Genomic DNA, 115,343 nt, shown 5'->3' on the forward strand with positions numbered 1-115,343 from the left:
AGGTCTTGGAATATCAGCACCAATGACTAGTTGGGGAGAATTAATAAAAAATGGAATTCCTACATTTATTGAATACCCATGGAAAATCTTCATTCCAGCAACAGTCATGACAATATTCTTACTATTTATGAACTTTTTAGGCGATGGACTAAGAGATGCATTTGATCCAAAAGATAACCTTTAGGAGACATTAATGAGAGAAGACTATATACTGGACATAAGAAATCTATCAATTGAATTTAAGTTAAAGCATACAACAATACATCCTGTAAACAACATAAATTTAAAAATGAAAAAGGGGGAAATTAGAGCCATTGTCGGGGAATCTGGAAGTGGAAAATCTGTCACAAGCATGGCAATATTAAAACTACTGCCTGAAACTACGACAGTATACAAAACTGGAGAAATACTATTTGAAGGTCAAGACTTACTAAAACTTAACGAAAAAGAACTTCAAAGTATTAGAGGTAATAAAATAGCAATGATATTCCAAGATCCAATGACTTCTCTAAATCCATACTTAAAAATATCTACACAAATTGAAGAAACAATAATGTTGCACCAAAAATTAGATAAAAAGGCAGCAAAGCAAAAAACAATAGAAATGTTAAAAACAGTCGGTATTATAAATGCCGAAGAGAGAATAAAACATTATCCACACCAATTTTCAGGAGGAATGAGACAAAGAGTTATGATTGCAATGGCTCTCAGTTGTCGCCCATCATTATTAATTGCAGATGAACCTACCACAGCTCTTGATGTTACAATTCAAGAACAAATATTATTACTCATTAAAAACCTGTCTAAAAAATTTAATACCTCCACCATATTAATAACCCATGATTTAGGAGTAGTTGCAGAAATATGCGATACAGTCTCTGTAATGTACCAAGGAAAATTTGTAGAAGAAGGTACAGTACAAGAAATATTTAAAAACCCTAAGCATCCATACACAATTGGGCTTTTAAAATCAATACTTACTCTTGATAAGGATCCAAATGAAAAACTTTATTCAATTAAAGATCATCCTATTGAACCTACTACAAATAAAATTGAGGTAATTTAAATGAAAAATGAAAAAGATATAATCCTTAAAGTAGAAAACTTAGTACAAACATTTACAATTGGAGAAGACTTTTTATTTTGGAAAAACAAACGTAAAGTAAATGCCGTCAATGGTATCAGCTTTGAAGTTGAGCGCAACAAAACACTAGGACTTGTTGGAGAGTCTGGATGTGGCAAATCAACAACCTTAAGAACAATAATGCAACTATATACACCAACATCTGGTAGCATATATTTCAATGGAAAAGATATTACTAAACTGTCAAAGAAAGAACTTTTAAAGACAAAAAAAGACATGCAGATGGTATTTCAAGACCCACATACATCTCTCAATCCAAGAATGACAATAAAAGAAATCATAGCAGAACCATTAGTTATATACAATGAAAATAAGATTTTCCCAAGAACCAAAAAAGAAATAGAAAAAAGAGTAAATGAATTAATAGATATTACTGGACTTGCAAAAAACATGCTATCTAGATATCCACACGAATTTTCAGGAGGACAAAGACAAAGAATAGGAATAGCAAGAGCACTTGCACTAAATCCCAAACTCTTACTGCTAGATGAAGCTGTCTCTGCACTAGATGTATCAATCAGAGCACAAATTTTAAATTTGCTTAAAGATCTACAAAAAGAATTAAGTTTATCTTATCTGTTCATTTCACACGACTTGGCAGTAGTAAAATATATGAGCGATAAAATCGCCGTAATGTATCTGGGAGTCATCCTAGAGATTGCTCCTAGAGAAATTTTATTCTCAAATCCCAAACATCCATACACAAAGACATTAATAGCATCTATTCCTGACATTAATCCTGACAAAACTCAAAATAAAACTATTAAGCTCCTTGATGAACCATCTTTAATAAATATGCAAAACACATCTTTAACACCAGAAAATGCATCTCTTGAGGAAGTCGAAAAGGATCATTTTGTATCTAAGTACCTCTTTGATGAAATGAATCGCTTGCTAAATAAAAATAATACTTAAGACAAGTAAAGGTCCAACTTTTATTTAGTTTAACTCAAGTTTTTCTATTTAAGCTTTATAAGATCATGTAAGCTCTTTGTTTAAGTTCAAGCTTAATTCTATATTTCTGTAAGTCAATTGTATTTAAGAACTGATAATAAGAATTGAAGTTCTTAACCTCAGATTAATTATCAAAATAAGAAACTTCAAAATCAATCTTATTGTCAAGACCTTCAACTGAATATAGATTAATTCTATTAACATTATTCTTATCTATAACCTTATTTCCAGAATCGACAAAATAATAATAAATCCTACCCTTCGGAAGGTCTTTAAGCTTAATAGTATATACACCCTTATGAGGCTCCTGTTCAACCAATCTATTTAAAAATGGATTAAAATTATTAAAATTGCCAGCTATTGTAATAATCTGTCCAGGACGACCTATATAAAAAATTTCAACTTCTCTACCATCAGAAGAATCAATCGGATTTCGTAAAGACACATAACTATGATCTACGCCTATGTCAATTATAGAAAACGGTATTAAATCTTTATTAAACACCACATTTTTATTATATTCATCATTCGTCCAAATGCCATCCACAACAAGCCTATATTTAATCCTACCAACTCCATGAGGGAGATTGATCTTGACAAAAAAAAGACCATACTTATTTTTTTTAAATAAATACTTTTTTGCATAACTATCAAAATCAAAAGCAGCAAAAACTTTTCTAATGCCCTTACTTGGAGGATAGAACATAATGACTCTCTTAGAGTCAACAATTGGCAATAAATTATCTTTTCTTGTTGAAACTTCTAAAAATTCATTTAAAGATAAATCAAAATTTTCGATTATGTAACCTTGTGAGCAAACATTAGCAATATTAAAGAAAAAGAATATAAAATAAAATAACCATTTCAAAGTTCTTTCCATGATTTAATTGTAAAATCCAATAAACAATTCTTTTAGCAAAATACTACACATTTGTCTTATTTGTTATTATACTGAAAATATATACTAAAGTAAATATATTAACCTATAAGGAGCGGAAAATGGGCTTTCGTATTTATGAAATAAAAGCTAGGCAAATAATTGATTCTAGAGGAAATCCAACTGTCGAAGCAGATGTAATACTTGAAGACGGTTCTCTAGGTAGGGCAGCTGTTCCATCAGGAGCATCAACAGGAATAAATGAAGCTGTTGAACTGAGAGATGGTGATAAATCTGTTTACATGGGAAAAGGAGTACTTAAAGCAGTTGAAAATATAATAAATATCATATCTCCAGAGCTTGAAGGAATGAGTGCCTTAAACCAAGTCGAAATCGACAGAAAAATGCTTGCACTTGACGGAACTCCTAACAAATCAAAACTTGGAGCTAATGCTATTCTTGCAGTTTCAATGGCCACAGCTAGAGCAGCAGCTGAATATCTTGGACTTAAAGTTTATCAATATCTTGGTGCCTACAAAGCCAACATCTTACCTACACCTATGTGTAACATTATAAATGGCGGCGCCCACTCTGATAACTGTGTTGATTTTCAAGAATTTATGATAATGCCAATTGGAGCTAAAACTTTTAATGACGCAATAAGAATGTCTGCTGAGGTTTTTCACACACTCAAGGGTATTTTAAGCAAAAGGGGCTACGCAACATCTGTTGGGGATGAAGGCGGATTTGCACCAAATCTAAAGTCAAACGAAGAAGCTTGTGAAGTTATTATGGAAGCCATCAAAAATGCAGGATATACACCTGGAACAGATATCGCAATTGCCCTTGATCCAGCAACATCTGAATTATATGATCCAGAAACAAAAAAATATGTACTTAGATGGTCAACAAAAGAAGAACTCACATCCGAAGAAATGGTTGAATATTGGGCAAAATGGGTAGAAAAATATCCTATTATATCAATTGAAGATGGCATGGCTGAAGAAGACTGGGACGGATGGAAAAAGCTTACAGATAAGATTGGGGATAAAGTTCAACTTGTTGGTGATGATTTATTTGTAACAAACACATCATTCCTTAAAAAAGGAATTGAAATGAAAGTTGCAAATGCAATTCTCATTAAAGTAAATCAAATTGGAACATTAACTGAAACTTTTGAAGCTGTAGAGATGGCCAAAAAAGCAGGATATACTGCGATAGTTTCACATCGCTCAGGAGAAACAGAAGATACAACGATTGCCGATCTTGTTGTTGCGCTTGGAACAGGACAAATCAAAACAGGCTCCTTATCAAGGACAGACAGAATAGCTAAGTATAATCAACTCTTAAGAATAGAAGAAGAACTAGGCAGTATTGCTGAATACCATGGAAGAGATGTCTTTTATTCCATTAAAAAACAATAATATAAATTAAAGCCCTCATAAGAGGGCTTTAATTTATACAAACAAAATAACAAAAACAAATACTTATCTTTTAGAAAATTGAAAACTCTTCCTAGCTTTTTTCTTCCCGAACTTTTTACGTTCAACTTTTCGTGGATCTCTTGTTAAAAACCCATTAGATTTAAGAATCATCTTATGCTCTTCATCAAGATTAAAAAGAGCTCTTGCAATACCATGCCTAATGGCACCAGCCTGACCCGAAATGCCCCCGCCATAAATATTAATGTAAAGATCATATTTTCCAAGAGTATTTGTTAAAACTAATGGAGATAGAGCAATTGTTTTTAACTTTTCAAGTTGCATATAAGAATCAAAATCCCTACTATTAATCTTAATATCACCTTTACCTTCCCTAATGTAAACCCTAGCAACAGAAGATTTTCTCCTTCCCGTACCCATTCCTAAATTAATACCCTTAACATCTGACTTTGCCATTTTTCCTCTCTTAATTTGCCTCTAATTTATAAAGATTTTGAGCTTTAAGCGTATGATTAGAATCGGCAAAAACTTTAAGATTCCTAAAAAGCTCACGCCCCAAAGGTCCCTTTGGTAACATACCCTTAATAGCTATTTCAAGAGGAGCTGTTGGCTTTCTCTCAGATAATGTTCTAAAAGTATCAGAATAAAGACCTCCAGGATATCTTGAATGTCTATAATAGATCTTCTGAGAATATTTCTTACCAGTAAGCCTAATCTTTGAAGCATTAACAATTATAACATTATCACCTAAATCTTGGTGAGGAGTATAATACGGCTTATGCTTACCTCTCAAAATTTTAACAGCTTCTGTAGCAATTCTACCAAGAACTTTATCTGACGCATCAATCACATACCATTTTTTCTCTACATACTTAGGCTTAATCCATATTGTCTTATTATTCGTTATCCTATTCATAATAATATACAGTCCTCACTTAGATATTCTACAAAGTTATACTTTTTCATTGTATTATTTGTAAGTTAACCTGTCAATACTAACAGCCAAATTTATCCTGTAGTCTAAGAGCAACCTTTCGAAATCCATCTAAATCTCCTTTAGAAAACTTTAAAGGAATAAGCGAAGGAATATCAAAACTAGGACTAATTAAATAGCCATTTTTTAAATACTCATTAAAAACTTCATTATGATGCTCAGATTTATAAATAGGAAACATATATCTACCAATTAGCTTAAACATAGGCGTAGCAAAAATATCAAAATTAATTTTAGAACTCTTTTCATAAGACAAAATCTTAGCAAGCATATGCCTAGCAACAGCTAAAGTTAAAGCATCAAGAGGATCTCTAAATTCTATTTTTCTAGATAAATTATCTACTATAGCAATGCTGATAGACATGCATCCAGGCATTGGAATATCGACAAGCATAGGATACCTAAAATTATTAAATCCAGCTCTAAACTCATATATGCCCAGTTGTTCTTCCCAAGGCTTACTAAAACAATGCTGGCCTGTTAAAGATAATAAAAACTCTCTAGCATCCCTTTCAAACTTAAAAATACATACAAATCCTGCTTCTTTAAAAAAAGAAAAAAGAATATTTTCAAATTGTTTCCTAAATACTGAAGGATACGAAGCCGTCAGACCCCTTGAAAAAGTTTGCTTAAGAATAAGATTTAAACCTTGAACCCTATGTCCTAAAAAATTTAATCCCCCATTCAAGTATAAATCTAAATACCTATTACCCCTAATATCATAAAGGTAAAAAAATCTTGCCCTTTTAATTATTGGAAAACAACTAAGCAAAGACTTACTACACATCCCTTAATTTATTCATTAAAATTTCATTTGCAAAGGCAGGATTAACCCTACCAGAAGTTTTAAGCATAATTTGACCCATCATAAACTTAATTGCATGACTCTTACCCTTTTTATAAAGTTCAATTGATTTAGGATTTTCATTTAAAACTTCAAGCACAACTGATTCAATAAAAGATTTATCACTTATCTGCTCTAGATTTTTTTCATTAATAATGATAGCAGGGGAAACGTTTCTCTTAAGCATTTCTAAAAATATTTCTTTTGCGATCTTGCCACTCACCTTACCACTAACAATAAATTCAACAAGTTCACTAATATATGATGGCGGTAAATTAAAATCAAGTATACTTATTTCTCTATCATTTAGTACACTTAATACTTCAGATAATATCCAATTTGAAACTCTCTTGGGATCACTTGAAGTCATTGCTGCCTCTTCAAAATATTTAACCAAGTTTTTATCAGAAGTTAAAGTCACAACATCAAAATTACTAAGGCCATATTGCTCTTTTAACCTAATTCTTGTATCCAAAGGCAACTCCACCATTTTATTAGACTTTATGCTTTCAATATAAACATCATCAAGTTTGATCAAAGGCAAATCGGGATCCTTTATATAACGATAATCAGCCACAGTTTCTTTGCTCCTTTGAAACACTGTAATCCCCCTTTTATCATCAAAACCCATTGTATGCTTACCTATACTTTCAAAAGTTTTTCTATGTAAAATCCATTCTTCTTTTTGTCTTGATTCTTCATAATCAATTGCCAACTTTATTGATTTAAAAGAATTTAAATTCTTTATCTCAGAAATGGGAGTTTTATACTCAACATCATTCTCATTGATAAGTAAATTAACATTAACATCGCAACGGAATGACCCGTTTTCCATGCTACAATCAGATAAATCAAGATATCTAAAAATTTCTCTTAAAGAATTCAGATAAGCTACAGCTTCTTCTCCGCTATTAATATCTGGTTCTGAGACAATTTCTAGCAATGGCGCACCTGCACGATTAAAATCAATATAACTTCGATTTTCACTTTCAAGCAAATGCAAGCTCTTGCCAGAATCTTCTTCCATATGTATCCTAACAATATTAATCTTTTTTAAACCTGAGGAAGTTTCAATAAAAATAAATCCATTATTACAAATTGGTGCATCATTTTGAGATATTTGATATCCCTTAGGTAAATCGGGATAAACATAATGCTTTCTATCAAACTTAACAATATTTCTAATTTTAGAATTAGTAGCATGCCCAGCCAAAATTGCACTATTAATAAGTTCCTTATTTACGCTAGGTAATGCTCCAGGAAGTCCAAGACATGTCGGACAAGTACGAGAATTTGGAATTCCCCCAAAATCATTCTTACACCCACAAAAAGCTTTGGTTTTTAATCCTAATTGTACATGAACTTCTAAACCAACAAGTAATCTATATTCCATTTAATCTAATTCCTCTATTACATTTTTTGCAAAATTTAAAAGCTCAAAATCTCTCTTAACTTGACCAATTATTTGCATACCAATAGGTAATCCTCTATAATCTTGAGCAAAGGGAATAGAGAGTGCAGGGGCTCCAACAAGATTAGCAATTACAGTACACAAATCAGAATAATACATTTTCATAGGATCATCAAAATTTTCACCGATTTTAAAAGGTTTTACAAAGCTTGTAGGCGTAATAATATATGAACAATTATTAAAAATTTCACTGAATTTCGGAACTAATACATTTTCAATAATTTTACAAGCTTTTGCATAATACTGCAAATCATAACCTTCTGACAACAAGTAATTACCAAGCACAATACGCCTTTTAACTTCTTCTTTTAAAAATAAACTCCTATGCTTATAATAAAAATCATTAAGACTTAATTCATCATTTAATCTTTTGCCATAATGAAGACAAGTATAACGAGCAAGATTAGATGCAGCTTCAACTGGAGATACTGAATAGTAAAGAGAGAGTATGCAATTAACCACCTCTATTGAAACCTCATGTATTTCAACTCCTCTGTTTAAAAGCCCAGATTTAAATTTAGAAAACTCACGGGCAATCTCTGGTTCCATCAAATCCTCACTGAGTTCTTTAATTACAGCCAATTTGGTGCCTGCTAAAGGATTACTCAACAATGGATAAGGTTCTTGAATAATATCTATGCTAGTAGCATCCATCTTATCAATTCCACAAGTATATTTTAATATCAAAGCCACATCATCAATAGAATTAGCAAAAAATCCTATTTGATCAAGAGATGACGCATATGATGCAAGCCCATAACGAGACAAACCTCCATAAGAAGGCTTAAACCCAATTAAACCTGAAAAAGAAGCAGGAAGCCTAACAGACCCTCCGGTATCGCTACCAAGTGCAAAAGGAGCTTGATTATCAGCAACAACGGCTCCAGAACCGCCAGAACTACCACCCACAACATATTCTTTATTTAAAGGATTAAGCGTAACACCATAATAAGAAAATTCACAAGATGAACCCATTGCAAACTCATCCATATTAGTTCTACCAATTAAAATTGCACCGTTATCTTTTAATCTCTTAATAACAGTCGCATCATAAGGAGAAATATATCCTTGCAAAAGTTCAGATGCACAAGTTAATCCCTTATTTTTAACTGAAATATTATCCTTAACAGCAATAGGCATACCAATTAAAGGCAAATCTTGTCCTTCACCTCTACTTAAAAGTTCATCATATTCTTTTGCCAATTCTAATGCATCATCAAAAAACTCAATATATCCATTAATATCTTTATTTGCTTCATAAAGCTCCTTATAAAAGAGCACAATATCATAAATCTTACACTTCCGAGTTAATATTAATTCCCTAATCTTTATTAAACTTAAACCCCTGAAATCCAACTCAATACTCCCTATTCAAGTACTTTGGGTGATGAAAAGTAACCATCCACAAATACATTGCTAAAATTTTTAATAGATTCAATCGTCAAAGAAGGTAAAACCTCATCGTTCCTTAAATCAGAAAAGTCGCATGTTTTTTTTTGAATTACATCTTTTATCTCAAATTCAGAAATCTTATTTAACATGCCAACAATTTTCTCAAATTTTACGACAAATTTCAGTTCTTCACTCTTACTGAATCTTAATAAACTCAACTTCAAACTATCTTCTAAATGAATGTCTCTCAAATTTTACCTCTAAATCTTAGAAAGTCCCTTAATATGACTTGGGCTTAAAATAGCTTTCTTACCATTCCTTAAATTAATCTTAATAAATGACTCACCGTTCTGATACCACTTATCAACAATTAATCCATGCTCACCATTATAAGTTATATAATCTCCAATATTAAAGCTTTTATTACCACTTTTTGAAAAAAAATATTTGAAATTATCTTTTAAATATTCTGGAACAAAAACAATATCATAATTATCTTTGTTAATATCTTGAAAAAAGACCGACATAGCTGTATTTCTTAGCATTCCTCCAAAAAATCTCTGCAAATTAATTGTAACAATAAGTTCAAATTTAGCTCTAGTAATAGCAACATAAAAAAGCCTTCTTTCCTCCTCTATCCGCTCCTCAGTCAATTCCTCAATCTCAGCAGGCAACAATCCCTTCTCAAGACCAGATATTATAACTCTATCAAACTCAAGTCCCTTAACCCCATGAATTGAAGAGAGTAATACACTAGACTTAGAATCTCCATGAATTAAAGGTGAAAGGGATGAATTTTCCAGAAATATTACAAGTCCCTCGAAACTGCCTGAGTATTCAACTCCACTACTAATAAGTTCATCAATATTTTTAAATTTGTCGTCCTTATCAAATTTTTGATAAAAATCCCAAAATCCAGCTCTAATTGCAACATCTTTAATAAATTCAGATAAATTTATATAAACATCTCTTCGTATATTTTTCTCTAGATCATCATACAAACTTAAAAAAGCAACAAGAGAATCTCTTGCTTTGCCCTTCAGATTCTCAACAGCTCTTTTACTTGCAAGAATTAAATCAAAATTGACATCGCGATCATTTAGCATTGCAATTATTTTATCCGTAGTAGTCTTACCAATTCCCCTAGCAGGTTTATTTATTACTCTTAAGAAAGAAATTTTATCTTTTTTATTTACAAAAAGCCTTAAAAGAGAAATTACATCTTTAATTTCCCCTCTCTCATAAAATCTAATTGAACCTAATATTTTGTGTGGAATATTATGTTTTAAAAAAGCCTTCTCAAACTGCAAGGATTGGTAATTAAATCTATAAAGAACTGCTGTCTCAAGTTCGTCTTCAAGAAGGAAGTTAGAAAAATATTCAGCCTCCTCTGCAGGACTTCGAAAGACAAAAAATTTTATCTTCTTGCCCATCTTATTTTCTGTAAATATTACTTTTTCATATCGATTTCTATTCTTTGAAATAACATCATTTGAAACATTAACAATGCTTAAACTGGAACGATAATTTTGTACCAAGTAATATTTAGACACATTATTAAATACTTTTTCAAATTCAAGAATATTTTCAACTCTAGCACCTCTAAAAGAATAGATAGACTGATCCTCATCTCCTACCACCATAAAATGCATATTTTCACAATAAAGCTCTTTTAAAAACAAAAACTGTGCATAATTAGTATCTTGATATTCATCTACAAAAATAGCCTTAAATTTTCTCTGCACTCTCATCTTTATATCTTCACAATTTCTTAACATCAAAACGGTCTTAAGAATAAGATCAGCAAAATCCAAAGCATTATTTCTAGATTTTTCTTGTTCATAAAACTCAATATCAGCGTAACTTTTCTCATCAAGATCACAATAATTATTTAAAAAGCAATTTTCTTTATACTTAAGTATGAAAGATGCAACATGCTTTGCAAGTTCAATGGTTGACGCAAGTCCAATTTGCTTAACAAACCTAACAACATCATTAGTATCCCAAATTGTAAAATTTGAATCATAATTCTTATCAAATTCTTTAAAATAAAGTCTTAAAAGCCAAGCACCAAAAGAATGAAAAGTTTGGATATGTAAAGCCTTATTCAAATTAAAAAGATAATTTAGTCTAAAATTCATCTCATTTGCTGCTTTATTTGTAAATGTTAAAGCAAGAATCTCTTCTGGTCTTAATTTCATTTCCTTTATTAAGTGCGTGATTTTAGCTGTTATAACCCTTGTTTTACCACTACCTGGACCTGCCAAAACAAGAATGGGATTTTTAGTATCATCTAAGACAATTTGTTTCTGAGTAGAATTTAAACTAAAGAGAAATTTTTCTATTCTGTCCATTAATAAACTTCAGAAACTTTAAGATCAAAACCCCCAGGGGTTTTTAACCAAAAAAATTGAACTGCCATTATTTCTCTTTTATAATTTCTTAAAATAGAAGTAATATCCTTACCTTGAAGAACAATATTAACATCAGAGAGTCTTGATAAAAACAGGATCAAAGATCTTTTGAAATTTAAACCAAGAGGAACCCCCTTAGATACAAACAAAGATTTACCATAAAGATTATCATCATCAGCATATCTTAAAAACGTATCGTTCAAAAACCTAATAACTAAATCAATGTTGGAAATATCTTGAGAAGAATATACAGTAGGATATTCATTAATCACTCTACTCTTAGGACCATTAACTTCAAATCCCCAATTTAAAACATTAAATCTACTAGAAAGATTAGTTTCAAGCACATATTCAACATTGAACATAAAAGATTCCAAGCTCACATGGGCTTTTCGAACCTTACCTTGAGAACAATTATCATACACAATCTTAACTTTGATATTATCATTCAAATCTATTTCACGAGATTTGCCTAAGCTAAAAACATATCGTCCATTTTGAAAATCATTTGTAATAACTAAATCATCATTAACAAAAGAAACTTTGTACTTTGCAATAGAATTGCCATGAACTAAAGATAAAAAATCACCATCTCCAAGTGCAACGTTCCAAAAACTTTCCTTATCAAAAAAAACTTCATGCATTTCTGGGGCTCGCCTTGTAGCATGATTTACTTTAAAAATTCTTCCTAAGAATTGTTTAAATCCACTGAAATTCGAAATTAAAAGTATTAGTAATATAGCACTCATTACTCCTACCAATATTTTAATCACCCTAGAAAAATCTATCTTTAAAATATCGAAATACTTACTCCCAAGCCTACCTTCATTCACAAAATTTGAATTGCCATTTTGATCATCAGTCTTAATTCCAATATAACTACTATTAAGTCTTCTCTTATATTCCTTAAAAAGAGATGAGACATACCAAATATCAACTCCTAAATACTCGCTGTAAGTTCTTAAGAATCCTACAGCTAAAACCTCATTTGGAAATGATTCAATATTAGAATCTTCAAGTGCTTTAAGATATTTAACAGAAATCCTAATATCATCAGATATCATCTCAAGAGTTAAACCCTTATCAATCCGAGTCTTCTTTAAAAAATCTCCAAATCTAATGAAATTATTTCTTTCCATCTATTAACACCTCAAGTTTTTTTAACATCATATAAAAAATTATCCACCTTATTTGAAGTTTTTGGCAGATCATATTTAAATCTACTATCAGGAATCCCAACATTAAACTTCACAGATAAAAAATCAATAATTATTTCTCGACCACCACCTGTTGGATAAGCAATAACTCGCCTAATTGCACCACTTTGTGTAAAAGCAATCATAAAGGAATCAATCGTAGCAGCACCCCTATAAAGCCGCCTTGAAAAAGTCAATTTTATAAAATTCTCTGTACTCCCCCCTCCCCCAGATTCGTCAAGAGGTTCTAAATTGGGAGAATTAGTATAAGAGACACTATACTCAGTACTTAAAATATTCATAAAACCACTTCCTGCCTTTCCCATAGTCAACTGTTGTCTAAAAGAAGTACCAAGAGATGGAACATAAACGGTTAAAACCTCTCCATCACTTACAAAAACCTGATTATTTGAATCTAAATTAACAATAAATTTATCGGGAAATTTATATAACAAAGTTCCCGTTTGCTTCAATCCTTTTATATTAAGACTAATCTTAGCCTGAATATCTTCTACATTTTGGTATTTCAAATAAACATTCTCAAAATACTGATTGGCAGATACTTGAGCAAAAATCAAACAAGGAAACAAAATTAATATTATTTTCTTCATTATAAAAACTCGTATATTACTAAGCTAAATTTAATAACAAATACATTGCACGATCTACGTCTAATATCAATAGTACAACTTGTTATGATAAGCTATTATTTATAATATACCATTTTGCAAACTAATAATAAACATATTTAGCAAAAGATCAAAGGAAACAAAATGTCATTAAACTACAACGAAATAAACGTTTTACTTCAAGAATTGCCGTTTAAAAATTCATTTTTAAGAAAAATCAAACAACCTAACCACAAAACTTTGGTTATGGAACTTTATAATAAAGAAATAAATGAAAAAAATTTTAATGTATTAATTGCACTAGAGCCAAAAAAAACGAGAATTCACAAAACAAACAAGAAATTTGCAAATATTAAACCTTCTTTAAGATTTTTTGAATTTTTAAAATCCAAAGTTCAAAATGGTAAAATATCTGAAGCATATCAAATAAAAAATGAAAGAATAATTTTAATTAAAGTGCTTAAAGACAAAATAACAATCTTTATTTTCATAAAATTATGGCCATCATCTCCTAACATAATTGTAACAGATGCAAATTTTAAAATCCTTGATGCATATTATAGAAGACCAAACTCAAAAGAAATTACAGGTGAAATATTCACAAAAGTCAAAGAAATTATTGAAAATAATGATATAACTGACAAAAATGAGGTTAATCTCAAAGATGGATACAACAATGAACTATCTTACTCCGAATTTATTGAAAATTACTATGATGATTTAGAAATAAAAGAGACTCAAGCACAAAACATAGAGCTACTTAAGAAAAAATATGAAAAAGAAAAAATAAATTTAGAAAAAAAAATAAGCTTTCTAGAGAAACAAATAAAATCAATTGAAACAATCGGGGCTCAAAGAGAAAAGGGTGAGCTGATCTTATTAAACATTAATAAAATAAAAAAAGGAATGGATACAATTATTTTAAAAAATCACAATGGAGAACAAATTAAAATAATGCTAGATAAAGCATTACTCCCTCAAGATAATGCTTTAAAATACTTTAAAGAATACAAAAAGAATAAAAATGCTTTAAAAATTATACAAGAACAATTAGAACATGCAAAAACACAATACGATGCATTAATATTAAATACAACTTGCATAGACTCGCAAAACTGTATTACGCTGGCAAATGAAAGAATCAAAAAACAAAAAATCATACAAAAACCATCTATTGGTCTTAATTTCATATCTTATGGATTTGAAATTGTTGTGGGCAGAAATGCAAAAGAAAACGATGAACTTTTAAGAAGCTGGGCAAAGGGAAATGATTACTGGTTACATACAAGAGACTATCCTGGTGCTTACGTATTTATTAGGAATAAAAAAGACAAAACACCTCCTCTTGAAGTCCTGATAGATGCTGGCAACTTATGTGTGTTTTATACAAAACCTGCAAGACAATCGGGTGAAGCTGATCTTTACTATACTAATGTTAAACATTTAAGAAGAATTAAAGGGGGCAAAAAAGGACTTGTAATACCTAATAGGGAAAAAAACTTAAATATTAAACTAGATCCCAAAATATTAAACAAGCTAAAACAAAATTTAAGTTCATGATATATGATAATTTAATCTTAAAATGAAATGACAAGTTCTTAAAAAAATATTGTTATTGGTGATTAAAAAGCATAAAATTTAAATACTGTAGGAGAAAAATAAATGATACAAAAATTAACAAAAATAGTAGCAACAATATCTGACCTCAGATGTGATCCAGAACATATAAAAGAGTTATATGAAGCAGGGGTAAATGTAATAAGACTTAACACTGCACATCAATCTCATGACGATGCAATAAAAGTAATAAACAATGTTAGGCAAGTTTCAAATAAAATAGCATTAATGATTGATACAAAAGGACCAGAAGTTAGAACAGCCAATATTGAAAATCCCATTACTGTGAAGATAGGAGACAAAATAATAATCTCAACATCACCTATCAATGAATCTAATTCATTGCAAACCAACTATGAGGGCTTTGTAAATGAAGTTCCAAATGGATCAAAAATCCTTATTGATGATGGCGAACTTGAAATGATTGTCATCGAAAAACTCGCAGACAGATTAATCTGTGAAGTTAAAAATGATGGTCATATCAAAAACAAAAAATCAATCAATACACCAGGAATTCCACTTAAACTACAATCTGTCACTGAAAAGGATAAGGGATTTATTGAACTTGCCGCAAAACAAAATATTGATTTTATTGCCCACTCATTTGTAAGACATGCAAAAGACATTCAAGACGTTAAAGATATATTAAATACTGCTGGAAATCCAGATGTCAAAATTATTGCCAAGGTTGAAAATCAAGAAGGAATTGATAATATTGAAGAGATTGCAAAGGCTTCTTATGGGATTATGGTTGCAAGGGGCGATATGGGAGTCGAAATACCTGCTGAAGATGTTCCTTTGGCACAAATTAAAATAACAAAAACCTGCATTAAATATGGAATACCCGTAATTACCGCAACACAAATGCTGCACACAATGATTGAAAATCCAAGACCTACAAGAGCAGAGGTTTCCGATGTTGCTAATGCAATTCTAAATGGCACAGATGCCATAATGTTATCTGGTGAGACAGCTTATGGCAAATACCCACTCGAAGCTGTTAAGATGATGACTAAAATTGCTATAGAGGTTGAAAAATATAGAGAAAAAACACTATTTAAAGATGAAATTTTCTGCAGCAAAAAGATCATAAGAAACTATATTATTAAATGTGCAATTGATGCAACCAAGATAATGCCTGTTAAAGCTATTATTGTTGATTCACTTAAGGGAAGAACCGCAAGAATAATGGCAACATACAGAGCAAGTGTACCTCTATTTATTACAACAAATAATGAAAGGATAGCAAGGGAATTATCACTTTCTTACGGTGTTTATTCTAATCTTGTCGATCATAACTTCAAGGGAACAACTGAATTCGTAGTAACTTCTCTTGAAATGCTGAAAACACAAGGCATAGTTAAAGATTCAGATATTGTAGTAATTATCTCTGGAAATCCAAACAGAGCTACCAACAAAGGTACAGAATTTATGGAAATAAATACAGTAGAAGACGCAATTAAGGAACGAAACCTATAAAGAAAATAAGAAACAGTTTGGTTGATAATATATTTTATTCAACTAATACTTGCAACCCAGAATTATTTAATCTAAATAAAAGAAAAACTCATAAAGCACTTCTAACTAGCTATGGTGCCTATGAGTTTTTCTTAAGCAATATTAATTTATTTCAAAAGGTCATAGCACATAATACAAAAAATGTGTTTATATTCTCACAAACAAAAGAAAATTCACAGATTAATATTTCAGATCATAAATCTTGGAAATTCTTTAATAAAATAATTGATGTCAATTTAGATATAATAAATCTAATAAAAAACTTTGAATTTACAAGTATAGAAAATAAAATAATAGAAAATGACCATAAGATTGAAATTGTATTAAATTTTATTAAAGATATAACACAAGATATAAAAATTATTCCTATTATTTTAGGTAAACTTAAAAATCAAACTCTAAGAGAATTTAGTACATTTTTAAAACCATTTACAACAAAGAAAGAAAATTCTTTTATATTTCTCTCTCACTTTATCTCACGCTCTACAAACTTAAATAAAGCCATTCAACTGGCAACAACATTAAAGGAACTCTTAAATAGGCCTAATTTAAATCCATCAACTCTATTAGAATATTATAATGCGCGCAAAATATTACCTGAAAACATAGATGCAATCATCTTAATTTGCAAGCTTTTCCAAAAATTTGAATTTACAAACCACAATATTGTTAACAACAACAATGAACATTCAATAATAGAAAACGTATTAATAAACTAAAATTGACAAAACACAATTTTTAAATAAAATCTTCTATCTTTTTACAATTTTTCTTCAAAAAAACGCTAAGACCTACCTTTGAAATACTTCTTAGAGCACTTGCAGAAATCTTAATATTAACACTTTTCCCAAGCTCAGGAATAAAAAATTTCTTATTTATTAAATTTACTTTAAAAGTTCTTTTGGTCTTAACGCCAATGTGTTGTCCTGCTCCACCCTTTTTTTTAGCAAGTCCCTTTCTTGGAACATTATTTCCAAACATTGTTCTTTTGCCTGTTATTTCACATTCTCTTCCCATCTAAAATCTCCTAAACTGTACTTTTCTTCTCCAAATATAAATCCATCAACTTCAAAAACAAATTTAAACTATCAACTACATTTTTAATTATATTACCAAAGTTTACATTATTGCCATAACTTTTAACAAGATCAATATCAAGCTCTTTCCAATTATAAACAAGCTCCTTTTCTGAAGAAGGTTTCACATAATCTTCTAAACAATCATTCAAACGTCGTCTCAAAGAACTAACTTTTGAATAATACTCATTCAATATGACTAAAGCCTTTTTATTAATATCTGCTATTATACTTAAGAGCAATTTTTCTGATGACTTATCTCCAACAGAAGCTCTGTGCAAAAGAGCATTTACTCTATTCCCATAAGTACCCTGTTCGCCAAGATTATTATCAAAATCAATAAGATTGGAATAAGTGCCAACTAAAGAATGAATGTCATTAGAAATATCTCTAGAAACCTCCATATCCTTCCACTGTCCCTTAATAATAAGGATATTAATAATATCGCTTAGATCTTTTTTCACAAAATTAACTGCATGGGTTTTTAAATAACCTAAAAGATCAGAGTAAACATATCCGGTAGTATTTACAATATTAGACGTAATCTTAGTATTCATACATTCATTATAATTATCTAAACTTACAAGAGTAATTCCATGAAATAATTTCTCTGCTAAAAGTTTAGATTTGCTATTCTTTTGGAAAATCTCAATTTTTGCTATCTCATTTGAAACATGTTTAGAGAGATCATTAAAAAACACTTTTGCCTTTATTTTTGACTTTTTGACACCAGATATAGGTAAATAATCAGGATCACCGCTAACATATTTTATAAGATATAAAATTTCTTTAGTTTTATTTATCTCAATTATAGAAGTTAGTGTCTTAAGCCAAACATTTGGTTTAAGAGGAAAATTATCCCTATCTCCATATACCTCTAAAAGAATATCGTAAAGATTTCTCCAAATAGAAATATCTCTAATAGAATATATACACTCTAAAAAATCTTTAATATCATCAAGAATTACACCACAACTAACAGCACTAAATCTTGGCTTATATACAAAATCACCTTCTGGAAATAAACTATCAAAATTTTTAATAATTGAATAATACTGAAACGAAACCAAATCAAAAAAGATATCCAAAGCTCCGCAAGTTTCATCTATCAGCCTGATTTGTTCCTGAGTTATATTTTTCAACAAATAATTCAAATTATTATCCAAATTCTTAGGTATATCAGGTGTAAAATTGACTACATCATTAGCTGAGAAAGACCAAATATATTCCAAAGCTTGTCTTTGGCTATCACTTAAATACTTTTCAACAACAAAGTGAATTATTTTATTTGAAGATCGATATCTTTGTACAAAAAACTTGAAAGGAATAAAAGTTTTATAAAGATTATAAATAAATTTAGCGAACTGGGGTAAAGCCTGAATTTTTGAAGCATTAAAAAAACTGCTAACCTTACTTAGATTATTTTTGACTTCCCTAAGTCTTCTTTGCTTCACTTGCTCAGGGGTAAGCTCTCTGCTAAAGATAGAAACCAAAAAATCAACTAAACCCAAACTAGCTACTCTCCTTTCAGAATAAAATCTTAAGTTCTCAAAGAAACATATAAAATTACAAAATAACTATAAGAATTATACATAATTTATTGTAAAATGGAAGGGAATAGAACAAATAATTTTTATGTGCATAAAGAATCCAATTTTAATCATAGTTTTTACTTTAATTTTTAGTTGCTCAAAAAATGATACCATAACTATATTAACTGACAACAAAATTATTCCATTTTACATAAATCAATTCAATATCCAAAATAAAGCAAGTTTTATCATTAAATACAAAGAACATATCAACATACAAACGGCTAATGAAGAGAATGCGCAAGTAATTATCTCAAAAAATATAGACAATATAAATATAACCAAAAATTTTAAAAATATTAAAAAATACTATTATTCAGACTATCCAATATTAAATAATATATCTGAAAAGTTTGCACACAAAATTGTTCCCTTAAGCTTTGATGTTCCAATCTTAATATACAAAAATGAATATAATATACAAAAATATATTGATATACAAAATATTAAAGAAATACACAAAAGCTTTCAAAAAGAGAAAAAAATTTTTATCTCTCCATACATCTCTGAAAATTTATTTTACACCCTATCTGAAATTAATGACATAAACTTTTACTTTGGAAACAACAAACCAGAATATGATGATACAAAAATGTCGGACATGATAAATCATTTCAAATCTTTCATAGATACAAATGCACTTGTATTACACAAAAACTTCGCAGAAAAATATAAATATTTAGATTTAGAGAAAATATTACTTCAAAAAAAAACCATTTTAATTGCAGGATTAACTAACTTAACATATTACAATAGCTTAAATAAAGATACCAGGGACAAAATCAATTTTTCATATCTAACAAATAAGGGGAAAAAAACATCGGTATGCAACATAAACTTTATGGGAGTTAAAGAAATATCAAAACCTATAGAGAAATTCATTCAATGGATACTAAACCAAGAAATACAAAAATCCCTAATTAAATTTAAAGATAAAACAAAATTCAATGAACATTTTGGATTTGCAAATGGATTTACACCCTATAAAAGCTTAAACTTAAAATTAAAACACATAATAAAAGAAATACCTTCATTTATTATAGACGAAAATTACATAAACAAAGAGTCGTATATACTCAATAAAAAACAAATAGAAAAAGAAAATCACATGCTCAATGAATTATTTTTGTCTCATATAAACAACACAGAGCCTAAGTAAAGGTCATACTTCTTTATAAGTAACTCGCATTACATGTAATACAATAAAAAATAAGATAGAAAAAATCAGAATAAAAGATACATATATGTTAACGAATAATTGAATAAAGAGTGCTATTAAAATCAACAATAAATAATTTATAAAAAGCGAAATGATACCTGAAAAAATAGCTATTATCAAAGATATAAGAAATACCATAAATTTTGAATCAAATTCAAAATTTGCCCTAGAAGCTACAGCAATAAATAAAACACCTAAAAAAACTAATAAAATAGGACTCATCATTAAAAAAAGACTTGAAGAGAATACACTTATTAGTCTTAGGTTAAACATTCCAACTTGATTAAAAGCACTTAGAAGAACTTGAATGGGCAGAAAAACACCACCCTTACCAGAATTTGCAAATAAACGTAAATTATTAACATTCTTATTAATATCAATGATATTTGTATTACTTAAGTCAAAATCTGTAAGCGATACAATAATCTTAGTGGCAGTAATGTCACTATTTTCATTTTTCTTGTCTAAAACATTTTGATAAACTCGATTACCCTTAAGAGTAGCAAATGGTACTTTAATATGTAATATAACATTACCTGAGCCATTAAATCTAATAAGCTCAAAATTTTTAATCATTTTTATATAAGAAGAAACGGTATTTACAACCTTTTGCATATAAATATAATCATATGTTTCATTACTAGAATTGGGTTGAAATAAAAATACATCATTTATGCCATAATGTTCATAATACTTTTCAATCTCATCAAAAAAGAAATACTCATCCTTAAGCTTTTCCAAAGATTTATTCTTATAACTTAAGATCTCACTATCATTTGGAAATAAATTATGAAGCTTTAAAAAGCCATAATAAGCAGGTTTAAATTTTTCTGTATTGAGATATAAAAAATTTTTTTGTTTTTCTTCAAAGACTGAAGACTTCTTTTCGCTCTCGATATTTTTATATTCATTAATGGCCTTAAAAGTTAAGTCTAAGAGTGCCGAGAATTCATCATCTTTAGTAGAAACAAATCCCACGTAAGCAAAATAATTAGCCGTAGAATAATCACCTTTATCAATGAATCCATTAACAATATCTTGAAAATCTTTCTTAGTCAGATTTTTAATCAAATACATTTTAACAGTCTTTCTAACCTTTTCCAAATCAACATCATAGATAGGCATTCTATCATATTCAGACCTAGCCAAATAATAATTAATTGAAAGTTCATCGTTATCAGAAATAAGTCTCATCTTTTCATACATTCTAAGCAACTCTTCAAGGTATTTTTTTTTCTGCTTCAAAACCTCTATTAACTCATTTACATCTAAGGTCTTATTTGAAAATAAATTCATATCTATGCTTTTAAGCTCATTAACTATCGTATTTGTCTGACCTGCAAGAAGATTATACCTCTCATAGTTATAATTATATTCACTTCTTTGAGCAAGAATATAAGACATAATAGAGTTAAAAATAAACATAAAAATAAGGCCTATTACAAAAAACAGAAACATGAATGGATAGAGTTTTTTAAATAAATATCCTTTATATTCCCTTAGATAAAGTCGTGTTTCATGTTTAGCTAAAAAAATAAAATAAACTAAAACAAAAAAAATGAAAAATCCATTAAAATAATGATAAACGCTTAAAACAGTATCAAAAAATGTGGCTATTAATGTATGTTTTTCTAAATAATTTGCCCCAAAGAAATATGTGTAACAAAAAATAAGACCAATAAATAAAAATAAAAAAATAAAAAAATTACTTAAAAATGTATACAATTCTCTTTTCATATCTAACAAATTGATTTAATGCAAACTATTATCAAATCCTTTACTAATCCTAATATACTCAGAAATAAAGCTAATAAAATAAGTAGAAAAGAAAGTAAGTACACAAAAAATAAAAGGAACATAATTAGAAACTACATTTTCTCCCATAATCAAATCCAAACTCTCAGGAAATTTAATCGCATAAATATTATGAAGTTTAAAAAATAGTATAATGAAAACAGGATAAAGAAATAAAGAGAGACCACTTGAAAATATAAGATTAAAAACATAAGAAAATGAAAATAAAAGCAAAGCAAATCCAAATATATTTAAAATCAAACTAAAAGATTCTAAAGAAAGCAAAAAATTATTTAAAGTATCTAAATCATTAAAAACATTGCTAATTAGATTATTATATAACTTTTGAATAAAAAACGCACTTGTATTAAAATTCATGATGTCAGATTTAGAAAAATCTAAATCATATGAAAAAGTTTTAAAATCTCCATCATCAAACCCATTATCCTCAACTTTTAAAACACCTTTAAACCCGAACGATTTAACATCATTACCATAAAAAACTATCTTATCATCAAAAAAATGTACTACTCCATCTTTAATCATTTTTTCATTTTTGCTATGAAAATCCAAAAAGACAGAATTAAAATTAGCAGATGCTAAGAATCCAAAATAAGACAACAATAATATAAAAATAAAAACAACGCCATACAAAATCCTTTTAATGCGAAACGTCTTAATATTAAAAGGATAGGCAATCCTCATAAAGGTAGCAACTAAAGATAAAGGAAAGGCATAAAGATAAGCATCATAATAAAGTTCAAAACTCACAATAGAAAGATTCGCATGTAAAAACTTATATTTCAAGTAAGATGTACAAATGAAAATTAAGGAAAACATAAAAAACACAGAAATAAATCTACAAGATATTAAGAAAATAAATCTCAAAACACTCAACATAATAAGTTCCTACAAGTTATCAACAATCTAAGACTTCCCCGTAGAGAGAACTTCCTTAATCTTTTGCTTAGCTTCTTCAAAACTGATTTGCAAGGCTAAACTAATTTCATGCTGCAAAATTAATTCAAAATCATTTAAAATTCTTTTCTCATAGAAAGGCAATTCTTTTTGCATAGATTTTGTATACAAAAATTTATACAATTTAGCGGTACTTAATATATCACTTTGTTTATAAAAATCATGGCTACCATCTTTTATCTTTTTTTGATCTATTTGACCTTCAAAGTCTTTCATGATATCAAAAACTTCTTCTACCTTTTCTCTGCTAACTAAGGCCCTAATTCCAAGATCATCTGCTCTAGAAACTGGAACCATAAAAGTCATTTCATTGAATGGAAAATATATTTCATAATAATCAATAAACTCACCATTAAATTCCTTATTTTGGATGTTTTTTATTTTTCCCACTCCCTGCATTGGATAAACTACAGCTTGATCTAATACAAATGTCATTTCTTTACCTCATATAAATTTTACCAATACCTAAAAATCAAAAGAAATCACAAAAACACACTTAAATTAGTTCTAATGCCAAATTTATTTACATAAAACAAATTCTCAAGATAAGTATTACTACAAAAACTTATTATCATACTAGGAGTAAGTTTATTAATATTGGCAAAAAACATCTCTTTGTTTCTCTTAACAGCTTTCAAATCATAGTAACCAATAAAGTTAATCTCTTTATGTGACTCTTTCAATCTTAAAAAATTTCTCTTAGAAATTATTTTATCTTTATCAATAATATAACACGTTTTATATGTATTTTCCAGTACACTCATTGAAACAAGCAAAATTGAATTTGAATCATAGTAGCCAATGTCGACCCTTTTAAAAAACTTACAAAGAGATCTTAACAATTTAGAATTTGAAAAAACAAGTGAAGCACTCTTAACAAGATTCCTAAACCTTTTAAAAATTAAAAATTTTAACAAAGACTTACAATCAATAAAAATAACCATCGAATGATATGGATGGGATACAAGATATTCAAATCGACTAATCAATTTATCACTGCTCTTAAATACATCTATTGGTACCCCCAAAAAATAAATCCTATCTGGCTTTGAATATATATCTTTTAAATTAGCCATTATTACCCTCTAATAATAATTTAAAATGAACAAGCGAATAAACAATAGCCGTATCTGCTCTTAAAATTGGAGTATTAAATCTTACAAATTGAAAATTTAGTTTTTTAAAGAAATCAATTTCTGATTTTGAAAAACAACCCTCAGGACCTATTAAAATTCCAATTTTACCAGAAGCACTAATATCATTACCACAACTTAGCAAAACACCATCCTTATGAGCAACATAATAACTGACAGATGGGGAATAAGGAATGCTAAAAAAATTTCTGTAAAAATTAATACTAGGCACTTGAGTATTGCCACTTTGCTTTAAAGCTTCATCAATCAATTTTGCAAATCTTGAACTTTTAAATTTTAAATCATCCATCTCTATTCTAGCAACAGAATTATCAGCATTAACAATATTGATTTGATCTACGCCAATTTCAACAATTTGTCTTAAGCTTAAATCCAATTTTCTACCCTTAAGGTTAGATATAAACATACTTATTTCAAAATCACGCGTCTTAAGTTTTTCAATCTTAAGAGTAGAAAGCCTAATTAAATTATTATTTATACCAATAATCTCAGCAAACCTTATCTCTCTTCCCCTTAAGAGAACATTTAACGTATCGCCTAACTTAACTCTTCTTACATCAACAAGATAGTGATAAATCTTAACATCATCAATAATGATATCATTATCAAATAGACAACTATCATCTAAGACTATTTGTTTCACAGATTAATTTTTAGTCTCCTTTACAAGATATTCATAAGCAGCTCTTAAAGGTTTATCATAATGTAGATTATAAATTGGCATTTCGCTATGTGTGTCTTGATAAAATTGCAAAAATACATGATGCCCTAAAATGTCTTTATCTATATTCTGAATTGAATGTTCTTTAATAACCTTATCCACAAAAGCATCTATTTCTTCCTCAGTAATTGATTTTTTATTCTTTCTGCCATTTAAAAAGTTTTCTACCAATTTTTTATCAAAAATCTGCCTGTATGCTAAGACCTCGGTCTCAGAAAACTCTCTCTCTCCAATCTCTAAATCAGGCTTAATGCCAATATTATGAATACTGTTACCAGAGGGAGTATAGTATTTTGAATTTGTAATCTTAAATCCTCCGGTATAAAAAGGCAATATACGTTGAATTACTCCTTTACCATAAGATTTTTCCCCAATAACATAAACTCTCTCATTATCCTTTAAAGCTCCAACTAAAACTTCCGATGCCGATGCTGAATGTTTATCAATTAAAACAACAATTGGCATGTCTAAAGGTACTATATGTGAAGAACTAGCCTTATATTCCATGGGAACCTTAGAATCCCTTGCTCTTGTTGAGACAATAATTCCTTCAGCCAAAATATCATCAGCTATCTCTATTGCATCTTGAAGATACCCCCCGGTATTAAATCTTAGATCTAAGATCAAAGATTTGATGTTCTGAGATTGCAATTTTTCAAAAGCTTTTTTAAAAAATAGATTAGTATTTGGATTAAAACTTAATATCTTAATATACCCGACATCTCTGTTAATAACATCATGCTTAACAGTCTGTATATCTACTTTTTCTCTAACAAGTTCAAATTCAAGCTTTAAATCTTTGTCTCTTAAAACAGAAATTTTAACTTTCGTACCCGCTTTTCCCCTTAAGAGATCACCAACCTGCTCTATTGTCATTAAAGTAGTACTCTTACCATCAATAGCCGTAATGTAATCGCCAGACTTAACCCCGGCCTTATAAGCAGGCCCCTCTTCAAAAGCAGTAACAATCATTACATAAGAAGCATCGGAAATAGAACTATCAGATTTGACAGGAACATTTTTCTTAACGATAGAAACTCCAATCCCAACATAATTTCCTTCCGTAGTCTTTGAAATCTCTACTAAATCTTCTTTTGTCAAATATTGCGAATAAGGATCATTTAATGCCTTAAACATACCTTTTAAGGCCCCTTCAAAAATAGCCTCATCATCAACAGGCTCGACATAATTTCTCTTAATAAAATTAAAAGCCTCCATCATCATTTGACCATAACTTGACGCAGACATCTTACCCTTAGAAGAATCTGACTGCGCAAAGATAGATTCTACAATAACTGAAGAACTGATACTTAAAGCCAATACAAAGTATGCAAATACTAAAAATTTCTTTCTCATTGAATAATTCCTACATAAATAAAACTTGATTTTATCTTCATAATATAATATTTTAAGATTATGTTAAAGACAAATAACTCAAAAACAAAAGGAATAATTACAGGTCTCGTTCTCATTTTACAAACAATAGCAAGCACATTAATATTGTCAGCATTATATGGATTTGCTGAGAATACAATGATTGTAAATAACTCTTCTATCAAATTCATGATAGCATTCATCATATTTTCCCCAGAATTATGTGTATTAATATTAACAACGCACTATATGCTGTATGATCAATTTAAAATCCTTCACAACTTAATCACAATAACAAAAACCTTTCAAATAGCAATGAGTATTTTGCTTATTATATTGGGATTAGGCCTTGATTTATTATATGTCTATCAACCATGGTTACTTATTCTCTTAGGCACAATAATAATAACTTATACTATATTTAACGCAGTGATTTTAATTTTAATTAGAGCAAAGGATAAAATAACGGGGTAAAGATTTGATTATCATTCCTGTAGCTAGTGGAAAGGGAGGTGTTGGAAAATCTCTTTTTTCAACAAATATTGCAATTTGTCTTGCAAATGAAGGGAAAAAAGTATTACTTGTCGATCTTGACCTTGGCGGTTCAAATTTACATTCTATGCTTAATATCATACCTAAGAAAAGCATTGGGACTTTCCTTAAAACAAAAATCTCCTTTAAAGATATAATAATAGAATCAGGAATAAAAAATTTAAGCTTTATTGCAGGGGATTCAGATATTCCTGAACTTGCAAATATAGCCATCTTTCAAAAGAAAAAAATAATAAATAACTTAAAACACCTAAACTATGATTACCTAATAATTGACCTTGGTGCTGGTACAACATTTAATACAATAGACTTCTTTCTAATGTCAAATCGAGGAGTAATAGTAACAATCCCAACAGTAACAGCAACAATGAATGCCTATTTATTCTTAAAGAACGCAATATTTAGGCTTATGTCAAAAGTATTCACAAAAGAAACAAAAGCATACAAACTAATATCTGACATCAAAAAAGACTCTAGCGATTTACAAAAAATATATATACCTAATTTATTACTTAAAATCGAAACTTATGCTCCTGAAGATTATGAAAAATTTATGAAGATATTCTCACAGTTTAGTCCTTTCATAATATTTAACATGTTAAATAAACCTGATGATATTAAAAAAACCGAAAGAATACTCAAATCTGCAAAAAACTATTTAAATATAAATTTACAAAGCATAGGTTCAATTTACAAAGATGAGCTTATTGATAAAGCATTAAATCATAAAATACCAATAACTGTTTATAAACCAACAAGCTTAGCTTCCAAAAGTATTAAAAAAATAGCAAAAAAATTAATTGAACTTGAATCCGTAATAAATGATGTAGAACTATTAAGTGAAGACGATCTAAACGAAAGCTATCATTTTGTAATTAAAGAAGCACAAGACGAATACCTAGAAAAGTATGCATATCTTGAATCATTGCTAATGAACAAAACAATAGATGATAATGCAATTATTGATATAATAAAATCTCAACAAAAAGAAATTGCAACATTAAGGAAACAAAACATGATGTTAAAAAAAAAGTTATTTGCACAATTAAAAAAAGACTAAGGAGAAAAAAATGCCTAATTATATAAATTATCCTAGCTGGTTACATCCTGAAATAATTAAAGGAATTCCAATTACATGGTATAGTCTATCCTACATTATCGTAATCATAATTTGTTATAAATTTATCTGGTATCAAATAAAAGCTGATAAACTTGACATAAAACAAAGTGATTATGAGAAATTAATGTTTTCAATTGTTATGGGAGCAATAATTGGCGCAAGATTAACATCTACCTTAATTTATGATAGGAGTGGAATTTATTACACACACCCATGGCTAATTTTTCTACCATTTGACCGAAATTGGAATTTCACAGGATTTAGAGGAATGGCAATACACGGGGGATTTTTCGGAGTAATTATTGCACCATTAATAATGACAAATACCAAACTTAAAAACACAAATATAAAGAAATACTTCAGAAAGATAACTGATTACGGCTCACTAGCTTTCTCTTCGGGATATATACTTGGAAGATTTGCTAACTTTGCAAATGCAGAACTTTATGGAAGACCAATGAAAGGCGGGATAATATTTCCCAATGCAGAACCTTTTAAAGTAAATCAGAGCGGAGTAAAAGAATTTGCAGAATCAGTTGGACTGGAAATAGCACCTCACGACTTATTTGTTAATCTACCAAGGATTCCATCACAACTGATTGAAGGATTATTTGAAGGAACTGTAACCTTTTTATTGCTATGGTTTATTTTTAGAAAAATAAAAAAATATGATGGTTTTCTCTTTGGAGTGTACATAATTCTTTATGGATTATTCAGATTCCTTATCGAATACTTAAGAGAGCCGGACAAGGAAATAGGATTTGTTATAACTTACAAAAAACCTGAGAGCATATTGGATTTCTCATTTTTAAATATATCAATGGGACAAATATTCTCATTAATTCTAATATTATCTGGAATAATATGGCTCGCATGGGCTAGAACGAGACCAGAAAAACTAAAGAAATAAATATCAAAATATAGATTTATATCAAAATTAATATAAATTTATTTAAATAAGATGAAAAATCCAAATGCAATTGTAATATCTGAAGGGGCTATTAGCAATGATGATATTACAAAGATCAAATCTATTTTTAAAATATTACAAATAATAAAATCTAGAAAAAATATCTCTAAGGAATATATTAAACAAAGTAATATTAAGTTTGCTATTATTTACAACCATAAAAGACCAATAGATTTTTCAATCAATATAGCAAATGACTTAAAAAGCATTAATAACGTTCATTCTATCATTATAAACAATAAATCTATAGACAAAGCAATGTATAGGCCAAATTACATAGAGATATTAAACAACATCAGCGAATTAAGCGATAAACATAAATTAATACAACAGAAAAAACTTTATTATGACAATAATAATGCTAATCTTGATTTTTTCTTAAATCTATCTGAGCTTATTCAAGAAATCGTGATCATTACAAATACCGACAATGATATCATCTATATTAATGAAAAAGGCAGCAAAGAACTTGAACTCCCAATAAAAATCAGAGGAAAAACAAACAAAATAAGTGATATCAATATCATAGATTTAGAAAAAGAAACTAAAATAGATTTAAGTTACAACATAAATAACATTCCTGAATTCAAAAATATACTGATAACCGACTGCCTTTTAAAGGTTAAAAATAACAAAAAATTAATCGTCGATTTATTCATCAGTACAATTGCTCAAAACAACATTGATAAATTAATTACAATAAAAGACATATCAGACTTAAAATCTAAAAACAATATTCAGGATCTCGAAATCATTGATCAACAAACAGATCTATATAACATTAAAGGACTTGAAAAACTATTAATCAACCAAATTGAATCCTCTCATAAAAAGATATATTTATTTGATTTAGATTTACACATAAATACAGAATATGAATATAAAGGCAATAAAGACAACTTAGATTCAAAAATACTTAAGAAAATTACTTCTAGAATAATGTCATTCTATTCAGAATACATATTTAGACTCAAAGACAATAATTTAATAGTCATTATATCCACAAGTGGGGGGGAGCAAAGAATAATTTCAATTGCGGAAGAAATCAAAAAAACCATCTCCAGAGAACTTAGCAAAGAAGGCATCATAATATTCAAACTCAACATAGGAATAATAGAAGTAAATTTAAAAGAAGATATAGAGACAAAAATTTCAAAATTAAAAATAGCAACCAAAATATCTGATGAATATAAAGATTCTACGCCTATTTTATACAAAGATGAATTACCAGAAACAATACTTATTAAAAATCAAAATAAAATATTTGAATATATAGTAAAAGCAATAAAGAATGATTTTTTTAGTCTCTACTATCAAAAAATTACTCCTCTTAAAAAAGATCTAAAACCCAAAATTGAAATATTAACAAGACTTTTTGACTATACAGGGACTCCCATCCCAAACGACAATGTCTTTAGCTTAATAGATAAGTATAATCTAACTGTTGAAGTGGATAAATTGGTAGTTACTAAAACCTTAAGAGAATATACAAATTTTGTGGCAAAAAATGGTGTTCATATCTTTTCAATCAATATTTCACCATACTCACTTAAATCCAAAAACTTCAGAATGTTTCTAAAAGAAACACTTCTTAAAAGTCATGTCCCACTTCAAAACATATGCTTAGAAATAACAGAAACTGGGATTTTAGAAAATTTTGAATTAATCAAAACATATTTTAATGAACTTAAAACTTTCGGGGTTAAACTTGCACTTGACGATTTTGGTAGTGGATATACATCACTCTCATATATTAAAATCTTGCCAATAGATATTATCAAAATAGATGGTTCTTTTATTCAAGTAATAAATTCTAGTCAAATAGACCTTGTAATAATAAAATCAATAAAAGACATTGCTGATACAAAAAACATAAAAATTATAGCTGAATTTGTATCAAATGAAGAAATACTTAAGAAAATAAACGAGATCGGAATAGATTATGGACAAGGATTCCTATGGCATAAACCAGAACCTATTTAAAAATACACAAATGTTTTTTAATACTAGTGTAGCTCTAGTATAGATTAGGCCGCATAAAGGACACTGCAAAATTAATCCATTGCAGCTGTTTTTCATTATTGCTAAACTGCATTTAAAAAGAATAGAATGTTATAATAAGTAATCAGGAGGAGAAATTTTAATGACAAAACAAAATCCTTGGGTTTCTTTAAACGAAAAAGAGAGAAATAATGTTTTAGAATTTGCTCAAAAATATAAAAAATTTTTAAGCACAGTTAAAACCGAACGAGAAGCTACCAACTATGCTATACAAAAGGCAAAGGAAAAAGGTTTCATTAATGCCTGCGAAAAACAAGAATTCAAAGCTGGAGATAAAATCTTTTACACATGTCGCAATAAAAACATTGCTCTTATATTTATTGGAAGAGAGCCTATTGAGAATGGAATGAATTTCATTGTATCACATACAGATTCACCAAGACTTGATGCCAAACCATCACCGATTGCTGAAGAGAATGAATTTACAATGATGAAGACAAATTATTACGGAGGCATTAAAAAATATCAATGGTTATCCCTTCCTCTATCAATACGAGGAGTAATATTTTTGCAAAACGGAGAAAAAGTAGAGATTAACATCGGTGATGATAACAATGATCCCGTATTTGTAATTCCCGACATCTTGCCACATCTTGACAGAAAAGTACAAAGAGATAAAAAAGCTGATGACATCATAGAAGGTGAAAATTTAAAAATCATAATTGGAAGCCTACCTATTGACACTAAAGAAAAAGAAAAAGTAAAATTTGCTACTCTTAAGCTCATAAAAGAAAAATATAAAATAGAAGAAGAGGATTTCGTTTCAGCAGAAATAGAAATAGTACCAGCAGGAGAAGCAAAAGATGTCGGATTTGACAGGGCACTAATTGGTGCTTATGGTCAAGATGACAGGGTTTGTGTTTACACTTCACTAGAAGCTATACTTAATCTAGAAGAAACACCAAGCAAAACCGCTGTATGTTTTTTAGTTGACAAAGAAGAAATTGGATCAACTGGATCAACTGGACTAAATTCAAGATATCTTGAATATTTCGTATCAGACATAATATTTAAACTTAAAGAAGATAAATATAACAATCTCCTTGTTCAAAAAGTATTATGGAACTCAAAAAGCATATCTGCTGATGTTTGTGGTGCAATAAATCCCCTATTTAAATCAGTTCATGATGAACAAAACGCACCTAAATTGGGATATGGAATACCTATAATGAAATACACAGGTCACGGGGGTAAAATCATGGCTAGTGATTCTGATGCTGAGCTTGTCTCTTATATTAGGAATTTACTAAATAAAAATAACATAGCTTGGCAAGTAGCCACACTTGGAAAAGTAGACGAAGGTGGTGGCGGAACTGTTGCAAAATTCTTAGCACATTATGGAATAAGAACAATAGACATGGGACCTGGTGTTATTAGTATGCACTCACCATTTGAAATCACTTCTAAATTTGACATATATACTTCTTATATGGCTTATAAAGCGTTCTTTGAAGGATAACTAAATGAATAAAGAAACAATAAAAACATCGGAACATATTTTAGAATGCTTTGGGGGCATTGCAAACATTAAACAAGTAAACAAAGATTTAACTAGAATAAAAATCTTAGTTGACAGCAACTCTTTAGTTAAAAGAGAAAATCTAACAGACGATCGAAATATAATAGGAGCAATTAAATCAAATGAATTTACAGAAATTGTAATGAATTTTGAAATAATTGACGATGTTTATAGCAATATCATATATATGATGAATAAACAAACATAAGTAGGACCCGTTTGGGTCCTAAAATTTAAAATTTCTTATATAATCAACAACAGCTTCAGGTTTTAATTCTTTATTTAAGATTTTATACACTATATTAACTAGATTATGCTCATTTGAATTATTACCTAAATATTTTAAAAGCACAGAAACTTCCTTAGAAGCAACTATACCCTCTGGCAAATAACCAATTTTATGAATATTATTTATCAAATCATCTATATCTGTTAAACCTTCTAAGATATTTTTACTAATAATTTCACGACCAAATCGCCTATTTCTTCCAAAAATACTTCTACAAGTAACATCTAAATCTCCAGAACCAGCTAAAAATAAAAATGTTCCCTCATTGCAAGCGCCAAGCTTAAACGCAATATTTCGCATGTCATTTAATGAAACTGAAAATAAAAAAGACTCCGTATTATTTCCAATCAAATTTGGATCTTTAATTTTTATCTCATCTAAAATTCCAAATGCAATTGCAAATATATTTTTCAAAGCCGATGCTATCTGAACACCCAAAACATCATCGCTATAAAACATAGAAATAGAAGTGGCACTAAATAAATCAATAAATTCAAAAGCATTTGCTCTGTTTTTACTGGCAGCCACAAGGCCTGTAATAACTCCAAGTCCAACTTCTTCAGCATGACTTGGCCCTGCAATATAAGTAATTTCATCTTTATATTCTCTTAAAACACTTTCTGCTACCTCTACAATAGGGCAAGGTTTTCCATCAATTGTTATAAACCCTTTTGTAAGTATTGCCAAATTAAACTTTTTGGTAGCATACATACTTTTCAATTTATTAAAAACATTCAAAGTATAAAGGGAAGGTGTTGCAACAAAAACATAATCAGATTGACTTACGACATCAAGCAAATCAGAACTCGCAATCAAATTATCTGGCAATTTAATATCCTTTAAATACTTAACATTTTCATGATCATTATTAATGCTATCTCTAACATCTTCTTCAAAAGACCATATAAAAACATTATCCTTAAATTTATCTGCCAAAACCTTAGAAATAGCCGTTCCCCAAGCTCCTGCTCCCACTATAGATATTTTCATACATTTCTCCTTATAAATTTACATTCATAATAACTCATATTTCATTGTCTCGTCTATATAAACTCTGATCTTGTCATTCTCTTTAAATTTTTTTGAAATCATGTCATTGACTAATAAACTTCCAATCTCCTTGACTACGATCTTACTCACACTCTTAATACCAAGCCCACTTCCATAAGTCTTATTTTGAAAATAATCAACAATATTCTCTTCAAAAAAAACATCAATCTTTTCATTTTTTAGTATCTTAACAAAATTATTCATCTCTTCAATAATAGCCTTTTCAAAATCACTCTCACCTACAGGCCTAAAGAAAAAAATATGATCCACAAGATCCAAAAACTGACTAGAAAAACGTTTTTCTAACAAACTCCTGCCATTTAGTGTTTCATTTTTAAATCCAATACTAGCAAGTTCTCTATATTCTATATTAATATCTATTAGTATTATACTATCTGATAAGCTTACACTCCTACCAAGACTATCAAAAAGTCTGCCCGTATTAAATCCTTCAAAAAAAAATTCTATAACTCTCTTGGAAGATTTATCAAAATCGGATAGAAAAATAATTGAACTTGAAGATTTACTTAAAAATTTAAAAAATGTAGTAAATTCATCATAAGATTCAGATCCATATACAGGCCCTATTAATCGATTAATGCCATCAAAATCACCATACTCACTCACTCCCAAAGTCAATTTGGGTATCTTAAGTTCTTCTGACAAAATACCTGAAAGCTTATTCTTATCCACATCAGAAGAACCCATCAAAATAAAAATACCAAGAGTGTTATTTTTAAAGAGGAATTTAATCCTTAAAAGTTTAATGTGTAATATTAAATCAGATAAAATCTCCTCATCAATTATCATGCTTTCTCTTATTTTATGCTCTAAATTAATCATTAAGTCTTGATCATAAGCATCAAAATTAAAAATATTAGTTCCAATCATAGATTTAACAAAATCTCTCACATCATCGGCCGTTATAACTTTCCTGTTACCCTCAAGCTTAAATTTAGCCCCAAGACCATCTAATAAGTCAAAAGCTTTATCTGGAAGAAATCGGTCTTTCATATATTTAGACATAGTAATTGAAGCCCATATAGCTTCATCTGTGTACTCTACATTATGATGTTTTTCATATTGTTCCTTAGCCCCTTTTAGAATAATATATGTATCTTCAAAACTTGGCTCTCTAAGTTCTATGCTATGAAATCTTCTTATTAAAGCCTTATCTTTCAAAAAAAATTTTTGGTATTCATACTTAGTAGTAGCACCAATAAACTTTACTTCACCTAAAGTTAATATAGGCTTTAATAAATTTGAAACATCTATGTTGCTAAAAGAAGTAGCACCAGCTCCAACTATCATATGAATTTCATCAATAAAAAGAATTACTTTTTTTTTAAAATATAAGAAATCTAAAAGTTTATTTACTCTATCTTCCAGATCTCCCCTATACCGAGTCCCAGATATAAGTCTTCCAATATCAAGGGAATAAACCTCATAACCTGCCAACTCCTGGGGTACTTGGCCTGCCTTTATCATATAGGCAAGTCCTTGAAGCAATATTGTCTTTCCGACTCCAGGCTCTCCAAATACAATTGGATTACTTTTATGTTTGCGAAGCATGACTTGAATCAACTTACATAACTCTTTTTTTCTACCAATTAAGGGGTTTTTTTCTAAATTTGGATCTAGACTATCAATAACATTAACTAAAAAATCTTCAACATTGTTATCATCAAGTGAATCATCACTTTGTTCTAATTTAAAATAATCTTCTTCGAAAATACTTAAACCTCCATCCCTATCTATCCCTTTATTAAAAAGATCACTTTCAACCAATTTTTCATTTTCAAGAGAGCTTAAATCTAAGTCTGAACCTAAGTAATCATAAACTTCAATTATCTTGTCAAAGATAGTTAAATTAAAACCCGACTTTAATAAAGCATCTAAAATTGTATTTTTTCTTTTCCTTACTAATACCCATAACAAATCTTTCTCTTGTAATCTATAAGGTTTTTTATAATAACAAATTGTATCGATTATTTCTTGATATAAATCATTCATCTTAAAAAGATAATCTGAAATATCAGACTCTCTTAAAGGAAGCTGTTTGAAAAATCCTTCCAAAATTTTATTAAAATTATAAAAATCAAGCGTACATAAACTAAGCAACTCTTTAATTTTTTCACTACTAATTAAACTGTAAAAAATATGCTCTTCAGTAAAAACAAGATGCTTACGTTCCATAAAAAACAGAAATGATTTAAAAAATAAATTATTTAAAGCTCTTCTATTATACATGGAACACCAACTACAAAATAATTCTCAAAATTTTTTTCTTACCAATTCTAAGTTCAATCGCACCATTAGCAAAGCTATCCTTATTAAGGCAATAATTTTGATCTCCTATTCTTACTTTATCTACATAAACTCCACCAGAACTAATCAGTCGCCTAGCCTCTGACTTACTGGATACAATTTTTGAGCTAACCATTAAATCAACTAATAAAATAGTTCCTTCTAAACTAGTTAATGCCAACTTAAAGAAAGGAATATCAGATTTATCTCCCTCACCTCCTTTAAATGCTGCACTAGCTGCTGAGGATGCCTTTAAAGCTGCAGATTCCCCATGAACAATTTTTGTTATTTCAAAAGCTAAGGTTTCTTTTGCCTTATTTAACAAATACCCTTGAAAGCTTGAAATATGCTCAATCTCATCATCTTCCAAAAAAGTAAATAGATATAAAAACTTCTTAACATCCAAGTCCGGAACATTTCTAAAATATTGATAAAAATCATAAACACTGTAAAGCTTTGAATCAAGATAAACTGCTCCCTTTTCTGATTTACCCATCTTTTTGCCATCACTTCTTGTAATAAGCGGCAATGTAAGTCCAAAAACCTCTGTTCCCAACTTTCTCTTAACTAAATCAACTCCTGAGACAATATTTCCCCATTGATCATCTCCCCCAATTTGAAGTTTACAATTTTTAAGTTTATTTAACATATAAAAATCATACGATTGCAAAAGTTGATAATTAAATTCAATAAACGAAAGACCGTCCTTCAATCTTCTCTTATAAGTCTCAAATCCTAGCATACGATTAACAGAAAAATAAACCCCAATATCTCTTAAAAATTCAATATAATTAATATTATCAAGCCATTCTGAATTATCAATGATATATCCGTGACTGAAATCTATTATTCTAAGCAATTGCTCTTTTATTGCCTTAACATTTGCCTCTATATCTTCTTTAGGCAAAATCTTTCGCATTACGTCCTTACCTGAAGGATCTCCTATTTTCGTAGTCCCGCCACCAACTAAAGCAATAGGAATATGACCTTGCCTTTGAAGGTGTGCCATTGCCATAAAAGGAATTAAATGTCCAATATGCAAAGAAGTTGAAGTAGCATCAACTCCAACATAAAAAACCATCTTCTCCCTATCCATTAATACGCTTAAAGCTTCCAAATTAGTACACTGTTTTAAGAATCCTCTTTTTTCCAAAATCCCTAAGGCAAGATTCATCTATCTGAAACTCCCTTATAATTTAGAATTTCGGTTCTAACATATGAATATAAGTCATTAATAGGAATTCTAACTTGAGTCATAGTATCTCTATGTCTTAAAGTAACAGTTTTATTTTCAATACTATCATAATCTACTGTTACACAATAAGGTGTACCAATTTCATCTTGACGTCTGTAACGCTTACCTATTGTACCATTATCATCATAAAACATGTAAAAATCATCACTAAACTGCATAAACACCTTTCGAGCAAGCTCAGGAAGTCCATCTTTCTTTACAAGAGGCAGTATTGCAACTTTATAAGGAGCAATTTTAGGATGCAAGCGCAGAACTATTCGTTTGTCCCCTCCCTCAAGTTCTTCATGAGCATAAGCATCACAAAGAGTCATTAAAACACTCCTTGTAAGTCCAAGAGACGTCTCAATAACATAAGGAATATACCTATCACCGCTTATTAAATCATGATATTCAAATAATTTAGGCTTACCACAAAACTTAGCATGCTGCGATAAATCATAATTACCTCTATTATGAATTCCCTCAATTTCTTGAAAACCAAATGGAAATTTATATTCAATATCAATTGCAGCCTTAGCATAATGAGCAAGTTCATCTCCTTTATGTTCTTTAAACCTAAGATTATCAGATTTTATTCCAAGAATTTCAATAAAGAAATTCAGTCTCTTTTGCTGCCAATAATAATACCAATCATCCATCTGATTAGGATGTACAAAAAATTGCATTTCCATCTGTTCAAATTCACAAGTCCTAAATATAAAATTTTTAGCTACTATCTCATTTCTAAATGCCTTCCCAACCTGGGCGATTCCAAAAGGAACCTTAAGCCTTGTAGAATCTAGCACATTGCGAAAATTAACAAAAATACCCTGAGCAGTCTCTGGTCTTAAATAAATTTCATTAGAACTATCTTCAACAGCTCCAATATTAGTCTTAAACATTAGATCAAAACTTCGTGGATCTGTAAATGTACCCATAGAATTACAATTAGGACAACCCTTAGAAAAATCAATAGAATCTATTTTGAATCTATTTTTACAATTTTTACAGTCAACTAGTAGCTCTGCAAAACTTTCAACATGTCCTGATGCTGTCCAAACCTCAGATCTCATTAAAATGGAACTATCTAACCCTACCACATTTTCATGTGAGTAAACCATGTTTTTCCACCACTCTTTTTGTATGTTTTGCTTAAGCTCAATACCCAAAGGACCATAATCCCATACACCTGAGAGACCCCCATAAACTTCTGAGGATTGAAATACAAAACCTTTTCTCTTAGCAAGTGAAATAATATCTTCTATTCTAATCATACTTAAACATCCTAAAAACTTATTTATAATTCATGTCTTTTTAAAAATTGTTGCGCTTGACTTATTCTATCAAAAACCTTAACTTTGCCAAGTAATTGCAAAGAATCAAAAAGAGGCGGTGATACCTTGCTTCCAAGAACTGCAATCCTAATTGGAAGAAGCACTTCTCCTATCTTTAGATTATTCTCCTTAGCAAAATTATAAAAAATTTTTTCGTTATCAGGCAACATCCTTGTTTCAAAATCTTCTAATACTGGCTTAATCTTTTCCAAAAGCAAATAAATATCACTTGCTGTTTTTTTCTTACCTAAAAACTCATCTAAATTCCACGTTTTAATATCTTCATAGAAAAACTTAAGCATAGTTACAGCCTCACTAAGTTTTCTAATTCTTGGCTTTATTAGAGGAATTAAAAGCATTAATTTTTGCTCATCACAAGAATTAATATCTTCTTTAATATAGCCTGCTTTTTGCAAGAATGGGATTAAAAGCTTGGCTAACTCATCATCTCCTTTCTCTCTAATATAATGGCTATTAAAAAAATCTAATTTATTATAATCAAAAACAGCAGGGGATTTATTGACTCGCTCAATAGAAAATAGTCTTTGAAGTTCATTTTTCGTGAAAAATTCACTCTTATCATCATAAGACCAACCAAGCAAGGTAATGTAATTAATAATAGCTTCTGGAAGATATCCATCAGCAATAAATTGTTTTAAAGCTGTAGCACCATGCCTCTTGCTTAATTTCTGACCATCGCTTCCCATTACCATTGGAAGATGGCAATAAATGGGGGGCTTCCATCCAAAAGCATTATAAAGAAGCACATGCAAAGGCCCTGAGGACACCCATTCTTGAGCTCTTAATACATGCGAGATTTCCATTAAATGATCATCAACAACATTTGCAAGATGATAAGTTGGAAGTCCATCGGATTTAAGAATCACAGGATCAGGACTAATATCCTTATTTGCCCACGTAACCTTGTCAAGTAAAATGTCATTAAAACAAGTCTCCCCGTCAAGAGGAATCTTAAATCTAATAACAGGAGTGATGCCTAAACTTAAAACATCTTTTATTTCACTCTCACTTAAATTTCTGCAATGTCTATCATAACCTGGTGCCATTTTATTTACAGTTTGAATCTTTCTGATCCTCTCAAGTCTATCAGGCTTGCAATAACAATAATAAGCATTTCCAAGTTCAATCAATTGTTTAGCATATTTTTGATATATTGCTGTTCTCTTTGACTGAACATAAGGTTCATAAGGACCTCCACAAGTAGGTCCCTCATCAAAATCAATGCCAAGCCACTTTAAACTTTGATACAAATCCTCTTCTGCTTCTTGAAAATATCTACTCTGGTCAGTATCCTCTATTCTAAGCAAAAATTTCCCACCACAGGACCGAGCAAAAAAATAATTAAATAAAGCTGTTCTAATGCCTCCAATGTGCTGCAACCCAGTAGGAGAAGGCGCATATCTAACTCTTATATTCAAAACATACCTCTTTTAATAAAAAATATCCTTTTTTGAAATATCATAAATGTAATAAAACACTATAAAAAATAAGTTTGAATTAAGCAACTTTGTATGCTTAACATTCAATCGATCTTTATATTTAAAATACTTACCTCTAATCTCAAGCCTATTTTTTTCAATCAATTGGTATTCCAAATTCGATTTTCTCAAAACATAATAAAAATAAAGTGTAAAAATAGGATCCCCTCTTAAAAAATACTTCTTTAAAAAATTGATTTCATCAATTAATTTACCATATTCTTTATCGGAAATAGTATTAAGTGCCACACAATACCTTATCCATTTATTCTCACTGCCTGCATGATTTACAATCAAACTAGAAGCTTTCTCTTTTTCTCTAAAACTAATACATATAGAATAAAGTTCTATTATCGTCTTATTGCTCATTTTAGTATCTTTTAAATAAAAATAAATCTCATCAAGACTCTTTTTATCTTGTTTAATTAAAATTATTTTTAAAAGAAGAGAAATATCAAATACACTCTTAAGTGTCTTACGAATCATCTTAAGCTTTAAAAAAGTATAAGTATGCTCTACACCATTCAATATAAAATATAATCTTGAATATAGAAGTTTAGAATAAACAATATTAAAAATAAATATAAATATAATAAAAGTTAAAAGAACCTGAGCATGCAAAACAATAAAGTCTAAAAAATTCGAAAATTTTAAAATTTCTAATAAATAAATAAAACACAGGAAAATGCCAAAAAACACGATATTAAAAATAAAAAGTATTCTATCAACCATCAAAAATCTCTTATAATAAAGTTCAATTTTAAAATTAATGTATACATGTAGTATTATACTAAATAGATAGACAATTAATAAATAATATGCTAACACACGCTTATTACTAAGTTTGGAGCCTAAGGAGCAAAATGCAAAGCTTTGATAACCTATCAAAAGATATAAAAAATTTTTCGTATATAATAGATAAAGATTTCTTAGTATGGCCTAAAAACTCGCTTTTAAACCCTATTAACACTGAACTTATTGAAAAATGGGGCTTAAAAAATGCTCTCAAGCTGCAAAGAACGTTCTTTGATGAAACATTAATACGAGAAACAAAAAAACTTATTAATATAGAATATGATGAAGAATCCATTGCCAATTATCATATACTAATAAGTAATTTAGAAGAAGTATATGAAACTTGCAAGAAAAACAAAAAAATCTACTATCAAGACGTTCTTCCAACCATCAAAAAGGTAATGGAATTTTATAAAAAAAATCAACAAACATTCATCAAATATATGAAAGTACCTAAGCTCTTGTCCGACTACCATGTTGTTCACTCAATAAACACCGCAATACTAACCGTGGCACTTGGAAACGAGATGAATTTAAACAATCATAAGACAGTTGAACTTTGTACAATAGCTCTTCTGCACAAAATAGGTTTCCTATTTATCCCTTTGAGAATAAGTGAAAAAAAAGAAAAATTAAGCGATGAAGAATTTCAAGTAATCAAAAAATATCCCATACTTGGTTATAAAATACTCTCAACTACTAATTTCTCACAATCTATCTGCCTAGCAATACTAACTCATAAAGAAAACTTAGATGGTTCAGGATACCCTAACAAACTTAAAAGCGAAAAGATAAATATTGAGTCTAATATAATAGGTGCCGCTAGTGCATACAGTGCAATCCTTCTAGAGAAAACATATAAAGGAGCTTTAAACTCTGGTGCATCTCTTATTGAACTAATACAAGATGCTGATAGGAAATTTGACAAAAGGGTTTTAAAACTAATAATTAAGGTTCTCTCTCAATGTCCTCTAGACTTTATTGTTGAACTTAATGACAATTCAATTGCTAAAATAATAAAAATCAACGAAATTAATGTTAATGTCCCATATATAAAATACATAATAAAGGATGGCAAAATTGTACCCCCTAGCGAAAATCAAAATTACGTTAAATCCATACCTAAAACAGAAACGGGAGTAAAAAAAATACTAAGACAAGATGAAATAGAATTTATTTTAAAAAAATATGGCTTAAAGGAAATGTAAAAGGAGAAAAGTATGATTTTAATAACATCTGCAATGGATGAAGAATCGACAGAGATAAATAAGATTATCGAAAACAAAGAAGAAGTTATATTAGATGAGTATTCGGGTGGGAAAAAAATTTATAAGGGAGAAATTGCGGGTCACAAGGTAATCTCTTTAACTACTGGCATTGGAAAAGTAAATGCCGCTATGTGGAATAGCTATATTATATCAAGATATAAAATCACTCATATAATTAATTCAGGAACTGCTGGGGGGATTAAAGAATCTACAAATCTTAAAATAACAGACATAATAGTATCATCAGAAACGGCATTTCATGATTTTAATTTAACTAAATTTGGACATAAAATAGGGCAAGTACCGGGCTTTCCACAAAAATTTAAAGCAGATGAAAATTTATTAAGCAAAATTATTAATATTACCCAAGATAAATTTAAAAATATTAATGTTCATATTGGTCTAATACTTACAGGTGATCAATTTATTGGAGACGAAAAACAATTAGAAGAAATTAAAAATAACTTTGCAGATGCTTTAGCTGTAGAGATGGAAAGTGCTGCGGTTGCCCAAGTAGCATATACATTCAAAATACCTTTTATTATCATTCGTTCTATATCTGATTTACTAAACATCAAAGATAATCACATAGATTTCAATAAGTTCTTACAAGATGCATCAATGAACTCAGCCAAGATGGTAAGAGAACTCATTAAACTCATATAATTTATATACAAAGGTGATAATATGCTCAATAATAATCTAACATCAACATCTGAAGCCGTATCTGAAGGACATCCGGATAAGATTGCGGATCAAATTTCTGACGCTATACTTGATGAAATACTTAAAAGAGATAAAATGGCAAAAGTCGCATGCGAGACTTTAGTTTCACAGAACTTAGTAGTAATAGCAGGAGAGATAAACAGCAAAGCAAAAAAAGATATAGATATAAAGGAAATTGCAAAACAAACAATAAAAAATATTGGATACACAAATATAGAATATGGACTTGACTATAAATCTGCTACAATAATTGATGCTATTGGCTCCCAGTCAATTGACATTACAAATGCAGTTGATAAAAAAGATACGAAAGATATAGGAGCAGGTGATCAGGGAATAATATTTGGTTATGCATGCAATGAGACTGAAAATTTTTTACCAATAGCATATGAATTATCTAACTTAATCTTGCAAAAAGCCAGCGAACTTAGAAAATCAGGTGAAATTAAATGGCTACGTCCTGACGCAAAATCCCAAGTTACCATTGAATATGATTCTAATAAAAATCCTATTAGAATCAATAATATTGTTGTATCTCATCAACATGACCCTGATATTCCCCAAGATTTCCTAAGACAAACAATTATTGAAAAGATTATAAAACCTACCCTGCAAAGCAAATCAATGCTTGATGAGAATATCAAATATTATATTAACCCCTCAGGCAATTTTGTAATCGGAGGACCTACTGGGGATACAGGTCTTACAGGAAGAAAGATTATTGCTGATAGTTATGGTGGATTTGCAAGGCATGGTGGTGGTGCTTACAGCGGCAAAGATGCTACTAAGGTTGACCGGTCAGCTGCTTACATATCAAGATACATTGCTAAAAACATGGTAGCCGCAGGCATTTCTAAAGAATTTGAAATGCAACTTGCTTATGCCATTGGAATTCCCAATCCAGTATCTATTAAAATAACTACAGGCATAAATGATCATGAATATGAAAAAAAAATATTAAGTTTTATCATAAATAACTTTGACCTAACTCCCAACGGTATAATTAAAAAATTAAAATTAAGAGAACCTATTTACTCTAAGACATGCATATACGGACATTTCGGAAAAAATGAACTAGAATGGGAAAAATTAGATTTCGTAGACATAATAAAAAAGGAGTTTAAAATATGAATAAAATATCGAGCTTTACAATTGATCACACAAAACTAAAACCTGGTATATATATATCAAGAAAAGATATATTTGAAAATTTAACATGCACTACTGTAGATATTAGGATGAAAGCTCCCAATAGAGAGCCTGTAATTAATAACGCGGAAATGCATACAATTGAACATATAGGAGCAACACTGCTGAGAAATAATAAAGTCTGGGGCGATAAAATATTATATTTTGGGCCAATGGGCTGTAGAACTGGATTTTACCTAATCCTTTTAGGAAACTATGAGAGCAAAGATCTTATTGATTTAATATCTTGGCTTTTTCATGAGATTACAAATTTTCAAGGAAATGTCACAGGAGCAACTGAAAAGGAATGTGGTAATTACCAAGATCACAATCTAAACATGGCAAAATATGAATCTAATCGGTATTTAACAACACTAACAAATATAAAAGAGGAAAACTTAACATATCCTTAAGAACAGTAAAAATCCATTTACAAAAAACACTATGTCATTTGTAAAATATAAGTAAGATATTTTACAATATGTCCTGCAATTTAAATTCAACATACAGACTAACTTAGGTTTAGTAACAAGTTTTTATAAAAGCAAAATCTCTATTTTAATAAAAAATCTTAAATATTCTGACTTATCTTCTCCGACAAATCTAAAAGTTCATCTCCTGAAAGTTCAATATTACTGCCTCTCTTAAAACCAAGATTATCCCCCCGGAACCTCGGAATCACATGAAAATGAGTATGAAAAATAACTTGTCCCGCATCAGAACCAATTGCACTATAAATATTAACGCCCTTACAAATATTCAAATCTAACTTTTTCAAAGAAAGAGCTATCCTCTTACAAACCTTTAATATTTGTCCATTAATTTCATCACTCATACCCAAAGCATCATTGCTATGTTGTTTTGGAATAACAAGAGTATGTCCAATATTTAAAGGATTAATATCAAGAAAAGCAAGCACTAACTCATCCTCATAAACCTTATAACAGGACATTTCATTTTTTACTATTTTACAAAAAATACAATCACTCAAAATTTTCTCCAATTTAATTCTATTTTAATTCCATTTACTCCCACTAGAAATAGAGCACACTTAAAAATAATTGGCTAATACTAATTTTGCTATATTAAAATAAGCAATTAAGGTAATAACATCAGCAATAGTAGTAATTAAAGGCCCAGCCATTAAAGCTGGATCTATTTTTACAAACTTGGCTAAAATGGGTAAAAGACCGCCCAATATTTTTGCTACCATCAACCCTATCATCAAACATGCAGAAACAACAAAAGCTATTCTAAACCTCTCATTATGTTCAGGAATTACAAAAAATATAATTCTTAAAAAGTTAATACTAGCAAGAATTGAACCAACTAAAACACTAACACATACTTCCTTAAGTAGCACCTTAAGAAAATCCCTTACCTTCAAAGTCCCAAGAGCAAGTTCGCGAATGATTAACGCAGATGCTTGCGAGCCAGCATTTCCTGAAGTATCCATTAAAAGTGGAATAAAGCTGGTTAAGATAACCAAAGATAAAACTAAATTCTGATAATTAGTAATTATAGTGGCGGTCAAAGTAGAAGATATCATAAGTACCAAAAGCCAAATTATTCTATTTTTTGTCATGTCAAAAATAGAAGTATCAAGATAAGACTTACCTAAAGGGGTAACTGCTGCCATTATCTGAAAATCTTCAGTATTTAAATTCTGAATAACTTCAAGAATATCATCAATAATAATGACTCCTATCATTCGTCCCTCATTATCAACAACAGGAACACTCGAGATATCATGATTTTGAAAAAGCAGAGCAACATCTTCCTTCTCATCACTAACTTTTACAATATAAAATCCACTATTTTTCATTATTGCAGAAATAATAACATCATCACTAGATAACATTAAATCTTCAATCTTGACAACGCCTTTTAACCGTTTTTCTTCATCTGTAATATAATAGGTATAAATGTCTTCCTTAGTTTTTGCAACCTTTCTAATATAATCAAGAGCTTCTCCAACACGAAAATAATCTTTAAGCTCAATATATTCTATAGTCACAATTGAACCAGCAGAATCATCACTGTAAGACAAGAATTTATTAATAATTTCTCTATTTTCCTCAGTAGAACTTGCTAAAAACCTTTGCACAACATTTGCTGGGACTTCTTCTAAGAGATCAATAACATCATCAAGATTAAGTTCATCTATCATCTCTCTTATTTCTCTATTTGTAAAAGAATTAGCTAATTTATTTTTTGTGACTTGATCAAAGTTAGAAAAAGCTTCAACGGCAACCTTCTTGGGTAAGAACCTATAAAGCAAAATCAAATCAGAACCATTAAGTTTCTTTAAAGCTTCACTAATATCAAAAGCATCGTACCTTAAAAGCTCTTCCTTTATATCAGAGTATTTCTTCTCTTCAAGCAAGGTTTTTAAAAATACAACATCTATCATATCAATATCTCCAAGATTTTAATTTCGAATAAATGTTTATAGCTAACCTATTAATTAAAGCTTATCTAAAAGCATTGAACATCTACCTGACGGTATAGGTAGAGTCTTTTCTTTTTTATTTAATATATTTATTGTAAAGTAGTAAAGTTTTTCTGATTCCATTTTGATCTCCCAGCCCCTCTTGCCCTTATTGCATATAATTGTGGTTCGATTCTTCTTAAGTGATAAACTCTCTATTCCCATAACTTCAAGAGCAGGAATATTCCAATAGACTGTTTTATCAGGCAAGCTAATTGTAAGTCCAATAATATTTTCTATCATAAGGCTAATACTAAAAAGTGCAAGATAACAAATAACATCTTTTTCTGGAAGGAGTTTTTGCTCAACATCCAAATATGCAGGTCCCTCTTTCATTGGCTTATAAGCTTCCCAAATATGCCCCTTAACTTTGCTATCGGGCAATAGAGTATCTAATATATAATATAAATGTCTTATGGTAAATTCCCTTGCGATATTTGCACGTCCACAATATTCAAGTCCTTTAATAACAAAAAAATTCATGTAAGTATAAACAGAACCATAATACCCATTCCCATCCGAATTAAAGCCAGGATCATTAGCCGAAAGAGTAGGAAAAGGATTTGGAGTGCCAAAGTGTTCATGACTTTTTAAATAAAAAATCATTCTCTCTATTCTATCCTCACTTGGAATCTCAGAGAGAAGAGGTAAGAATCCTACTATTGTCTTACACCTAACAATATTCTCATTAATATCAAGATCATAATAAAAGCCATCTTTCTCATCCCACATCAATGAATTAATTTTAGCTTTAAGAGAGAAATATCTCTTTTTATACTCGAGGGATAAATTCTTATCATTTAATATGTCTGCCAACTTTGCAATACAATATGCACTATGCACCTGAAATGAATTAAAATCTATAGGGTAATAAGCATCCTTTCTGGGAGAATTTTTATAAAAAATTTTATTCATATCAATTGAATAAAGACCATTTGATTTTAAAAACTTTTTCTCTATCCATTTATAATACTTACTCAGAACTGGCAAAACATCACAAATACGTCTCTTATTTCCTGTTTTATGATATAAATTATATTCAACCCAAGCAAAAATTGGCAATCCAATACCATCATCATTTCCTTCCATATGAACAACATTATTATTATGGTCATAACGGGCTCTAATTGCACCAGATGCCTCTTGAAGTTCATAAAACTTATCAATAGTAGATGTGGGGGAATATTCCCCATTACTGTAAACAAGAAAAAAGCTTGAAAGACAAGCTTGAAGTTGATCTATAAACTCAAGATTTTCAGAATAATAGTTCTTATCCTTTCTACCTTTCTCCAAAGCTTGTGAGAAAACAATTTTGTCTCGAATCCAAGAAAGACTCTTATTATAAATATCAATAAAATCCTGATCGTAATAGTAAATTTTGGGAAACACATTCTTATTCAATGCTCAAACCTCTGAAAAACAAATATCAATCGACTCCTATTTATTATACATTATTATAATAACAAAATGAGACTGAAAACCAAAAATTTTAATATTAAACACAATCTTAAAGCTAAGCAACATCTAATCAAAACAAATCAGTTAAAACTACAAATCACAAAAACAGATTGATAACTTAAAAATTAAAAAAGCTTGAGCACAAACTACAGACATCAAGCCTACCTCATATTGAAAAAATATGCAATATATTATCTCAATAATTACTTGAAATTCACATTAATTAAAGAATCTTCCTCATAAATTGATTATAAGTCCTCTCATTATTTGGAACAATAATCTTTCCATTAATTATTCCCTCAGAAAGATCATCTAATTCCTTTTCAAGCTCGAAAGAAATCATCTTAGGATTTTTAACAAAATCTAAAAATCCTTCTTTTAATCCATAACTTAATACTTGCCCCCCTTCAAAGGCATTTGTCTTTAAGTAATTAGAAATCATAATATTTAAAACTCGTCCAATATCTTTAATTGAAGACGTAATAACATTATCAGGTGCAAGGTGTGACTGATCCTGATCAACTCCAATAACATAATGCCCATCTCCAAGATCACGAGCAGACTCAATAACTCCAAGCCCAGCTAAACCTGCAACATGATAAATAATGTCTACGCCTTCCGCATACATCGCATTTGCCATATTCTTTCCAGTCTCAGTATTAACAAAATTGCCAATATACTTATTATCAATATTGATATGCTTATTTGCATAAATAGCACCAGCTTCATACCCATACCTAAATGTATTAACAACTACATCATCAAATCCACCTAAAAATCCAATTTTACCCGTCTTAGACATCTTAGCTGCAATATAACCTACCAGAAATGCTCCTTCCTCAGTTCTAAAAGTTATGGCTGACAAGTTTTCAGGAATGACCAAATCACTCTCATAAACCGGATCAATAATTACATATTTGCTCTCTGGATTTTCCAAAGCAGCAATAATAGCAAAATCACTAAACTTATATCCAATTAACCAGAGAAAATTTGAACCATTATTCTTTAATGACTCAAGATCAGCTAAATAAGAATTTGCATTAGACTCCTTCATCATTATTTCTAATCCAAATTCTTTTTCTACCTTCTTAGCACCCTTCCAAGCACTCCCATTAAAAGATTCATCATCAAAAGTTCCATCGACTAAGATAGCAATCTTAGTAAGTCCACTACCAGCTTTAGAACCAGAACATGAAAAACACAAAATACATAAAATTAAAAATAAATTTTTCATATTATATCTCCCTTTAAACCAATCTAACTAAATTTTATAACCTCGCCTTAAATAAATCAAATTCATGTTCAGTAGAAGGTATAATAAGCTCCCCATTAACTATCGCAGTCTGAATCTTTGTAATGACATCAATCAAATCATTGTCGATAATATTAGGGTCCTTAATAATATCTATAACGCCCTCCTTCATTCCTCTTTCAATCATCCTACCACCATTAAATCTATTACTTTTAACAGCATCTAATGAAAAATTGTATATAGCCTTCCCAACATCCTTAATTACAGAAGTAATAACATGCCCAGGTGCAAGGTGTGCCATATCTTTATTAACCCCAATTACATAATGACCAGGCCCAAGTTCCTTTGCAACAGTAAACACACCAAGCAACGCAGGACCCATTACAGGAAAAATAATATCAATGCCCTCCGCAACATACATGTGCTCGGCAACCTCTTTACCAGTATCGTTGCTCAATTCATCTAAAATTCTCTTTAAAATAACTTTTGTCTTAGGATTTGCATAAAAAGCCCCTGCTCTAAATCCAATTACAAACCTTTCAACATACCCAACATCAACACCAGTCAAAAACCCAATCCTATTGCTCTTACTCATCTTAGCAGCTAGATACCCAGCTAAAAATGCTCCTTCCTCAGATTTAAAATTAATAGCTAAAAGATTTTTAGGCAATTGAACATTAACATAATTAAAAGGATCTATAATTCCATAAAAAATATTTGGATTCTCATAAGCAAATCTTAATGCAGGCTCTGAAAAATGAGCACTAATAAACCAAATAAAATTGACACCATCCTTTTGTAACGCGTAAACATCTTCTGCTAATACTTCATCAGCTGTCATCAATCTCTTGCCTTCAACAGGATAAGGTGTTAAAACCTTTGGAATAAGTTTGATTTTAAACTCATTTCTTATGTTAACAGCACCATCAAGAGCATTTTGCAAATAACCCTTATCATTGAAATCGCCTGGAGCCATAATCCCCATAACAATTCGACTATCAACAGCAACAGAAGAAGATTTTTTTGAAGAAAAACAAGACACAAATAATAAACTAAATAAAATTATAAAACATAAATTTTTTGACACAGGCTATTCTCTCCCATAAAACAAATTTAAACATTTTTCAATTTTAAAATAAAAATCTATACAAACTATCAACAAAAACAACACTAAATTTACCTTATATAAAAGGTAAATTTAGAAATAAACATTAATGAAATTGCCTCTCTTTAAGCAAGGATTTAATTTAATAGATTATTCATATCTAAAAACTTATTATATTCATCAAGATTGCTTGGAACCAAGATATCATCACGAACTATTTTATCTTCTATAGTCTCAATCTCAACTTTAATGTAATCTTTAATTTTAGAATCATGCTTAACAATACCTACAGCACCATCTTTAAGCCCAAATTTTAATATTTTGCCACCATCAAAATCATTTGTATTTAAATAATTCTTTGTTATCTCATAAAGAGAATTCCCAACATTTTTAACAACTGACGTTAAAACATTATCAGGCGCAAGATATGACTGATCCTGATCAACTCCAATAATATAATGTCCAGCACCAAGTTCTTTTGCAACCTCAATAGCACCAAGACCTGCAAGCCCTGCTGCTGCAAATATAATGTCAATCCCAGAAGCATACATCTTGCTTGCCATTGAACGTCCAAGTGAAAGATCAGAGAATGAGCCTACATATTGAGAATTCAACTCAATGTTTTTATTTGCATATTTAGCACCAGCTTCATATCCACATTTAAACGAATTAACAACTACACCATTCATTCCACCTATAAATCCAATCTTACCTGTCTTGGATGTCTTAGCAGCTAAATATCCAGCTAAAAATGAAGCCTCTTCAACTTTAAATGAGAGGCCAAGCAAATTATCAGGAAGACTTACATTATCTTCATAAATAACATCAATAACTCCATAATTAATATCTCTATTAAGAGCAGCAGCCCTCTCAATAGCATCTTGAAGTTTAAAACCAACTCCCCAGATAATACTAGAACTTTTATCTTTAAGACTATCTAAATCACTAGCATAAGCAGAAATTGTTGAGGTTTTTCCAACAATCTCAACTCCAAAATCTTTTTCTAATATTTGAGCACCCTTCCAAGCATCTTCACCAAATGACTTATCATCAAAAGTGCCATCAACTATCAAAGAAATTACGGGATTTTCCAAAGATTTAGAAACAGATGACTTCTTATTACACCCTAAAAAAGCTAATACAACAAAAATAAATACTATATATTTATTCATATAGCAAACCCCCTCATAGTTATATTAGCTCTTATGCAACAGATTAACAATAAAGTTGCCATAAGATTTTTCATCTTTGGGAACTTCAATCTCATTATTCATTATCTTATCTTTAATTTCTGAAAGAAAATCATAATCCTTTATTAAATTTATTGACTTATTAAAAATTAAATCAAGTGCTCCATCTTTAAGTCCAAATTCTAAATTATACCCACCATTCCATTTGCCAATCTCTAAATAAGAACTTGTCAAATCTAACATAACTATATCAATCCTCTTAACATATGACACAAGTATGTTATCAGGCGCAAGATATGACTGATCCTGATCAACTCCAATAATATAATGTCCAGCACCAAGTTCTTTTGCAACCTCAATAGCACCAAGACCTGCAAGCCCTGCTGCTGCAAATATAATATCAATCCCAGAAGCATACATCTTGCTTGCCATTGAACGTCCAAGTGAAAGATCAGAGAATGAGCCTACATATTGAGAATTCAACTCAATGTCTTTATTTGCATATTTAGCACCAGCTTCATACCCATATCTGAATGAACTTAGCACTACACCTTCTATTCCACCTAAAAATCCAATCTTACCTGTCTTAGATATTTTAGCTGCTAGATACCCAGCTAAAAACGCCCCTTCCTCAGATCTGAAATTCACATTCACTAAATTTTTGGGCAATTCAATATCTTCTGCATAAGAACCTTCAATAATTCCATAATTCACATCAGAATTCTCGAGAGATTTTTGCAAAAACGCATCTGTAAACCTAAAACCAACTCCCCAAATTAGACTAGCCCCACTCTCTTCCAATCCTCCAATATCTGATAAATAATCAGAAGCCTTGGATTCTTTTTGAATTATATTAACTCTAGATTCTTCTTTAAGTTGGGTCATTGCCTTGGAAGAATTTTCATTAAAACCTCTATCATCAAAAGTTCCATCGACAATGACAGAAATAGTATTAGATACTGGGATCTTATCTTGTGAACCTGAACAACCCAGAATCAAAAATAATAAAACAACCTTCTTTAACATACATACGAGCTCCTGATCAATTGTATATAAAATTAATTAAACTCGCAACATAAAATATTGAAGTATTAAAAAAGTTGTCTTATTATTACCATCTGTAATGTGTGAAAGCTCTATTTGCCTCTGCCATTCTGTGAGTATCTTCTCTCTTCTTAAAAGCAGCACCTGTTGAATTGTAAGAATTAACAAATTCATTTGCTAACTTTTCTTGCATTGACTTCCCACTAGCCTTTCTGGCAGCTGAAATAATCCATTTCATTGCCAAAGCCTCACGCCTTTCCTCTCTAACTTCAACTGGCACTTGATAAGTAGCACCACCAACCCTTCTGCTTCTAACCTCTACTAATGGTTTAACATTATCCAAGGCCTTATTGAAAGCAGCAATCTTATCAACTTCCTCAATCTTTTCTGCAAGCATATCAATTGAATTATAAACTATAGTTTCACTGATAGATTTTTTTCCATCAAACATCATTCTATTCACAAATTTAGCTATCACTTGAGAATTATACTTAGAATCTTTAAAGACTTTTTTCTTAATTTTTTTACTCTTTCTTGACATACAATTTACACCTCTTAAGCTTTTGGTTTCTTGGTCCCATACTTAGAACGACCTTGCTTCCGATTATTAACACCAAGAGTATCCTTAGCTCCCCTGATAATATGGTACCTAACACCTGGTAAATCTTTAACCCTCCCACCTCTAATTAAAACAACTGAATGCTCTTGCAAATTATGACCAATCCCTGGAATATAAGCTGTTACTTCAAATCCATTTGAAAGCCTAACACGGGCTACTTTTCTTAAAGCTGAATTAGGTTTCTTAGGTGTAACTGTCATCACACGAGTACAAATTCCTCTTCTTTGAGGACAATTTTGAAGCGCAGGAGATGCTGTCTTTTCTTTTTGACTCTTTCTTGGCTTCTTAATTAGTTGATTGATTGTAGGCATCTATGCTCCCTTTTTCCTAATTTTACCAATAAATGGTATCAAATATATGATTTATTTTCAAGCTACACTTCAGAGCTTGAATTTTCCCTTACCTTAACTCTTTTATATAAATTCATACCTGTGCCTGTAGGAATTAAATGTCCAATCACAACATTTTCCTTAAGACCTTTAAGATCATCAACGCTACCCGCAATTGAAGCATCTGTTAACACTTTAGTTGTTTCTTGGAAAGAAGCAGCCGAAATAAATGAATCGATATTAAGAGATGCTTTTGTTATTCCAATAAGGATTGGACTAGCTACTGCAGGTTCACCGCCTTGCTCAATTACCCTTTTATTTTGCTCATAAAAAGCATGTTTGTCCACCTTTTGATTATAAACAAAATTAGTATCACCCACAGACACAATCTTAACTTTTTTCATCATTTGTTTAATGATAACACCAATATGCTTATCATTAATGCTTACACCTTGCTTCCTATAAACATCCTGAATTTCTGCTAATAAAAACTCTTGCAAACTAATTCCACCAAGAATTTCAAGAACATCATGAGGATTAATTCTTCCATCACAAAGCATATCTCCAGCCTTAACAACATCTCCATCTCTAACTAAAAGATGTTTCCCAGCAGGAATATAATGCTTATGCTCAACTCCATACTCATCTAAAACATTAATAAGTCTTTTACCTTTCTGAATTGCCTTAAACTGAACAATTCCACTTACCTTAGCCATTTCAGTCAAATTCTTTGGAATTCTTGTTTCAAACAAATCATTAACCCTAGGAAGACCACCAGTAATATCTTGGGTTTTCTCAGAACCTTTAGAAAGCTTAGCAATAACATCCCCTATATTAATATCTTGTCCATCTTCAACTTGAAGATAAGCATCTCCAGGAAGAACATAAGATGTAATCTCAACCCCTCTATCATTAATAATTAAGATTCTAGGATCAAGTGACTCAAACACTTGATCAGTAATTCTCTTCTCAATATTTCCAGTTTCAAGATTAATCTCTTCTTTAAGAGTTGTTCCTAATATAATATCTTTAAATTTAACTTTTCCCTTAAATTCAGCAATAATTGGTTCTGCAAATGGATCAAACGTTCCAATTACACGCCCAGCCTCAACATAATCACCCACATTTATCTCAAGTCTCGTACCAGCCTTTAGAGATATTTCTTGCTCCTCAGAGACAATCATTAGCTTGTCGTCTTTAATTTTAACATAACCAATATGAGTTGATAATACATCAATACCATTCTTATTTATAAATAAAGGCATGCCCTTAATTACCTTTTGAGAATCTAAGACTTTAAGCTCTTTAATTTCTTTAATATTTTCCTCATAAATAACATTTATTACTTTTAAAGTTCCTTTTCTTGTAAAAAGCAACCCGTCATCAACTTGTACATTAAATCCCTCTAATCCATTAAGAATGAAAGCGTTCTTAAGTGCAATCTTATCATCTTCACTACCAGCTTGTGCAACTCCCCCAATGTGGAAAGTTCTCATGGTAAGCTGTGTTCCTGGCTGACCTATTGACTGAGCAGCTATTATTCCAACAGCCTCTCCAATATTAACAGGCTTATTATTTGAAAAATCTCGACCATAACATTTTTGACAAACTCCATGCTCAGCTTCACAAGTTAAAACAGATCTAATTACAAGCTTATCAATACCAACAGTTTCTAATAATTTTATCTTATCCTCTGTAACCTCCTCATTTACATCTAAAATAATCTCACCTGTAATAGGACTTTTTATTCTCTCAATTGAATAACTTCCGACAGCTTTTTCTCTTAAAGGCTCAACTATTTCCTCGCCATTCTTTAAAGCCTCAACCTTTATACCATTAATAGTTCCACAATCTTCTATTCTAACAACAACATCTTGAGCAATATCTACCAATCTTCGAGTTAAATACCCAGCATCTGCTGTCTTAAGAGCTGTATCTGCAAGTCCCTTCCTTGCACCATTTGTAGAGATAAAGAACTCTATAACAGAAAGCCCTTCCTTAAAATTAGAAATGATTGGAAGTTCAATAATATCCCCAGAGGTTTTAGCCATTAATCCTCTCATTCCTGCAAGCTGCCTTATCTGATTTCTACTTCCACGAGCACCAGAATCAGCCATCATATAAATGACATTAAATCCATCTCTATCTTTTTTAAGAATTTCCATCATTTTATTGGTAAGCTCTTCATTTGTCTTTGACCAAACAGAAACAACATTATTATATCTCTCTTCTCCAGTAATAACACCTTTAGTATAATCATTCTGAATTTTTGCAATCTCTCTATTAGCCTTATCCACATATATTTTCTTCTCTTCAGGTACAATAATATCGCTCATACTTATTGTACATCCAAATTTAGTAGCATATCTAAACCCAAGTTCCTTAATAATATCTAACATCTCAATTACAATAGATGAGCCATAAATAACATAAACTTCAGAAATCAAACTTTGTAGCTCATAATCACTAAGGGTTTTATTTACAAATGTAATCTTCCCTGGTAAAGCTTCATTAAATACAACACGTCCTGCCGTAGTTGCTATATACTCACCATCAATCTTTACATAAATTTGTGCATTATAGTCTAAACTTTTATTATTAATTGCAAGAAGAACATGATTGAAATTAGCAAATTTACGTCCCTCACCAACTACGTTTTTCCTTTCCATAGTTAAGTAATAAAGACCTAATACAATATCTTGAGATGGGAATACAATAGGATGTCCGTTTGCAGGATTTAACAAATTATTGGTTGACAACATCAAAGCCCAACTCTCAGCCTGCGCTGCAGGTGTTAAAGGAACATGCACAGCCATCTGATCACCATCAAAGTCAGCATTATATGCATGGCAAACAAGAGGATGCAATTTAATTGCCTTTCCTTCAACTAAAACTGGTTCAAAAGCTTGTATTCCCAGCCTGTGAAGTGTTGGGGCTCGGTTTAAAAGTACAGGATGCTCTTTAATAACATTGTCTAAAATCTGCCATACTTCATCCACTTCTTGTTCAATTAGACTTTTTGCTCTCTTTATGTTAAATACGGATTCACTCTCAATTAATTTTCTAATTACAAATGGCTTAAAAAGCTCAAGCGCCATCTTTGCCGGAATACCACACTGATGCAGTTTAAGTTCAGGGCCAACAACAATTACAGAACGACCTGAATAATCAACTCTCTTTCCAAGAAGGTTTTGCCTAAATCTACCTTGTTTTCCCTTTAATGCATCAGAGAGAGATTTAAGCGGTCTATTGGATGTACCTTTAACAACTTTTCTCTTATGCGAATTATCAAAAAGAGAATCAACAGATTCTTGTAACATTCTTTTTTCATTTCTCACAATGATCTCAGGTGCATTAAGAAGTAAAAGTTTTCTTAACCTATTATTCCTATTGATTACTCTTCTATAGAGATCATTAAGGTCAGAAGTTGCAAATCTTCCACCATCAAGCTGAACCATTGGTCTAATTTCTGGCGGGATAACGGGAAGAACATCCATAATCATCCATTCTGGCTTATTTCCAGAAACTTTAAAATTTTCAATAATCTCAAGACGCCTTAATAGTTTTTTATCAGTTTTATCATCTTTATCGATCATTTGAAGTCTAAGCTTAGATGAAAGTTCATCAAGATCAAGATTTTCAAGTAAAGTTTTAATTGCCTCAGCACCCATTGAAGCACTAAAAGACATTCCATATCTCTCTTTTGCTTCAGAGTATTCATCTTCATTTAAAAGTTGCATCTTTTTAAGATCAGTATCACCTGGTTCAATTACTATATATTTTTCATAATAAAGAATAGAGTTTAAATTAGAAGCTGTAATATCAAGTAAAAGACCAATTCTAGAAGGAATATATTTATAATACCATATATGAGCAACAGGAGCTGAGAGTTCAATATGTCCCATTCTCTCACGCCTAACTTTAAAATGCGTTACCTCAACATTACAACGATCACAAATAATGCCTTTATATCTTATTGACTTAAACTTTCCACAATAACATTCCCATTCTTTAGTTGTTCCAAAAATTCTCTCGCAAAAAAGACCATCTTTCTCAGGCCTTAAAGTTCTATAGTTAATAGTTTCAGATTTTTTAACCTCTCCATAAGACCAACTCCTAATCTGATCACGAGATGCTATTTTTATTCTTATCTTTTCAAAATCTTTTATCTCTTTCATAAGACCCTCAAAACCTAAGTTTTATTAATTAATTCCTCTTCCTTTTCTGTTAAAGGAATTTGATTGCCCTTATCATCATAAATTGATAAATCAAAACCAAGACCTCTTAGCTCCTGCATCAAAACATTGAAAGATTCAGGAATTCCAGATACATTAGTAGGAATGCCTTTAACTATATTCTCATATATCTTAACTCTACCTGACATATCATCTGATTTCACTGTTAAGAGCTCTTGAAGAGTATGAGCAGCTCCATAAGCCTCAAGTGCCCAGACTTCCATCTCTCCAAGTCTTTGACCACCAAATTGTGCCTTTCCTCCAAGAGGTTGCTGAGACACAAGTGAATAAGGCCCTGTAGACCTTGCATGCATCTTATCATCAACAAGGTGATGCAGCTTAAGCATATATATAATTCCAACCATTACCTCATTCTCAAATGGTTCTCCTGTATATCCATCATATAAAACTGCTTTTGACGTTTCATTAAATCCGGCTTTCTTTAATTTTTCCTGAATGCATTCATTTGTAGCAGATTCAAACACAGGAACATCATAATATTCGCCAAGATATTTACCAGCAAGACCAAGCTGAGACTCCATTAATTGCCCAATATTCATACGAGACGGCACTCCTAAGGGATTTAAACATATATCAAGAGGAGTTCCATCTGCAAGATATGGCATATCTTCAACAGGAAGAATCTTTGCAACTACACCCTTATTCCCATGTCTCCCTGCCATTTTATCACCCTCTTTAAGTTTCCTTTTCTTGGCAATATAAACCTTCAATATCTCATCAACACCAGGTGGAAGATTGCTAACATCATCCTTAGTAATTCTTTGAACATCAATTACAGTACCTTCAGTACCATGTGGTACTTTAAGTGAATTATTCTTAACATCTTTTGCCTTCTCACCAAAAATAGACGTTAAAAGCTTAAATTCAGGAGTAATGTCTCCTTCTGATTTTGGCGTAACCTTACCAATTAAGATATCACCCGGCTTTACATAAGTTCCTATTCGTACAATTCCATTCTCATCAAGCTTATTTAATATCTTCCCACTAACATTGGGAATATCAGCTGTAACTTTCTCAGGCCCAAGCTTAGTTTCCCTTACCTCAATACTAAATTCTTTAATATGAATTGAAGTATAAAGATCTTCCTTTATAATCCTCTCAGAAATTAAGATAGCATCTTCATAATTAAATCCATTCCAAGGAATAAAACCAACCAGCAGATTATTACCAAGTGCCACTTCTCCATATCTAGTAGCAGGACCATCAGCTATTATCTCGCCCTTATTAACTACTTGACCCTCTTTAACTAAAACCGAATGATTAAAAGAAGTATCCTGATTTGTCCTCTCATATTTAGCAAGTTCATATTCATCTAAATCATGATCATCAGCCGCATCCTCAGGTCTTATAACTATTTTCTTGCTCGTTGCCAATACGACTATACCTGACCTTTTTGCCTTAACAACAACACCAGAATCCTTTGCGACTATTCTCTCCATACCAGTACCAACAATAGGTGGTTGTGGAAATAACAAAGGAACTGCTTGACGTTGCATATTTGAACCCATAAGAGCACGGTTTGCATCATTATGCTCAAGAAAAGGTATTAATGCTGAAGAAACAGAAATTAACTGTCTAGGTGAAACATCCATATAATCGATATTCTTAGGAATCATCGTAGTATAATCACCAGAAACTCTAACGGAAATCAAATCATCAATATAATTACCCTCTGCATTAACAGCAGCATTTGCCTGAGCAATACATTTTTTTTCCTCATCAATTGCAGACAAGTACTCGATCTCATCAGTAACCTTGCCGTCAACCACCTTTCTATAAGGAGTCTCTAAGAAACCATAATCATTTACCTTTGCATAAGTAGCTAAAGACACAATAAGACCAATATTTGGTCCCTCAGGAGTCTCAATAGGACACATTCTACCATAATGGGTATAATGCACATCTCTTACTTCAAAACCTGCACGATCTCTTGAGAGCCCCCCAGGACCCAAAGCATTAAGACGCCTCTTATGAGTCAATTCAGCTAAAGGATTAACTTGATCCATAAATTGTGAAAGCTGACTAGTTGCAAAAAATTCTTTAACAGCAGAAACAATAGGTTTAACACTTATTAATTCTTGAGGCTTAAGATTAAACACCTCTTTATTAGACATTCTATCTTTTGCAATTTTCTCTACTCTTGACATTGCACCTTTATATATATTTGTAAGCAACTCACCAACAGAACGAACTCTTCTATTTCCAAGATGATCAATATCATCAAGAACATCATGACCATCATATATTCTTAAAAGATGAGATATCGTATTTACTATATCTGTCATAGTAAGAACTGAAGTCGTTAAGTCATCAAGACCAAACTTTTTAGAAAGCTTATATCGACCTACATGACCTAGATCATATCTCTTCTCTGAAAAAAACACATTTCTTAAATCACTCTCAGCATTATCAATGGATATTGGCTCGCCAGGTAAAAGCACACTATAAACCGCAAGCATTACAGATTCTCTTGAAAGCTCTTTAAAGCCATCTTTTAGAGAAAAATAAGCATCTTCTTTCTCGAAACAATTTAAAATAACATCGGAACTAATAAAATGTTTTCCAGGAACACTATCATATCCATCAAAATCAATAAGGTCTATCTCTTTTACTCCATTTTGCAAGAAATCTTCAATATCTTGCAAAGTTATCTTATCACCTGCACGATAAGTCATATTTTCTTTTATAATAATATTTGTTGCTAAATATTGTCCTGTGATTTCTCTTTTAGTATCTTCATTGACCTCAATTTTTCTAATCTTATAAAAAGTTTCAATTATTCTCTCTCTAGTATTAAGACCTAAAGCTCTTAAGAAAAGAGTAACAAGTATTCTTTTTTTTCTGTCTATCTTAACATAAAGGTAATCTTTTTTTGAGTCTATCTCAAATTCTAGCCAAGAACCACGATAAGGAATAATACGAGCATAATATAAGTCTTTTTCCTTGTAAAAAACAACCCCAGGGGATCTATGAATCTGTGATACAATTACTCTCTCAGCACCATTAACAATAAAAGTCCCTCTATCAGTCATTAAAGGAATAGTCCCCATATAGACATCCTTTTGCCTTATCTCTCCTGTTGTTAGAAACTGCAAATTTAATCTTATTTTTAAAACAGCTTCATAACTTTGGCCCTTTCTTTTGCATTCTTTTTCAGTAAAACTAAGAGAATTATATTCAATATAGTATTTCTCATATTCAAGCGCAACCTCACCATTGCTACTTTTCATAGGAAAAACATCCCTAAAAACAGATTCAAGGCCTTCATTAAGCAAAGGTCTATTCGTTTTTAATCTCTCAAGCTGCAAAAATTTCTCATAAGAATTCAATTGTATTTCTATTAGGTTAGGTAAGTCTAAAATTTCTTCGGCTTTTCCTTGTCCTAGATGAACCCTTTTTATCATTAAAAGACTCCTTTTTTAAGACACAATAAACCACATGCCACTAAAATGACATGTGGAATAACAAATCTGGCATATTTTTAATGTTTTATTTAATTTCAACTTTTGCACCAACTGCTTCTAGTTTCTTCTTTATTTCCTCAGCATCTGCTTTTGAAACACCTTCCTTAACTGCCTTAGGAACAGCTTCAACTAAAGCTTTAGCTTCCCCAAGTCCAAGCCCGGTAATAGCCCTTACTTCTTTAATAACATTTATCTTACTATCTCCGAAAGATACAAGCATTACATCAAATTCTGTCTGTTCCTCAGCACCAGCAGCAGGACCAGGTCCAGCAGCAACAGCAACCGCAGCAGCAGTAACTCCAAATTTTTCCTCAATAGCTGTTATAAGCTCAACAACTTCAGCTGTTTTAGCTTCCTCAAGCCATTTTAAAATATCTTCTTTACTTAGTGCCATATTAACTTAACTCCTTTTACATATATTTCAAACAGCGATAGCATGCACCGTATTAAGACTAAACACTGTTATGATTCAACTTTAACATCAGACAAAGCCTTTAAAGTTCTTGCAAGTTTTGACATTGGAGCCTTAAGCACACTCATAAATAAAGAAATAGCTTCTTTCTTAGTAGGAAGCTGACTATAAGCATTAAGTTTAGCCTCATCATAAACTTCTCCTAGAACAAAGCCTCCCTTAACTTTTAAAGTGCTAGTTTTAACAAACTCATAAAAAATTTTTGCAATCACATTAGCCTCATCAACAGCAGTAACAACAGCTGTTGGTCCTAAAAGGTAAGAATCAAGACCTTCCATATGTCTATCTTTCAAAACTCGCTTCATTATGTTGTTTTTAACAACTTTTAATTCGCCCTTTTCATTTTCAACTTTATTTCTCAATTCAGTAAGCTTTGCTACTGTTAGTCCTCTATAATCTAGGAAAAAAATATTATCTTTACCATCTAAAAACTCTTTCAACGAATTAAACATTTCAACCTTTTTAGGATTTATCTTTGTATGCATAATTCAACTCCTAAACAAAATCAATCTTCACAGAAGGCCCCATTGTAGATGAAATATAAACACTATCCACAAAAGTCCCCTTTAAATCACTAGGCCGTCTTTTAAGCAATTCTTTAATAAACTCATCATAATTTTCCTTTATCTTCTTGTTATCCATAGAAGACTTACCAACAGAAAAATTGAGCACACCATTTTTATTTGCCCTAAACTCTGTACGACCCTTCTTAAGACCAGCTATTGTCCCCTTTAAATCATTTGTAATCGTTTGTGTCTTAGGATTTGGCATCAATCCTCTCTTACCTAAAATAGGACCAAGCTTTCCCACATCTTTCATCATATCAGGCGTTGCAACAACAATATCAAAATCACTAAAACCACCTTTAACCTTATTAATCAGATCATCATCCCCAACATAAGCGGCACCAGCTTCCTTTGCCTCTTGAGCTCTATCACCTTTTGCAAAAACAAGTATTCGCTTTTCCTTCATAAACTGATTTGGCAAAACAACTGTATCTCTAACTGTATGATTCTTCTTTAAATTAAGATTAATAGATACATCTATAGTCTCATCAAATTTGACAAACTTGATCTCTTTTAATAAAGAGATTGCATCATCTATGCTGTAAGATTTAAGCTTATCTATCTTAGAGATAGCTTGCATATATTTTTTCCCACTCTTAGCCATTATTTTTCCACCTCAACACCCATAGAACGAGCACTTCCTGCAATGATATTAAACGCCGCCAGTTCGGTTTTTGCATTTAAATCTGGCATTTTAATCCTTGCAATTTCCATTACTTTTTCTTTTGATATAGTTCCAACCTTTTCTGTATTTGATTTCTTAGAACCTGTCTCTATTCCAACAGCCTTCTTAATTAAGATCGAAGCCGGTGGGGTTTTTATAATAAATGAAAAACTTTTATCACTGTAAACAGTAATAATGACAGGAACGACAATCCCTGGCTCCATTTTAGCCGTCCTCTCATTAAATTCCTTAACAAACTGAGGACCACTAACACCATGGGGTCCAAGGGCCTGACCTATTTTAGCTCCTGGAGCAGCTTGAGCAGCTGGAACTTGAAGCTTGATCCAAGCAACCTCTCTTTTTTTTTTAGACATAAAATAACTCCTTATGGTAATAACGCCTTTAAGCTCCCATTAATATGCTAATTATTAAATTTTCTCTATATGTTGAAAATCAACCTCAACAGGAGTTGATCTTCCAAAAATTTGAACTGCAACTTTCAATTTCTTTTTCTCATAATCGATAGACCCGATAATCCCTTCAAAAGAATCAAAAGGCCCTCCTTTAATTCTAACTCTCTCGCCTTCTTCAAAATCATAAAGTATAAAAATAGACTTATCTGCCTTAATCTCCCCAGCAAGCATAAAAACACTCTTAACTTCTTCATCACTAATTGGAAGTGGTTTTTGCTCTTTATTAGTACCAACAAAATTTACAACACCTGGAATCTTAATAATATTAGCTACAGTGCTTTTCCAGTCCTGTTCAGGAAGATCTAACTCAATTAGAATATACCCCGGCCAAATCTTTCTTTCTCGTATCCGCTTTTTCCCGTTTTTTATCTCCTCTACCCTTTCAATAGGGGCCTTAACATCTAAAACATTAGCACCAAAAATACCTTCACTGATCAATAGTTTTATTTCTTGCTCTATCTTTTTCTCATACTGAGAAAAAGTCTGTAATACATACCAGGCCCTGGACATAATCTTTCCTTAAAATACATAAGCTATAGCAAGATACATGATATAATCTACTATACCTAAAAAAATAGAAATAAAAACAACCAACCAAAAAACTTGCTTCCCGCTGCCTATTACTTCACCATACTTAGGCCATGTTATTTTCTTAAGTTCTAAAACACTTTCTTTAACAAATTTAAACATTTAAAAGCCTCTCTTTAACAATACAGACAACAGGTCAGGAGGGACTCGAACCCCCAACATGCGGTTTTGGAGACCGCCGTTCCACCCTTGAACTACTGACCTATCACTTTAGTTATTTTATTTTACCCTCTTTATGAAGAGTATGCTTCCTAAGAATTGGACAATACTTCATTAATTCCAATTTTTCTTGTTTATTACGCCTATTCTTAGTAGTCGTATAATTTCTAATTCCTGTTTCCTCACATACTAAAGCTATAAGCTCAACAGCACCTTTACCTTTTTTCTTGCCCATAATAACACTCCTGACTAAAAAAGCCCTCAATCGGATTTGAACCGACGACCGCCACCTTACCATGGTGGTGCTCTACCACCTGAGCTACAAGGGCATTTCTTCCCTTTATAATAAACCCTTATATCATGTTAATTTATTATCTGAAAAAAGACAAGCCCCAAAATTATATTTCCAGACTCTTATTTAATAATAACAAGCTTACCTTCTCTTAAAAGATTAACATTGTTTTTATTTGAAAATATCTTATTAATAGAATACTCATCAAGTATGATATCTGAATGATTTTTACCATAAACTCCTTTAGCAATCAACCTTAAAGGATAATTCCCAACTCTATTCTTATTCTTATAAGAAATATCATCTGTATATTCAAGCATTCCCCACTTCCTAAGTGTATCTGGATCAACCATTCTTTTATCAAAATAAAGCTTAATACTCTCATCATAAATCTTAATAAAGAAAGCATCCGTTAATTTCACAACACCACCCGAAGAAGATTTATAATCATCACCCGCATAAATAATAATTCCAGTATAAATAAACTGATCAGCACTTGTACTTGTTAATGGATAAAAAGCTCTATAAGGCTTACTATGAGATAAAAACAAGTTCATAAAATCAGGAAAAAGAGAAAGCTCATACCTAACAGTTATGTTTTTTAAATCCTCTGAATACTTAGTATATCCCCTTTTCAAAATACTATCAAGTCCCGAAAAATAAAGTATTAAATGGGGATCGGAGTCAAAATAATCCTTAAAAGTATTATCAGCATCAATTGTTATTTCAAAAAGAGACTGCCTTATTAAAGTATCCTTAAAATCATTAACGCTAAACACTAATCTAGACGTAGAATCAAGCCCAACTCTACCAAATCTATCCTCATCTACTGGTTTAATAATATCAAAATAAACAACCTTTGCATCCCAATCAATCGTTCTCTTTATGCTAGATTTAGATAAAGAATCATTTATGATAGAGACATTAGAATAAAATAAAAATAAAAAACTTAAAAGGCTACTTAGCAAATTCACATCAAATCTCCCTACTTTTTCCCCAAATAAACACCTATCCAAGCCCAACCATTATTAATTTCTGGATCCTTTGGATAAGAAATTTTCTTAAAGACAAAATACCATTCCCAAATGTGCTCCCAGCCACTAGACCCAAGATAAGATATATCATCACTAGAATCAGCCTCAAAACTACTTGCAAACTGTATTCCATTTTTCCGCCTACTTCCAAGCTTAATCATCGTCGTCAAAAAACTATTTGTATTAATTGAATTGCTCTTCCCACCCCTTTGATCCCAACTTTGAATGAAAAAATTATGCTTATCTCTTATGCTCAATAATTTTGCAGTATTTCCAGAAAAAATATATCTCTTAACATCCTGAATTAAATCATTCAAATTTCTATAAATTACAAAGTCTGGATTATTATAATAATTAATCTTAGTAATAACACCAGAATAATCTATTGAATCTATTCTTAAGTCCGACCTTGGTATTGAAAGCAACTTTTTATAATAAAAATACGCCTCATCATAATTTTGAATACTCTCTAAACTTAAAGCAAGATTGTAATAATAATTACCCCTATCTGCATTAATAAGACTCTCAGCATTATCATTAAGCAATAATTTATAATAACGTATTTTGTCCCCAGCTTCAATATTTAAATTGATCACCCTTTTTGCAATATCTAATTTTACAGAACTATTTTCATAAATGTAATCATCAAAATTATCAACAACATATCTATAATAAGTAAAAGCCACTAAGTCTTCCTTGATGGAAGAATATATATTGCCCATCAAATAAAAATACAAAGGATAATATTCCCCACTCTCATCATTAGCAATTACTTGATTTACAACTCTTAAAGCATCTTTATAATCTTTATTGCGCATATGAATGTCGACTATCCTATCAACAATAAGAAATCTATCTAAACCCTTTTTATTTGACTCTTCTAAGAGACCTAAGAGACTCTGAATTTCGCTCTGTTTAATCCTACAACAGCTAAAAACCAGCATTAGTCCAAACGCTTGAATTAATAACTTCATTATTTTTATTATATAATAAAGGTCATGCATAACAAAACACATCTTAGGATCAATAAAAACTATCAGGATTTAACATGAATAAAAAATTAATTTATATCTTATCGATAATATTATTTCTATCTTGTTTTAATAAGAACAATAAATACGGTATTGTTCTAGATTCAAACAACAGAGAAAAACTACCAAACGGCTCACTTGTCAAAATAGAAAATACCGATCAAGAAAAACAAATAATAACAATAAACTATAATGAAACAAAATTTATCGTACATAAATTCACAATAGAAGAGTTTCAAACAAAAAAAGAAGCAGAAAAATTTAAACTAAGTATTCAACCATACGTAAACAAGTATGCTATAAGTAAAAAAGATCTCTTGCCCTTAAGAACATCTCCGGACAGCTATAGAGAAAACATAATATATAGAATTCCAAAAGAAGCTATCTTGAAAATAATACACATTGGGGAAGAAACAGAAGCAGGCTCACTTAAAGGGAGATGGCTACACGCACTAACAAAAGATGGATATAAAGGTTATGTTTTCAATTACTCACTTGAAATTTTTGATAATATTCCAGGAACAATACTCACAAGTCCATTAGATCAAGCCTCACAAAATGATATAATCAATACGTTTAAAAATATCAAATATTTAAGACCGCTATACTACGAAAAAATGATCGCCAATAACACTTATAACACCAATCTACTAAGAGAAGACTATGGACTATTTTTTACTCCCAAAAATGAAATAAAAATTAATATGCCCGAATTAAACTTACATTGCAAATTCAATATTGTTGAGGAGGTCAAACCTAATGGATTTCTATTTAGATCTGAAACTTCAGATGAAGATTTTATTATCTTAGAAAGAGAAACGCAAAACTACTACAAGTCAATCGTAAAAGTTAAAGAACACAACTTTGAATCTAAATTCGTTATCATTGAACAAAATATCGAAAAAATTATTCTTGAAGCAGAAAAGCAAAATCAAAATCTAATAAATAGATTAATATCTTATGGAACCTTAATAAATACACAATATGGAAATATTGAATTTAAAAGCGATAAAACTTTTGTCTGGGAAACAGATAAAAAAATTTATAATCTCCCAAGCTCTGGAACATTTGAAATAATAGGACTTAGTCCAAATCTACAGATTTCATATAAAAACGCTGTTAAACTAATGACCACGGAAGGAAAAGAATATTTCTGTCTGCTAGACTATACAAACAATGCCTTACAACTCATATTCATATCCCCTGAAAGCGTTGAAGATGATTTAATAATAATCAATGACAAGGATAAAATCGCAATCATACTGTTTAATAGCGCTCAGCCTAGTCAAGATATACTTACAAAACAATCCCAAAAAACTACTTAAAGGTTAGAATCAATGAAAATAATGCGCATACTATTATTAACACAACTGATTACATTCTTAAATGCAAATGAAAACACAACAATAATAAAAGAATTATCAAAAACAATTTATAATCCTAGTAATAAAGAATATGAAACAAATAAAGAAAGGCTAGATAATTTTATAGAGTCAATAGATCTAAATAACAACAATATATTAAAAGAGTTACAGAAAATAAAAAATGACCTTCTAATCACATCCGTATATTTCCAAAATATAAAGGGTACTTTAATAGCCCTAAATATCTCAGCAGAAATAAATTTTCAACATAAAATATCTCCACTATCAATTTCGATCATCAATAACGATTTTAACACTACCAAAACATTAATAGACTATGGAATTAAAATCAACAGAATAGACGAAACAGAATATCCATCAGTATTTTGGGCAATATACCTAAACAATGAAACAATGTTCAATCTTTTAAAAGAAAAAGGTGCTGATTTAAGCCTCACTCTTAAGAATGGAAAAACACCTATGCAAGCTGCAATAGAAATTGAAAATACTGATTTAATTGAGCTACTACTTAAAAAAAATGCTTATATTAAAGATGAATATAAAAAAGAAATTAAGAACTTAAAAAATAAAAATATAAGAAATATTTTCAAAAAGTATAAAATAATATAAAGTAACTAATACCCATCTGACATTTCAATATTTTTATCCTTTTCAAAAAGGTCCTTATATACAAAAGATTTTTTACTAAGCTCTTCCTTTAAATCTTTAGAAAAAGGAGTATTGCGCCACATTATGCCGCGAACCATCCTCTCAATCTTTTGAACTCCTTTGCTTTCCTTATCTAACCAAAGGAAATAATCATCTAAAAAGAAATTTTTAATATTGCCTTTCTTAATAAATTTAGAATAGTATTCATAATACTGACCTGTTAGTCCTGTTTCCATCCATCTAAACGATGCTTGATCTTTTGCAAGCTCCCAAATAAAATCTCCAACGCCAAAAATGATAGCTTTTCTTAAATCCTTAGAATACATAGGTATTAATATTTTACCTCGTCCATTAACTCGGTTTTTAATATCAACAGGCTCCCAACAAATTCCTCTCTCACCATAAGATGGTATTAATATAAAATAAGGAACAATCCTTAATAAATCCCCTCTATAATTTTTATAAAAAATTCTAGGCTGAATACTTTCAATTTCTCTGACAAGCTGAATGATTCTCTCCCTACTACCAAAAAACTGAGAATTTGTAACCACATTACTTTTAAGTAATATTGGGAAATGATTGCCCCTAGGCCCAATAGTGAGCTTATTAGCCTCCATTAAAGATCCAACTTCTTCAACTGCAATAGCAGAAGAATTAGGCATATCGATCTCTTGAATTCTATCTTTAATCTCAAGAAGCTCCTTATTTGCCTCCTTAATCTGAGCAATCAAAGATACGATTTCCTTATTAGTCTTTACCAAGCTATCAATGTAATGAGATGCGAAATTTAAAGGTTTTAAAATATCATCAGAATAAATTGTTCTCACTTCAAATTCATCTGTAAGTATCTCATGATTATATGAGGTCTCAACGAATAAAAATTTGAACATGCTTTTCAGATTAGTAATAGCTTCAATCCTTGCCTTATCACTTTTCTTAAGACTGCTCTTTGCAAAATCAATATTAGCTAAAAGCTTTTCTTGCTTATTAAACAATATCTTCTTCACGTCATCATCTTTAATATTTGCCATCGGTTCATCAATTGCAAGCCTTCTTAACTTCAATTCATTAACGCCATAAATCCATTCATCAAAATAGATAAATGGTTCATTATAATTATTATCCCAAATGGTCTTGGAAATTAAAGATTTAAGTTCACTGCTAAGAGCATTTGGAAGAAGGGCAGCAAATCTCAATAAAACTTTCTGTTCAATTGTTAAATTCAAAACATTTTTGGCTATTGATTTCAAAAATTTCCAATAAATGTTAATTATTTGCCTATAATTAGCAGCCCTCTCACCTTCTTGTACCGATTGTGGACTTAAATAATCTAACAATGCTTTATGAAGCCTAATACCAATATCCTTATCACTTGAGATAAGATTTTTATAATAATCATCGGTAAAAAAATTTTTATCATGTTCTTCTAATACATTAATTTCAGGCAACCTTAAATTTAAATCTGTATTGACCAAGTCAGGATACTTATACAAGAACTTCCTCTCCAAAATCGGACTTACTTACATGTTTTCATAATAAATAATATTACCAAAGTTTATATTTACCAAAAAATTTAGTAAGATCTATTATGCTAATAATATTATTTTTCAAACTCGCAAAGGAATAACTTATGAATACAAAAATAAAATTCTATCTGACGATATTTGCTGGAATACTGCTTGGATTATTTCTTCCCTCCGAAGCCTACAATACACTATCGCATATTTTCATAAGATTGGCCTATCTCTCCCTAATTCCTTTTTTAATATTTTCAATTCCACTTGGCATAGAAAACATAATTGAAAATAAAAAATTCAAAAAATTATTTGTAAAAACAATCTATTATGGAATGTTAATTAACATTGTAGGGGTAATAATATCCATTGCAGTCGCAACAATATATCTACCTCAAAGAATTCCAATATTAGACAAGAATATTCAAAATCTCTATATGTTTGATAAAACAGAACTTCTCGAAACATTTTTCCCCAAAAATATTTTTACAATACTCACAAACAACAACCCAAATCTCTTAAGTATTTATATTATCTCAATTATTATTGGCACTAGTTTTTATTATGCGAAACAAAAGGGAAGAATTGCCAGAGAACTTATTTTAAGCATATCAAATCTTTTTTATAATGCAAACGGAATAGTTGTCGAAATCTTACACTTTGGAATTATCTTTATCACAGCAGCATATACTACAAATTTAAAAAATTTTAAAAATTATCAATACTACATAGATAGCATAATCTTTTTATCATTATGGACAATAATAATTATATTAATAATAATTCCGATGATTAGCTATCGATTAACTAAAAATTTCAAATTATCATATAAGAACATACTAATATCCATCCAAAATATAATATTTGCTGGCTTAACAATGGATACTTATGTCCCCTATTCTGTCTTAATAGAAGATATTAAAAATGAAAGAATAAACATAAAAAAATCGATAATCACAAATATACCAATAATCAATTTTATTTCTAAATCTGGAACAATTTTTATCTCAACAATTTCATTTTTTATTATTTTAAAATCTTACTCTAGCTTGCCCATATCAATCTACGAAATAAGCTATATGAGCATATTAGCATTTCTCTTTATTTTTGCATTTCCACACATACCAAATAGTTTAATTTACATAATTACAATGCTATGCTCAACTTATACAAAAGGAATTGAGCTTAGCTACTCTAATATAATCCCAATACTTCCAATCTTAACATCTCTAGCTCTAATGATCGACTTCACCTCCAATATTGCAATAATGCAAATAGTAGATTTTAATGAATTACAAGATACTTAAAATTAATCTCTAAATGCACTCAATTAGTAAGATCTTGCGAATAAGACAAGATGCTTGGCTGCTGCATTGCAATAAATACAAGTCAAACCATTTAAAGGCCTATTTTGAAAATCCTCAGGAATGCACCGTATTGTAGCTTTTGTATCATTTTTAATGCTCTCTTCACAAACTTCACTCCCACACCATGAAGAGAGTACAAATCCTAAATGTTCATTGATACAAGTCTTAAAAATATCATAGTCATTCTCTTTAAATCCAATAATTTCTTTTGTATGCAAATTTCTAAACTCTAATGCCCTATTAAATAATTCACATTGCATAATATCAAGCTCATGGCGTATTTTAGATGACAACTCTTCAACTGATACTTGATACTTAGAGTTTTTATCTTTATCCCTTCTTGCAACAGTGACGCAGTTCATAAAAATATCATTAGAACCTATCTCTATTCGTATTGGAATTCCTTTAAGTTCCGCAGCAGCAAATCTAAAGCCTGGCGAATTTTTGACATCTCTATCAAGCTCAACTCTAAACTTTGCTTCTTTTAAAAGATTAAAAATAATAATCGAATATTCAAGAATCTTTTGATTAGCATCACCATCTCTTTTAAAAATAGGAACAATAATAATTTCAATTGGTGCTATTTTTGGTGGCAATATTAAACCCTTGTTATCAGAATGAACCATAATTAATGCTCCAATTAACCTAGTTGAAACTCCCCAACTAGTAGCAAAAACATAATCCATCTCACCTTTCTTATTCTGGAACTTAACATCAAAAGCCTTGGCAAAATTCAATCCCAAATAATGAGATGTACCTGCTTGTAAAGCTTTCTTATCTTGCATTAATGCTTCAATTGTGTAAGTAGAAACAGCACCTGCAAATTTTTCCCTTTCTGTCTTCTGCCCACAAAATACAGGAATAGCTAAGTAATCCTCAACAAACCTTTTATAAAGGTTTAAAATAAATAAAGTCTCCTCTAAAGCTTCCTTAGCAGTCTCATGGGCAGTATGCCCTTCTTGCCATAAAAACTCAGTAGTACGAAGAAATGGTCTTGTTCTTTTCTCCCAACGAATAATATTTGCCCATTGATTTATTTTAACAGGCAAATCCCTATAAGATTTTATCCATTTGCTATACATATTCCAAATAATTGTCTCAGAAGTAGGCCTTAAAACCAAAGGTTCTGCTAATTCTTCACCACCCGCAGTTGTTATAACAGCAAGTTCAGGTGAAAATCCCTTAACATGTTCTTTTTCTCTCTCCAGAAATTCATAAGGAATAAGCAATGGGAAATATGCATTCTCATGTCCTGTCTCTTTAAACTTATCATCAAGTATGCTCTTAATTCTCTCCCAAATAGCATATCCATAAGGCATAATAACCATACAACCTTTAACAGGACTGTAATCAATAAGTTTTGCCTTTTGCACTATATCTAAATACCACTTAGAAAACTCTTCTTCCTTTGAAGAAATAAAATCACCCATAAACTTCACCTTCTTTGAAAAATTTTAGAAATCCTAATTATAAGAAACAACATAATTTGCATTGAAAAGCAAAAAATTTCTTTTGTTTTATAATTAATAACATTTTGCCTATAATCATCCAGCCATGCTATTTAGATCTCTAATCTGAACACCGTAATTTAACCAATAAGAAAATAGTAAAAACGCTAAATAAGAATCATACATTAAAAATATGTCTTTAAAAAGCATGTAAAAAAATAAAAAGTAGCCTTATCAACTTGTAAGTCAAATCTATACTTAGATTTATATTTATATTAAAAATATGTCAAACATATTTTTAATATAAATCTTTGCTCTAATATTTATTTTATAAGTTGCAAAAATATGTTTATATTTTACAATAAATATTGGGAAAAAATATGTAGAACAATACTTATAGGTTTAACTATAATACCATGCCAAAAATTTAGACTAAAAAATAACTTCAGGAATGCCACAAATAACTCTCTACCCGCCAGTTCCAAAAAACCAAAATTAAATTTTATTGATATTAATAACTTCCCAAGTTACTACATTTCAAAACTTAACCAAAAGTTGATATCACCTAATAAAATACAAGCAAATAAATCTAATTTTCATGACTCAAAATTGTCAGAAACATGTTGATATGAAAAAAATTTTAACACTCAAAATATACAAAATAAAAAAAATTATAAAAATATCAACTACTAGAGAATCCATTAATATCTTACTTTTTATGAAATATAATTTTAAGAATTATGCACACCTAATCAGAAGACATAAGTTGAAGGAGAATTTATGAAAACATTATTAAAACTGATTATGATTTTTTTAACAAGTTTATCTGTTGCAACAACACTTGATCCAACGGCTCTTAATAGAATATTAAACAAGCAACAAGCACAACAAAGCACATTCGGAATAGGATTTGGAATTGGCAATCCCATAGTCAATATCATTATTAATTTCCCATATGTAGAAATAAACCTTGGATATGGGGGCTTTAATGGATTACATCCTAACAATTTCATACCTTATATTATTTTCGGAACTGATGCCCTATTTAAAGAAGAAATTTATGAAAATACAATGATCGCCGGTGGAATTGGTATAGGAGTTGACTTATCTCAAATAAAATCAAATGAGCAAGATGCTTCAAATATAGCCGGAAAAAATAATACAACCAAACAAGAGGAATTTTCAATAACCTCATCTAACAATAGATTGGGCATTGTGCTTAGGCTTCCTATTATATTGGAATACAGTTTCTTTAAAAAGATTGTAATAGGCTTTAAGGCTGTAACAACAATTGGCGGAACAATGATATTCAACCCCACATCAACGGAAGGAATCAGATTCGCATTTTTTGGTTTTGGATTCATAAAAATATACATGTAAAGGAAAATTAATGGAAAAAAACGCTCAAAAAATATTTATATTATTATTAATATTTGGCTTATACCATTTTGCATTCTCTCAATCTAATGAAACTTATTCCATTAAATGCCAACAAGAAGATGATGGGATCATCTGCACCACAAATGATAAACCTATCCCTCCAAAGCCTCAACCAGCCCCTCCAAAACCTCAACCTCAACCTCAACCAGCCCCTCCAAAACCTCAACCTCAACCAGCCCCTCCAAAACCTCAACCTCAACCCACTCCTCCAAAATCCCAACCAAACATTACCACAAATCCCCACGCAATGAAAATCAAAAAACATCCTTATTCATTTGCAGCAGGAACAGGAATTGGAAATCCTCTTATCAATCTTTTAATCTCGGTTCCATATGTAGACATAGATCTTGGATATGGTAGTTTCTTATACTTCAACTCTACAAATTTTAAACCTTACAATTTAATTGCCATTGATCTAATTTTCAGACAACAAATAGGAAAATCTTTCATAGTTGGAGGGGGCTTTGGAGTTGGGGCAGACTGGTCCCAAGCAAATCTAACTTCCCCTGGAAGTAAACAACCTGCTCCTTATGACAGAATAGCAATAGCAACCAGATTACCTTTATCAATAGAATATAAAATTATAAAAAATTTATCATTAGGATTTAAAATTTATCCTACACTAGGTCCAACAATATTTCTCACAAAACCAAAAATAGTGTTTGAAGGAATGAGATTTAAATTTTTCTCAATTGGGTTCATCAAAGTTTTAATATAAATAATAAACTTTACTAAAGTCAAAATACCAACATTTTACTATAAAGATAGTGCAATAAAAATTACTCCATTTCCACAAATTAATAATTCTTTACCACAATTCCCTATAAATACGCTTTCTCCCCTCTTAAGGCAAAATTTATTATTAATCTGAATTGCCCCATTCAAGACTAATAGTATCATTACACCATCTCTTTTAAAGCAAATCCTTCCATTTATATCTCTTTGAAATAAACTTAAATTAGTACCCGGCAGCTTAAATACATTAAAATCATTAATATTCTCACCCCTTAATAATGAAAACATTCCCTCTTCAAACTTACCAACCTTAAGCATTTCATCCTTGTCAATATACTTAGTAGTAAGACCTGCCCTAATCACATTGTCAGAATTAGTCATAAGTTCAAGACACTCGCCCTTAAGATAAGCATGAACTTCTTGACTCTCTGTATAAATCACCTCACCTGGATTTAATTTAAAAATATGCATTCCTAAAAATACCAAAAGACCAATATCTGCCCCATAAATCTTATAAATCTCATTAAACCAATAAGCTCTAAAATCATCTATGGAGCCTAAATTTTCTTTCACTTTATTAATAGCATCCTCAATGGCAAACTTTTGCAAACTAAATATAGTTTTTATAAATTCTTTATGTGTTGTAAAATGAAAATCTAATTTCAATTTTTTATATATACTCTCAATTTCAAGGAAAGGTAAAAATCCCTTAAGAGCATAAAAATCACTTAATGCATAAACAAGTTCTATCTTTGGATTTTCATCCTTATAAATTCTTTTAAAATCATTAATATCTATTCCCCTATCATTCTCAAGTTTAAAGCCCTTTAAAGCAATATTTTTTGAAGGATGTATTTGAATTGATAAAGGCCTTTGAGCTGAGAGCACCTTAAATAAAAATGATAATTCACTCTCACATCCCAAAAGATCTTTATGACTTTCTAAAAAATCACAAAGAGGAATGTACTGACCATCAACTACTATCTTACTAGAAAATGTCTTATGTGCTCCAAGCCACATCTCAGCTTTAGGCAACCCATCTTCCCTTTGTCCCAAAAGAGAGGGGATGAAACTAATTCCACCCCAATCATATTTCTTAATTTCATTTCTCATCAAAAATATATTATCAACGCTCATTTAGATGCCTTGACTTTTAAAGATTTTAAAAAGATAACCAAACTTGTTGCAACAGCAACTCCAACAGCTATTGCAATAATAAATCCCAATTTGTTATCAACCACAGGAAGAACTATTGGTCCTCCATGCGGAGCATGGTCTGCAACGCCTAAAAATGCCGCAATAATACTTGCAACAGCACCTCCAAGCACTATTGAAGGCAATACTCTTGCAGGATCACTAGCAGCAAAAGGAATAGCACCTTCGCTAATACCAATAAAAGAAATTAAGAACGATATTTTTCCAGACTCTCTCTCTTCCTCTTCAAATAATTTAGGCATAAGCAGAGTAGCAAGTCCCATAGCCATAGGGGGAACAGGAATAGCTGATGCGACCATACCCATTATTTGTGGAACTTGAGGAATCATACCAACACCAAAAAGGAATGCAACTTTATTAAAAGGCCCTCCCATATCAATTGCGACCATAGCACCAAGTATTAATCCAAGAAATAACTTCCCTACAATACCATAAGTTTCTGAATTATTCTGGAGCGATTTAAGACCATTCTCAAGCAATTCCATAAATTGGCCGATATAAATACCCCCATAAATCATGAAAAGCCCAATAATAACAGTACTGATTAACGGAATTACAAATATAGGCATCACGGGTCTAAGCCATTCAGGAATCTTTCTTCTTGCTATCCATCTAGCAACAAAACCCGCCATAAATCCTACAAGTATTGCCCCTAAAAATCCTGCCTTAACATCTCTGGCAAGAACACCCCCCACAAGACCTGGTGCAAGACCCGGCTTATCGGCAATTGCCATAGCAATAAACCCTGAAAGCACTGGCAACATCATACCAAAAGCCACAGCACCAATATCTGTGATTGTCTTATAAAAAGGATACTCATCAAAATTTGGACCATCAGAACCAATTCCTGCAAAGGATATTCCAAGAGCTATTAAAATACCACCACTTGCTACAATTGGAACCATAGGAGAAACACCGCTCATTAAATACTTATAAAAACCAGACTTACCCTTACCAGACTTATCTTTAAGAGTATGAATATTTTTGTAATGTAATACTGGCGCACTAAAGGCTTCTTTAATAACATTTCCTACATTATTGATAGTCTTTGCAGTTGAAACCTTATAAACTCTCTTTCCATCAAATCTCTCTTCATCAATATCCTTGTCCACCGCAAGTATTACAACATCAGCATCTTTAATATCCGTCTCTGTTAAAGGATTATCAATGCCAATAGAACCCTGAGTCTCAACTTTAATGTTGTATCCTTGTCTTTTAACCTCAACTTCAAGCTTCTTAGCAGCAATATATGTATGAGCAACTCCCACAGGACAAGCACACACAGCAACTACTTTTTCTAACTTAGAAGCATTTGAAGTATCATCTGTAAAAGTTTTATCGACATTTTCTATATAAGAATAAATTTCATCAGGACTATTTATAACCTTTAACATATTTTTAAAATCATCATTTTCGAATAATTTGGCTATGAAAGCTATTGACTTAATATGGGCACCACCTTGCTGGCTTTTTGACATACAAATTAAAAATATTAAATTAACAGGAGGATTATCATCAGACCATTTTATGCCATCACCTTTTATATAAAGCAATGAAATAAAACTTGAACTTACAACATCTCCTATAAAATGCGGAATAGCAACTCCATTTTCCCAAGATGTATCACCAATATTTTCTCTATCAAGTAAGCCCTGAAGAAATCTAGCTCTATCATGTGTATAACCTCTTTTACTTACTTGATCAACTAAAAAATTAATTGCCTCAGCCTTGGAACTTATTTCATTAGATACAAAAATAAGTTCCTTCTTTAAATAATTTAAAAACATAACCTCTAACCTCCTAAGTACTTAATTCAATTCTATCATAGTACAAACAACCTAGATTCCCCCCCTCTTCTTTATTTTCAAATTATTTTATATTATTTAAATTGATTTAATGATGAAAAAAATAATCGAATTTTATTTTTTACTGCTATGTGCCAGTTTATACTCTTCAAATAATGAAGTACAAAAGATAGATGAAACAAATAATAAAGAAAGTTTACAATCAACTAATCTTGAAAATAATTTTTTCTCAGTAGAGAGAGGATTTATATATTCAACAGGAACGGGGCTTGGAACAGGATTTTTTCTAAATTCAAAAATAAATCACATACTATTTAGACCCTATTACATATTTGCCATTAACAATATTGATTTCTTAGCTACTTGTATGATTCTAATGATTGAAGACTATAACATATCCAAAAAAGTTAAATATTCAAGCTCTTACATTGGCATAGGAATAAACTGGCATATTATAAATTTATCTAAAAAAATAAAATATTTATCTTCTACCATGGGTATTGGGGGACGATTTTACCTTTCAACAAACTTAATAGGAGATCTTAAATTTTATAGCAAATTACCTTATGTAATAGAGCCATACATATTCTTTGAATTCTCTACAAAAAAAGCTATATCTTATTTAAACATCTATTCAAAAATTGAGTGTTTATTTATTGATACATTCAATATTTCTTTTGATTTTGGTATTAGATATAATCTTAAAAGTAGCAAAGGGGCAAAATCATGAAGAAAAAGCTAAAAATTTTATTATGTTTTTACATATTAATCTTATTAGGATTTCTATTCTTATATCAAAATCCCAAAATCTTAAATAACATAAAAGAAATAGCTTCTAATTATTTAGAAAAACTCAAAGACAAAATTTACGGACCTGAAATTCCAACAGAACTAAAAGAAGAATATCTCTTACCAAAAGGATATCTTACTACCCAAGTGCTACATAAAAAATACTACTCTTTAGGATATGCTGAGAGTGCAAGACAATCAGAATGGGTAGCTTACCAATTAAAAAGAGAAATGGTTGAACTAGCTTTAACCTTGCTTAGAGAAAAAAAAATAACGAGAAGTAAGAAATTTTTTGAAGATAAAGATATTAAAGGAATCTCTCCTAAGCTAAGCGACTATATAAGGAGCGGATATGACAGAGGGCACATCGTCAGTTCTGCTGACATGTCTTTTTCCAAAGATGCAATGCTAGATACTTATTTCCTCTCAAACATATCTCCTCAACAAAGAGAATTCAATTCAGGAATCTGGCTTAAACTTGAACGCCTAGTTAGAAAATGGGCTATCTTAAAAGAAAAAATTTATATTGTTAGTGCAGGAATTTTAACAGAAAATAAAGGATTTATTGGAAAGAATAAAATTCTAATCCCAAAAAATTTTTATAAAATAGTGCTATCATTAAACAATAACAATTCTTATGATATATTGGCTTTCATTATTCCAAATGAAAAGGCCCAAGACTTAGAACTTAGAAATTATGTTGTAAATGTTAATTTAATTGAAGATAAAACTAAAATAGATTTCTTTGCGAAACTTGATGCTGGAATAAAAAAAGTAATTAAAATGAAAAAAGACCTATATTCTTGGGAATTTAAATGAAAACAATCTTTGCAAAATTAAACATTTTCCTCTTAATAACCTTTACCTTAGGCATTATTGTTATATCAATATTCATGTATCATATAAACTTTAATATAAAGTTTTATACCTATCTTATTAAAATCTATAATAAAAATTTATTGATTTTGATCAATACATTCTTTATCTTCAGCATTGGAATCATAGGATCCACTTGGACATACATCAATTATAAAAGAACAAATAACATACAATTCGTATTTTTTTATTGTTTCATTTGTTCTTTTATACTCGAACCTATTTCTATTTTCAAATATTATCTCTTAAATAATATATTAAGCTTAGAATTTTATCATTTCATGAAATTTTATCACTTAATAACCGTATTTTCATTACTAAATTTATTTTTTCTAAGCCTATACATATGTGATTTTCAAATAAAATCAATAACTTACACTATTTACTTAATTTTCACTTTTTCAATGATCTATAGCTCTTTAGTCCCTATTAATGCTTATGACCACACATATGATTTCCTCTCTTCAACAAAAAACAATAAATTTTATGTTTATTTATTCTTATTATTAATACCAATAAACTTTTTAGTAGCATGCTTAAAGAAAAAAAATCTAAGCTATCTCTTACTCTTTGTATCAATATTACTAATAGTATTAGGAATTTATCTCAATTCCATAGAAATACCTTATGCATTCATCCCAATCTTAATAGGAGTACCAATGTACTTAAAAGAATCAGGCAAACTTTTCTTCTATTGGCTATAAACCTTAAGAAATCAACACAAAAGATAAAGTCGATACGCCTACAGGCAAAAACAAATTATCGTATTTCTCAAAATCAAAAAGCTCTACAAGCACCGCTCCCATCCCAATAACTGATGCTAGTATAAAATTTGGGAAAAAATAATAACAAACAATAAAAGCAACCAAAAAGACAACAACACTGCCTGAGAATGTTTTATTATTTACAAGTTTAAAAGATGGAATTAGTTTACCAAAAAGACTTGCAAGACCATCTCCAAGACATGCAGAAAATATCCCAATATAACTAAAAGGCTCAGCTATAAGAAAATAAGTACAAAACATACTCACTACCAAAAATATTGGGGAGAGAGATATTCTGCACGAAGACACTTCTCTAGACTTTACTATTATTTCTGATATACCTTTAAGAAAAAATAAATTTATTTCCATGATTCTAAATATTTCCAAAATTAAGTATGCAAACAAAAAAAATAGGCTAGACGCAAGACCTATCCAAAAACTTACTTTATAAAACAATAAAAATATTAAAGTAGAAATATGAAAGAATTTTCTATAAATCTCATATTTAATATTTTCGTTACAAAAAACTTGATTAAACATTAATTAATTTTCCTTAAAATGATATTAAACTTTAAAAAAGAATTTGCCTTTATAATCTCATTAACGATCTTATCTCCATAAGCAAGACTTGGTGGAATTATTATAACCCTATCCTCCCCCTCACACATATCTGACAACATTATGTCCCAACCTTCAATCACTTGACCACTACCAACCACAAGCTCTATTGGTTCACCCCTGTCAATTGAACTGTCAAACTTTACTCCACTTAGTAAAAATCCCTCATAGTCTACTTTTAAAACATTGCCATTCTTAACATGCTTACCATTTCCTTTTTTATTTATCTTGTATAAGATACCACTTTTATCTCTTTGAAAATCTTTGTAATCTTGGTCAATTATTGCAAGCTGAGAAGCCATATATTTTTCAGCCTCTTCAATTTTTTTTGCCTCATAACTCTTTTTCAATTCTAAAAATCCTTCATTATCAACTTTAAAAGCTTTTGCATCCTCACCAACACGAATAATCTCAACTCTCTCTATTTTATCTCCTTGACTTATACTGCGAACCGTATCCATTCCCGAAATCACTTTACCAAAAATTGAATGCCTAAAATCAAGGTAAGTAAGATTATCTTTAAGCGTAATAAAAAATTGACTCCCATTAGTATCAGGACCAGCATTAGCCATCGAAACAATTCCTGGCTCATTATGACTCAAATCTTTATTGAATTCATCGGGGAAAACATAACCAGGCCCTCCAGTACCAGTTCCTGTAGGATCTCCTGTTTGAATAACAAAGTTATCAATAACCCTATGAAAAACAATATTTTCAAAATAAGGTCGATTTGTAACAGAATTTTTAATAGCACCCTCACTAAGACCAATAAAATTCATAACCGTTAGAGGTACAATTTTATAGTAAAGTTCAACTTCTATAGTACCTTTATTTGTCTCAATTAATGCAAATATTCCATCTCTTTCCATTAAACCTGTCCTTTTGCTACCACAAGCTACTAGCATTAATATCAATAAAAAATATAATAAATATCTACTCACAAGTGTATTCCTTAAGTTAACATTTAAATTAAGTTTCCGGCCCTAATTGTACAATTTTTTACAAAAATTGTACAATTAACTAGCAATTTATCATTATTAAGTAATACTATTTACTAAGATAATTAATAAGATTTGGAATTTATAAATGTTGAATATTAGTAATGAACTCCTTATGAAATTCTGTAATTTTATATATGAAAACAGCGGAATTCGATTTGATGAGAAGAATAAGGTTGTATTAAAAGGCAGAATTAATGATGCAATACATGAACTTGAAAATATCAATACTCCAAAACAATTATATGACTTAATAAGTTCTGACAAATTAAAAAAAGAATACTTCTTAGATCTAGTTACTACTAATCTAACACGATTCTTTAGAAATGAGGCTCATTTCTCAACCTTTGAAAAATTTATAATTCCAAACTTAATAAAGATTAAAACTCAAGAAGGCAAGAACAGAATTGTTATATGGTCTGCTGGATGCTCAACGGGAGAAGAACCGTATTCACTGGCATTTGTTCTTAAATATCATCTCCCAAAAAGTTTTGACTTTATTATTATCGCCTCTGATTTAAGTTTAAAATCTCTAATGATAGCAAAAGAAGGATATTACTCCGTACAAAAATGTGAACATATTCCAATGCAATATAAACAATACATTAAATCTCACATAGATGGTTATAGGGTAATAGAAAATATTAAGAAACACATACGATTTGATTATCATAACTTAAATTTTGAAAATGGCTTTTCAAATATTGATGTTATTTTTTGCCGAAATGTACTCATATATTTCGATGAAAAGTCTAAAATAAAGGTCTTAAAAAAATTTTACTCCTCTATGGCTATGAAAAGTTATTTATTTATTGGTCACTCAGAATCACTCTTTGGGCTCAATCTTCCTTTCAAATTTTTAAGAACACCTTGGGCCGTAATATATGAAAAGAATGATAACGGTATCCCAGAAAGAAAGTTTCAGTTCAAAAGCAGATACAAATTATGATTTGATACAAACAGACCCATAGGAGCAAAACAAAAATGCAAAAAAAAATTTATGTGCTCGTTATTGAAGCTTCTTCTGTTAATAGAAAGGTTATATCAGACATCATAAACTCATCTTTAAAACTTGAAGTTATTGCAACTGCAGCTAATACAGACTTTGCTCTTAAAAAACTTAAAAAACACCCAGATGTAATACTACTCAGCTTAGAAACAGAAACAATTCAAGAAATCGCTTTCATAAAAAAAAAGCAAAATATCAATAACAATCTCCCTGTCATTATCCTCTCATCAAATAAAGATATAGCAAAAAATGCTATCTTAAAAGGTGCTGACGACCTCATAATAAAAACCAATGATAAATTAGAGAGCATAAAAGATAAAATTATTGATTTACTCTCAGTTTACGGAAACAAAACTATAAAAAATAAAATCATAACTAACATCAACTCCACATTCAAAACAATCACGAATAATAGAATCGAAGAAGACAATCTAAGTACAACAGAAGCAACAGATAACAATTTGATAATTACAAAAAATAAAAATGAGACTAATAACCTTCATGAAGAAATAATAGATGAAAAGGCTTTAAAAAAACTTAAAAACAGAAAATTTGAAATAGTTGTTATTGGGATATCTACAGGAGGCCCTGCAGCACTAAAGGAGATACTACCAGAAATTCCTAAAAACTTTCCTGTGCCAATAATAGTTGTTCAACATATGCCAAAAGAATTTACAGCAGAATTTGCAAGAAATCTTAACAATATTTGCAACTTAGCAGTCAAAGAAACAAGTAATAAAGAAATACTCCAAAAAGGATTCATATACATAAGTTCTGGGGGATACCATACAAGAATTAATAAAATAAACGAAAACTATCAAATAGAAGTCTTTGACGCTGCTAATGTAAACGGACACAAACCCTCTATAGGCGTACTATTTAAATCAATATCAGAAAATGTAAAAGAAAAAGCAATAGCTTTAATAATGACTGGAATGGGAAGTGATGGTTCTAGAGAAATTGGAGACATTAAAAAAGCTGGTGGACTGACTATTGCACAAGATGAGCAAAGTTCAGTGGTTTTTGGAATGCCAAAAATAGCAATAGAAGAAAATAATGTAGACTATATAGTTTCAATAAGTCATGTGGTAAAATTATTAAAAGCCATCCTTATTGATGGTTAAATTTTTAAAAACAAGGATAACCTTTGGACATCAAAAAAGAGAACACTGAGGATTGCTTTTCACATGTCAGCACTCTTGACGTAGACCATTACAAAATATACATACTAGGAACAGCGCATGTATCAAAAAAGAGCTCACAAGATACAGCTACTTTAATTGAGACATTAAAGCCAAACTTTATTGCCGTTGAACTTGATGAGGCTCGTTACCACGCAATTCTAAAAACAGATGAAAATGAAAAATGGCGCAATTTAGACATATATAAAGTAATAAAACAAGGAAAAGCATTTTTACTAATAGTACAGATCATTTTAAGTAATTTTCAAAAAAAATTAGCAAAAGAACAAGGGATTAATCCTGGCGAAGAGATGAAAACAGCCATTTTAAAAGCTAAAGAGCACAATATACCGTTAATACTTGTAGACAGAAAAGTTGAGACAACCCTAAAGAGGGCCTGGAATTGTGTCCCAATTTTTGAAAAAGTCAAAATAATATCAAGCTTGTTTTCATTCTCAGACGTAAAAGTCACACAAGATGAAATTGAAAAACTCAAAGAACAAGATGTTCTATCAAATATGATGGGAGAACTTGCAAAAGAAATTCCTACTGTAAAAAAAGTTTTAATTGATGAGAGAGATGAATTTATAGCAAGCAAGATACTTGAAGGCTCAGGAACAATTCTTGCTGTTGTTGGTGCTGGTCATGTAAAGGGAATAATAGCAAATTTAAAAGAAATTAAAGAAAATAAAAAAATTATTAACATCAATGAGCTAAATACCATACCTAAGAATACTTTTTCCATAAGCAAATTAATATCTTACTTTATAGCAATCTCAATTGTTATACTAATGGCAAGCTCATTCTACTTTAAAGGCTTTGATTTAGCTTACAAAAATTTAAAGTTTTGGATAATATGTAATTCTTTATTTGCAGGTCTTGCTGCTCTTTTACTAAGAGCCAATATTATAACGATACTAACAGCATCAATTGGAGCTCCAATATTTTCCTTAATTCCATTTATTGGAACGGGTATGGTTGCAGGTCTTGTTGAAGCTTATATAAATAAACCAAAAATAAAAGATTTTGAAAATCTACAAGAAGATTTGAATAACATAAAAGGATATTTTAAGAACAAAGTTACAAAAATCTTATTAATAGTATTTTTCGTAAACATTGGGTCTGCAATTGGAACAATTGTTGGATTTCAATTCTTGTTAAATATTTTTAGCTAAATACCAAAAAGAAAAATAAAAATATACAGGAGTCACATTATGAAGCTTGTTTTTTTAGGGCCCCCGGGTTCTGGAAAAGGTACAATTGCCAAGATCCTCTCAAATAAATTAAATTACTATCATATCTCAACAGGGGATTTATTTAGAGAAAATATATCAAATGCTACACCTCTTGGTAAGGAAATCAAACAAATAGTTGAGAATGGACAATTAGTCCCCGACTCAATCACAATTAAAATTGTTGAAGATAAAATCAATACCCTTGAAAATAAGGATAATTTTATTCTTGATGGATTTCCCAGAAACATCAATCAAGCCAAAGCTCTAGATAAGTTCTTGAAAAATATTCAAATAATAAATTTTTTACTCGATGAAGAAATACTAATAAAAAGGCTTTCTGGCAGAAGAATATGCAAGTCTTGCGGAGGAATATTTAACATATACACACTTCCTACAAAAGAAAAGGAAATTTGTGATCTTTGTAAAGGTATCCTTTACCAACGAAAAGATGATACAGAGGGGTCTTTAAAAGTTAGACTTCAAGAATATCACTTACAAACAAAACCACTAACAGATTTTTACTCAAAAAGCAACAGGCTTAATAATATTAATGCATCAAAGGATATTGATGAAGTGGAAAAAAGCTTAATGGAAATAATATCAAAAAGTTAAATATTAATTTAAAATAATGCCAAATAATTTATTTTTTTTAAAAAAAAAGGTACAATACAGAAAATATGGAAGGAGATTTTATTACAGCAAGAATTTATATAATAAGAAGATCATTTATAGTGCTGATATTTTTACAGACCGTTTTAATCTATTCAAAAGAAAATCAAGACAAGATGGAATATTTTTATGCCAACTTTCAAACGGCTTACTATCCACCACATGCACTTGGAACTCGTGAAAGCAAGTTTTCGCCAAGTTTCATAACCCCTCAATTCAAATCAGTAGCACCAGAAAAACGGATTTCACCTAGTTCATGGGGAAGTGTCAAACTAATATCATACCTGGGCTACTATAAGTTCTTTAAACTCTTAGACAATCCCGATTCACCTTTACTTCAAAATAATGGAATAGATGTTGACTTAAACATTGGACTCTCACCCGTTGTTGCGCTACTTAAAGGAAAAATCAGTTTCACTCCCGTTGCATTTATCAATTTATATACAGGAATTGAACTTGGAATAGGTTGGCAAGGATTTGGTTTTAAGGGTATTGGGGTACATATTGGAAATGGACAATATTCAAGTAACGCTGAATTCTATTCTGAGATAACAATGGGAGGCAGACTACAATTTGATCTAAATGCCCTGATTGATGGGGACTGGACGCATGTTATTACAGTAGTTGGAAATAATATTCTGCATATAAACAATCCACATGCTAATGACAATCAGCTTTGGAAATACAAATCTGATGGAGGTAAAAATATAAATGGATTTACAATAAATCCTTATGCACTCTTAGCTTATAAAATGCCAATACCTCTTAATATAATTGGATTTTTATATGAAGGCCAAACATACATTGGACATGCAAGAAACGTAAGTACAGCACAAAATAAAGGATGGGGAAGTGATTTCTTTTATCATAATTTCTCCCTTATCTCAAAAGTTGAAATCATAGAAAATCTAACACTAGACATGCAATTTAAATTCTCAACAGCACCTATTTATACAGCAAACACAATGGGAATGGCTGACATCTCAAAAAGAATAAGTACAAATAATTCCTATATTTACTACGATTCTATTGGGTTCTCTTTAACTTATAAAATTTAACTTTAATATTTAAACTGATTTCGACCAGAAATCTTAGCTTCATATAATTTATCATCAGCAAGTTTAATAATATTAGTGAAATTGGAATCATGAGGAATTTGTTCAGCAAGACCAACTGAAACTGTCACAAATTTAGAAATACTACTGTGCTCGTGAACTATCTCTAAATTTCTAATATCTTCAATCAAAATACTAACAATATTAATCATTTCTTCCAAACTTTTATTGACAGAAAATAAAATAAACTCCTCACCACCATAACGAGCAGTATCTATATTATATTTAATGGCGATTTTATTTAAACTCCTTGCAATCAACTTAAGACATTCATCACCATTGGTATGTCCATAATTATCATTATATTTTTTAAAATAATCAATATCTAACATTCCCACAATGACGTTCCTTTTATGCTCCAAGGCTTGCATCCAAGACTTAGCAAATTTATCTGTAAAAAACCTTCTATTAGGAATTTGAGTTAGACCATCAATTCTTGCAAGATTCTTAAAATAATCCCTAAGTCTTTTGAGTTCAAGATGAGTTTTAATTCTTGCATCAATGATCCTGCCATTAAAAGGCTTTAGAATATAATCCACTCCACCAACATTAAACCCTTCAAGTTGAGCATCGGTAGAATCTCTTGAACTAATAAAGATTACAGGAATATCCCTAGTCTCAGGATCATTTTTAAGCCTTTTGCAAACCTCATAACCGCTAATATCTGGAAGCAATACATCAAGAAGGATTAAATCAGGACTAGCAATCTCAACTTGTTTTAAAGCATCAAATCCATTTACTGCAACTCTAATCTCGTAATTGTATTGCAATATATCTATTAATAAATCTAAATTCGTAGGCGTATCATCCACAAGTAGCAATTTTTGAGACTTAACTGAAATATCCTCAAAATTATCCAAAATCACACCTTTCATCATTACTTCTCTATATTACTAGCATTCATCATGCGTTTAACAATATTAGCACTCTCTTTAAAATTATATATCCTTAAATATTTAACAAGCGAATCAAATAATGTAATATTATCATCATCCAAACTATACCCTTTAAGAACCTCAATCACTTCCTTATATTCTTTTGGATTCCTATTTTCTATACCACTTAAAAGCTTTTGCATAAGACTTAAAAATTCATCATTGCTTTTAAATTTTAATTTCTCTTGATACTCAGTCTTAGTAACATCTAAAATCCTCTCCCTTATGTTCCCAACAAGTACAATCAAATCTTTACGTGCTTTAGAATAAAGCATTTTCAATTCATATATTGAACCTGTATTTATCTCAATCTGTCTAAAATGCTCAAATAAGTTACTACGCATATTACCAAGAGCTCCAGCAATTGAATGTGCTAATCCTTTTACTAATTCTACATTATTTAAATTAAAAGCCTCATCCAAATCACGTATCATATTATCGCTCATGTCAACAAATCCTCTGCACAAATCAACATACATCTCATATGAAATATTTAAATCTCTTAAAGCATTATTAACATCTAAATTGGGTATATCAGAAAATCCATATAACTTCTTGTCTGATATAATGTTACTATCTTCAACCTCAATATGTAAATATCTTTTTAAGATACACTTAATTGAGCTAATATGTATTGGTTTTGCAAGATAATCATTCATTCCATTATCTAAACATCTATCTTTATATTCTCTTAATGCATGTGCAGTAACAGCTATTAACACACATGGATTTAAATTATTTTGGCTTTCAAATTTGCGTATTTCTCTAGACACCGTAAAGCCATCACAACTTGGCATTCTTATATCAACAAAAGCAATATCATACCTATTAGTTTTTAAAAACTCAATAGCCTTAACGCCATCGTCCACAATATCAATAGAATCTTCTCTGACACCTATAACAATCAGAATATTTTTTAAAACCTTCTGATTAATTTCATTATCATCAGCTATTAAGATGCCAACATTATTTTTAAGCTTAAGAGTACTAGATTCACTTACTATTGGAATATCTACAACCGGACCATTTCTAATCCAATCAGAATAAAAATCCCACCTTTTAAAAGGTTTTTGCATATATTCATATTTGAAATCAATGCTCTCATCACTCTTTAAATAATAGAACACAAATACTATTCTTACATTAGAATTTAAATTCTCAATCCGATCAGCAAACTTAATACCTTCTTGTAATCCAAAATCATCAACATTTATAAAAATAAAATCATAATAAGGATATCTATAAAAAGTCTTATAAGCATCCTCATAAGAACAAAAATAATGTATATTATCCTTATAATCAAATATTTCACTTATTTCACTTAATACCTCAACGGTCTTTTTACTTGAAAATAAGCTTAAAATTTTTTTATCCTTTACCAATTGCAATTTTTTTAATTCTTTATCTTTAATCTTGTTACCTAAAACAAAAGGCAACATAAATGAAAAAGTTGTTCCCTTGCCTACTTCACTCTCAACCGTAATGCCAGGACCACCCATTAAACTAACAAGTTTCCTAGATATTGCAAGTCCAAGACCAGTTCCTTCATACTTTTTTGAATCAGAATCATCTTCTTGTTTAAATAACTCGAATATTACAGGTATATTACTCTCTTTAATCCCCTTACCAGTATCAGTCACCTTAAACTCAATAGTAATTATTTTATTACCATTATTATCTTCTGTACTGCATATCATTTCATAGTTTAAAACTATGATTCCATCTGTAGTAAATTTAAAAGCATTGCCGATTAAATTAATAAGTACCTTCTTAAGTCTAGCTCTATCCCCTATTAAGTAACTATCTAAATCTGATTTTGAATAAAAAATTAAATCAAGATTCTGTTTTGCGCTCTGAGACTGAAAACCCTTCAAAACACTTTCAATTTCATGCTCCAGATCTATTTCATTATTTTCAATATATATCCCATTCATGTCTATTTTGGAAATATACAATATCTCATCAATTAAAGAGAGTAATGAGATAGATGAATAATTTATCATTTGCACATACTCTTTTTGAATACCTAAAAGATCAGTATTCTCTAAAAGCTCAGTAGCTGCTATTATGCCATTAATGGGAGTACGAATATCATGACTCATACTTGCTAAAAAAATAGTTTTAGCAGCAATAGCATTCTCAATAACTTTTTTCTCACTTACTGCAGAAGAATACATTTTTTTCCTAAATCCTATCTCCTTCCAAAAATTAAGTAGAAAAAACACAAAAATAGTAAAAACAAACATACCAATGGTTAATACTGCTATACCAGACTTTTTGAGTCTCATATCTTTAGAACTCTCATGAACATTAAATACCCAGTCATCGAAATGTGATTTATTATTAACATTTGTACGGAATAAAACTTTTTGTATAATCCTTCTTAAAATATAATCTTGATTATGAACTGCAATATTTAAATTAAATGTTAGATCTAAGACAGTAAAAACTTTCTTAATATCCCTAATATTTAAGTCCTCAAAATTAATAGTAGCTGTATATTCATCACTAATAATCCCATCAACCTTGCCTCTATAGAGAAGGTCTAAAGCTTCTTTAAAACTATCCACTTGCACCAGTTGTGTTCCTATTTGGGTTTCCAATTTCTTAGTATACAAAAACTTAAGCACCGCAATACGATCAGATGATTTAGGAGTAAATAATCTAGTTTGATTTGAAAAAAGATGTAGCGGAATTCCTGAAACTGCTTTAATATTAAAAACAGAATTCGAATTTGTGTCATCCAAATTAGTAGATAATATATCCACCTTGCCTAATTTAATTAATTCTTCAACCTCTCTCTCATGCACATTGACAATATTGAAATCCAAATTTGTCAATCTTCTTATTCTCTTAATTAGCCACTCATTTACTCCTTTATAATTACCAGAATCAAAATAATCAATAGGATACCAATCTTTAACAGCAAGATTTAATTTCCTATTGCTTTGTAACCAAATTTTTTCCTCAATATTAAAGCTACTTCTATTTATGTCTCCATAATAATTATTTTGATAATCTTCAACCTCATCTTGCCCAATCCAATTCTTCTCTATTTGTAACAAAGTATCAAATAAAATGTTTGCTGTTAACGCATCAAGCATATACGCAAACACTTGCAATCTTTTACTATTAACAGCTAATACCAAAAACTTACTTTTATTTAAACTTGAACTTTTGAATTTCAATATATTATTATATCCGTGCATCCTTAATAAATAGCTTGTGGTTATTGAATTTTCTACAAATCCATATGAATGATTAACTATATCTGCAAAATTACTTACTATATCTGTATTTTTATCTAATTGCATACCATTTAAACTGAAATCAATAACTTGTGAATTTATGACCTTATTACTATTTTTAGCATTTGTAAAATATAAATTAAAATTAAGTGAGCATATTGGCGAGATTGCTTTATACTTTTTAGAATTTAAAATATTATCATCTTCAAGAATTCCACCCCAAACAGATATATCCTTATCATCCAGGCTTCTTTTAATGCTCTCCTTTGGAAATCCTATAAATTCAACTGAAAAACCATATTCTCTAGCAAGAGTATTCCATAAGTCAACTAAAATTCCTGAGAATTGACTTTTAGCATTAATAAAACTCAAAGGAGGATAATCATTATACATTCCAACATCAAGTTTCAATAAAAAATCTAACTCTTTAAAAGAAGCATATTCCTCTTTAGAGAGAGATTGCATATAACTTAAAAGATTAATATCTAAATCCTTTAATTGATTAACAGCATTCTTACTAATAGCAGCTCTTACGCCAAAACTATAAAAATATTCAGAATTAAAAATTCTCATCAAAGATGGGGAAAACAAACTATACCATACACAAGATAATGATTTATAACTTCCATATACTAAATCAATCTTATTATCTCTTAATGCTAAGAGTAATTTTTCAGTATCTGTAAATAAAAAAACATTATCACCATGACCATGAAATCTTAAAATATCTTCATATATAGTATTCTCTACAACACCTACGCGTAATTCATTTGAAAGGAATAAATTGGTAAGTTTTTTCTCTTTTTCTGAATTACAAATCAATGTAGTTACGCATTTGCCAATCTCATTTTTAAAATAAAGATATTCATTTAAGCCTGAATTATAAGTTAATCCCAAATAAACTACATCATCTTCAATTTTATCTTTATCAAGATAATCAATAGATTCTACACTAATATCATAATCATGATCTTGTGCCCACTTATCTAGAAGATAAAAAATAGTGCCACGCATCTTACCTTTTTGATTTTTATAATAAAGAGGATAATATTGATCTACAAGTTTAAATTTAAGAATTTGTTTAGCTGGCAAACTGATATGAGATAAAAAAAATAGAAATAAAAAAACACTCAAACCGCGCATAAGCCATGTTATATATTTATACATACAATGTATAAATCAAATGAAAACAAAAAACCCTGGCAATAACCTACTCTCCCGCGAACTCGCAGTACCATCAGCGAATAAGAGCTTAACTTCTGTGTTCGGAATGATAACAGGTGTTTCCTCTTTTCTTTAATCACCAGGGTATTTATAAGGAAGACAAAAATATGGTCAAAGATTCGGGTAATTAGTATTAGTCAGCTTAATATATTACTATACTTACACTTCTAACCTATCAACCTGGTATTCTCCCAGGACCCTAATAGGATATCTAATCTTGAGGAAGGCTTCCCACTTAGATGCTTTCAGCGGTTATCCCTTCCGAACGTAGCTACCCAGCACTTACCCTTGGCAGGATAACTGGTACACTAGAGGTTCGTCCATCTCGGTCCTCTCGTACTAGAGATAGAGCCTCTCAAATATCCAACGCTTGTGGCAGATAGGGACCAAACTGTCTCACGACGTTCTGAACCCAGCTCGCGTACCGCTTTAAATGGCGAACAGCCATACCCTTAGGACCTGCTCCAGCCCTAGGATGCGATGAGCCGACATCGAGGTGCCAAACCCTTCCGTCGATGTGAACTCTTGGGAAGGATAAGCCTGTTATCCCCGGAGTACCTTTTATTCGTTAAGTGACGGCGCTTCCACTCGCTACCGCCAGATCACTAAGACCTACTTTCGTATCTGCTCGACTTGTCAGTCTCACAGTTAAGCTACCTTATGCCTTTACACTTACAGAGTGATTTCCAACCACTCTAAGGTAACCTTTGCGCACCTCCGTTACTCTTTAGGAGGCGACCGCCCCAGTCAAACTACCCACCTGGCACTCTCCTCATATCACTATGAGTTAGAAACTTAATTAAACAAGGGTGGTATTTCAAGTGCGACTCCACTATCCCTAACGAGATAGCTTCAAAGTCTCCCACCTATCCTACACATATTTAACCAAATTTCAATACCAGGCTATAGTAAAGGTTCACGGGGTCTTTCCGTCTAACCACAAGTAATCGGCATCTTCACCGATACTTCAATTTCACCGAGCTCCACGTTGAGACAGCGTCCAAATCGTTACACCATTCGTGCGGGTCGGAACTTACCCGACAAGGAATTTCGCTACCTTAGGACCGTTATAGTTACGGCCGCCGTTTACTGGGGCTTGAATTTAATGCTTCGCTTTTACACTAACATCTCCTCTTAACCTTCCAGCACCGGGCAGGTGTCAGTCCCTATACTTCTCTTTGCAGATTTGCAGAGACCTGTGTTTTTGGTAAACAGTCGTTCGGACCATTTTTATGCTACCTAATCTCTTAGGTCATACTTATCCCGAAGTTACGTATGTATTTTGCAGAGTTCCTTAACGTGGATTCTCTCGCGCGCCTTAGAATTTTCATCCCACCTACCTGTGTCGGTTTGCGGTACGGTCCCTTATAGCCTAACCTTAGAAGTTATTTCTTGGCACCTTGATTACCTACATTTCATGTTGCCTAAACAACACTCATCATCACATCTCAGCTCTTTTAGCGGATTTTCCTACTAAAATCAACACCTTAATGCTTAAACTAGGACTACCATCGCCTAGCAGTAGTTCACCTCATGCGTCACTCCAATCGAAACTATAAGAGGTACGGGAATATTAACCCGTTTCCCATCGACTTCGCTTTTCAGCTTTGCCTTAGGGGCCGACTAACCCTGGGAAGACGACCTTCACCCAGGAAACCTTAGGTTTTCGGCGAATGGGGATCTCACCCATTTTTTCGTTACTCATACCTGCATTCTCACTTCTGATACCTCCATCAAACTTCTCAGTTCGACTTCTCAGGCTTACAGAACGCTCCTCTACCATTCTAACCGAAATTAGAATCCAAAGCTTCGGTAATGTGTTTAGCCCCGTTACATTATCGGCGCTTAAGTACTCGACCAGTGAGCTATTACGCACTCTTTAAAGGTATGGCTGCTTCTAAGCCAACCTCCTGGCTGTTTACGTACCTAAACCTCCTTTTCCACTTAACACATTTTTGAGACCTTAGCTGTTGGTCTGGGTTGTTTCCCTCTCGACCATGGACATTATCGCCCATAGTCTCACTCCTATTCATCATACAATAGCATTCGGAGTTTAACTGAGTTTGGTACCCTTTGACAGGCCCTAGCTCAATTAGTGCTCTACCTCTATTGCACTAAAATAAGGCTGAACTTAAATCCATTTCGAGGAGAACCAGCTATCTCCGAGTTTGTTTAGCCTTTCACTCCTATTCACAGCTCATCCCTGCCTTTTTAAACAGACTAGGGTTCGGCCCTCCACTTGGTTTTACCCAAGCTTCAGCCTGGCCATAAATAGATCACTCGGCTTCTGGTCTACCACATCTAACTAAATCGCCCGTTTAAGACTCGCTTTCGCTCAGGCTCCAGCACTACTATGCCTTAACCTTGCTAGACATGATAACTCGCAGGTTCATTATGCAAAAGGCACGCCATCACCATGAATAAATCATGGCTTTGACTGCTTGTAAGTCCACGGTTTCAGTTCTATTTCACTCCCCTCCCGGGGTTCTTTTCACCTTTCCCTCACGGTACTCTTCACTATCGGTAGCTTTATAGTATTTAGCCTTGGAGAGTGGTCTCCCCAGCTTCAGACAGGGTTTCTCGTGTCCCGTCCTACTTAGGAACATCTTTAAGAAGATATTTACATTTAAATTACAGGGCTATCACCTTCTCTGGCTAACTTTTCCAAGTTATTCTTCTATATAAATATTTTGTGACTTCTCAGCTTATTGCAGACTAAGCTTCAAGCGTCCTACAACCCTCTAAATGCAACGCTCTGCAGCTTGACACATTTAAAGTTTAGGCTACTCCCCTTTCGCTCGCCACTACTTAGGGAATCTCTTTGATTTCTTTTCCTCAGGGTACTTAGATGGTTCACTTCCCCTGGTATAGCCTTTACTACATAAGTAGTAAATAATTAGCATCTAGCTAATTGGATTACTCCATTCGGTAATCTTGGGATCATAAAATGTTTGCTTCTCCCCCAAGCTTTTCGCAGCTTACCACGACCTTCTTCGCCTTAAAGCTCCTAGGCATCCACCATAGACTCTTTATTACTTTGACCATATTTTTATCTTCCATCTCTAATTTGCCAATCGTTTATACAACATAGAATAATATATACTTTTAATTTTACTATGTCAATACCATTATCATAATTTTTATTAAAATAATTTTTTCAAATATTAAAGAACACATAAAACACACAGAAACTAATTAGTGCCATAAAAATGCTCCTACAATTTATTATACAAAATTATATAAAAACACATAGTTTACGAAAGTATAAATCGGATATTCATCTTAAACACAGTAAATCAAATATTTATAACCTAAATGATTTAGATAGAATATAAGAGAAAGATTACTTAACATCAATATCAAGATTAAAAAACTCAATTAAAAACTTTGCAACCCCATCTTCATCATTATTGAATTTTGTAACCTCGTTGTTTGGCAAATTATTCCTAACAAGATCGTTTGCGTTCTTCATAACGATGCCCTTTCCAACATTCTTTAACATCCCATAATCATTGCCATTATCTCCAAATGCTAAAATAGCATCAATAGCAATACATTCAAATAAAGCAATACTTTTAATAGCATTATATTTACTAGCATCAATATGTGTAATTTCCAAAAGATCATTAGCGGAATAAAACATACTTATATCTTTAAAATTTTTTTCTCTGATTTTATTTGCAAACTCTTCAAGCTTAAAGAGATCTTGAGCATAATAAACTATTTTAGAACAAGAATCTATCTCAAACTTAGATAAATCAGTAATAATAGGTTTTATTCCTAAATTTTCAATAAAATAATTCATAATTGGACTTCTAATCTCTCTATCAGAATACCAATTATTAAAAGTATAAAGATTAATATCAATATCTCCTCTCTTGACCTTAAGAATTTCTCTTACTACATCATAATCAATCTTATATCTTAAAATTAGATTATTTTTAAAAAATACCTCAGCTCCATTAGCCGTTACAATATAACTCTCATCAATTTGCACCTCTTTAAGCTGCACTAGAATATCCGTAATCTCATCAAATCTTCTACCAGTAGCAATAATTATATGAAAATCATTCTTTAATTTTAAAAGAACTTTAAGAGTCAATGGCGTAATTTCATGATCATTATTAAGCAAGGTTCCATCAAGATCAAAAACCAACATCTTATATTTTTTATAATTGGCATTCATTATAACACCCTCTTTTAAATAAATGATATCACATTAAATTTATGACCTGTAACCTTGACTTGAATTAAATCAATAAAAAAAATATAATGATGATATCAAAGGGTGAAAATAAAGAGTTAAATGTAGCGATGAATGGATGAGGAAATTTCAACTTTATTCACAGAAGAAAAAATAAAAAGTAAAATTAAAGAATTAGCCCAAAAGATTAGAAACTACTATAAAGATAAAAGTAATGTGGTTTTTATATCACTTCTTAAAGGCTCTTTCATGTTTTTTGCAGATATTACAAGAGAGATTGGATTAAACGTAAAAATCGATTTTCTACAAGTCTCAAGTTATAAAAATAAAACTCATTCTTCACTAAACGTACTAATCAAGAAAGATATTGATATTGATATAAAGGACAGTTACGTAATAATCTTTGATGACATCATAGATACTGGACTTACATATGATAAAATAATTACTTACTTAAAAACCAAGAATCCTAAAGAAATTAAAATTTGTACTCTTTTTAATAAACCATCCAGAAGGCTGATAGAACTAAAGATAGACTATGCGGGCTTTGAAATTGAAAATGATTTCATAGTCGGATATGGTATTGATTTTAATGAAAAACACAGAACTTTAAAGGATGTAGCAAAAATAAACAAATAGGAGATATGAATGTCAATTTACGCAGTTATTGGAACTCAATGGGGTGATGAAGGTAAGGGAAAAATTATAGATTTTCTCTCATCAAAGGCGGATTATGTTGTAAGATTCAACGGAGGAAATAACGCTGGACATACAATCGTCGTCAATAATAAAAAATTCATTTTTAATCTACTACCATCAGGTGTTTTACAAGGAGCAAAATGCATACTTGGCCCTGGCATAGTAATTGATCCATTAATTTTAATTAAAGAACTTGAAACGCTAAAGCACAATAATATAAAGACAGAAATATTCATAAGCGATAAAGCGCATATAATAATGCCTTATCACATTAAACTCGACGAGCTTAGTGAACAAAAAAAGGGTACTTACAAAATCGGAACTACAAAACGAGGAATTGGACCTTGTTATGCTGACAAGATCAACAGAACAGGCATAAGAGCTACTGATTTACTTAACATGGAAACTTTTGAAAGAAAACTAAAAATAAATTTAGATGAAAAAAATGAAATTATAGAAAAAATATATAACGATAAACCTTTCAATTACGATGATATTTTAAGTAAATACAAAGAATATATAGCAATACTCCAATCTGCTATCACCAATACAGAAGCAATATTAAATCATGCCATAAATTCAGGAAAAACTATCTTAATAGAAGGTGCTCAAGGCACAATGCTTGATATTGAACATGGAACATTTCCATTTGTAACATCAAGCAATACATTAATTACAGCAGCAACAGGATGTGGTATTCCTATCTCAAAAATCAAGCAAAAAATTGGCATAATAAAAGCATTCTCATCAAGAGTTGGTTCAGGACCTTTTGTAACTGAAATCCTAGAACCTATTGGAGATAAGATTAGAGAAAAGGGGCAGGAATATGGCTCAACAACAAAAAGACCTAGAAGAATTGGTTGGCTTGATCTCTTAACAATAAAAAAATCGATAAATCTTAACGAACTAAACCATTTAGTCTTAACTAAACTAGACATACTAAATGACATTGAAGAACTTAAGATTTGCACAGCTTATGAATTTCAAGGAAAAATATACGACTATATACCTGCTTCTTGTGAAATACTTGAAAAAGCTAAACCTATATACAAAGTCTTTAAGGGATTTAAACAAGATATTAGAAATATTAGCTATTATGACGATTTGCCTATTGAGGCTAGAGAATACATTGAATTTATAGAAAGAGAAGTGGGGGTTCAAATTTCAATGCTATCTCTTGGAGCAGAGAGAGAAAAAACTATTTTTAGGAATAAAGAATGGATCAATATATAAACCCTTTAAAATCAAGATATGCCAGTAAAGCAATGCTTTACATTTTTTCACCAAAATTTAAGTACACCACATGGAGAAAGCTATGGTACAACTTAGCTTTAGTGCAAAAAGAATTGGGAATAGATATTAGCAATAATCAACTCAATAATTTATCCAAACACATTGAAGATATTGATTTTGAACTTGTAGAAAAATATGAGGCAAAATTTAAACATGAAGTCATGGCACATCTTTATGCTTATGCCGACTTAGCTGGTGATGATGCTAGAAAAATTCTACACCTTGGTGTTACAAGTGCATATTTAATGGATAACACAGACTTAATCCAAATCAAAGAAGCTCTATTACTTATTGAAAGTAAACTGATAAAACTTATTAAAACTTTAAGAGAATTTTCAATAAAACATAAAGATTTGGCAACACTTGCATATACACATCTACAAGAAGCACAATTAACAACTCTTGGAAAAAGAAGTAGCTTATGGCTTCAAAGTTTGATTTTTGACTTTCAAGAACTTAAGTTCATTATGTCTAACATGTGCTTTAGAGGAGTAAAGGGAACTATTGGAAATCAAAATAGCTTTAAAGAACTGTTTGCATCTAACTTTGAAAAGGCAAAAGCCTTAGACATCAATCTTGCAAAAAAAATGGGGTTTGACAAAGTTTATAAAATGACTAGTCAAACTTATGATCGCAAATTTGATTCATCAATATTAAATTTTTTAAGCAATTTAGCTCAAAGTGCACATAAGATTACTAATGATATCAGGTTCATGCAACATCTTAAAGAACTTGAAGAACATTTTGCAGAGCACCAAATAGGTTCATCTGCAATGCCTTACAAAAAAAACCCTATTTACAGTGAAAGAGTAGCTTCCCTTGCTAAGTTTACAATGAGCCTACAATCAAGTGGCGGATTTATAGCTGCAACTCAATGGCTTGAGAGAACTCTAGATGATTCAGCTTGCAAAAGACTAAACATTCCTCAAGCATTCTTAGCTACTGATGCTGCCCTGATATTACTAGATAAAATATTCAACAATATCAGGGTAAACAAAAAAATAATTGAAAACCATGTTAAAACAGAAATGCCATTTATATTAACAGAAGACATATTAATGAAAGCAACAAAAAATGGTGGGGATAGACAAATATTACATGAAAAGATAAGAATTTATTCAATGCAAGTAAGGGAAAATCTTTATTCAGGGGCAACTGAGAACGGCTTAATTAAACTAATCCTTAACGATAAAAGTTTTAGATTAACATCTAAAGACATAGATGAAATCTTAAATCCAAATGAAAATATAGGTTTTGCCTCATACCAAGTTGAAGATTTCATTAAAGAAATAATTGATCCTATTCTTAAAAATAAATAAGGAATACTAATATTTAGAAACAAATCTATTACCCCTTATGTAAAATCGCCAAAGCTTATTCGCATACTCCTCACCTGCATAATCAACATTTATTCTCTTTGAGCATGCCACTTCAAAATCAAAAGATAAATCTTTTCTTAAGAAAAGTTCACAATTATTAAGAAGATCTCTATTATTAAACTTTAAATCTATATTTAAAAACTTAGTAAGCTTGCCAGGCCCATTAGTTAACAATCCATCAACTTTTGGAGAAATAGGCTCAATAGCTCTTATTAAAACAGCATGGGGATTATGTTTATTAGATGTCACAATATTTAACATGTAATACATACCATAAATCATATAAACATAAGCATATCCCCCAATATTATACATGGCAATGGTACGATTTGTTCTTCTTCCCCCATAAGCATGACAGGCTTTATCTATTACGCCCATATAAGCTTCCGTCTCGACAATTCTTGAAATAATTTCTTTGCCATCTATTTTTCTAACCAGCAAGTGCCCAAGCAAAGACTCAGCCACAACAATAGCATCCTGCATAAAAAACTCTCTATTCATTAGTACAATCTTATCATAGAAAAATAAACCGTATATTGACAAACGTAATAAAGTTAAATAGAATCTTAAAGGGTAAGAATATTTTAGGGATCATAGCTCAGGTGGTTAGAGCGCAGGTCTGATAAACCTGAGGTCGGAGGTTCAACTCCTCCTGGTCCCAATTTTACACTCAAATCCTTTTAAAGATTTAATAACCTAGGCAAAACAATTCAAGACGGATTTTTTAAGTTTTAATCAAATTTCACATATATGCAAAAAATTTATAACTAAACCATAAAGAACGGGTAATATAATAATCAAAACTACAAGCTCAAATATTAAACCATGTATTATATTGATTCATTAAAGATAGACACAAACATCAAACATATTAAACTTTACACGAAGTAATATTATTTCCTACAAGCCACAAAAACTTAAATTAATCTAAATAAGATAACTTAAAAATAACATGGATAACATATCGTTATTTTTTATAATCTATCCTATAGATGCAATCTCTTGACCTAATAAATTATTAAACTTAAGAAAAACTTTTAAAAAAGAAATGTTTTATCTGGACATCAAAATTTCAATTAGATTATTTTTAATTATTAAAGACAATTTAAATTGATAAAGCTCAAGCTGATATTTAGAAGGCACAACCTCCATTCATTTTTGCAATAAACAAATGGAGGTTAAGGGACTCGAACCCTTGACCCCCGGCTTGCAAAGCCGATGCTCTAAACCAACTGAGCTAAACCCCCAAAAAGTCTTTGAGAAGACAAAGGAAGAGTTAAAATAATGCTTTACCTTAAATAATTAAATCATTTCTTTCTCTTAGAAAGGAGGTGATCCAGCCACACTTTCCAGTACGGCTACCTTGTTACGACTTCACCCCCCTCACTAAACATACCTTAGATACCTTCCTCCCTTGCGGGTTAGAATAATAGCTTCGGGTATCCTCAACTCGGGTGGTGTGACGGGCGGTGTGTACAAGGCCCGAGAACGTATTCACCGTATCATTCTGATATACGATTACTAGCGATTCCAACTTCATGAAGTCGAGTTTCAGACTTCAATCTGGACTGAGACCTGCTTTATGCGTTTTGCTTCACATCACTGTTTCGCATCGCTTTGTACAGGCCATTGTAGCACGTGTGTAGCCCAGGACATAAGGGCCATGATGATTTGACGTCATCCTCACCTTCCTCCGGCTTATCACCGGCAGTCTCGTCTGAGTCCCCATCTTTACATGCTGGTAACAGACAATAAGGGTTGCGCTCGTTGCGGGACTTAACCCAACACCTCACAGCACGAGCTGACGACAACCATGCAGCACCTGTATACAGACCCCAAACGGGGAATAGTTATCTCTAACTACATCCTGTATATGTCAAGCCCTGGTAAGGTTCCTCGCGTATCATCGAATTAAACCACATGCTCCACCGCTTGTGCGGGCCCCCGTCAATTCCTTTGAGTTTCACTCTTGCGAGCATACTCCCCAGGCGGCACACTTAACACGTTAGCTTCGGTACTAACCTTTCGATTAACACCAAGTGTGCATCGTTTACAGCGTAGACTACCAGGGTATCTAATCCTGTTTGCTCCCTACGCTTTCGTGACTCAGCGTCAGTCTTGACCTAGAAGTTCGCCTTCGCCTCTGGTATTCTTCCTGATATCAACAGATTCCACCCTTACACCAGGAATTCTAACTTCCCCTATCAGACTCTAGTCATGCAGTTTCCAGCATATTCCCACAGTTGAGCTGTGGTATTTTACGCATAGACTTGCATATCCGCCTACTCACCCTTTACGCCCAATAATCCCGAACAACGCTCGCCCCTTACGTATTACCGCGGCTGCTGGCACGTAATTAGCCGGGGCTTATTCATAAATTAACGTCATCACTTTGTCATTTCCTACAAAGCTTATTCCTCATTTATAAAAGAACTTTACAATCTTTCGACCTTCTTCGTTCACGCAGTGTCGCTCCGTCAGGCTTTCGCCCATTGCGGAAGATTCTTAGCTGCTGCCTCCCGTAGGAGTCTGGACCGTATCTCAGTTCCAGTGTGACCGTTCACCCTCTCAGGCCGGTTACTTATCACAGCCTTGGTAGGCTTTTACCCTACCAACTAGCTAATAAGACGCAGACTCATCTACAAGCGAAGCTTTAAAGGCTTCCTTTCATCAATTAACATCTCAATTGACCTTATTCGGTATTAGCTACTATTTCTAATAGTTATCCCCATCTCATAGGTAGATTATCCACGCGTTACTCACCCGTTCGCCACTGAATGTATTGCTACATTCCGTCTGACTTGCATGCTTAAGACGCACTGCCAGCGTTAGTTCTAAGCCAGGATCAAACTCTTCGTTATTTTTATTTTCTTCTTTTAAAATTAACAGGTTATTTATTTTATTTGGCTTATTAAACCTTACTTAACTCTTCCCTTCTCTTCTCTTCCAATTCTCAATATCAACTCTTATTACTTTATAACATACGTTAAGCTTTGTCAATACTTAAACATTTATTTTTTTATATTACTATTTTTAAACAGATTGTTTTCATGATCTTTTATTCTGCTATCTTGCACCAATCGCCTAACAACACCTAAAACACTGCCTATACTCTCATATCCATTATAATGATTGTCTCTTAAATTAGCACCAAAAACACTTTTAAATCCAGCTTTCAAAGCTGCAATAACCTTACTCTCAATATTAGAGGATACTTTAATTTCTCCTGAAAGAGAAATCTCACCTGTAAAGATTAACTCTTGACTGATAATAACATTAGTCTTAGCAGAAAATAATGCAACTAAAACGGCAAGTTCAATCTCTACATCATCAATCCTAAGTCCCCCAGAAACATTAACATAGATATCATCATTATTAAAATTAAGATTTAAATATTTACTAATAACAGCTAAAATTCTTGATATTTTTTTAGAATCTATTTTTTCTGAAAAAATTCTAGAAATATTCATGCCTGTCCTTGTAATTAAAGCCTGTATCTCAACAAACAAGACTCTACTCCCCTCATTAATAATTCCAATAGCAATACCTGAGGATATCTCTTCTTTCCTCTCCAAAAAAATAGAAGATGGATCTTTAATCTCAACAAGTCCCAAACTCGTCATTTCAAAAATACCTATCTCATTAATAGTGCCAAACCTATTCTTAGTAGCTCTAAGCATACGCAAAGATTTTTTTGCCTCTTCAAAATAAAAAACAGAATCTACCATATGCTCTATTATTTTTGGTCCCGCTAAAATACCATCCTTTGTAACATGTCCCACTAAACATAAAGTTATATTCTTTCCCTTTGCCCACTCTACAAGCTTGTAAACACAATGTTTTAACTGAGCAACCCCGCCAAGACTACCTTGCACTTCTCTTGAATTCAAAGTTTGAATAGAATCAACAACCATAAAGTCAAGCTCAATATTTGCAAGCATTTCTATTAAAGCATCAACATCTATCTCATTAGTTATCAATATATCAGAAGAAATTTTAAGTCTATTTGCTCTCAACTTAATTTGTGGAATTGATTCTTCACCCGCAAGATAAAGCACATTTTTGCCATCAAGTGAAAGAATACTAGAAATCTGAAGTAAAAAAGTTGATTTTCCAATGCCAGGCTCTCCTGATATCAAAATTGCACTACCAATTACAATCCCAGCACCAAGAACTCTATCAAACTCTTCAATACCTGTTAAATACCTAACATTATCAACTTGCTTAAAATCTTTTAAAGAAAAAATCTCACTTTTTGACTTGCTTAAATTTGCCCCATAGCTAGATTTAGGTTCAACATAATGCTCTAAACTTTCCCAACTAAAGCACTCAGGACATTTCCCTAGCCATTTTAAAGATTTATATCCACAATTTAAACATTTATAAATTTCCTTATCTTTCTTTTTTGCCATAAAACATCAATAGGTAAACTTCTCTTCATCTGGACAAATGATAAAACTATCTTTCAAACTTACCATATAACTTGAATCTTTAATAGCCAAAAAAATCTTTAAAATCTTCATTATCATCCTTAAATTCAATCTAAAATTCTCAAGTCTAAATTCATTAAAAGTCAAAATACTCTCTCCAAGTTCATTAAATTTGCACAATACACATAGCATCAGAATATATTTATTAATTATACAAATTAAACTCTTGTTTGTATTTAAAAGATCCATGCTTAAAATTTTTTTGTAAAAGCAAAACCCCTCTTGCAAACTATTTTAAACTCAGCATAATCTACAAACAATCAATATATCTCTTAATATATCCTTTAACTTTTTAAAACAATTTTAACCTTTAGACTTTCTGCTAACTAAAACCGTAAATTCTCCCTTATTTTTGTTATTCTCTTCAAAATATTTTTTTAATTCTAAAGGCTTACCAATTTTATATTCCTCATATAATTTAGTCATCTCACGACCAACTAAGACATTAGCATCTAAATTGACTAAAGAAATTTCAGATAATAACTTCAAAATCCTATGACTGGATTCAAGAAGAATAAATGCATCTCCTCTATTATAAAGTTCCTCAATCCTTTTTATCCTTTTAATTCCTTTGTTTGGCAAAAACCCTTCAAAGACTATAACCTTATCTTTAAAAGGACTCACACTAATAACCGCATTAAAAGAACTAATGCCTGGAATAGGACAAACTTTATACCCATTTTTAAATGCCGCATCAACAAGTAAACCACCAGGATCGCTAAGACAAGGGGTGCCAGCATCACTAACAAAAGCTACGCTTCTTCCACTAGATAAGTAGTCTAACAACAAACCAATTCTCTTATGCTCTATTACAGCATTGCAAGAAATCAATTTCTTAACAATACCATAATGAGATAAAAGCCTCTTAGTAACTCTTGTATCCTCAGCAAATATAACATCAACTAACTTTAAAATATCAATTGCACGATATGTAATATCACCTAAATTGCCTATGGGTGTTCCCACAATGTATAACACATAATCTCCTTAAAAGTTTAATACAACTCACCTAAACTCATTAAACTTACTATTGCATAAAAATAATATTTAACAATCCAATTCTCGTGAATTTAACTCACAAAAAAATTCCAAATAAATTAATTATCCTTGCAGTATTTTATACATATAATAAAAATACTTAGTTTATTATAAGTCCATATAAGAAAATATTTATTTTTATGTTATATTTATATTGTTATTTAATTTTAACAACTGAAAACTAAAAGGTGGTAAAGTTTTATGTTTAAACTCATTAAAAAAATATTTACAATCTATTTTTTATGCATCACACTTACTGGGCTTGTTATGGTTTTCATTGACAGTAAATTTTCTGAAAGACAAACTACCCAAAACAGTAAAAGTCAAATTATCAAACATACAATCGATCCAAATCTAATGATGCTTACCTCGGCAATTGGAGGATTTTTGGGAATTTATTCCGGAATATGGTTTTTTGATCATGAAAAAGACAATTTCTACTTAAGCTGGGGAAGTCTAGCAATATTAATATATAATATAGGATTAATTATTTCTGTATATTCCAAAGCGAAAAACAAATAAATTCAAAGTTTAATAATTACTTACAATGATCCCTCTCTTAATCATGTACTTATAAACCTCACCTGGATTTTCTAAACTCTCAATCAAATTCTCAGTTTTATCATTTATCTTCTCTACTAATCTTTTAAAACTCACTCTTATCCCTCTACTTTCCAAAAAGTCCTTTGCTGGTTGAGAAATAACACCTGCCTGAACATTTTGAAGCCCAATATTATAAATGATAACAGCAGCGGCCTTGCCTACAACCTTATCATAAATTTCCAAACCTTCTTTATTTTGAATGTATTTATTAATAAAATTATCAACCTCTAAGAGGGGCTTTAAACCTCTTTCCATATTAGAGTAAAGTATCCTATGTTCCTTAAACAATCTTAATGTAGGATTTAATCCTGATATCATTTCTAACCCCTCTTAAACACTTGCACTCAGAATTTAAAAAAACAATCATTATTAATAATATACATAAATTAAAAATACTTCAACATAAAAAAATGATATATTATTAAATTGAATGATACTAATTCCTCAAGAAAATACCTATTCAAAAATTGAAGTAAAAAAATCAATTTTCTTATCATATATTTTCCATGTAAAGGGAAAAGAAGAAATAAATAAAATATTAAAAGAATATAAATTAAAATTTAAAAATGCAACTCATGTTGTCTACGGATTTAGAATTGGCAATTCAAATTCATTTATAAGCGGAATGAACGATGACAAAGAACCACGTTCAACAGCTGGAAAACCTACGCTAGAGGCCATATTAAACAAAAACTTAACAGATACCCTAATTATTACGGTGCGCTATTTTGGAGGAACTCTGCTTGGAAAACAAGGTTTAACTAAAGCATATTCCAAGGCAGCACAAGAAGTAATTAATAAATCAAATCTAATAGAAAAGGAAGAAATGGAAACATTATGCCTTAATCTAAACTACAACCAATATAATTTACTTATACGAATAAAAAATAAGATGGGGATTAAAATTATAGACGCTAATTTCCTAGATAAAATAAATACTACAATAAAATTTAACACAAAAAACAAAAAAAATATCATGACATTTTTACAAGAAAACTCCCTAATCTAATTAAATTAAATTCCATACGCATACAGACATTTGATCCAACTGAATGTCTATATGCGTATATTGCGCTAGCCACTTAAAAAAATAATTTACATATATTATTATCATTTTTTTATTTATGTTCTACAATAGAATATTAGTAATACGCACAACAAGAGAAGGCTTTTATGAAAATAATATCCATTATTAACCAAAAGGGAGGTGTTGGCAAAACAACTAGTGCTATAAATATTGCCTATTCAATCACATTGCTTAATAAAAAAGCTCTCCTAATAGACATTGACTCTCAAGGAAATACCAGTAGTGGTGTTAACATTTTAAAAAAAGAAGATACAAATTCAAGCTATGAACTTATCTATAAAAAGCAAAAAATTAAACCTATTAAAAATTTTAACTTAGATATAATCCCTTCAAGTCTTAAGTTGGCACTACTTGAGAAAGAATTAATACATGAAATTGCAAGGGAAAACTTTCTAAAAAATGCTTTAGAGAAATACAAACAAGATGGGTATGATTTCATCATCCTTGACTGTCCTCCAACCCTCTCAATACTTACAATAAACGCCCTTGTTGCAAGCAAATATCTTTTAATACCAATAGAAACAGAATTTTTTGCATTTGAAGGGATCAATCAATTATTAGACACAATAACTGTTGTCAAACGGATAAATAAAGATCTAGAGATCGCTGGTGTATTTATAAATAAGTATGATATCAGAAATAAGAGCAAAGAAAAATATATTGACTATCTAAAAAAAGTATTCAAAGACAAATTTCTAAATACCAAAATAAGAAAAAATATAAGTATTTCTAAATCCCAAGAAAAAAACATACCAGTACACATGTATAACAAAGAAAGTAATGCAGCAAAGGACTTTTTAGAGCTTACAAAAGAAATAATGATGAAAATTAAAGGATAAAAATGTCAGATAATCTAGACACTCTAATGGCCTTAATGGGTCAAAAGTTAAAAAAAAATGAAACAGACGACAATACTTTGACAAAACAAGAATTAATTGTTATCCAAAACAAAAGTTTTAAATATGAAAAATTGGATAAAGAAATAGCTGATTTTTTAAAAATAAAGCAATATGAAATTCTTAACATATTCAACAACGCATACACAGAAATTGGAAGAATATTAAAAGAAGCACAAGAAAAACTACGTGGAAGCAACCAACATGACGGTCTTTTTTACAAATGGTTTACCAGTATGGGATTTAAAAAGGACAAAGTTTACTCATTAATATCAAGATATGAGTTGCTTGTCGAAAATTCCGATAAGCAACTCATAATAAAAAACTTACCGCTATCGCTCTCATATGAAATTTCTAAAAAATCCTGTCCCACTCATTTAAAAATGGAAGTTCTTAATGGAAAAATAAAATCTTTAAAAGAATTTAGATCGCGTTATCAAAAAGACGCTCACAACAAAAAAAATCTTAAAATAAACTTTAATAAAACACAACTTAAAAGAGAAGAGACTATAAAACTAATAGAACTACTCCTACAAGAATTAGAAAATATTAAAAACATTAACTTAGACAAGATAAAAAATAAGACAGAACTTTTGATCATTTTAAAAGAAATACGACAAAAAATAAATCACATAAAAAAAATTACTTAATACTCTCAAAGATAGAAATAATTCTTTTTAAATCAGAAGATGTGAAATAGCTTATCTCGATCTTCCCTTTTTCTTTGCTTCCCTTAATGCTTATTTTAGTTTGTATTCTACTTATTAAAAATTCTTTAACACTATTTAAAAAAGGATCTCTTAAGATTTCTGATTTATCATTAATAGGTCTATAAAAATTTTTAACATAATTTTCTGCATCCCTAACGGACAATTTCTTTTTAATAATTAAAAGATAAAGTCCATACCTATCCTGATTATCCTTTAACGACAATAAAACTTTAGCATGACCTAATGATATTTCTTTTTTATGCAGGGAATTTAATATTTCCTGCTCAAGCTCTAAAATTCGAACTAAATTAGCAACGTAAGACCTATTTTTACCGATCTTTTCAGATAAAGCTTTTTGAGTCAAAGAATGCTTATCCATAAGATTTTTATAAGCATATGCTTCTTCAACAGGAGTTAAATTTTCTCTCTGAATATTTTCAATTAAAGACATAAAATCTTTATTTTCTCTAGTAGTCTCTATCTCTATAACAGGAATTTGATTCATACCAGCTAATTTAGCAGCTCTAAATCTTCGCTCACCTATGACTAGGTTATATCTACCATTATCATGAAAAACAACAATGGGTTGCAATATTCCATTCTCTTTTATAGAGATACTTAATTCTTCAAGCTCAGCAAGATTAATAGACTTTCTAGGCTGCGATTTATCTACATCTAAAAGATTGATATCTACCATTTTAAAAGTCTCGTTCATTTTATCAAAACCCTCCTTGTAATAATACAAGATTTTATAAAGTTGTTCTATGTCAATTTTAACTAAAGAAATAACCCCAAAAAAAAAGAATGTTCCACGTGGAACATTCCAACAATATAACTAACACTAATTCATTATTTAATAAATTTTGAAACCGATATCAACTTATCCTCATCAAGAGATAATACCTGCATTCCTCTAGCATCTTTACCCTGTTCAGATATTTTATCAACCAATGTTCGTAAAACTTTTGCACCCTTACTTACAAGTAATATTTCATCATCCTGTACAACTGTAATAGCATCAACAACTTCACCTGCCTTCTCATCGGATTTCTTATAGCAAGTATAACCAGTAGCTCCCCTTTTAAGATCAGTCACTTTAGATATTTCTAATCTCTTTCCATATCCATTCTCAGAAACAACTAAAAGATGGGATCCTTGCTTTACTGCTAACGCCTTAATCAACACATCACCCTCTCTTACTTTCATACCAGACACACCTTGAGTTCCTCTATGTGTAAGTCTAATATTATCTGAATTAAATGCAAAAGCATTACCTTTTTTAGAAATACAAATAATTTTTTCATTCTTAGAAACAATTTCAGCACTTGTAACAAAATCATTATCATCAAGTTTAATAACAATAACACCTCTTGCTTTAACTGTTTTAAAGCCTTCCGTTTCAATACGAGCTATTTTTCCATTTGCAGTTGTTATTAATAAGTAATTATCCACAGATAATTCATTACAATTTTTAATAGCCAATATTTCTTCTGTTTCTCCCAAATTAATAAGCTCACGAACATTTTGTCCCTTTGAAGTCCTAGAAGTATCCTTAATTCCATAAGCATTAATTACATAAAGCTTCCCTTCATTTGAAATCATAAATAAAAAGTCATGAGTATTTACACATAAAGTAATATTAACTTGATCTCTATCTTGTAAGTCAAAAGAACCAAGGCCCTTACCACCTATACCTTGAAGTTTATACTCATCTTGTAAGATTCTTTTAATGAAACCTTGCTTTGTAAGAATAACAATAACATTTTCCCTCTGCATTAAATCTGACATACTAGTTTTTAAAACCTCCTCATCATAAATTATTTTTGTTCGGCGCTCATCGCCAAATTTTAAACTTAAATTAATAATCTCTTCCCTTACAATATTAACAACCCTTTCTGGACTGTTCAAAATATCTTCATAATCTTTTATTAAAGCCAAGAGAATCTTAAACTCTTCTTCAAGTTTCTCTGTTTCAATAGATGTTAATTTCTGTAACTTCATATCCAGTATAGAATTAGCTTGAATTTCTGACAAATTAAATTCCTTAATAATACATTCTTTAGCATCCTTTACAAGTCTAGCAAATCTTATTATTTCTATCACTCTATCAATATTTCTTAAGGCAATATTTAATCCTTCAAGAATATGCGCCTTTTCTCTTGCCCTCTTTAAGTCAAACTCTACCCGCCTTCTAACAATCTCCTTTCTATGTTCAATAAACGCAGATATAAGTTCTTTTAAATTTAATTGTTTTGGAATTCCATTAACAAGAGCCAAGTTATTTATGCTAAAATTTTTCCTCAGTTCCGTATATTCATAAAGCAAATTCATAACAACATGAGGATCAAAGCCTTTTTTAATTTCAAGGACAATTCTAATACCTTCACGGTCCGACTCATCCCTTATATCAGATACACCTTCAAGCTTTTCTTCTTTTATTAAGAATGCAATTTTCATAAGCAAAGAAGATTTATTAACAGCATAAGGTATTTGTGTAATTATAATAGCAATATGATCTTCAAACTTTTCTTCAATATGATACCGAGCTCGAATAACAACACTACCCTTCCCAGTCGTATAAGCCTTAATTAAACTCTCATTATAAATGATTTCAGCATAAGTAGGGAAATCTGGTCCTTTAACTATCTCAATTAAATCATAAACAGAAACACTATCATGATCTAACATATAAACTATGGCATCACAAATTTCCTTCAAATTATGTGGAGCCATATTCGTTGCCATTCCAACAGCAATTCCACTAGAACCATTGACTAATAGAAATGGAAAAGCAGCTGGCAAAACTTCAGGCTCAAGCAAAGAATCATCATAATTGGCTCTAAAATCAACAGTTTGCTTATCTATATCTCTAACAAGCTCTTCAGCTACTCTTGCCATTCGAGCTTCAGTATACCTCATAGCAGCAGGAGGGTCGCCATCAATAGAACCAAAATTTCCCTGTCCGATTACTATAGGGTATCTTAAAGAAAAATCCTGTGCAAGCCTTACAAGTGCTTCGTAAATCGACTGATCACCATGGGGATGGTATTTACCAAGAACATCTCCAACGATTCGTCCAGCCTTCTTAAATGCCTTATCAGCCCTAAGTCCCATTTCATGCATTGAATAAAGGATTCTTCTGTGCACAGGTTTAAGACCATCTCTAACATCAGGAAGGGCTCTTGAAACAATAACAGACATCGCATAATTTAGATATGAAGTCTTAACCTCATCCTCTATTTTTATATTTAATATTTGCTCTTTATCTTCTTCAGTTACCATTCATGCTCCAATCATACATCCAGATTTACTACATCAAGCGCATTCTGCTCAATAAATTCTCTTCTAGGTTCAACATCATCTCCCATAAGAGTAACAAAAATTTTCTCAGCCTGTATAGCATCATTTATTTTTATTAATTTCATCTTCCTAGTAGCAGGATTCATAGTAGTTTCCCAAAGTTGTGTAGGATTCATTTCTCCAAGACCCTTATACCTTTGAAGACTAACTTTATCTCTCTTGCCAGTCTCAATTGATCCTAAAAAAGCTTCCTTTTCCAAATCATCATAAAAATAATGCTCCCTATTTTCATATTTAAGTTTATAAAGAGGTGGCATAGCTATGTATACATGCCCATTCTCAATTAACTCCCTCATGTAACGAAAGAAAAAAGTAAGAAGCAATGTTCGAATATGAGATCCATCAACATCAGCATCAGCCATAATAATAATCTTATGATAACGAAGTTTTTCAATATAAAAAGTCTTTCCAACACCAGCACCAAGAGATGCAATTATTGGAATAAGTTTGTCATTTGTAATAACCTTATCTTCCCGTGTCTTTTCAACATTAAGCATTTTACCCCACAATGGCAAGATGGCTTGAGAAAACCTATCTCTTCCCATTTTAGCACTTCCTCCTGCAGAATCACCCTCTACAATATAAATCTCCCTCTCAGCCGGATTTTTAGACGCACAATCTGCCAATTTGCCAGGCAATGCCAAGCTTTCAAATGCACTTTTTTTTCTCTCAGACTCTCTTGCTTTTCTTGCGGCTTCACGAGCACGAGCAGCTCTTATTGCCTTATTAAGAATAATATCTACTTCTAAAAGATTATCATCAATAACTTTCAAAAGCCCATCATGCACAATAGTTTCAACGATTTTCTTTACATAAGAATTTCCCAATTTTCCCTTAGTTTGACCTTCAAATTGGGGTTCTGGAATCTTAATAGAAATTACCGCCGTTAAACCTTCTTTAAAATCATCTAATGTAAGACTTGGAACATCTTTCTTGCTTATCTTTGAATCTCTAAAAGCTTCACTCATTGCCTTTAAAAATCCACTCTTAAAACCAGCAACATGAGTTCCTCCCTCTCTAGTATTAATATTATTTACAAATGATAAAATATGATCAGAATATCCTTCAGTCCACTTAAGCCCAACACTAACAATAACATCATCACAAGATCCTTCAATAAAATAAGGCTCATTTTGAATATTTTTGCTATTATTGGTTATATAATCTACAAAAGCTTTTATTCCACCTTCAAAATAAAATTCCAAAAATTTCTCTTTTCCCGATCTCCTATCTTCAATTGAAATTCGTATCTTATCATTTAAAAATGCAAGTTCCCTAAGTCTCTTTGATAAAGTTTCAAAATCATATTCTAAAGTTTCAAAAATCTCAGAATCAGCTAAAAAAGTAACTTTAGTACCCCTAGCAGAACTTACCCCAATAATATCAACCTCAGATGTTGGAATACCCCTTGAATAAGTCTGTTTAAAAAGCTTTCCATCCCTGCTAACAATAACTGCCAAAAAAGATGATAAAGCATTAACAACCGAAATCCCAACGCCATGAAGTCCACCAGAAACCTTATAAGTACCTTTATTAAATTTTCCTCCAGAATGTAGCTTAGTTAAAACAAGTTCAAGCGCACTAATTCCTTCCTCTTCATGAACATCTGTAGGAATACCTCTACCATTGTCATTGACTGTTACAGAATTATCTGAATTTATAACAACCTCTATTTTATCACAAAACCCTGCCAAAGCCTCGTCAATGCTATTGTCAACTACCTCATAAACCAAGTGATGCAATCCATTAATTGAAACGGATCCAATATACATACCAGGCCTTTTCCTAACAGCTTCAAGACCCTTTAGCACTTGAATATTACTAGCAACATAACTCATAAACCTTCCACACAATTAATCATAATATAGATATAAGCAAATTTTACATTAAAAACAATATAATATCCATTAAATAACACAAATTATAAGACATATTCAACTTGACTTAAAACCAATAAAATTTCAAGATCCATAAATAGTTAAGATAATGTTCCGGTTTATTATTATACTATATACTTATACATACATACACTAATAATCAAAAAAGATATAATGATAAAAAGCCAAAATCAACGAGGATAATATATGCAAGAGGGAAAAAACATATGGAGCTTAATTTTAGCAGCAATAAGGAAAGAGCTTTCTGAAGAAGAATTTTACATATGGTTTGAAAATTTATATTTCATAGATGCAACTGATGAGAATATAAAAATATCTGCTCCAAATTCTTTTCATAAAAATCAAGTAGAAAAAAGATTTGCCAAAAGAATCAAAGAAATTCTCATTGAAAAAGGCCATAATACAATTAATGTTGAATTTATAAATTCACCAAATGACTCTAAGACTCATAACATGGAATCAAAAAATATCTCATTAAAAGACATTTCTACACAACAAGATTCACCAGAAAAAAGAACGACCTTTAAAATTCACACTAAAAACATAATAGAGAGTACAAAACAATACACTACGAAAGAAGAAATTCACACGAAATATAGAAATCCTTTTCTTAAAAAGAAATACACATTTGAAAACTTCATTACAGGCCCAAATAATAAGCTTGCATAT

General features: G+C 30.7%; 99 protein-coding genes, 4 tRNA genes, 3 rRNA genes and 1 pseudogene (2 of these 107 only partly in view). 39 read left to right on the plus strand and 68 right to left on the minus strand.

Annotated features, from left to right (window positions below):
• The 3 genes in view from bhDAH_RS01645 to bhDAH_RS01655 are tightly spaced (at most 9 nt apart) and all read left to right on the plus strand, a layout consistent with a single transcriptional unit that may run on beyond the window.
• On the plus strand, positions 1-184 hold the 3' portion of the coding sequence (locus bhDAH_RS01645) for an ABC transporter permease (RefSeq protein WP_025406430.1). Its footprint begins 869 nt before the window's first position; the window shows 184 of its 1,053 coding nt (coding positions 870-1,053); the start codon falls outside the window, past its left edge; it ends in the stop codon at positions 182-184.
• A gap of 9 nt (positions 185-193) precedes the next feature.
• A complete protein-coding gene (locus bhDAH_RS01650) occupies positions 194-1,066 on the plus strand; it encodes an ABC transporter ATP-binding protein (protein WP_012422104.1) in 873 nt (290 codons plus the stop codon).
• Entirely contained in the window at positions 1,067-2,059 is a 993-nt protein-coding gene (locus bhDAH_RS01655; RefSeq protein WP_012422105.1) for an ABC transporter ATP-binding protein, read from the plus strand.
• A gap of 163 nt (positions 2,060-2,222) precedes the next feature.
• Here bhDAH_RS01655 and bhDAH_RS01660 read toward each other — a convergent pair whose 3' ends face one another.
• Entirely contained in the window at positions 2,223-2,978 is a 756-nt protein-coding gene (locus tag bhDAH_RS01660) for an early set domain-containing protein (protein ID WP_012422106.1), read from the minus strand.
• 119 nt (positions 2,979-3,097) lie between these two features.
• On the opposite strand from bhDAH_RS01660, the gene eno reads away from it, so the two are divergent.
• Positions 3,098-4,399, plus strand: coding sequence for a phosphopyruvate hydratase (gene eno, locus bhDAH_RS01665; protein ID WP_012422107.1), 1,302 nt, complete (start codon positions 3,098-3,100; stop codon positions 4,397-4,399).
• Between the two features lie 63 nt (positions 4,400-4,462).
• Here the strand turns inward: eno and rpsI are convergent, their stop codons facing one another.
• The 9 genes and pseudogenes from rpsI to bhDAH_RS01710 all read right to left on the minus strand — a co-directional run bounded on the left by rpsI (position 4,463) and on the right by bhDAH_RS01710 (position 13,339).
• On the minus strand, positions 4,463-4,873 hold the full coding sequence (gene rpsI, locus bhDAH_RS01670; RefSeq protein WP_012422108.1) for a 30S ribosomal protein S9: 411 nt from the start codon (positions 4,871-4,873) through the stop codon (positions 4,463-4,465).
• A gap of 10 nt (positions 4,874-4,883) precedes the next feature.
• Positions 4,884-5,333, minus strand: coding sequence for a 50S ribosomal protein L13 (gene rplM, locus bhDAH_RS01675; protein ID WP_012422109.1), 450 nt, complete (start codon positions 5,331-5,333; stop codon positions 4,884-4,886).
• Between the two features lie 79 nt (positions 5,334-5,412).
• Complete coding sequence (locus tag bhDAH_RS01680; protein ID WP_012422110.1) at positions 5,413-6,198, minus strand: hypothetical protein; 786 nt, start codon at positions 6,196-6,198, stop codon at positions 5,413-5,415.
• A complete protein-coding gene (gene gatB / locus bhDAH_RS01685) occupies positions 6,191-7,648 on the minus strand; it encodes an Asp-tRNA(Asn)/Glu-tRNA(Gln) amidotransferase subunit GatB (RefSeq protein ID WP_012422111.1) in 1,458 nt (485 codons plus the stop codon). The genes bhDAH_RS01680 and gatB overlap by 8 nt, the downstream gene beginning before the upstream one ends.
• Positions 7,638-9,082, minus strand: a pseudogene (gatA, locus tag bhDAH_RS01690) (Asp-tRNA(Asn)/Glu-tRNA(Gln) amidotransferase subunit GatA). The gene gatB and the pseudogene gatA overlap by 11 nt, the downstream one beginning before the upstream one ends.
• Before the next feature lie 11 nt (positions 9,083-9,093).
• A complete protein-coding gene (gatC, locus tag bhDAH_RS01695; protein ID WP_012422113.1) occupies positions 9,094-9,369 on the minus strand; it encodes an Asp-tRNA(Asn)/Glu-tRNA(Gln) amidotransferase subunit GatC in 276 nt (91 codons plus the stop codon).
• A gap of 9 nt (positions 9,370-9,378) precedes the next feature.
• On the minus strand, positions 9,379-11,472 hold the full coding sequence (locus tag bhDAH_RS01700) for an ATP-dependent helicase (protein WP_012422114.1): 2,094 nt from the start codon (positions 11,470-11,472) through the stop codon (positions 9,379-9,381).
• Complete coding sequence (locus bhDAH_RS01705; protein ID WP_012422115.1) at positions 11,472-12,671, minus strand: helix-turn-helix domain-containing protein; 1,200 nt, start codon at positions 12,669-12,671, stop codon at positions 11,472-11,474. The genes bhDAH_RS01700 and bhDAH_RS01705 overlap by 1 nt, the downstream gene beginning before the upstream one ends.
• Positions 12,672-12,682: 11 nt before the next feature.
• Positions 12,683-13,339 carry a LolA family protein gene (locus bhDAH_RS01710; protein ID WP_012422116.1) on the minus strand — a complete coding sequence of 219 codons (657 nt, stop codon included), beginning with the start codon at positions 13,337-13,339 and terminating at the stop codon, positions 12,683-12,685.
• Positions 13,340-13,501: 162 nt separating this feature from the next.
• On the opposite strand from bhDAH_RS01710, the gene bhDAH_RS01715 reads away from it, so the two are divergent.
• The 3 genes from bhDAH_RS01715 to amrB all read left to right on the plus strand — a co-directional run bounded on the left by bhDAH_RS01715 (position 13,502) and on the right by amrB (position 17,211).
• A complete protein-coding gene (locus tag bhDAH_RS01715) occupies positions 13,502-14,917 on the plus strand; it encodes an NFACT RNA binding domain-containing protein (protein WP_012422117.1) in 1,416 nt (471 codons plus the stop codon).
• Positions 14,918-15,019: 102 nt separating this feature from the next.
• Positions 15,020-16,453, plus strand: coding sequence for a pyruvate kinase (pyk, locus tag bhDAH_RS01720; RefSeq protein WP_012422118.1), 1,434 nt, complete (start codon positions 15,020-15,022; stop codon positions 16,451-16,453).
• Between the two features lie 17 nt (positions 16,454-16,470).
• On the plus strand, positions 16,471-17,211 hold the full coding sequence (amrB, locus tag bhDAH_RS01725) for an AmmeMemoRadiSam system protein B (protein ID WP_012422119.1): 741 nt from the start codon (positions 16,471-16,473) through the stop codon (positions 17,209-17,211).
• Between the two features lie 19 nt (positions 17,212-17,230).
• Here amrB and rpmB read toward each other — a convergent pair whose 3' ends face one another.
• Together rpmB and bhDAH_RS01735 are read right to left on the minus strand one after the other, a co-directional pair.
• Positions 17,231-17,509, minus strand: a complete 279-nt coding sequence (gene rpmB, locus bhDAH_RS01730; protein ID WP_012422120.1) for a 50S ribosomal protein L28 — start codon at positions 17,507-17,509, stop codon at positions 17,231-17,233.
• A 10-nt stretch (positions 17,510-17,519) separates the two neighbouring features.
• Entirely contained in the window at positions 17,520-19,079 is a 1,560-nt protein-coding gene (locus bhDAH_RS01735; protein ID WP_012422121.1) for a hypothetical protein, read from the minus strand.
• Between the two features lie 124 nt (positions 19,080-19,203).
• Between bhDAH_RS01735 and bhDAH_RS01740 the strand changes: the two genes are divergently transcribed.
• Positions 19,204-20,319 (plus strand): hypothetical protein, encoded by a 1,116-nt coding sequence (locus bhDAH_RS01740; RefSeq protein ID WP_012422122.1) that lies wholly within the window; start codon positions 19,204-19,206, stop codon positions 20,317-20,319.
• Positions 20,320-20,322: 3 nt separating this feature from the next.
• On the opposite strand, the gene bhDAH_RS01745 is transcribed toward bhDAH_RS01740, so the two are convergent.
• From bhDAH_RS01745 to bhDAH_RS01775, 7 genes are read right to left on the minus strand one after another with little or no spacing between them, the layout of a single operon-like run.
• Positions 20,323-22,116, minus strand: coding sequence for a hypothetical protein (locus bhDAH_RS01745; RefSeq protein WP_043924428.1), 1,794 nt, complete (start codon positions 22,114-22,116; stop codon positions 20,323-20,325).
• Between the two features lie 15 nt (positions 22,117-22,131).
• Positions 22,132-23,073: a hypothetical protein gene (locus bhDAH_RS01750; protein WP_012422124.1), complete on the minus strand. Its 942-nt coding sequence runs from the start codon at positions 23,071-23,073 to the stop codon at positions 22,132-22,134.
• A gap of 27 nt (positions 23,074-23,100) precedes the next feature.
• Positions 23,101-23,586 (minus strand): CarD family transcriptional regulator, encoded by a 486-nt coding sequence (locus tag bhDAH_RS01755; protein ID WP_012422125.1) that lies wholly within the window; start codon positions 23,584-23,586, stop codon positions 23,101-23,103.
• Between the two features lie 47 nt (positions 23,587-23,633).
• Positions 23,634-24,227, minus strand: a complete 594-nt coding sequence (locus bhDAH_RS01760; protein ID WP_012422126.1) for a hypothetical protein — start codon at positions 24,225-24,227, stop codon at positions 23,634-23,636.
• On the minus strand, positions 24,220-24,948 hold the full coding sequence (locus tag bhDAH_RS01765) for a 16S rRNA (uracil(1498)-N(3))-methyltransferase (protein WP_012422127.1): 729 nt from the start codon (positions 24,946-24,948) through the stop codon (positions 24,220-24,222). Before bhDAH_RS01765 ends, bhDAH_RS01760 begins: the two co-directional genes overlap by 8 nt.
• 3 nt (positions 24,949-24,951) lie before the next feature.
• On the minus strand, positions 24,952-26,382 hold the full coding sequence (locus bhDAH_RS01770) for a S41 family peptidase (protein WP_012422128.1): 1,431 nt from the start codon (positions 26,380-26,382) through the stop codon (positions 24,952-24,954).
• Positions 26,379-26,606 (minus strand): hypothetical protein, encoded by a 228-nt coding sequence (locus tag bhDAH_RS01775; RefSeq protein WP_154645708.1) that lies wholly within the window; start codon positions 26,604-26,606, stop codon positions 26,379-26,381. The genes bhDAH_RS01770 and bhDAH_RS01775 overlap by 4 nt, the downstream gene beginning before the upstream one ends.
• A gap of 272 nt (positions 26,607-26,878) precedes the next feature.
• On the opposite strand from bhDAH_RS01775, the gene bhDAH_RS01780 reads away from it, so the two are divergent.
• The 5 genes from bhDAH_RS01780 to bhDAH_RS01800 all read left to right on the plus strand — a co-directional run bounded on the left by bhDAH_RS01780 (position 26,879) and on the right by bhDAH_RS01800 (position 32,830).
• Complete coding sequence (locus bhDAH_RS01780) at positions 26,879-28,012, plus strand: MinD/ParA family protein (RefSeq protein ID WP_012422130.1); 1,134 nt, start codon at positions 26,879-26,881, stop codon at positions 28,010-28,012.
• Between the two features lie 10 nt (positions 28,013-28,022).
• On the plus strand, positions 28,023-28,982 hold the full coding sequence (lgt, locus tag bhDAH_RS01785; protein ID WP_012422131.1) for a prolipoprotein diacylglyceryl transferase: 960 nt from the start codon (positions 28,023-28,025) through the stop codon (positions 28,980-28,982).
• Positions 28,983-29,033: 51 nt separating this feature from the next.
• The gene (locus tag bhDAH_RS01790; protein WP_012422132.1) at positions 29,034-31,025 is read left to right on the plus strand and encodes an EAL domain-containing protein; all 1,992 of its coding nucleotides are present in this window, start codon (positions 29,034-29,036) and stop codon (positions 31,023-31,025) included.
• Between the two features lie 160 nt (positions 31,026-31,185).
• Complete coding sequence (locus tag bhDAH_RS01795; RefSeq protein WP_012422133.1) at positions 31,186-32,562, plus strand: aminopeptidase; 1,377 nt, start codon at positions 31,186-31,188, stop codon at positions 32,560-32,562.
• A 4-nt stretch (positions 32,563-32,566) separates the two neighbouring features.
• A complete protein-coding gene (locus bhDAH_RS01800) occupies positions 32,567-32,830 on the plus strand; it encodes a PTS sugar transporter subunit IIB (protein WP_012422134.1) in 264 nt (87 codons plus the stop codon).
• An 18-nt stretch (positions 32,831-32,848) separates the two neighbouring features.
• On the opposite strand, the gene bhDAH_RS01805 is transcribed toward bhDAH_RS01800, so the two are convergent.
• From bhDAH_RS01805 to bhDAH_RS01830, 6 genes are read right to left on the minus strand one after another with little or no spacing between them, the layout of a single operon-like run.
• Complete coding sequence (locus bhDAH_RS01805; protein WP_012422135.1) at positions 32,849-33,901, minus strand: NAD(P)H-dependent glycerol-3-phosphate dehydrogenase; 1,053 nt, start codon at positions 33,899-33,901, stop codon at positions 32,849-32,851.
• 24 nt (positions 33,902-33,925) lie between these two features.
• Positions 33,926-36,211 (minus strand): AAA family ATPase, encoded by a 2,286-nt coding sequence (locus bhDAH_RS01810; protein ID WP_012422136.1) that lies wholly within the window; start codon positions 36,209-36,211, stop codon positions 33,926-33,928.
• Positions 36,212-36,221: 10 nt separating this feature from the next.
• Positions 36,222-37,442, minus strand: a complete 1,221-nt coding sequence (tyrS, locus tag bhDAH_RS01815; RefSeq protein ID WP_012422137.1) for a tyrosine--tRNA ligase — start codon at positions 37,440-37,442, stop codon at positions 36,222-36,224.
• The gene (locus tag bhDAH_RS01820) at positions 37,439-38,776 is read right to left on the minus strand and encodes a glycine--tRNA ligase (protein WP_012422138.1); all 1,338 of its coding nucleotides are present in this window, start codon (positions 38,774-38,776) and stop codon (positions 37,439-37,441) included. Before bhDAH_RS01820 ends, tyrS begins: the two co-directional genes overlap by 4 nt.
• Before the next feature lie 23 nt (positions 38,777-38,799).
• Entirely contained in the window at positions 38,800-40,275 is a 1,476-nt protein-coding gene (gltX, locus tag bhDAH_RS01825) for a glutamate--tRNA ligase (RefSeq protein ID WP_012422139.1), read from the minus strand.
• Between the two features lie 12 nt (positions 40,276-40,287).
• A complete protein-coding gene (locus bhDAH_RS01830; protein ID WP_043924429.1) occupies positions 40,288-41,067 on the minus strand; it encodes a hypothetical protein in 780 nt (259 codons plus the stop codon).
• A gap of 131 nt (positions 41,068-41,198) precedes the next feature.
• Between bhDAH_RS01830 and bhDAH_RS01835 the strand changes: the two genes are divergently transcribed.
• Genes bhDAH_RS01835 through bhDAH_RS01850 form a run of 4 tightly spaced genes read left to right on the plus strand, consistent with a single transcriptional unit; the run spans position 41,199 to position 44,725 of the window.
• Positions 41,199-42,338 carry an HD-GYP domain-containing protein gene (locus bhDAH_RS01835; protein ID WP_012422140.1) on the plus strand — a complete coding sequence of 380 codons (1,140 nt, stop codon included), beginning with the start codon at positions 41,199-41,201 and terminating at the stop codon, positions 42,336-42,338.
• 12 nt (positions 42,339-42,350) lie between these two features.
• Positions 42,351-43,064 carry a 5'-methylthioadenosine/adenosylhomocysteine nucleosidase gene (locus bhDAH_RS01840; RefSeq protein ID WP_012422142.1) on the plus strand — a complete coding sequence of 238 codons (714 nt, stop codon included), beginning with the start codon at positions 42,351-42,353 and terminating at the stop codon, positions 43,062-43,064.
• A 21-nt stretch (positions 43,065-43,085) separates the two neighbouring features.
• Complete coding sequence (metK, locus tag bhDAH_RS01845; protein ID WP_012422143.1) at positions 43,086-44,255, plus strand: methionine adenosyltransferase; 1,170 nt, start codon at positions 43,086-43,088, stop codon at positions 44,253-44,255.
• On the plus strand, positions 44,252-44,725 hold the full coding sequence (locus bhDAH_RS01850) for an S-ribosylhomocysteine lyase (RefSeq protein WP_012422144.1): 474 nt from the start codon (positions 44,252-44,254) through the stop codon (positions 44,723-44,725). Before metK ends, bhDAH_RS01850 begins: the two co-directional genes overlap by 4 nt.
• Before the next feature lie 158 nt (positions 44,726-44,883).
• Here bhDAH_RS01850 and bhDAH_RS01855 read toward each other — a convergent pair whose 3' ends face one another.
• The 22 genes from bhDAH_RS01855 to bhDAH_RS01960 all read right to left on the minus strand — a co-directional run bounded on the left by bhDAH_RS01855 (position 44,884) and on the right by bhDAH_RS01960 (position 66,742).
• The gene (locus tag bhDAH_RS01855; protein ID WP_043924430.1) at positions 44,884-45,303 is read right to left on the minus strand and encodes an HIT family protein; all 420 of its coding nucleotides are present in this window, start codon (positions 45,301-45,303) and stop codon (positions 44,884-44,886) included.
• Positions 45,304-45,363: 60 nt separating this feature from the next.
• Positions 45,364-46,725 carry a magnesium transporter gene (gene mgtE / locus bhDAH_RS01860; RefSeq protein ID WP_012422146.1) on the minus strand — a complete coding sequence of 454 codons (1,362 nt, stop codon included), beginning with the start codon at positions 46,723-46,725 and terminating at the stop codon, positions 45,364-45,366.
• A gap of 54 nt (positions 46,726-46,779) precedes the next feature.
• Positions 46,780-48,204, minus strand: coding sequence for an MGH1-like glycoside hydrolase domain-containing protein (locus bhDAH_RS01865; RefSeq protein WP_012422147.1), 1,425 nt, complete (start codon positions 48,202-48,204; stop codon positions 46,780-46,782).
• Positions 48,205-48,484: 280 nt separating this feature from the next.
• A complete protein-coding gene (locus bhDAH_RS01870) occupies positions 48,485-49,495 on the minus strand; it encodes a BMP family ABC transporter substrate-binding protein (RefSeq protein ID WP_012422148.1) in 1,011 nt (336 codons plus the stop codon).
• A gap of 34 nt (positions 49,496-49,529) precedes the next feature.
• On the minus strand, positions 49,530-50,600 hold the full coding sequence (locus bhDAH_RS01875) for a BMP family ABC transporter substrate-binding protein (protein WP_012422149.1): 1,071 nt from the start codon (positions 50,598-50,600) through the stop codon (positions 49,530-49,532).
• Positions 50,601-50,755: 155 nt separating this feature from the next.
• Positions 50,756-51,790, minus strand: coding sequence for a BMP family lipoprotein (locus bhDAH_RS01880; RefSeq protein WP_012422150.1), 1,035 nt, complete (start codon positions 51,788-51,790; stop codon positions 50,756-50,758).
• Positions 51,791-51,814: 24 nt separating this feature from the next.
• On the minus strand, positions 51,815-52,834 hold the full coding sequence (locus tag bhDAH_RS01885; RefSeq protein WP_012422151.1) for a BMP family ABC transporter substrate-binding protein: 1,020 nt from the start codon (positions 52,832-52,834) through the stop codon (positions 51,815-51,817).
• Positions 52,835-52,919: 85 nt separating this feature from the next.
• Positions 52,920-53,393: a 30S ribosomal protein S7 gene (rpsG, locus tag bhDAH_RS01890; RefSeq protein ID WP_012422152.1), complete on the minus strand. Its 474-nt coding sequence runs from the start codon at positions 53,391-53,393 to the stop codon at positions 52,920-52,922.
• Positions 53,394-53,407: 14 nt separating this feature from the next.
• On the minus strand, positions 53,408-53,782 hold the full coding sequence (rpsL, locus tag bhDAH_RS01895) for a 30S ribosomal protein S12 (RefSeq protein WP_012422153.1): 375 nt from the start codon (positions 53,780-53,782) through the stop codon (positions 53,408-53,410).
• 62 nt (positions 53,783-53,844) lie between these two features.
• Positions 53,845-57,978 carry a DNA-directed RNA polymerase subunit beta' gene (gene rpoC / locus bhDAH_RS01900; RefSeq protein WP_012422154.1) on the minus strand — a complete coding sequence of 1,378 codons (4,134 nt, stop codon included), beginning with the start codon at positions 57,976-57,978 and terminating at the stop codon, positions 53,845-53,847.
• Between the two features lie 14 nt (positions 57,979-57,992).
• Positions 57,993-61,460 (minus strand): DNA-directed RNA polymerase subunit beta, encoded by a 3,468-nt coding sequence (gene rpoB, locus bhDAH_RS01905; RefSeq protein ID WP_012422155.1) that lies wholly within the window; start codon positions 61,458-61,460, stop codon positions 57,993-57,995.
• Positions 61,461-61,545: 85 nt separating this feature from the next.
• Positions 61,546-61,914: a 50S ribosomal protein L7/L12 gene (gene rplL, locus bhDAH_RS01910; RefSeq protein WP_012422156.1), complete on the minus strand. Its 369-nt coding sequence runs from the start codon at positions 61,912-61,914 to the stop codon at positions 61,546-61,548.
• Positions 61,915-61,982: 68 nt separating this feature from the next.
• Positions 61,983-62,477, minus strand: coding sequence for a 50S ribosomal protein L10 (gene rplJ, locus bhDAH_RS01915; RefSeq protein WP_012422157.1), 495 nt, complete (start codon positions 62,475-62,477; stop codon positions 61,983-61,985).
• Positions 62,478-62,487: 10 nt separating this feature from the next.
• Complete coding sequence (gene rplA, locus bhDAH_RS01920) at positions 62,488-63,162, minus strand: 50S ribosomal protein L1 (RefSeq protein ID WP_012422158.1); 675 nt, start codon at positions 63,160-63,162, stop codon at positions 62,488-62,490.
• Positions 63,162-63,596 (minus strand): 50S ribosomal protein L11, encoded by a 435-nt coding sequence (rplK, locus tag bhDAH_RS01925; RefSeq protein WP_012422159.1) that lies wholly within the window; start codon positions 63,594-63,596, stop codon positions 63,162-63,164. The genes rplA and rplK overlap by 1 nt, the downstream gene beginning before the upstream one ends.
• A gap of 54 nt (positions 63,597-63,650) precedes the next feature.
• Positions 63,651-64,205, minus strand: coding sequence for a transcription termination/antitermination protein NusG (gene nusG, locus bhDAH_RS01930; protein WP_012422160.1), 555 nt, complete (start codon positions 64,203-64,205; stop codon positions 63,651-63,653).
• 9 nt (positions 64,206-64,214) lie between these two features.
• Positions 64,215-64,385, minus strand: a complete 171-nt coding sequence (gene secE, locus bhDAH_RS01935; RefSeq protein ID WP_012422161.1) for a preprotein translocase subunit SecE — start codon at positions 64,383-64,385, stop codon at positions 64,215-64,217.
• A 30-nt stretch (positions 64,386-64,415) separates the two neighbouring features.
• Positions 64,416-64,487: transfer RNA gene (locus tag bhDAH_RS01940), tRNA-Trp, on the minus strand.
• Between the two features lie 10 nt (positions 64,488-64,497).
• A complete protein-coding gene (gene rpmG, locus bhDAH_RS01945) occupies positions 64,498-64,677 on the minus strand; it encodes a 50S ribosomal protein L33 (protein ID WP_011772345.1) in 180 nt (59 codons plus the stop codon).
• Between the two features lie 21 nt (positions 64,678-64,698).
• Positions 64,699-64,771: transfer RNA gene (locus bhDAH_RS01950), tRNA-Thr, on the minus strand.
• Between the two features lie 85 nt (positions 64,772-64,856).
• A complete protein-coding gene (locus bhDAH_RS01955; protein WP_043924431.1) occupies positions 64,857-65,708 on the minus strand; it encodes a hypothetical protein in 852 nt (283 codons plus the stop codon).
• 11 nt (positions 65,709-65,719) lie between these two features.
• Entirely contained in the window at positions 65,720-66,742 is a 1,023-nt protein-coding gene (locus tag bhDAH_RS01960; RefSeq protein ID WP_172643766.1) for a tetratricopeptide repeat protein, read from the minus strand.
• A gap of 74 nt (positions 66,743-66,816) precedes the next feature.
• Here bhDAH_RS01960 and bhDAH_RS01965 point away from each other — a divergent pair, with 74 nt between their 5' ends.
• Complete coding sequence (locus bhDAH_RS01965; RefSeq protein ID WP_012422164.1) at positions 66,817-68,124, plus strand: SH3 domain-containing protein; 1,308 nt, start codon at positions 66,817-66,819, stop codon at positions 68,122-68,124.
• Between the two features lie 12 nt (positions 68,125-68,136).
• A complete protein-coding gene (locus bhDAH_RS01970) occupies positions 68,137-68,793 on the plus strand; it encodes an ankyrin repeat domain-containing protein (RefSeq protein WP_012422165.1) in 657 nt (218 codons plus the stop codon).
• Between the two features lie 5 nt (positions 68,794-68,798).
• On the opposite strand, the gene bhDAH_RS01975 is transcribed toward bhDAH_RS01970, so the two are convergent.
• Positions 68,799-70,325: a hypothetical protein gene (locus tag bhDAH_RS01975; RefSeq protein WP_043924432.1), complete on the minus strand. Its 1,527-nt coding sequence runs from the start codon at positions 70,323-70,325 to the stop codon at positions 68,799-68,801.
• Positions 70,326-70,462: 137 nt separating this feature from the next.
• Between bhDAH_RS01975 and bhDAH_RS01980 the strand changes: the two genes are divergently transcribed.
• Entirely contained in the window at positions 70,463-71,653 is a 1,191-nt protein-coding gene (locus tag bhDAH_RS01980; RefSeq protein WP_012422167.1) for a dicarboxylate/amino acid:cation symporter, read from the plus strand.
• 23 nt (positions 71,654-71,676) lie between these two features.
• On the opposite strand, the gene proS is transcribed toward bhDAH_RS01980, so the two are convergent.
• Complete coding sequence (gene proS / locus bhDAH_RS01985; protein ID WP_043924433.1) at positions 71,677-73,143, minus strand: proline--tRNA ligase; 1,467 nt, start codon at positions 73,141-73,143, stop codon at positions 71,677-71,679.
• A gap of 798 nt (positions 73,144-73,941) precedes the next feature.
• Between proS and bhDAH_RS01990 the strand changes: the two genes are divergently transcribed.
• Together bhDAH_RS01990 and bhDAH_RS01995 are read left to right on the plus strand one after the other, a co-directional pair.
• Positions 73,942-74,541 (plus strand): DUF3996 domain-containing protein, encoded by a 600-nt coding sequence (locus bhDAH_RS01990; protein ID WP_012422169.1) that lies wholly within the window; start codon positions 73,942-73,944, stop codon positions 74,539-74,541.
• 10 nt (positions 74,542-74,551) lie between these two features.
• Positions 74,552-75,319, plus strand: coding sequence for a DUF3996 domain-containing protein (locus bhDAH_RS01995; protein ID WP_012422170.1), 768 nt, complete (start codon positions 74,552-74,554; stop codon positions 75,317-75,319).
• 38 nt (positions 75,320-75,357) lie between these two features.
• Here bhDAH_RS01995 and manA read toward each other — a convergent pair whose 3' ends face one another.
• A complete protein-coding gene (manA, locus tag bhDAH_RS02000) occupies positions 75,358-76,473 on the minus strand; it encodes a mannose-6-phosphate isomerase, class I (protein WP_012422171.1) in 1,116 nt (371 codons plus the stop codon).
• On the minus strand, positions 76,470-78,338 hold the full coding sequence (locus tag bhDAH_RS02005) for a fructose-specific PTS transporter subunit EIIC (RefSeq protein ID WP_012422172.1): 1,869 nt from the start codon (positions 78,336-78,338) through the stop codon (positions 76,470-76,472). The genes manA and bhDAH_RS02005 overlap by 4 nt, the downstream gene beginning before the upstream one ends.
• A 112-nt stretch (positions 78,339-78,450) precedes the next feature.
• Here bhDAH_RS02005 and bhDAH_RS02010 point away from each other — a divergent pair, with 112 nt between their 5' ends.
• Genes bhDAH_RS02010 through bhDAH_RS07570 form a run of 3 tightly spaced genes read left to right on the plus strand, consistent with a single transcriptional unit; the run spans position 78,451 to position 80,725 of the window.
• Positions 78,451-79,086, plus strand: a complete 636-nt coding sequence (locus tag bhDAH_RS02010) for a hypothetical protein (RefSeq protein ID WP_043924434.1) — start codon at positions 78,451-78,453, stop codon at positions 79,084-79,086.
• Positions 79,083-79,964 carry a DNA/RNA non-specific endonuclease gene (locus tag bhDAH_RS02015; RefSeq protein WP_012422174.1) on the plus strand — a complete coding sequence of 294 codons (882 nt, stop codon included), beginning with the start codon at positions 79,083-79,085 and terminating at the stop codon, positions 79,962-79,964. The genes bhDAH_RS02010 and bhDAH_RS02015 overlap by 4 nt, the downstream gene beginning before the upstream one ends.
• Positions 79,961-80,725: a hypothetical protein gene (locus bhDAH_RS07570; protein ID WP_012422175.1), complete on the plus strand. Its 765-nt coding sequence runs from the start codon at positions 79,961-79,963 to the stop codon at positions 80,723-80,725. The genes bhDAH_RS02015 and bhDAH_RS07570 overlap by 4 nt, the downstream gene beginning before the upstream one ends.
• 3 nt (positions 80,726-80,728) lie before the next feature.
• Here the strand turns inward: bhDAH_RS07570 and bhDAH_RS02020 are convergent, their stop codons facing one another.
• On the minus strand, positions 80,729-81,325 hold the full coding sequence (locus bhDAH_RS02020; RefSeq protein ID WP_012422176.1) for a diacylglycerol/polyprenol kinase family protein: 597 nt from the start codon (positions 81,323-81,325) through the stop codon (positions 80,729-80,731).
• Positions 81,325-82,344, minus strand: coding sequence for a peptidylprolyl isomerase (locus bhDAH_RS02025; RefSeq protein WP_012422177.1), 1,020 nt, complete (start codon positions 82,342-82,344; stop codon positions 81,325-81,327). The genes bhDAH_RS02020 and bhDAH_RS02025 overlap by 1 nt, the downstream gene beginning before the upstream one ends.
• Positions 82,345-82,489: 145 nt before the next feature.
• Here bhDAH_RS02025 and bhDAH_RS02030 point away from each other — a divergent pair, with 145 nt between their 5' ends.
• The 5 genes from bhDAH_RS02030 to bhDAH_RS02050 all read left to right on the plus strand — a co-directional run bounded on the left by bhDAH_RS02030 (position 82,490) and on the right by bhDAH_RS02050 (position 87,553).
• Entirely contained in the window at positions 82,490-83,350 is an 861-nt protein-coding gene (locus bhDAH_RS02030; RefSeq protein ID WP_012422178.1) for a CheR family methyltransferase, read from the plus strand.
• A gap of 35 nt (positions 83,351-83,385) precedes the next feature.
• A complete protein-coding gene (locus bhDAH_RS02035) occupies positions 83,386-84,534 on the plus strand; it encodes a chemotaxis protein CheB (RefSeq protein WP_012422179.1) in 1,149 nt (382 codons plus the stop codon).
• A 23-nt stretch (positions 84,535-84,557) separates the two neighbouring features.
• Positions 84,558-85,766 (plus strand): TraB/GumN family protein, encoded by a 1,209-nt coding sequence (locus bhDAH_RS02040; protein WP_012422180.1) that lies wholly within the window; start codon positions 84,558-84,560, stop codon positions 85,764-85,766.
• A 39-nt stretch (positions 85,767-85,805) separates the two neighbouring features.
• Positions 85,806-86,438, plus strand: a complete 633-nt coding sequence (locus bhDAH_RS02045; RefSeq protein WP_012422181.1) for an adenylate kinase — start codon at positions 85,806-85,808, stop codon at positions 86,436-86,438.
• A 65-nt stretch (positions 86,439-86,503) separates the two neighbouring features.
• On the plus strand, positions 86,504-87,553 hold the full coding sequence (locus bhDAH_RS02050) for a hypothetical protein (protein WP_012422182.1): 1,050 nt from the start codon (positions 86,504-86,506) through the stop codon (positions 87,551-87,553).
• 2 nt (positions 87,554-87,555) lie between these two features.
• On the opposite strand, the gene bhDAH_RS02055 is transcribed toward bhDAH_RS02050, so the two are convergent.
• From bhDAH_RS02055 to bhDAH_RS02075, 5 genes are all read right to left on the minus strand, one after another.
• Complete coding sequence (locus tag bhDAH_RS02055) at positions 87,556-88,488, minus strand: GGDEF domain-containing response regulator (RefSeq protein WP_012422183.1); 933 nt, start codon at positions 88,486-88,488, stop codon at positions 87,556-87,558.
• A complete protein-coding gene (locus tag bhDAH_RS02060) occupies positions 88,488-92,960 on the minus strand; it encodes a response regulator (RefSeq protein ID WP_420869285.1) in 4,473 nt (1,490 codons plus the stop codon). The genes bhDAH_RS02055 and bhDAH_RS02060 overlap by 1 nt, the downstream gene beginning before the upstream one ends.
• A gap of 30 nt (positions 92,961-92,990) precedes the next feature.
• Positions 92,991-93,101 (minus strand): 5S ribosomal RNA (gene rrf, locus bhDAH_RS02065).
• 23 nt (positions 93,102-93,124) lie between these two features.
• Positions 93,125-96,060 (minus strand): 23S ribosomal RNA (locus bhDAH_RS02070).
• 300 nt (positions 96,061-96,360) lie between these two features.
• The gene (locus bhDAH_RS02075; protein ID WP_012422185.1) at positions 96,361-97,203 is read right to left on the minus strand and encodes a Cof-type HAD-IIB family hydrolase; all 843 of its coding nucleotides are present in this window, start codon (positions 97,201-97,203) and stop codon (positions 96,361-96,363) included.
• Between the two features lie 132 nt (positions 97,204-97,335).
• On the opposite strand from bhDAH_RS02075, the gene hpt reads away from it, so the two are divergent.
• The 3 genes from hpt to bhDAH_RS02090 are packed head-to-tail and all read left to right on the plus strand — an operon-like array spanning position 97,336 to position 100,532.
• Positions 97,336-97,860 (plus strand): hypoxanthine phosphoribosyltransferase, encoded by a 525-nt coding sequence (hpt, locus tag bhDAH_RS02080; protein WP_012422186.1) that lies wholly within the window; start codon positions 97,336-97,338, stop codon positions 97,858-97,860.
• A gap of 9 nt (positions 97,861-97,869) precedes the next feature.
• On the plus strand, positions 97,870-99,153 hold the full coding sequence (locus bhDAH_RS02085) for an adenylosuccinate synthase (protein ID WP_012422187.1): 1,284 nt from the start codon (positions 97,870-97,872) through the stop codon (positions 99,151-99,153).
• The gene (locus tag bhDAH_RS02090; protein ID WP_012422188.1) at positions 99,138-100,532 is read left to right on the plus strand and encodes an adenylosuccinate lyase; all 1,395 of its coding nucleotides are present in this window, start codon (positions 99,138-99,140) and stop codon (positions 100,530-100,532) included. Before bhDAH_RS02085 ends, bhDAH_RS02090 begins: the two co-directional genes overlap by 16 nt.
• Positions 100,533-100,538: 6 nt before the next feature.
• Here the strand turns inward: bhDAH_RS02090 and bhDAH_RS02095 are convergent, their stop codons facing one another.
• A complete protein-coding gene (locus bhDAH_RS02095; protein WP_043924436.1) occupies positions 100,539-101,093 on the minus strand; it encodes a DNA-3-methyladenine glycosylase in 555 nt (184 codons plus the stop codon).
• Positions 101,094-101,179: 86 nt separating this feature from the next.
• On the opposite strand from bhDAH_RS02095, the gene bhDAH_RS02100 reads away from it, so the two are divergent.
• Positions 101,180-101,253, plus strand: a tRNA-Ile gene (locus bhDAH_RS02100).
• A gap of 511 nt (positions 101,254-101,764) precedes the next feature.
• On the opposite strand, the gene bhDAH_RS02105 is transcribed toward bhDAH_RS02100, so the two are convergent.
• From bhDAH_RS02105 to rsmI, 5 genes are all read right to left on the minus strand, one after another.
• A tRNA-Ala gene (locus bhDAH_RS02105) sits at positions 101,765-101,839 on the minus strand.
• A 77-nt stretch (positions 101,840-101,916) separates the two neighbouring features.
• Positions 101,917-103,453, minus strand: a 16S ribosomal RNA gene (locus bhDAH_RS02110).
• A gap of 150 nt (positions 103,454-103,603) precedes the next feature.
• Positions 103,604-105,004, minus strand: coding sequence for a DNA repair protein RadA (gene radA, locus bhDAH_RS02115; RefSeq protein ID WP_012422190.1), 1,401 nt, complete (start codon positions 105,002-105,004; stop codon positions 103,604-103,606).
• 6 nt (positions 105,005-105,010) lie between these two features.
• Positions 105,011-105,214 (minus strand): hypothetical protein, encoded by a 204-nt coding sequence (locus tag bhDAH_RS02120; RefSeq protein WP_155719660.1) that lies wholly within the window; start codon positions 105,212-105,214, stop codon positions 105,011-105,013.
• 171 nt (positions 105,215-105,385) lie between these two features.
• The gene (gene rsmI, locus bhDAH_RS02125) at positions 105,386-106,060 is read right to left on the minus strand and encodes a 16S rRNA (cytidine(1402)-2'-O)-methyltransferase (protein WP_012422192.1); all 675 of its coding nucleotides are present in this window, start codon (positions 106,058-106,060) and stop codon (positions 105,386-105,388) included.
• Between the two features lie 261 nt (positions 106,061-106,321).
• Between rsmI and bhDAH_RS02130 the strand changes: the two genes are divergently transcribed.
• Entirely contained in the window at positions 106,322-106,642 is a 321-nt protein-coding gene (locus tag bhDAH_RS02130) for a hypothetical protein (RefSeq protein ID WP_012422193.1), read from the plus strand.
• A 9-nt stretch (positions 106,643-106,651) separates the two neighbouring features.
• Here bhDAH_RS02130 and bhDAH_RS02135 read toward each other — a convergent pair whose 3' ends face one another.
• Complete coding sequence (locus bhDAH_RS02135; protein WP_012422194.1) at positions 106,652-107,041, minus strand: DUF1893 domain-containing protein; 390 nt, start codon at positions 107,039-107,041, stop codon at positions 106,652-106,654.
• 112 nt (positions 107,042-107,153) lie between these two features.
• Here bhDAH_RS02135 and bhDAH_RS02140 point away from each other — a divergent pair, with 112 nt between their 5' ends.
• The 3 genes from bhDAH_RS02140 (at position 107,154) to bhDAH_RS02150 (ending at position 109,356) form a co-directional block, all read left to right on the plus strand.
• Positions 107,154-107,732, plus strand: a complete 579-nt coding sequence (locus bhDAH_RS02140) for a YigZ family protein (RefSeq protein ID WP_012422195.1) — start codon at positions 107,154-107,156, stop codon at positions 107,730-107,732.
• Positions 107,733-107,896: 164 nt separating this feature from the next.
• On the plus strand, positions 107,897-108,649 hold the full coding sequence (locus tag bhDAH_RS02145) for a ParA family protein (protein ID WP_012422196.1): 753 nt from the start codon (positions 107,897-107,899) through the stop codon (positions 108,647-108,649).
• Between the two features lie 2 nt (positions 108,650-108,651).
• Positions 108,652-109,356: a hypothetical protein gene (locus bhDAH_RS02150; RefSeq protein ID WP_012422197.1), complete on the plus strand. Its 705-nt coding sequence runs from the start codon at positions 108,652-108,654 to the stop codon at positions 109,354-109,356.
• On the opposite strand, the gene bhDAH_RS02155 is transcribed toward bhDAH_RS02150, so the two are convergent.
• The 3 genes from bhDAH_RS02155 to gyrB all read right to left on the minus strand — a co-directional run bounded on the left by bhDAH_RS02155 (position 109,349) and on the right by gyrB (position 114,614).
• On the minus strand, positions 109,349-110,131 hold the full coding sequence (locus bhDAH_RS02155; RefSeq protein WP_043924438.1) for a ParB/RepB/Spo0J family partition protein: 783 nt from the start codon (positions 110,129-110,131) through the stop codon (positions 109,349-109,351). The genes bhDAH_RS02150 and bhDAH_RS02155 overlap by 8 nt on opposite strands.
• A gap of 134 nt (positions 110,132-110,265) precedes the next feature.
• Positions 110,266-112,698, minus strand: coding sequence for a DNA topoisomerase (ATP-hydrolyzing) subunit A (gene gyrA / locus bhDAH_RS02160; RefSeq protein ID WP_012422199.1), 2,433 nt, complete (start codon positions 112,696-112,698; stop codon positions 110,266-110,268).
• An 11-nt stretch (positions 112,699-112,709) separates the two neighbouring features.
• Positions 112,710-114,614, minus strand: coding sequence for a DNA topoisomerase (ATP-hydrolyzing) subunit B (gyrB, locus tag bhDAH_RS02165; protein WP_043924439.1), 1,905 nt, complete (start codon positions 114,612-114,614; stop codon positions 112,710-112,712).
• A 246-nt stretch (positions 114,615-114,860) separates the two neighbouring features.
• On the opposite strand from gyrB, the gene dnaA reads away from it, so the two are divergent.
• Positions 114,861-115,343, plus strand: partial view of a chromosomal replication initiator protein DnaA gene (gene dnaA / locus bhDAH_RS02170; protein WP_012422201.1) — the 5' end (the start) only. Its footprint extends 972 nt past the window's final position; only the first 483 of its 1,455 coding nucleotides appear in the window; it begins with the start codon at positions 114,861-114,863; its stop codon lies off the right edge, out of view.

The organism is Borrelia hermsii DAH, assembly GCF_023035675.1.
Lineage (GTDB): Bacteria > Spirochaetota > Spirochaetia > Borreliales > Borreliaceae > Borrelia > Borrelia hermsii.

What these genes read in the sequence shown, in the direction of transcription:
- pyk (WP_012422118.1), top strand. Translation starts at nt 15,020, where the DNA reads ATGATACAAAAATTAACAAAAATAGTAGCAACAATATCTGACCTCAGA.
- hpt (WP_012422186.1), top strand. Translation starts at nt 97,336, where the DNA reads ATGGATGAGGAAATTTCAACTTTATTCACAGAAGAAAAAATAAAAAGT.
- bhDAH_RS02155 (WP_043924438.1), bottom strand. Translation starts at nt 110,131, where the DNA reads ATGAACGAGACTTTTAAAATGGTAGATATCAATCTTTTAGATGTAGAT.
- bhDAH_RS01850 (WP_012422144.1), top strand. Translation starts at nt 44,252, where the DNA reads ATGAATAAAATATCGAGCTTTACAATTGATCACACAAAACTAAAACCT.
- bhDAH_RS01820 (WP_012422138.1), bottom strand. Translation starts at nt 38,776, where the DNA reads ATGATTAGAATAGAAGATATTATTTCACTTGCTAAGAGAAAAGGTTTT.
- lgt (WP_012422131.1), top strand. Translation starts at nt 28,023, where the DNA reads ATGCCTAATTATATAAATTATCCTAGCTGGTTACATCCTGAAATAATT.
- bhDAH_RS01840 (WP_012422142.1), top strand. Translation starts at nt 42,351, where the DNA reads ATGATTTTAATAACATCTGCAATGGATGAAGAATCGACAGAGATAAAT.
- bhDAH_RS01705 (WP_012422115.1), bottom strand. Translation starts at nt 12,671, where the DNA reads ATGGAAAGAAATAATTTCATTAGATTTGGAGATTTTTTAAAGAAGACT.
- bhDAH_RS02030 (WP_012422178.1), top strand. Translation starts at nt 82,490, where the DNA reads ATGTTGAATATTAGTAATGAACTCCTTATGAAATTCTGTAATTTTATA.
- eno (WP_012422107.1), top strand. Translation starts at nt 3,098, where the DNA reads ATGGGCTTTCGTATTTATGAAATAAAAGCTAGGCAAATAATTGATTCT.
- bhDAH_RS01755 (WP_012422125.1), bottom strand. Translation starts at nt 23,586, where the DNA reads ATGACATTTGTATTAGATCAAGCTGTAGTTTATCCAATGCAGGGAGTG.
- bhDAH_RS01885 (WP_012422151.1), bottom strand. Translation starts at nt 52,834, where the DNA reads ATGTTAAAGAAGGTTGTTTTATTATTTTTGATTCTGGGTTGTTCAGGT.
- gatB (WP_012422111.1), bottom strand. Translation starts at nt 7,648, where the DNA reads ATGGAATATAGATTACTTGTTGGTTTAGAAGTTCATGTACAATTAGGA.
- bhDAH_RS02015 (WP_012422174.1), top strand. Translation starts at nt 79,083, where the DNA reads ATGAAGAAAAAGCTAAAAATTTTATTATGTTTTTACATATTAATCTTA.
- bhDAH_RS01880 (WP_012422150.1), bottom strand. Translation starts at nt 51,790, where the DNA reads ATGAATAAATATATAGTATTTATTTTTGTTGTATTAGCTTTTTTAGGG.
- bhDAH_RS02045 (WP_012422181.1), top strand. Translation starts at nt 85,806, where the DNA reads ATGAAGCTTGTTTTTTTAGGGCCCCCGGGTTCTGGAAAAGGTACAATT.
- bhDAH_RS01760 (WP_012422126.1), bottom strand. Translation starts at nt 24,227, where the DNA reads ATGGCTAATTTAAAAGATATATATTCAAAGCCAGATAGGATTTATTTT.
- bhDAH_RS01710 (WP_012422116.1), bottom strand. Translation starts at nt 13,339, where the DNA reads ATGAAGAAAATAATATTAATTTTGTTTCCTTGTTTGATTTTTGCTCAA.
- bhDAH_RS01970 (WP_012422165.1), top strand. Translation starts at nt 68,137, where the DNA reads ATGAAAATAATGCGCATACTATTATTAACACAACTGATTACATTCTTA.
- bhDAH_RS01990 (WP_012422169.1), top strand. Translation starts at nt 73,942, where the DNA reads ATGAAAACATTATTAAAACTGATTATGATTTTTTTAACAAGTTTATCT.
- bhDAH_RS01715 (WP_012422117.1), top strand. Translation starts at nt 13,502, where the DNA reads ATGTCATTAAACTACAACGAAATAAACGTTTTACTTCAAGAATTGCCG.
- rpsG (WP_012422152.1), bottom strand. Translation starts at nt 53,393, where the DNA reads ATGTCAAGAAAGAGTAAAAAAATTAAGAAAAAAGTCTTTAAAGATTCT.
- gyrA (WP_012422199.1), bottom strand. Translation starts at nt 112,698, where the DNA reads ATGGTAACTGAAGAAGATAAAGAGCAAATATTAAATATAAAAATAGAG.
- bhDAH_RS01800 (WP_012422134.1), top strand. Translation starts at nt 32,567, where the DNA reads ATGAATAAAGAAACAATAAAAACATCGGAACATATTTTAGAATGCTTT.
- rplJ (WP_012422157.1), bottom strand. Translation starts at nt 62,477, where the DNA reads ATGCATACAAAGATAAATCCTAAAAAGGTTGAAATGTTTAATTCGTTG.
- bhDAH_RS02010 (WP_043924434.1), top strand. Translation starts at nt 78,451, where the DNA reads ATGAAAAAAATAATCGAATTTTATTTTTTACTGCTATGTGCCAGTTTA.
- bhDAH_RS01790 (WP_012422132.1), top strand. Translation starts at nt 29,034, where the DNA reads ATGAAAAATCCAAATGCAATTGTAATATCTGAAGGGGCTATTAGCAAT.
- bhDAH_RS01650 (WP_012422104.1), top strand. Translation starts at nt 194, where the DNA reads ATGAGAGAAGACTATATACTGGACATAAGAAATCTATCAATTGAATTT.
- bhDAH_RS01750 (WP_012422124.1), bottom strand. Translation starts at nt 23,073, where the DNA reads ATGTTGAGTGTTTTGAGATTTATTTTCTTAATATCTTGTAGATTTATT.
- bhDAH_RS01740 (WP_012422122.1), top strand. Translation starts at nt 19,204, where the DNA reads ATGTGCATAAAGAATCCAATTTTAATCATAGTTTTTACTTTAATTTTT.
- bhDAH_RS07570 (WP_012422175.1), top strand. Translation starts at nt 79,961, where the DNA reads ATGAAAACAATCTTTGCAAAATTAAACATTTTCCTCTTAATAACCTTT.
- bhDAH_RS01995 (WP_012422170.1), top strand. Translation starts at nt 74,552, where the DNA reads ATGGAAAAAAACGCTCAAAAAATATTTATATTATTATTAATATTTGGC.
- bhDAH_RS01680 (WP_012422110.1), bottom strand. Translation starts at nt 6,198, where the DNA reads ATGTGTAGTAAGTCTTTGCTTAGTTGTTTTCCAATAATTAAAAGGGCA.
- mgtE (WP_012422146.1), bottom strand. Translation starts at nt 46,725, where the DNA reads ATGATAGATGTTGTATTTTTAAAAACCTTGCTTGAAGAGAAGAAATAC.
- rplK (WP_012422159.1), bottom strand. Translation starts at nt 63,596, where the DNA reads ATGTCTAAAAAAAAAAGAGAGGTTGCTTGGATCAAGCTTCAAGTTCCA.
- radA (WP_012422190.1), bottom strand. Translation starts at nt 105,004, where the DNA reads ATGGCAAAAAAGAAAGATAAGGAAATTTATAAATGTTTAAATTGTGGA.
- bhDAH_RS01980 (WP_012422167.1), top strand. Translation starts at nt 70,463, where the DNA reads ATGAATACAAAAATAAAATTCTATCTGACGATATTTGCTGGAATACTG.
- bhDAH_RS02145 (WP_012422196.1), top strand. Translation starts at nt 107,897, where the DNA reads ATGAAAATAATATCCATTATTAACCAAAAGGGAGGTGTTGGCAAAACA.
- rplM (WP_012422109.1), bottom strand. Translation starts at nt 5,333, where the DNA reads ATGAATAGGATAACGAATAATAAGACAATATGGATTAAGCCTAAGTAT.
- rpoB (WP_012422155.1), bottom strand. Translation starts at nt 61,460, where the DNA reads ATGATAAAAAGGGTTCATCTAGGACAAGGAAAAGCCGAAGAAATTTTA.
- bhDAH_RS02005 (WP_012422172.1), bottom strand. Translation starts at nt 78,338, where the DNA reads ATGTTTTTAAATTATTTAAAGAAGGAACTTATTTTTGTATCTAATGAA.
- bhDAH_RS01770 (WP_012422128.1), bottom strand. Translation starts at nt 26,382, where the DNA reads ATGAGAAAGAAATTTTTAGTATTTGCATACTTTGTATTGGCTTTAAGT.
- bhDAH_RS01810 (WP_012422136.1), bottom strand. Translation starts at nt 36,211, where the DNA reads ATGTATAATAGAAGAGCTTTAAATAATTTATTTTTTAAATCATTTCTG.
- bhDAH_RS01700 (WP_012422114.1), bottom strand. Translation starts at nt 11,472, where the DNA reads ATGGACAGAATAGAAAAATTTCTCTTTAGTTTAAATTCTACTCAGAAA.
- bhDAH_RS01830 (WP_043924429.1), bottom strand. Translation starts at nt 41,067, where the DNA reads ATGGTTGATAGAATACTTTTTATTTTTAATATCGTGTTTTTTGGCATT.
- bhDAH_RS01835 (WP_012422140.1), top strand. Translation starts at nt 41,199, where the DNA reads ATGCAAAGCTTTGATAACCTATCAAAAGATATAAAAAATTTTTCGTAT.
- rpmB (WP_012422120.1), bottom strand. Translation starts at nt 17,509, where the DNA reads ATGGGAAGAGAATGTGAAATAACAGGCAAAAGAACAATGTTTGGAAAT.
- bhDAH_RS02090 (WP_012422188.1), top strand. Translation starts at nt 99,138, where the DNA reads ATGGATCAATATATAAACCCTTTAAAATCAAGATATGCCAGTAAAGCA.
- bhDAH_RS02135 (WP_012422194.1), bottom strand. Translation starts at nt 107,041, where the DNA reads ATGATATCAGGATTAAATCCTACATTAAGATTGTTTAAGGAACATAGG.
- tyrS (WP_012422137.1), bottom strand. Translation starts at nt 37,442, where the DNA reads ATGAATCTTGCCTTAGGGATTTTGGAAAAAAGAGGATTCTTAAAACAG.
- bhDAH_RS01745 (WP_043924428.1), bottom strand. Translation starts at nt 22,116, where the DNA reads ATGAAAAGAGAATTGTATACATTTTTAAGTAATTTTTTTATTTTTTTA.
- bhDAH_RS02120 (WP_155719660.1), bottom strand. Translation starts at nt 105,214, where the DNA reads ATGCTATGTGTATTGTGCAAATTTAATGAACTTGGAGAGAGTATTTTG.
- proS (WP_043924433.1), bottom strand. Translation starts at nt 73,143, where the DNA reads ATGGGTGATTTTATTTCTTCAAAGGAAGAAGAGTTTTCTAAGTGGTAT.
- bhDAH_RS02095 (WP_043924436.1), bottom strand. Translation starts at nt 101,093, where the DNA reads ATGAATAGAGAGTTTTTTATGCAGGATGCTATTGTTGTGGCTGAGTCT.
- bhDAH_RS01655 (WP_012422105.1), top strand. Translation starts at nt 1,067, where the DNA reads ATGAAAAATGAAAAAGATATAATCCTTAAAGTAGAAAACTTAGTACAA.
- gyrB (WP_043924439.1), bottom strand. Translation starts at nt 114,614, where the DNA reads ATGAGTTATGTTGCTAGTAATATTCAAGTGCTAAAGGGTCTTGAAGCT.
- rpmG (WP_011772345.1), bottom strand. Translation starts at nt 64,677, where the DNA reads ATGGGCAAGAAAAAAGGTAAAGGTGCTGTTGAGCTTATAGCTTTAGTA.
- bhDAH_RS02075 (WP_012422185.1), bottom strand. Translation starts at nt 97,203, where the DNA reads ATGAATGCCAATTATAAAAAATATAAGATGTTGGTTTTTGATCTTGAT.
- bhDAH_RS02150 (WP_012422197.1), top strand. Translation starts at nt 108,652, where the DNA reads ATGTCAGATAATCTAGACACTCTAATGGCCTTAATGGGTCAAAAGTTA.
- rplA (WP_012422158.1), bottom strand. Translation starts at nt 63,162, where the DNA reads ATGGCTAAGAGTGGGAAAAAATATATGCAAGCTATCTCTAAGATAGAT.
- metK (WP_012422143.1), top strand. Translation starts at nt 43,086, where the DNA reads ATGCTCAATAATAATCTAACATCAACATCTGAAGCCGTATCTGAAGGA.
- bhDAH_RS01660 (WP_012422106.1), bottom strand. Translation starts at nt 2,978, where the DNA reads ATGGAAAGAACTTTGAAATGGTTATTTTATTTTATATTCTTTTTCTTT.
- bhDAH_RS01795 (WP_012422133.1), top strand. Translation starts at nt 31,186, where the DNA reads ATGACAAAACAAAATCCTTGGGTTTCTTTAAACGAAAAAGAGAGAAAT.
- bhDAH_RS02060 (WP_420869285.1), bottom strand. Translation starts at nt 92,960, where the DNA reads ATGTATAAATATATAACATGGCTTATGCGCGGTTTGAGTGTTTTTTTA.
- rpsL (WP_012422153.1), bottom strand. Translation starts at nt 53,782, where the DNA reads ATGCCTACAATCAATCAACTAATTAAGAAGCCAAGAAAGAGTCAAAAA.
- bhDAH_RS02050 (WP_012422182.1), top strand. Translation starts at nt 86,504, where the DNA reads ATGGAAGGAGATTTTATTACAGCAAGAATTTATATAATAAGAAGATCA.
- bhDAH_RS02085 (WP_012422187.1), top strand. Translation starts at nt 97,870, where the DNA reads ATGTCAATTTACGCAGTTATTGGAACTCAATGGGGTGATGAAGGTAAG.
- secE (WP_012422161.1), bottom strand. Translation starts at nt 64,385, where the DNA reads ATGTTTAAATTTGTTAAAGAAAGTGTTTTAGAACTTAAGAAAATAACA.
- bhDAH_RS02140 (WP_012422195.1), top strand. Translation starts at nt 107,154, where the DNA reads ATGATACTAATTCCTCAAGAAAATACCTATTCAAAAATTGAAGTAAAA.
- bhDAH_RS01960 (WP_172643766.1), bottom strand. Translation starts at nt 66,742, where the DNA reads ATGAAGTTATTAATTCAAGCGTTTGGACTAATGCTGGTTTTTAGCTGT.
- rpoC (WP_012422154.1), bottom strand. Translation starts at nt 57,978, where the DNA reads ATGAAAGAGATAAAAGATTTTGAAAAGATAAGAATAAAAATAGCATCT.
- bhDAH_RS01965 (WP_012422164.1), top strand. Translation starts at nt 66,817, where the DNA reads ATGAATAAAAAATTAATTTATATCTTATCGATAATATTATTTCTATCT.
- rpsI (WP_012422108.1), bottom strand. Translation starts at nt 4,873, where the DNA reads ATGGCAAAGTCAGATGTTAAGGGTATTAATTTAGGAATGGGTACGGGA.
- nusG (WP_012422160.1), bottom strand. Translation starts at nt 64,205, where the DNA reads ATGTCCAGGGCCTGGTATGTATTACAGACTTTTTCTCAGTATGAGAAA.
- bhDAH_RS01775 (WP_154645708.1), bottom strand. Translation starts at nt 26,606, where the DNA reads ATGATGAATGCTATCATGAATTTGATAGAAGAGTTATTTACAATCATT.
- bhDAH_RS02130 (WP_012422193.1), top strand. Translation starts at nt 106,322, where the DNA reads ATGTTTAAACTCATTAAAAAAATATTTACAATCTATTTTTTATGCATC.
- manA (WP_012422171.1), bottom strand. Translation starts at nt 76,473, where the DNA reads ATGAGCGTTGATAATATATTTTTGATGAGAAATGAAATTAAGAAATAT.
- bhDAH_RS02035 (WP_012422179.1), top strand. Translation starts at nt 83,386, where the DNA reads ATGCAAAAAAAAATTTATGTGCTCGTTATTGAAGCTTCTTCTGTTAAT.
- bhDAH_RS02020 (WP_012422176.1), bottom strand. Translation starts at nt 81,325, where the DNA reads ATGTTTAATCAAGTTTTTTGTAACGAAAATATTAAATATGAGATTTAT.
- bhDAH_RS01805 (WP_012422135.1), bottom strand. Translation starts at nt 33,901, where the DNA reads ATGAAAATATCTATAGTGGGAGCAGGAGCTTGGGGAACGGCTATTTCT.
- rplL (WP_012422156.1), bottom strand. Translation starts at nt 61,914, where the DNA reads ATGGCACTAAGTAAAGAAGATATTTTAAAATGGCTTGAGGAAGCTAAA.
- bhDAH_RS02055 (WP_012422183.1), bottom strand. Translation starts at nt 88,488, where the DNA reads ATGATGAAAGGTGTGATTTTGGATAATTTTGAGGATATTTCAGTTAAG.
- bhDAH_RS01870 (WP_012422148.1), bottom strand. Translation starts at nt 49,495, where the DNA reads ATGAAAAATTTATTTTTAATTTTATGTATTTTGTGTTTTTCATGTTCT.